The organism is Dulcicalothrix desertica PCC 7102 (genome assembly GCF_003991905.1).
GTDB classification, from domain to species: Bacteria; Cyanobacteriota; Cyanobacteriia; order Cyanobacteriales; family Nostocaceae; genus Dulcicalothrix; species Dulcicalothrix desertica.
The window spans coordinates 283,404-398,746 of sequence record NZ_RSCL01000006.1 but is presented as its reverse complement, the minus strand read 5'-3'; the positions used below and the strand labels follow the sequence as shown (position 1 = coordinate 398,746).

General features: G+C 39.5%; 104 protein-coding genes, 2 tRNA genes, 3 pseudogenes and 1 other annotated feature (2 of these 110 cut by a window edge). Of the genes and pseudogenes, 54 read left to right on the top strand and 55 right to left on the bottom strand.

The features are described 5' to 3' along the window. From DSM106972_RS15365 to DSM106972_RS15335, 7 genes are all read right to left on the bottom strand, one after another. A protein-coding gene (locus DSM106972_RS15365; protein WP_127081514.1) for an AtzE family amidohydrolase crosses the window boundary here: on the bottom strand, positions 1-569 show its 5' end (the start). It extends 817 nt beyond the left edge of the window; only the first 569 of its 1,386 coding nucleotides appear in the window; the start codon lies at positions 567-569; its stop codon lies beyond the left edge, outside the window. Between the two features lie 28 nt (positions 570-597). Then, on the bottom strand, positions 598-789 hold the full coding sequence (locus DSM106972_RS15360; RefSeq protein WP_127081513.1) for a DUF4089 domain-containing protein: 192 nt from the start codon (positions 787-789) through the stop codon (positions 598-600). A gap of 51 nt (positions 790-840) precedes the next feature. Next, positions 841-2,376 (bottom strand): AbgT family transporter, encoded by a 1,536-nt coding sequence (locus DSM106972_RS15355; RefSeq protein ID WP_127081512.1) that lies wholly within the window; start codon positions 2,374-2,376, stop codon positions 841-843. Between the two features lie 171 nt (positions 2,377-2,547). After that, positions 2,548-2,868 carry a DUF952 domain-containing protein gene (locus tag DSM106972_RS15350; RefSeq protein ID WP_127081511.1) on the bottom strand — a complete coding sequence of 107 codons (321 nt, stop codon included), beginning with the start codon at positions 2,866-2,868 and terminating at the stop codon, positions 2,548-2,550. 358 nt (positions 2,869-3,226) lie between these two features. Then, positions 3,227-3,370: a hypothetical protein gene (locus tag DSM106972_RS15345; RefSeq protein WP_186538516.1), complete on the bottom strand. Its 144-nt coding sequence runs from the start codon at positions 3,368-3,370 to the stop codon at positions 3,227-3,229. Positions 3,371-3,568: 198 nt separating this feature from the next. Further along, a complete protein-coding gene (locus DSM106972_RS15340; RefSeq protein ID WP_127081510.1) occupies positions 3,569-5,041 on the bottom strand; it encodes a thioredoxin-like domain-containing protein in 1,473 nt (490 codons plus the stop codon). Positions 5,042-5,126: 85 nt separating this feature from the next. Continuing rightward, a complete protein-coding gene (locus DSM106972_RS15335) occupies positions 5,127-6,737 on the bottom strand; it encodes a hypothetical protein (RefSeq protein ID WP_233787891.1) in 1,611 nt (536 codons plus the stop codon). Positions 6,738-7,206: 469 nt separating this feature from the next. On the opposite strand from DSM106972_RS15335, the gene psaA reads away from it, so the two are divergent. From psaA to DSM106972_RS15310, 5 genes are all read left to right on the top strand, one after another. Then, on the top strand, positions 7,207-9,465 hold the full coding sequence (gene psaA, locus DSM106972_RS15330) for a photosystem I core protein PsaA (protein ID WP_127081509.1): 2,259 nt from the start codon (positions 7,207-7,209) through the stop codon (positions 9,463-9,465). Positions 9,466-9,601: 136 nt separating this feature from the next. Then, positions 9,602-11,827 (top strand): photosystem I core protein PsaB, encoded by a 2,226-nt coding sequence (psaB, locus tag DSM106972_RS15325; protein WP_127081508.1) that lies wholly within the window; start codon positions 9,602-9,604, stop codon positions 11,825-11,827. Between the two features lie 383 nt (positions 11,828-12,210). Continuing rightward, on the top strand, positions 12,211-12,678 hold the full coding sequence (locus DSM106972_RS15320) for an REP-associated tyrosine transposase (RefSeq protein ID WP_127081507.1): 468 nt from the start codon (positions 12,211-12,213) through the stop codon (positions 12,676-12,678). A gap of 159 nt (positions 12,679-12,837) precedes the next feature. Beyond that, positions 12,838-13,026 (top strand): pentapeptide repeat-containing protein, encoded by a 189-nt coding sequence (locus tag DSM106972_RS15315; RefSeq protein WP_127081506.1) that lies wholly within the window; start codon positions 12,838-12,840, stop codon positions 13,024-13,026. Next, positions 13,023-13,295: a DUF433 domain-containing protein gene (locus DSM106972_RS15310; RefSeq protein WP_127081505.1), complete on the top strand. Its 273-nt coding sequence runs from the start codon at positions 13,023-13,025 to the stop codon at positions 13,293-13,295. The genes DSM106972_RS15315 and DSM106972_RS15310 overlap by 4 nt, the downstream gene beginning before the upstream one ends. Positions 13,296-13,382: 87 nt before the next feature. On the opposite strand, the gene DSM106972_RS15305 is transcribed toward DSM106972_RS15310, so the two are convergent. Further along, on the bottom strand, positions 13,383-13,679 hold the full coding sequence (locus DSM106972_RS15305; protein WP_127081504.1) for a hypothetical protein: 297 nt from the start codon (positions 13,677-13,679) through the stop codon (positions 13,383-13,385). A 740-nt stretch (positions 13,680-14,419) separates the two neighbouring features. Between DSM106972_RS15305 and DSM106972_RS15300 the strand changes: the two genes are divergently transcribed. Beyond that, positions 14,420-15,502, top strand: a complete 1,083-nt coding sequence (locus DSM106972_RS15300; protein ID WP_127081503.1) for an alkene reductase — start codon at positions 14,420-14,422, stop codon at positions 15,500-15,502. Positions 15,503-15,596: 94 nt separating this feature from the next. Here the strand turns inward: DSM106972_RS15300 and DSM106972_RS15295 are convergent, their stop codons facing one another. Next, a complete protein-coding gene (locus tag DSM106972_RS15295) occupies positions 15,597-16,712 on the bottom strand; it encodes a glutamate--cysteine ligase family protein (RefSeq protein WP_127081502.1) in 1,116 nt (371 codons plus the stop codon). Positions 16,713-17,178: 466 nt separating this feature from the next. Between DSM106972_RS15295 and DSM106972_RS15290 the strand changes: the two genes are divergently transcribed. The 4 genes from DSM106972_RS15290 (at position 17,179) to DSM106972_RS15270 (ending at position 20,853) form a co-directional block, all read left to right on the top strand. Beyond that, positions 17,179-17,865, top strand: a complete 687-nt coding sequence (locus tag DSM106972_RS15290) for a Mo-dependent nitrogenase C-terminal domain-containing protein (RefSeq protein WP_127081501.1) — start codon at positions 17,179-17,181, stop codon at positions 17,863-17,865. 132 nt (positions 17,866-17,997) lie between these two features. Next, positions 17,998-19,035 (top strand): GTPase ObgE, encoded by a 1,038-nt coding sequence (gene obgE / locus DSM106972_RS15285; RefSeq protein ID WP_127081500.1) that lies wholly within the window; start codon positions 17,998-18,000, stop codon positions 19,033-19,035. 9 nt (positions 19,036-19,044) lie between these two features. Further along, complete coding sequence (locus DSM106972_RS15280; protein WP_127081499.1) at positions 19,045-19,584, top strand: protein-tyrosine phosphatase family protein; 540 nt, start codon at positions 19,045-19,047, stop codon at positions 19,582-19,584. A gap of 396 nt (positions 19,585-19,980) precedes the next feature. Further along, positions 19,981-20,853, top strand: a complete 873-nt coding sequence (locus DSM106972_RS15270) for a shikimate dehydrogenase (RefSeq protein WP_186538518.1) — start codon at positions 19,981-19,983, stop codon at positions 20,851-20,853. 59 nt (positions 20,854-20,912) lie between these two features. On the opposite strand, the gene DSM106972_RS15265 is transcribed toward DSM106972_RS15270, so the two are convergent. Both DSM106972_RS15265 and folK read right to left on the bottom strand, forming a co-directional pair. After that, complete coding sequence (locus DSM106972_RS15265; protein ID WP_127081497.1) at positions 20,913-21,461, bottom strand: NUDIX hydrolase; 549 nt, start codon at positions 21,459-21,461, stop codon at positions 20,913-20,915. 16 nt (positions 21,462-21,477) lie between these two features. Further along, complete coding sequence (gene folK, locus DSM106972_RS15260; protein ID WP_127081496.1) at positions 21,478-21,957, bottom strand: 2-amino-4-hydroxy-6-hydroxymethyldihydropteridine diphosphokinase; 480 nt, start codon at positions 21,955-21,957, stop codon at positions 21,478-21,480. Between the two features lie 213 nt (positions 21,958-22,170). Here folK and DSM106972_RS15255 point away from each other — a divergent pair, with 213 nt between their 5' ends. Together DSM106972_RS15255 and psb35 are read left to right on the top strand one after the other, a co-directional pair. After that, a complete protein-coding gene (locus tag DSM106972_RS15255) occupies positions 22,171-24,771 on the top strand; it encodes a transglycosylase domain-containing protein (RefSeq protein ID WP_127081495.1) in 2,601 nt (866 codons plus the stop codon). 278 nt (positions 24,772-25,049) lie between these two features. Further along, the gene (gene psb35 / locus DSM106972_RS15250; RefSeq protein ID WP_127081494.1) at positions 25,050-25,277 is read left to right on the top strand and encodes a photosystem II assembly protein Psb35; all 228 of its coding nucleotides are present in this window, start codon (positions 25,050-25,052) and stop codon (positions 25,275-25,277) included. Positions 25,278-25,402: 125 nt separating this feature from the next. On the opposite strand, the gene DSM106972_RS15245 is transcribed toward psb35, so the two are convergent. The 3 genes from DSM106972_RS15245 to DSM106972_RS15235 form a co-directional block, all read right to left on the bottom strand. Beyond that, the gene (locus DSM106972_RS15245; RefSeq protein ID WP_127081493.1) at positions 25,403-25,825 is read right to left on the bottom strand and encodes a tellurite resistance TerB family protein; all 423 of its coding nucleotides are present in this window, start codon (positions 25,823-25,825) and stop codon (positions 25,403-25,405) included. Positions 25,826-25,888: 63 nt separating this feature from the next. Continuing rightward, positions 25,889-27,223: a 16S rRNA (cytosine(967)-C(5))-methyltransferase gene (locus tag DSM106972_RS15240; protein WP_127081492.1), complete on the bottom strand. Its 1,335-nt coding sequence runs from the start codon at positions 27,221-27,223 to the stop codon at positions 25,889-25,891. A gap of 152 nt (positions 27,224-27,375) precedes the next feature. Next, positions 27,376-28,836 carry a glycoside hydrolase 100 family protein gene (locus DSM106972_RS15235; RefSeq protein ID WP_127081491.1) on the bottom strand — a complete coding sequence of 487 codons (1,461 nt, stop codon included), beginning with the start codon at positions 28,834-28,836 and terminating at the stop codon, positions 27,376-27,378. A 1,899-nt stretch (positions 28,837-30,735) separates the two neighbouring features. On the opposite strand from DSM106972_RS15235, the gene DSM106972_RS15230 reads away from it, so the two are divergent. After that, complete coding sequence (locus DSM106972_RS15230; protein ID WP_127081490.1) at positions 30,736-31,830, top strand: bilin-binding protein; 1,095 nt, start codon at positions 30,736-30,738, stop codon at positions 31,828-31,830. Positions 31,831-31,838: 8 nt separating this feature from the next. Here DSM106972_RS15230 and DSM106972_RS15225 read toward each other — a convergent pair whose 3' ends face one another. Both DSM106972_RS15225 and DSM106972_RS15220 read right to left on the bottom strand, forming a co-directional pair. Beyond that, complete coding sequence (locus DSM106972_RS15225; protein WP_127081489.1) at positions 31,839-32,648, bottom strand: sugar phosphate nucleotidyltransferase; 810 nt, start codon at positions 32,646-32,648, stop codon at positions 31,839-31,841. A gap of 172 nt (positions 32,649-32,820) precedes the next feature. After that, entirely contained in the window at positions 32,821-33,150 is a 330-nt protein-coding gene (locus DSM106972_RS15220; RefSeq protein WP_127081488.1) for a YkvA family protein, read from the bottom strand. Positions 33,151-33,327: 177 nt separating this feature from the next. Here DSM106972_RS15220 and DSM106972_RS15215 point away from each other — a divergent pair, with 177 nt between their 5' ends. The 3 genes from DSM106972_RS15215 (at position 33,328) to DSM106972_RS15205 (ending at position 35,496) form a co-directional block, all read left to right on the top strand. Beyond that, complete coding sequence (locus DSM106972_RS15215; protein WP_127081487.1) at positions 33,328-34,125, top strand: MotA/TolQ/ExbB proton channel family protein; 798 nt, start codon at positions 33,328-33,330, stop codon at positions 34,123-34,125. Positions 34,126-34,182: 57 nt separating this feature from the next. Continuing rightward, complete coding sequence (locus DSM106972_RS15210) at positions 34,183-34,878, top strand: ExbD/TolR family protein (protein ID WP_127081486.1); 696 nt, start codon at positions 34,183-34,185, stop codon at positions 34,876-34,878. Between the two features lie 255 nt (positions 34,879-35,133). Then, complete coding sequence (locus DSM106972_RS15205; RefSeq protein ID WP_019492929.1) at positions 35,134-35,496, top strand: phage holin family protein; 363 nt, start codon at positions 35,134-35,136, stop codon at positions 35,494-35,496. 77 nt (positions 35,497-35,573) lie between these two features. Here the strand turns inward: DSM106972_RS15205 and psb29 are convergent, their stop codons facing one another. Next, positions 35,574-36,251, bottom strand: coding sequence for a photosystem II biogenesis protein Psp29 (gene psb29 / locus DSM106972_RS15200; protein WP_127081485.1), 678 nt, complete (start codon positions 36,249-36,251; stop codon positions 35,574-35,576). 287 nt (positions 36,252-36,538) lie between these two features. Between psb29 and DSM106972_RS15195 the strand changes: the two genes are divergently transcribed. After that, positions 36,539-37,132 (top strand): chromophore lyase CpcT/CpeT, encoded by a 594-nt coding sequence (locus tag DSM106972_RS15195; RefSeq protein ID WP_127081484.1) that lies wholly within the window; start codon positions 36,539-36,541, stop codon positions 37,130-37,132. Positions 37,133-37,200: 68 nt separating this feature from the next. Here DSM106972_RS15195 and DSM106972_RS15190 read toward each other — a convergent pair whose 3' ends face one another. Both DSM106972_RS15190 and hemF read right to left on the bottom strand, forming a co-directional pair. Further along, positions 37,201-37,575, bottom strand: coding sequence for an STAS domain-containing protein (locus DSM106972_RS15190; protein ID WP_073617666.1), 375 nt, complete (start codon positions 37,573-37,575; stop codon positions 37,201-37,203). 210 nt (positions 37,576-37,785) lie between these two features. Then, positions 37,786-38,825: pseudogene (hemF, locus tag DSM106972_RS15185) on the bottom strand (oxygen-dependent coproporphyrinogen oxidase). 643 nt (positions 38,826-39,468) lie between these two features. Here hemF and DSM106972_RS15180 point away from each other — a divergent pair. The 8 genes from DSM106972_RS15180 (at position 39,469) to DSM106972_RS15145 (ending at position 49,004) form a co-directional block, all read left to right on the top strand. Beyond that, a complete protein-coding gene (locus DSM106972_RS15180) occupies positions 39,469-39,993 on the top strand; it encodes an SRPBCC family protein (RefSeq protein WP_019492934.1) in 525 nt (174 codons plus the stop codon). 84 nt (positions 39,994-40,077) lie between these two features. Beyond that, positions 40,078-41,154 carry an Mrp/NBP35 family ATP-binding protein gene (locus DSM106972_RS15175; protein ID WP_127081596.1) on the top strand — a complete coding sequence of 359 codons (1,077 nt, stop codon included), beginning with the start codon at positions 40,078-40,080 and terminating at the stop codon, positions 41,152-41,154. 252 nt (positions 41,155-41,406) lie between these two features. Next, positions 41,407-42,720: a rod shape-determining protein RodA gene (gene rodA, locus DSM106972_RS15170; protein ID WP_127081483.1), complete on the top strand. Its 1,314-nt coding sequence runs from the start codon at positions 41,407-41,409 to the stop codon at positions 42,718-42,720. A 98-nt stretch (positions 42,721-42,818) separates the two neighbouring features. After that, on the top strand, positions 42,819-43,013 hold the full coding sequence (locus DSM106972_RS15165) for an NAD(P)H dehydrogenase subunit NdhS (protein WP_127081482.1): 195 nt from the start codon (positions 42,819-42,821) through the stop codon (positions 43,011-43,013). A gap of 226 nt (positions 43,014-43,239) precedes the next feature. Next, positions 43,240-43,893: an HAS-barrel domain-containing protein gene (locus DSM106972_RS15160; RefSeq protein WP_127081481.1), complete on the top strand. Its 654-nt coding sequence runs from the start codon at positions 43,240-43,242 to the stop codon at positions 43,891-43,893. A gap of 167 nt (positions 43,894-44,060) precedes the next feature. Then, positions 44,061-46,184 carry a cation:proton antiporter domain-containing protein gene (locus DSM106972_RS15155; protein ID WP_127081480.1) on the top strand — a complete coding sequence of 708 codons (2,124 nt, stop codon included), beginning with the start codon at positions 44,061-44,063 and terminating at the stop codon, positions 46,182-46,184. 429 nt (positions 46,185-46,613) lie between these two features. Beyond that, positions 46,614-47,552, top strand: a complete 939-nt coding sequence (locus DSM106972_RS15150; protein ID WP_127081479.1) for a UDP-glucuronic acid decarboxylase family protein — start codon at positions 46,614-46,616, stop codon at positions 47,550-47,552. Positions 47,553-47,618: 66 nt separating this feature from the next. Further along, a complete protein-coding gene (locus DSM106972_RS15145; RefSeq protein ID WP_127081478.1) occupies positions 47,619-49,004 on the top strand; it encodes a UDP-glucose dehydrogenase family protein in 1,386 nt (461 codons plus the stop codon). A 30-nt stretch (positions 49,005-49,034) separates the two neighbouring features. Here the strand turns inward: DSM106972_RS15145 and DSM106972_RS15140 are convergent, their stop codons facing one another. The 6 genes from DSM106972_RS15140 to DSM106972_RS15115 form a co-directional block, all read right to left on the bottom strand. Next, the gene (locus DSM106972_RS15140; protein ID WP_127081477.1) at positions 49,035-49,829 is read right to left on the bottom strand and encodes an LmeA family phospholipid-binding protein; all 795 of its coding nucleotides are present in this window, start codon (positions 49,827-49,829) and stop codon (positions 49,035-49,037) included. 90 nt (positions 49,830-49,919) lie between these two features. Next, positions 49,920-50,606: a PHP domain-containing protein gene (locus tag DSM106972_RS15135; RefSeq protein ID WP_127081476.1), complete on the bottom strand. Its 687-nt coding sequence runs from the start codon at positions 50,604-50,606 to the stop codon at positions 49,920-49,922. Between the two features lie 247 nt (positions 50,607-50,853). Next, positions 50,854-51,879, bottom strand: a complete 1,026-nt coding sequence (purM, locus tag DSM106972_RS15130) for a phosphoribosylformylglycinamidine cyclo-ligase (RefSeq protein ID WP_127081475.1) — start codon at positions 51,877-51,879, stop codon at positions 50,854-50,856. An 88-nt stretch (positions 51,880-51,967) separates the two neighbouring features. Then, positions 51,968-52,174: a hypothetical protein gene (locus DSM106972_RS15125; protein WP_127081474.1), complete on the bottom strand. Its 207-nt coding sequence runs from the start codon at positions 52,172-52,174 to the stop codon at positions 51,968-51,970. An 83-nt stretch (positions 52,175-52,257) separates the two neighbouring features. Beyond that, positions 52,258-52,860 carry a superoxide dismutase [Fe] gene (sodB, locus tag DSM106972_RS15120; RefSeq protein ID WP_127081473.1) on the bottom strand — a complete coding sequence of 201 codons (603 nt, stop codon included), beginning with the start codon at positions 52,858-52,860 and terminating at the stop codon, positions 52,258-52,260. 297 nt (positions 52,861-53,157) lie between these two features. Next, a complete protein-coding gene (locus tag DSM106972_RS15115; protein ID WP_127081472.1) occupies positions 53,158-54,198 on the bottom strand; it encodes a tellurite resistance TerB family protein in 1,041 nt (346 codons plus the stop codon). Between the two features lie 112 nt (positions 54,199-54,310). Here DSM106972_RS15115 and DSM106972_RS15110 point away from each other — a divergent pair, with 112 nt between their 5' ends. Then, on the top strand, positions 54,311-55,510 hold the full coding sequence (locus DSM106972_RS15110) for an argininosuccinate synthase (RefSeq protein WP_127081471.1): 1,200 nt from the start codon (positions 54,311-54,313) through the stop codon (positions 55,508-55,510). 580 nt (positions 55,511-56,090) lie between these two features. Here DSM106972_RS15110 and DSM106972_RS15105 read toward each other — a convergent pair. Then, positions 56,091-56,722, bottom strand: a pseudogene (locus DSM106972_RS15105) (VTT domain-containing protein). 617 nt (positions 56,723-57,339) lie between these two features. Between DSM106972_RS15105 and DSM106972_RS15100 the strand changes: the two are divergent. Next, positions 57,340-57,699 carry an STAS domain-containing protein gene (locus DSM106972_RS15100; protein ID WP_127081470.1) on the top strand — a complete coding sequence of 120 codons (360 nt, stop codon included), beginning with the start codon at positions 57,340-57,342 and terminating at the stop codon, positions 57,697-57,699. Positions 57,700-57,761: 62 nt separating this feature from the next. Here DSM106972_RS15100 and DSM106972_RS54905 read toward each other — a convergent pair whose 3' ends face one another. The 3 genes from DSM106972_RS54905 to rpsF all read right to left on the bottom strand — a co-directional run bounded on the left by DSM106972_RS54905 (position 57,762) and on the right by rpsF (position 59,112). Next, on the bottom strand, positions 57,762-57,887 hold the full coding sequence (locus DSM106972_RS54905; protein ID WP_267901115.1) for a hypothetical protein: 126 nt from the start codon (positions 57,885-57,887) through the stop codon (positions 57,762-57,764). A gap of 145 nt (positions 57,888-58,032) precedes the next feature. Further along, entirely contained in the window at positions 58,033-58,593 is a 561-nt protein-coding gene (locus DSM106972_RS15095) for an Npun_F5560 family protein (protein WP_019492953.1), read from the bottom strand. A gap of 189 nt (positions 58,594-58,782) precedes the next feature. Further along, the gene (rpsF, locus tag DSM106972_RS15090) at positions 58,783-59,112 is read right to left on the bottom strand and encodes a 30S ribosomal protein S6 (RefSeq protein WP_019492954.1); all 330 of its coding nucleotides are present in this window, start codon (positions 59,110-59,112) and stop codon (positions 58,783-58,785) included. A 269-nt stretch (positions 59,113-59,381) separates the two neighbouring features. Between rpsF and DSM106972_RS15085 the strand changes: the two genes are divergently transcribed. Further along, entirely contained in the window at positions 59,382-60,158 is a 777-nt protein-coding gene (locus DSM106972_RS15085) for a fumarylacetoacetate hydrolase family protein (RefSeq protein WP_127081469.1), read from the top strand. Positions 60,159-60,183: 25 nt separating this feature from the next. Here DSM106972_RS15085 and DSM106972_RS15080 read toward each other — a convergent pair whose 3' ends face one another. After that, the gene (locus DSM106972_RS15080; protein ID WP_127081468.1) at positions 60,184-60,675 is read right to left on the bottom strand and encodes a Tic20 family protein; all 492 of its coding nucleotides are present in this window, start codon (positions 60,673-60,675) and stop codon (positions 60,184-60,186) included. A 419-nt stretch (positions 60,676-61,094) separates the two neighbouring features. On the opposite strand from DSM106972_RS15080, the gene rsfS reads away from it, so the two are divergent. The 12 genes from rsfS (at position 61,095) to rplL (ending at position 67,595) form a co-directional block, all read left to right on the top strand. Next, the gene (gene rsfS, locus DSM106972_RS15075; protein WP_127081467.1) at positions 61,095-61,532 is read left to right on the top strand and encodes a ribosome silencing factor; all 438 of its coding nucleotides are present in this window, start codon (positions 61,095-61,097) and stop codon (positions 61,530-61,532) included. A 23-nt stretch (positions 61,533-61,555) separates the two neighbouring features. Further along, positions 61,556-62,053, top strand: a complete 498-nt coding sequence (locus DSM106972_RS15070) for a CGLD27 family protein (protein ID WP_127081466.1) — start codon at positions 61,556-61,558, stop codon at positions 62,051-62,053. Between the two features lie 24 nt (positions 62,054-62,077). Then, a complete protein-coding gene (locus DSM106972_RS15065; protein WP_127081465.1) occupies positions 62,078-63,025 on the top strand; it encodes an asparaginase in 948 nt (315 codons plus the stop codon). A gap of 41 nt (positions 63,026-63,066) precedes the next feature. Next, a tRNA-Met gene (locus tag DSM106972_RS15060) sits at positions 63,067-63,143 on the top strand. Positions 63,144-63,273: 130 nt separating this feature from the next. Continuing rightward, positions 63,274-63,636, top strand: coding sequence for a 50S ribosomal protein L19 (rplS, locus tag DSM106972_RS15055; RefSeq protein WP_127081464.1), 363 nt, complete (start codon positions 63,274-63,276; stop codon positions 63,634-63,636). Between the two features lie 157 nt (positions 63,637-63,793). Further along, positions 63,794-63,866: transfer RNA gene (locus tag DSM106972_RS15050), tRNA-Trp, on the top strand. A 229-nt stretch (positions 63,867-64,095) separates the two neighbouring features. Beyond that, on the top strand, positions 64,096-64,320 hold the full coding sequence (secE, locus tag DSM106972_RS15045) for a preprotein translocase subunit SecE (protein WP_019492961.1): 225 nt from the start codon (positions 64,096-64,098) through the stop codon (positions 64,318-64,320). Next, entirely contained in the window at positions 64,317-64,958 is a 642-nt protein-coding gene (gene nusG, locus DSM106972_RS15040; RefSeq protein ID WP_073617688.1) for a transcription termination/antitermination protein NusG, read from the top strand. Before secE ends, nusG begins: the two co-directional genes overlap by 4 nt. Positions 64,959-64,964: 6 nt before the next feature. Beyond that, positions 64,965-65,390 carry a 50S ribosomal protein L11 gene (rplK, locus tag DSM106972_RS15035; RefSeq protein WP_127081463.1) on the top strand — a complete coding sequence of 142 codons (426 nt, stop codon included), beginning with the start codon at positions 64,965-64,967 and terminating at the stop codon, positions 65,388-65,390. A gap of 119 nt (positions 65,391-65,509) precedes the next feature. Continuing rightward, positions 65,510-66,223, top strand: a complete 714-nt coding sequence (gene rplA, locus DSM106972_RS15030; RefSeq protein ID WP_073617690.1) for a 50S ribosomal protein L1 — start codon at positions 65,510-65,512, stop codon at positions 66,221-66,223. A 63-nt stretch (positions 66,224-66,286) separates the two neighbouring features. Next, positions 66,287-66,415, top strand: a sequence feature (ribosomal protein L10 leader region). A 184-nt stretch (positions 66,416-66,599) separates the two neighbouring features. After that, entirely contained in the window at positions 66,600-67,166 is a 567-nt protein-coding gene (rplJ, locus tag DSM106972_RS15025; RefSeq protein ID WP_127081462.1) for a 50S ribosomal protein L10, read from the top strand. Between the two features lie 36 nt (positions 67,167-67,202). After that, a complete protein-coding gene (rplL, locus tag DSM106972_RS15020) occupies positions 67,203-67,595 on the top strand; it encodes a 50S ribosomal protein L7/L12 (RefSeq protein ID WP_019492966.1) in 393 nt (130 codons plus the stop codon). Positions 67,596-68,155: 560 nt separating this feature from the next. Here rplL and DSM106972_RS15015 read toward each other — a convergent pair. The 8 genes and pseudogenes from DSM106972_RS15015 to DSM106972_RS14985 all read right to left on the bottom strand — a co-directional run bounded on the left by DSM106972_RS15015 (position 68,156) and on the right by DSM106972_RS14985 (position 77,397). Further along, positions 68,156-68,569, bottom strand: coding sequence for a hypothetical protein (locus DSM106972_RS15015; protein WP_127081461.1), 414 nt, complete (start codon positions 68,567-68,569; stop codon positions 68,156-68,158). Beyond that, positions 68,535-68,963 (bottom strand): hypothetical protein, encoded by a 429-nt coding sequence (locus DSM106972_RS15010; RefSeq protein ID WP_127081460.1) that lies wholly within the window; start codon positions 68,961-68,963, stop codon positions 68,535-68,537. The genes DSM106972_RS15015 and DSM106972_RS15010 overlap by 35 nt, the downstream gene beginning before the upstream one ends. A gap of 377 nt (positions 68,964-69,340) precedes the next feature. Next, positions 69,341-69,562, bottom strand: a pseudogene (locus DSM106972_RS15005) (protein kinase domain-containing protein); the annotation flags it as partial. Positions 69,563-69,775: 213 nt separating this feature from the next. Beyond that, complete coding sequence (locus DSM106972_RS51385) at positions 69,776-69,931, bottom strand: hypothetical protein (RefSeq protein ID WP_158632826.1); 156 nt, start codon at positions 69,929-69,931, stop codon at positions 69,776-69,778. 36 nt (positions 69,932-69,967) lie between these two features. After that, on the bottom strand, positions 69,968-70,699 hold the full coding sequence (locus DSM106972_RS15000) for a serine/threonine-protein kinase (RefSeq protein ID WP_186538520.1): 732 nt from the start codon (positions 70,697-70,699) through the stop codon (positions 69,968-69,970). A 62-nt stretch (positions 70,700-70,761) separates the two neighbouring features. Next, a complete protein-coding gene (locus DSM106972_RS14995; RefSeq protein WP_127081459.1) occupies positions 70,762-72,075 on the bottom strand; it encodes a cytochrome P450 in 1,314 nt (437 codons plus the stop codon). A 22-nt stretch (positions 72,076-72,097) separates the two neighbouring features. Then, positions 72,098-76,318, bottom strand: a complete 4,221-nt coding sequence (locus DSM106972_RS14990) for a CHAT domain-containing protein (RefSeq protein WP_411675312.1) — start codon at positions 76,316-76,318, stop codon at positions 72,098-72,100. A gap of 386 nt (positions 76,319-76,704) precedes the next feature. Next, positions 76,705-77,397 carry a hypothetical protein gene (locus DSM106972_RS14985; protein ID WP_127081457.1) on the bottom strand — a complete coding sequence of 231 codons (693 nt, stop codon included), beginning with the start codon at positions 77,395-77,397 and terminating at the stop codon, positions 76,705-76,707. A gap of 269 nt (positions 77,398-77,666) precedes the next feature. On the opposite strand from DSM106972_RS14985, the gene dnaX reads away from it, so the two are divergent. Next, positions 77,667-80,204 carry a DNA polymerase III subunit gamma/tau gene (gene dnaX, locus DSM106972_RS14980; protein ID WP_127081456.1) on the top strand — a complete coding sequence of 846 codons (2,538 nt, stop codon included), beginning with the start codon at positions 77,667-77,669 and terminating at the stop codon, positions 80,202-80,204. An 84-nt stretch (positions 80,205-80,288) separates the two neighbouring features. Here the strand turns inward: dnaX and DSM106972_RS14975 are convergent, their stop codons facing one another. Continuing rightward, on the bottom strand, positions 80,289-81,698 hold the full coding sequence (locus DSM106972_RS14975; RefSeq protein WP_127081455.1) for a glycosyltransferase family 2 protein: 1,410 nt from the start codon (positions 81,696-81,698) through the stop codon (positions 80,289-80,291). A 341-nt stretch (positions 81,699-82,039) separates the two neighbouring features. On the opposite strand from DSM106972_RS14975, the gene ebsA reads away from it, so the two are divergent. Both ebsA and DSM106972_RS14965 read left to right on the top strand, forming a co-directional pair. Next, positions 82,040-82,420 carry a type IV pilus biogenesis protein EbsA gene (ebsA, locus tag DSM106972_RS14970; RefSeq protein ID WP_127081454.1) on the top strand — a complete coding sequence of 127 codons (381 nt, stop codon included), beginning with the start codon at positions 82,040-82,042 and terminating at the stop codon, positions 82,418-82,420. Positions 82,421-82,869: 449 nt separating this feature from the next. Beyond that, positions 82,870-83,961 (top strand): phosphotransacetylase family protein, encoded by a 1,092-nt coding sequence (locus tag DSM106972_RS14965; protein WP_127081453.1) that lies wholly within the window; start codon positions 82,870-82,872, stop codon positions 83,959-83,961. Positions 83,962-84,357: 396 nt separating this feature from the next. Here DSM106972_RS14965 and DSM106972_RS14960 read toward each other — a convergent pair whose 3' ends face one another. From DSM106972_RS14960 to DSM106972_RS14950, 3 genes are read right to left on the bottom strand one after another with little or no spacing between them, the layout of a single operon-like run. Further along, positions 84,358-86,865: a hybrid sensor histidine kinase/response regulator gene (locus tag DSM106972_RS14960; RefSeq protein ID WP_233787237.1), complete on the bottom strand. Its 2,508-nt coding sequence runs from the start codon at positions 86,863-86,865 to the stop codon at positions 84,358-84,360. Then, on the bottom strand, positions 86,858-89,884 hold the full coding sequence (locus DSM106972_RS14955; RefSeq protein ID WP_127081452.1) for a GAF domain-containing protein: 3,027 nt from the start codon (positions 89,882-89,884) through the stop codon (positions 86,858-86,860). Before DSM106972_RS14955 ends, DSM106972_RS14960 begins: the two co-directional genes overlap by 8 nt. Before the next feature lie 31 nt (positions 89,885-89,915). Continuing rightward, positions 89,916-91,115 carry a response regulator gene (locus DSM106972_RS14950; protein WP_127081451.1) on the bottom strand — a complete coding sequence of 400 codons (1,200 nt, stop codon included), beginning with the start codon at positions 91,113-91,115 and terminating at the stop codon, positions 89,916-89,918. Positions 91,116-91,864: 749 nt separating this feature from the next. On the opposite strand from DSM106972_RS14950, the gene lptC reads away from it, so the two are divergent. Further along, the gene (gene lptC, locus DSM106972_RS14945) at positions 91,865-92,434 is read left to right on the top strand and encodes an LPS export ABC transporter periplasmic protein LptC (RefSeq protein ID WP_127081450.1); all 570 of its coding nucleotides are present in this window, start codon (positions 91,865-91,867) and stop codon (positions 92,432-92,434) included. Between the two features lie 2 nt (positions 92,435-92,436). Here the strand turns inward: lptC and DSM106972_RS14940 are convergent, their stop codons facing one another. The 3 genes from DSM106972_RS14940 to DSM106972_RS14930 all read right to left on the bottom strand — a co-directional run bounded on the left by DSM106972_RS14940 (position 92,437) and on the right by DSM106972_RS14930 (position 94,060). Then, on the bottom strand, positions 92,437-92,928 hold the full coding sequence (locus DSM106972_RS14940; RefSeq protein WP_127081449.1) for a YajQ family cyclic di-GMP-binding protein: 492 nt from the start codon (positions 92,926-92,928) through the stop codon (positions 92,437-92,439). Between the two features lie 89 nt (positions 92,929-93,017). Continuing rightward, positions 93,018-93,416, bottom strand: coding sequence for an MAPEG family protein (locus DSM106972_RS14935; RefSeq protein WP_127081448.1), 399 nt, complete (start codon positions 93,414-93,416; stop codon positions 93,018-93,020). Between the two features lie 137 nt (positions 93,417-93,553). Then, positions 93,554-94,060 (bottom strand): DNA recombination-mediator protein A, encoded by a 507-nt coding sequence (locus DSM106972_RS14930; RefSeq protein WP_073617728.1) that lies wholly within the window; start codon positions 94,058-94,060, stop codon positions 93,554-93,556. Here DSM106972_RS14930 and DSM106972_RS14925 point away from each other — a divergent pair. Both DSM106972_RS14925 and DSM106972_RS14920 read left to right on the top strand, forming a co-directional pair. Beyond that, positions 94,048-94,266, top strand: coding sequence for a hypothetical protein (locus DSM106972_RS14925; RefSeq protein ID WP_127081447.1), 219 nt, complete (start codon positions 94,048-94,050; stop codon positions 94,264-94,266). The genes DSM106972_RS14930 and DSM106972_RS14925 overlap by 13 nt on opposite strands. Before the next feature lie 319 nt (positions 94,267-94,585). Continuing rightward, positions 94,586-95,863 carry an RNA-guided endonuclease InsQ/TnpB family protein gene (locus DSM106972_RS14920; protein ID WP_127081446.1) on the top strand — a complete coding sequence of 426 codons (1,278 nt, stop codon included), beginning with the start codon at positions 94,586-94,588 and terminating at the stop codon, positions 95,861-95,863. Positions 95,864-96,031: 168 nt separating this feature from the next. On the opposite strand, the gene DSM106972_RS14915 is transcribed toward DSM106972_RS14920, so the two are convergent. The 6 genes from DSM106972_RS14915 to DSM106972_RS51380 form a co-directional block, all read right to left on the bottom strand. Continuing rightward, complete coding sequence (locus tag DSM106972_RS14915; RefSeq protein WP_127081445.1) at positions 96,032-96,424, bottom strand: hypothetical protein; 393 nt, start codon at positions 96,422-96,424, stop codon at positions 96,032-96,034. Between the two features lie 59 nt (positions 96,425-96,483). Next, positions 96,484-96,837, bottom strand: a complete 354-nt coding sequence (locus tag DSM106972_RS14910; protein WP_127081444.1) for a hypothetical protein — start codon at positions 96,835-96,837, stop codon at positions 96,484-96,486. Positions 96,838-96,892: 55 nt separating this feature from the next. Continuing rightward, positions 96,893-97,015, bottom strand: a complete 123-nt coding sequence (locus DSM106972_RS54900; RefSeq protein WP_267901113.1) for a hypothetical protein — start codon at positions 97,013-97,015, stop codon at positions 96,893-96,895. 116 nt (positions 97,016-97,131) lie between these two features. After that, complete coding sequence (locus DSM106972_RS14905) at positions 97,132-98,889, bottom strand: S8 family peptidase (protein ID WP_127081443.1); 1,758 nt, start codon at positions 98,887-98,889, stop codon at positions 97,132-97,134. A 184-nt stretch (positions 98,890-99,073) separates the two neighbouring features. After that, entirely contained in the window at positions 99,074-100,174 is a 1,101-nt protein-coding gene (gene cax / locus DSM106972_RS14900; protein WP_127081442.1) for a calcium/proton exchanger, read from the bottom strand. Further along, a complete protein-coding gene (locus DSM106972_RS51380) occupies positions 100,158-100,325 on the bottom strand; it encodes a hypothetical protein (RefSeq protein ID WP_158632825.1) in 168 nt (55 codons plus the stop codon). Before DSM106972_RS51380 ends, cax begins: the two co-directional genes overlap by 17 nt. Before the next feature lie 509 nt (positions 100,326-100,834). Between DSM106972_RS51380 and DSM106972_RS14895 the strand changes: the two genes are divergently transcribed. From DSM106972_RS14895 to DSM106972_RS14875, 5 genes are all read left to right on the top strand, one after another. After that, complete coding sequence (locus DSM106972_RS14895; protein ID WP_127081441.1) at positions 100,835-103,435, top strand: DUF3536 domain-containing protein; 2,601 nt, start codon at positions 100,835-100,837, stop codon at positions 103,433-103,435. A 266-nt stretch (positions 103,436-103,701) separates the two neighbouring features. Continuing rightward, complete coding sequence (locus tag DSM106972_RS14890) at positions 103,702-104,874, top strand: hypothetical protein (protein ID WP_233787238.1); 1,173 nt, start codon at positions 103,702-103,704, stop codon at positions 104,872-104,874. Between the two features lie 35 nt (positions 104,875-104,909). Further along, positions 104,910-105,524 carry a hypothetical protein gene (locus tag DSM106972_RS14885; protein WP_127081440.1) on the top strand — a complete coding sequence of 205 codons (615 nt, stop codon included), beginning with the start codon at positions 104,910-104,912 and terminating at the stop codon, positions 105,522-105,524. 109 nt (positions 105,525-105,633) lie between these two features. Continuing rightward, on the top strand, positions 105,634-105,912 hold the full coding sequence (locus DSM106972_RS14880; protein ID WP_127081439.1) for a hypothetical protein: 279 nt from the start codon (positions 105,634-105,636) through the stop codon (positions 105,910-105,912). 142 nt (positions 105,913-106,054) lie between these two features. Then, the gene (locus tag DSM106972_RS14875) at positions 106,055-106,741 is read left to right on the top strand and encodes a hypothetical protein (RefSeq protein ID WP_127081438.1); all 687 of its coding nucleotides are present in this window, start codon (positions 106,055-106,057) and stop codon (positions 106,739-106,741) included. 135 nt (positions 106,742-106,876) lie between these two features. On the opposite strand, the gene DSM106972_RS14870 is transcribed toward DSM106972_RS14875, so the two are convergent. From DSM106972_RS14870 to DSM106972_RS14855, 4 genes are all read right to left on the bottom strand, one after another. Then, positions 106,877-107,461 carry a TIGR04376 family protein gene (locus DSM106972_RS14870; RefSeq protein WP_127081437.1) on the bottom strand — a complete coding sequence of 195 codons (585 nt, stop codon included), beginning with the start codon at positions 107,459-107,461 and terminating at the stop codon, positions 106,877-106,879. A 206-nt stretch (positions 107,462-107,667) separates the two neighbouring features. After that, on the bottom strand, positions 107,668-108,537 hold the full coding sequence (locus DSM106972_RS14865; RefSeq protein WP_127081436.1) for a D-alanyl-D-alanine carboxypeptidase family protein: 870 nt from the start codon (positions 108,535-108,537) through the stop codon (positions 107,668-107,670). A 13-nt stretch (positions 108,538-108,550) separates the two neighbouring features. Further along, a complete protein-coding gene (locus DSM106972_RS14860) occupies positions 108,551-109,240 on the bottom strand; it encodes a hypothetical protein (RefSeq protein ID WP_127081435.1) in 690 nt (229 codons plus the stop codon). Further along, a complete protein-coding gene (locus DSM106972_RS14855) occupies positions 109,240-110,412 on the bottom strand; it encodes an AAA family ATPase (protein WP_127081434.1) in 1,173 nt (390 codons plus the stop codon). The genes DSM106972_RS14860 and DSM106972_RS14855 overlap by 1 nt, the downstream gene beginning before the upstream one ends. 223 nt (positions 110,413-110,635) lie before the next feature. On the opposite strand from DSM106972_RS14855, the gene mnmG reads away from it, so the two are divergent. From mnmG to DSM106972_RS14840, 3 genes are all read left to right on the top strand, one after another. Further along, on the top strand, positions 110,636-112,558 hold the full coding sequence (gene mnmG / locus DSM106972_RS14850) for a tRNA uridine-5-carboxymethylaminomethyl(34) synthesis enzyme MnmG (RefSeq protein ID WP_127081433.1): 1,923 nt from the start codon (positions 110,636-110,638) through the stop codon (positions 112,556-112,558). A 302-nt stretch (positions 112,559-112,860) separates the two neighbouring features. After that, positions 112,861-114,192: a hypothetical protein gene (locus DSM106972_RS14845; protein WP_127081432.1), complete on the top strand. Its 1,332-nt coding sequence runs from the start codon at positions 112,861-112,863 to the stop codon at positions 114,190-114,192. Between the two features lie 472 nt (positions 114,193-114,664). Next, positions 114,665-115,343 carry the 5' end (the start) of a GAF domain-containing sensor histidine kinase gene (locus DSM106972_RS14840; RefSeq protein WP_127081431.1) on the top strand. It continues 1,562 nt past the right edge of the window, so 679 of the gene's 2,241 nt are visible here — the first part of the coding sequence; the start codon lies at positions 114,665-114,667; its stop codon lies beyond the right edge, outside the window.

Below are 115,343 nucleotides of genomic sequence, written 5' to 3'. Positions count from 1 at the left end.
TATACACCACATAACGCTGCAGGTACTCGTATCGAACCATTGGTATCACTGCCTAAAGTTATTGGCACCAAACTAGCAGCAACAGCAGCAGCAGAACCCCCTGATGAACCACCAGCTACACGAGTAATATGATTTGGGTTACGTGTGGCGCCATAATGAGAGTTTTCAGTTACAAAGCCATAAGCATACTCATCCATATTTAGCGCACCAACAAGTATTGCACCCGCTTGCTTTAACTTTGCTACAGCGGTTGCATCTTGTGTTGCTACTGGGTTTTCTGCATTTATTTTGGCGCCTGCAAGTGTGGTTAAACCTTTAATATCAAACAAATTTTTGACAGCAAACGGTACACCCGCAAGAATACCCCCATCCTCACCCTTCTCAATTTGATTATCTATTTTTTCTGCATCAGCTAAAGCAGTCCCAGCAGTGACAGCAGTAAAGCAGTTTAATTCAACATCGCGAGTTTGAATGCGTTCAAGTGTAGCACGCACAACTTCAACTGCCGTCACTTTACGTGTTTTTACCGCAGTTGCTATCGATATTGCATCGGTTAAATTTAGACTCATTTATTTAATTACCACAGAGACACAGAGTTTACAGAGGTTCAAAAACAGGCGCCGCTTCAACATCTTCCGGCAACTCAAACTCGTTCACAACCCTAGCTACATTACATATCCGTTCAAAATTAGCAACCACCCCATCCTTATACTCATCACGTAACTTCAAATCGACCAACAAAGCCATCTGCTCAACAAACACCCTCATCTCCGGCTCTCTCTCTTCCATCTCCTCTTACCTCTTATCTCTGTGAACTCCGTGTCTCTGTGGTAAAAAATCTTAAATCCTCATCCCAGCCCCAGGACCCAAAGGTAACCCAAACATAAACCATATTACAAACAAAACCGACCAACCAATCAAAAAAGCAATCGAATAAGGCAACATCAGAGAAATCAACGTCCCTATCCCCAAACTCTTATCATACCTCTGCCCAAAAGCCACCACTACAGGAAAATAAGGCATTAAAGGAGTAATAATATTAGTCGTCGAATCGCCAATACGATACGCAGCTTGCACCAACTCCGGCGAATAACCCAACAACATAAACATCGGCACAAAAATAGGCGCCATAATAGCCCACTTAGCCGAAGCCGACCCCACAAAAATATCTATAGCCACACTAACCAAAATAAATAATATCAATAATGGCGGCCCAGTAATCCCCGTCGCCTTTAAAAAATCGGCGCCTTTAACCGCCACAATAATACCCAAATTGCTCCAAGCAAAATAACTAATAAACTGAGCAGCGATAAAAGCCAACGCGATATAATACCCCATCGAACTCATCGCATTACCAAGAAACCTCGCCACATCCTTATTATTCCTGACAGTACCAGCAACTTTCCCATAAACAACACCTGGAATAAAAAAAGCCAGCGCAATAATAAAAACAATGCCATCAATAAACGGCGAAGGAATAATAGTAAACTTCTGGGGGTCACGTAAAATACCCTGTGATGGTATCACCAACACCAAAATAAACGCAATAAAAGCCAAAAAAGCATATCCTGCCCATCGTAAAGCCTTACGTTCAGTAGCCGTCACCTCATCCATTTGGATATCAGCATCACCAGTATAGGCGCCCAAACGAGGCTCAACAATCTTTTCACAAATAAACCACCCTATCAACGTAATCAAAAATGTTGATACAGCCATAAAATAATAGTTCGCAGTAGCATTCACCTGATATTCAGGTCTTATTAACTGTGCTGCTGTCTGAGTAAGTCCCGCTAACAAAGGGTCAAGCGAACTAATAAGCAAATTAGCGCTAAAACCACCAGCTACCCCAGCAAAAGCAGCAGCCAAACCCGCTAAAGGATGGCGCCCAAATGCAAGAAATATAACGGCGCCAAGCGGTACAAGAACAACATAACCCGCATCAGAAGCCACATTCGCCAATACACCAGCAAAAATAACCACTGGAGTAATTAACTTCCTGGGCGTTATCATAACAACTTCACGTAAAAGCGCAGATAGTAAACCAGTAGCTTCAGCAACACCCACACCCAACATTGCCACTAACACAGTTCCTAAAGGTGGAAACTCAACAAAATTCTTTACCGCTTGCGTAAATATTCGCCGCACGCTATTGGGTGTAAGCAATGATACAGCCGCAACTGTTTTACCAGTACCAGGATGAACAACCGATAAATTTACAGAAGCAGCTATAGCACTGACTACAATTATAAAAAGTGAGAGTATGAAGAAAAGCGTTAGTGGGTCAGGTAACTTATTGCCTAGTCCCTCAATAAAAGCCAATGATTTTTCAACCCATTTTGACTTTGCTTGTGCTGATGCATCTCTTGTTTCTGGCACTGGTCTAGCCCTGATATATATGTATGAATTATTACTTAACTACTAATTTATCTATTATGTTGTAATTTGCAATACTTTTTTACTCTTGTGGAGCAGGCATCCCTGCCTGCCTCTGCATAAATGGAACAAGCAAGGATACTTATTCCACAAAATACTTGTCTCACAAGATACTTACCTGACAAAATAGTTATCACGAGCTTCAAAATCGATAGTTTTATACACTGCATCAAGATTTAAGGCGCCATAAATATGTGGAAACAGTTCATTATCAGCAGGTTCATACCTAACTTCGCTTTCAACTTTGTCTATATCTATATAAAGTATTATCAAACCAGTTTGATTTTTAAAGAATCTTTCTGCTGTTCTTAGAACCTGTACAGGAGTAGAACAATGAATAAAACCCTCAGTTAAAAGAGAATCAGCCTGATAGTTGCCTGACCTAAGCGCTTCTTCCCAAACTTGGCGCCGTGTAATGTGATGAATTGTCTTCATGCTTTAATACAAGTAAGGTGGGCACTGCCCACCATATAATATTCAACTATACGAGTAAGGTGGGCATTGCCTACCATACAATCTTCAATTAAATTCTAAACACTGGATAGTTAGGATGTTTTGGATTTGGTATTAAACACTGATTTTCATCATCAACGACTAAATCTAATGTTGCCAAAGTTGTTCTACCAATTAACACCTCATCACCCGTAACTACTACAAATTCTGTAGTTTCACGTCCTTGAATATTAAAAGTAACAGGTTCGCTAAGAGCAATTGTTTCCTCTCTATCAGCTAATTATTTAACTACCTCGTAGCGCCGGACTCTTAGAGGTTGTTTGAAAAGTGTCCTTCCATGTCATACTGAGGTACGAACTATCGCAATTGCATTGCGTAGTTTAGCTATATTTTCTGGATTATTAAATGTTGGTTGACGCTGATAAGTTACCAGTGTGAGAAAAACTGTGCCTCCTGGAGTATATGCACGACGGTATTCTGGCATTTGATTTTTAAATATGAAGTTAATCTTTGTTGGATAGGCGCCTACCATTGCATAATTAGTTTATCTTGTTATTTTCTTTGCTGATTTAGTAAAAATACGTAAAATTATTAATTTTTTTATGACGAGTTGCAGTATGCTGGGCAGTGCCCACCTTACAAAAGTACAAAATGTTACGTAGTATGGTGGGCATTGCCCACCTTACGAAATACTGGGGATGCAAAAGTCTGGCGCGCATAAACCTGATATTTTTAAAGTGGTTGCTTCTAAGGTATTTAAGTTTACATGTTGAATCACATGATTGTTAGTGTCTGCTATATATAAGTTTAAGTTGAAAATGCTTAGTCCTGAAGGTTCAGAAAATTCTCCATTACCTAGCACTGTTTTACATTCACCTGTTTGAAGATTAACTAATTTGATTTTATGGTTATAGGTATCAGCAACCCAGAGATTACCTTGTATATATTCTACACCCATACAATGTTGTAATCTTACTTCTTCTCCAAAACCATCTTTGTCACCAAATAAATATAAGTCACCACCACCGCAAATTGTTTTAACTATACCAGTATTTAATTCAATTGCACGAATTGAACTACTTTCACTATCTGCTGTGTATAGAAAATTACTGTTAATTGTAATACTGCTTGGTTGAGCGAATACTGAGGTATTTAACTCACCATCAAAACAAGCTTCGGCGCCAGTACCCGCGTAAGTTTTAATTATATTTGTTTCCAAGTCCATCATCCAAATTTGGTGTGAACCTGCCATTGCAATATAAAGTTGATTTTTATGCTTTACTAAATCCCAAGGGGAATTTAAAGAGGTATCTAAAGCATTACCTTGAGTTGGTTGTAAATTACGACTTTGTATACCTGTTCCTGCTATTGTTTCTACACATTGGCACCGTAAGTCAACTTTTCGTAAAGCATGGTTCTCTGTATCGGCGATATACAGAATTTGATTGTGATTATCAAATGTCATTCCTTGTGGCGCCGAAAATTCACCTATATTAAAATTATCATCTTTTAATCCTGATTTTCCGCTTCCAATTATATGTAAAACCTCACCTTCTAAAGTTGTCATAACAATACGATTATGTCCTGTATCTGCTATAAACAAACCTGAAGAAGTTGCTAAAACTTTACCAGGAAAAGCTAATGGTGTAATTATTGGTTGTCGCTGCTTCTCTAAAATTACATCTAGCTCTTGAAGATTAATTGTGCCTTTATCTTGATGCTGTTGAATTATTTGCTGTATTAACTCGTCTAAAATTTCACGTTTCCCTTCTCCCATAAAAGAAGCAACTACATAACCATCTGGGTCAATTACCATAAAACTAGGATATGCACGTACAGCATATTCTTGCCAGACTCGAAAATCTTTGTCTACTAAAACAGGATGTTCGATATCGTAGCGTAAAATAGCTTGACGAATATTCTCAATATCTTTCTCATTATCAAATTTTGCAGAGTGTACACCAATAACAGTAAGACTATCTTTATATTTTTGTTCCAGATATTTTAAATCTGGTAGTACATGCAAGCAATTTATACAACAATAAGTCCAAAAATCTAAAATAACTATTCGACCCCTGAGTTGTTTTAATAACAAAGGTTTATCTGTATTCAACCAATTATATTGCGGTAGTTCCGGCGCCCGTACACGAACCATAAATTAAAACCCACGTTAATTATTAATTGTTTTATTTACCACAAACACAGTAGAGACGTGATTAATCACGTCTCTACACAGGGTTTTAATTTGTTAGAGGAGTAGGAATAATTTCAGGTAATGGGGTTGGTAACACTTTATCTGGTATTATTTCCGGCGCCGGAGATAATGTAGTTTCAGGTATTGGTTCTTTTGACTCGCGACGTTTAAAGTATTTACCTAATTGAACCTTTGATGGTTTTACTGTTGTCTCCTTAGTTGCTTCTGGTTGTGGTACTGGAGACTCAATAATAGGTTTTTCTACTTCAGGCGCCTTTTCGGGTATTGTTACTTCTGGGGTTGGGACTATCTCAGGTAATGGTGTTGGTTTTTCAACTTCAGGTGTTTGTAAAGGTATATTTGTAACTTCTGGTTCCGGTGTTGGTGTAATAATTACTTCTGGCGGAGCAGGAGTTTCAATTGGTGTTGGTTCTATATTTGGTGTTGGTAATGGTGCTTTTATTTCTCGACGTTTAAAGTAACCGCCAGATTTTGGTTTCTCTGGTTCCGTTACGGGTGGCGCCATTTCTGGTTCTTTCGCTTCAGGTGTTGGTTCTATAGTTGGTTCTATAGTTGGTTCTATAGTTGGTTCTATAGCTGGCTCAAGGGTTGGTGTGGGTTCAGATAAAGGTTCTTTGGCTACATATGTAGAGTCTACTATGCTGCGTACTTGGTCAGGTGAGAGTTCTCCTCTAACTATGCGAGAAAGTGTGTCTTTGCCTTTGGGTTCATAAGTAAAACTTCTAACTGTGCTGTTAAAGACGTTTTTAAGTACTTCGCCTTTACCATCTAAAAATTCCAGTTTTATCCAGTTTTTACCTGGCTTAAAACCTTTTAAGTATATAGACTCCCAACGGTCAATTATAAAGCTTTCGTCGTTAACTGTGCAGCGAATCCGCCAATCGCCAATTTCGTCTTGTAATATGTCTCTACCGTTTAATTGTAACGGCGCGTTTGTTAAGTAGAAGTCGAGAAGAATGGGTTCGGCGCCATATTCTCCATTTGGACGGTTATAAGTTAACAGGGGTTTCGTAGCATCTGGGTTGTGTTCATCGGTTTTGGTAAATACGTGAAATATTGTCTGCGCGTAAGCTCCTTCGTTTTTATAACTTTCGTACCAAGGACGTTCAGCAAAAACACGCAGGGTGTGGGTACCCGGAGGTAGGTCGTGCAGGCTTAAAGGCTGATTTAAATCATAAACTTCAATACCTGGCTGGTCATCTAAAATTACTTGTAGATGTGAGCCTAGATTAAACTGGGAATCTTTAAATATTGGTAAGTCCTTTACTTGTAGCGTCACTTCTACTGTATCTGTCGATAAAACCTCATCAGATTTAGGAGTAACGATTGTAACCTGGGGTCGGTAAGTATCTAAACTACGTTGAAGTTCTTGAATAACCGATGGTGGGGCAACTTCTGAAATTTGATTAGTTAACTGTGGGTTATCTTTACGTCCTATGAGCGACGGTTCAGTGCTAACAGCTTTATCACCACAGCTAGCTAGACTTAGTACCAGTAATAGAGCGAAGAATGATTTTACTGTACCTGCAATTATCCTGTGTCGCGTTCGTAAAGGTTTGAGGGGCGCCGAAGTCATTAGCCAGTCCATGTAACCGCATCCTGCATCAGAACAACTTAACAAACAATTGTGGCTCATTAACGCACATAAGGGAGCAACAAAGCAAAAGTTAAATCTTCAGTTACAACCTAGCCCTTGGTATTATTCGTGACTCAGAATAATAATAAAACTAATGATGACTATAGATAAGCTGGGGTCGCTGATGTTAGCACAGAAAAGGTTGAAACGGATAAATTTTACGAATTGTTTCGGTTTGTAAAAAAAATGAATAAAGTATTGACATTTTGACCAGTGATATAACCTAGGAGCTTGAATCTACGGGAAGTTGAGGGATTTTGAATTATTGTAAACAAGTATCTAACAATGTGGGGTATTCGACTTTATAATTCAGACTGAAACCACTCTCCACATGAGTCCTGATCGCTGCCTAAATTTTGTTAACCCATATTGGTCAACTTAAGTTAGGATGCGAATAAGCTAAAATTTAGTCACCAAGACTCTACGTGGTGTTTATAATTCCTCAATCCCTTTATAGAGAGGAGGTCGAATGACAATTAGTCCTCCAGAGCGAGAGGAGAAGAAAGCAAGAGTAATCGTCGATAAAGACCCAGTACCAACTTCGTTTGAACGATGGGGACAGCCCGGTCACTTCGATAGAACTCTCGCTAAAGGTCCAAAAACCACTACCTGGATTTGGAACCTTCACGCACTCGCCCATGACTTTGATACACATACAAGCGATTTAGAAGACATTTCCCGTAAAGTTTTCGCAGCACACTTCGGTCACTTGGCTGTTGTGACACTGTGGTTAAGCGGGATGATATTCCACGGTGCCAAGTTCTCGAACTACGAAGCTTGGTTAATGGACCCTCTCAACGTAAAGCCTAGCGCTCAAGTTGTTTGGCCAATCGTTGGACAAGACATATTAAACGGTGATGTAGGCGGCGGTTTTCACGGCATCCAAATCACCAGTGGTTTGTTCCAAGTTTGGCGTGGTTGGGGTATTACAAATACCTTCCAGTTATATGTCACTGCAATTGGTGGTCTAGTATTAGCTGGCTTGTTCTTATTTGCAGGCTGGTTCCACTACCACAAGCGGGCGCCAAAATTGGAATGGTTCCAAAACGTTGAGTCCATGCTCAACCACCACTTAGCAGTATTGTTAGGTTGCGGTTCGTTAGGTTGGACAGGTCACTTAATTCACGTATCAGCTCCAATTAACAAGTTGTTGGATGCAGGGGTAGCATTGAAAGATGTACCTTTACCCCACGAGTTCATCCTCAACAAAGATTTGTTGATTGAGTTGTTCCCCAGCTTTGCAAATGGTTTAACTCCTTTCTGGACGTTAAACTGGGGTCAGTACGCTGATTTCTTGACCTTCAAAGGCGGTTTGAACCCGGTAACTGGCGGTCTTTGGATGACTGACATCGCACACCATCATTTAGCGATTGCAGTTCTCTTCATCGTTGCTGGTCACCAATACCGTACCAACTGGGGTATCGGTCACAGTATCAAAGAGATTCTTGAGAACCACAAAGGACCTTTCACAGGTGATGGTCACAGAGGTCTCTATGAAAACTTGACCACCTCTTGGCACGCTCAGTTAGGTATTAACCTAGCTATGTTGGGTTCGCTGACGATTATCGTCGCGCACCACATGTACGCAATGCCTCCGTACCCTTACTTGGCAACAGATTACGCTACCCAACTGTGTATCTTCACTCACCACATGTGGATTGGCGCCTTCTTAATTGTCGGTGGTGCGGCGCACTCAGCCATCTTCATGGTGCGGGATTATGACCCTGTTGTTAACCAAAACAACGTTCTGGATCGAGTAATTCGTCATCGCGATGCAATTATCTCTCACCTCAATTGGGTATGTATGTTCCTAGGCTTCCATAGCTTTGGTTTATACATCCATAACGACACAATGCGCGCGTTGGGTCGTCCTCAAGATATGTTCTCCGACACTGCAATCCAGTTACAACCAGTGTTTGCTCAGTGGGTTCAAAACCTACACACAGTGGCGCCTGGTGCAACAGCTCCAAATGCATTGCAAGTTGTCAGTCATGCCTTCGGTGGCGGTATCGTCGCAGTCGGCGGCAAAATAGCAATGATGCCAATTGCTTTGGGTACGGCGGATTTCATGATTCACCATATCCACGCATTCCAAATTCACGTAACCGTACTGATTCTGCTTAAGGGTGTATTATTCGCCCGCAGTTCACGCTTAATCCCAGATAAAGCGAACCTAGGCTTCCGCTTCCCTTGCGATGGTCCAGGTCGTGGCGGTACATGTCAAGTGTCTGGTTGGGACCATGTGTTCCTCGGACTCTTCTGGATGTATAACACTATCTCAATTGCGATTTTCCACTTTAGTTGGAAGATGCAGTCTGATGTGTGGGGAACTGTTGACTCAGACGGTATGGTTTCACACATCACAGGTGGAAACTTTGCTCAAAGTGCGATTACTATCAATGGTTGGTTGCGTGACTTCTTGTGGGCACAAGCCGCACAAGTCATCAACTCCTACGGTAGCGCTCTGGCTGGTTACGGTTTGATGTTCTTAGGCGCTCACTTCGTTTGGGCATTCAGCTTGATGTTCCTGTTCAGTGGTCGCGGCTACTGGCAAGAATTGATTGAATCGATTGTTTGGGCACATAATAAATTGAAGGTAGCACCTTCAATTCAGCCACGTGCTTTAAGTATCATTCAAGGTCGTGCAGTAGGTGTGGCACACTATCTACTAGGAGGTATTGCCACAACGTGGGCATTCTTCCACGCGCACATCCTTTCAGTAGGCTAACTATATTTTGGATTTTGGATTGGCGATTTTGGATTAGTTCTTTAAAATTATTAATCCAAAATCTAAAATCTAAAATCTAAAATCAAAGAATCCAAAATCACATGACGGCTAAAGGTTAGAGGATTTATCAAAACCTATGGCAACAAAATTTCCAAAATTTAGCCAAGATCTCGCACAAGACCCGACTACTCGTCGGCTCTGGTATGCGATGGCTACAGGGAATGATTTTGAAAGCCATGACGGGATGACGGAGGAAAATCTTTATCAAAGGATTTTCGCTACTCACTTCGGTCATGTAGCAATCATTTTCTTGTGGGCATCCAGCCTCAATTTCCACGTAGCTTGGCAAGGTAACTTTGAACAGTGGATTAAAGACCCTCTCCACATTCGCCCTATCGCTCACGCAATTTGGGACCCTCACTTCGGCAAACCAGCTATCGAAGCATTCACCCAAGGTGGCGCCTCGAATCCAGTAAACATTGCTTACTCTGGTGTTTACCACTGGTGGTACACCATCGGGATACGTACTAACAACGACCTCTACATGGGCGCCGTGTTTTTACTCCTGTTGGCAGCAGTGTTCTTGTTTGCAGGTTGGTTACATTTGCAACCCAAGTTCCGTCCTAGCCTTTCTTGGTTCAAGAGTGCAGAACCCCGTTTAAATCACCACTTGGCTGGTTTGTTCGGTGTAAGCTCCTTAGCTTGGACTGGTCACTTGGTACACGTTGCTATTCCTGAATCTCGTGGACAACACGTAGGCTGGGATAACTTCCTAAGTACATTGCCTCACCCCGAAGGTTTAACACCCTTCTTTACAGGAAACTGGGCTGTATACGCACAGAATCCAGATACTGCGAATCACTTATTTGGTACCTCAACAGGTGCAGGTACAGCAATTCTGACCTTCTTGGGCGGTTTCCACCCTCAAACAGAATCGCTGTGGTTGACCGACATGGCACACCACCACTTGGCAATTGCAGTTATCTTTATCATCGCTGGTCACCAGTACCGCACCAACTTTGGTATTGGTCACAGCATTAAAGAAATGCTCAACGCCAAAAACTTCTTTGGCACCAAGACCGAAGGTCAATTCAACTTGCCTCACCAAGGGTTGTATGACACTTACAACAATTCCCTACACTTCCAATTGTCTATACACTTGGCTGCGTTAGGAACTGCATTGTCATTAGTTGCACAACACATGTACGCTCTGCCTCCTTACGCTTTCATGGCTAAGGACTACACTACACAGGCAGCATTGTACACACACCACCAGTACATAGCCGTTGCCTTCATGCTTGGCGCCTTTGCCCACGCAGCAATTTTCTGGGTACGTGACTACGACCCCGAACAAAACAAAGGCAACGTACTTGACCGCGTGCTGAAGCACAAAGAAGCGATTATCTCGCACTTAAGCTGGGTATCCCTTTTCTTGGGTTTCCACACCCTCAGCTTGTACGTACACAACGACGTAGTTGTTGCGTTTGGTACTCCTGAGAAACAAATTTTGATTGAGCCAGTATTTGCTCAATTCATCCAAGCATCTCACGGTAAAGTTCTGTACGGAATGCAAACATTGCTCTCTAACCCAGACAGTATTGCTTACACCGCTTACCCGAACTACGCCAACGTTTGGTTGCCTGGTTGGTTAGATGCAATTAACAACGGCACCAACTCTTTATTCTTAACCATTGGTCCTGGCGACTTTTTAGTACACCACGCCTTCGCGTTAGCTATCCACACCACCGTATTGATTCTTGTCAAAGGTGCTTTGGATGCTCGTGGTTCTAAATTAATGCCCGACAAAAAAGACTTTGGTTATGCATTCCCTTGTGACGGTCCTGGTCGTGGCGGTACTTGCGACATATCCGGTTGGGACTCGTTCTACCTCGCTGCATTCTGGGCACTAAACACTGTCGGTTGGGTAACCTTCTACTGGCACTGGAAGCATTTAGGTATTTGGCAAGGTAACGTAGCACAATTCAACGAAAACTCGACTTACTTAATGGGCTGGTTCCGCGATTATCTCTGGGCGAACTCCGCACAGTTAATCAACGGTTACAACCCATACGGTATGAACAACCTGTCTGTTTGGGCATGGATGTTCCTCTTCGGACACCTTGTTTGGGCAACTGGTTTCATGTTCCTCATCTCTTGGCGTGGTTACTGGCAAGAGTTGATAGAAACATTGGTTTGGGCACACGAGCGTACTCCTCTTGCGAACCTAGTTCGTTGGAAAGACAAGCCCGTTGCAATGTCCATCGTTCAAGGTCGCTTAGTTGGTTTAGCACACTTCACAGTCGGCTACATCCTAACTTACGCAGCGTTCCTCATAGCTTCTACGGCCAGTAAGTTCGGATAATTCCAACTTCACAGCTCTTAGCTAACTAATAAAATCCCCTACCCATGTGGTAGGGGATTTTTTATTGTAATCTTGTGGAACTGCCTTGTGGAACTGTCTTGTGGAACTGTCTTGTGGAACTGTCTTGTGGAGCGGGCATCCCTGCCCGCCCTTAAAAATTTAAACGGGCAAGGATGCCCATCCCACAAGAGTTGAACCAAATATGTCAATGATAATCAAAACAATTTACTTTATATAAAATATAAGAAAATTTAAATTGTACAAAGATTCTATTTATTACTAATAAATTAGAAAATATTTTTTGGTAAATGGGAAAGATATAAATGGCGGGCAAGGATGCCCGCTCCACAAGATGAATAATAAAAACCATTTACCAAATTTAAATGCAAGAAACAAACTTTAAAGCTACCGAAAGAAACTTGCCTCACTGGGAATTAGACGGCGCCACTTATTTTATAACTTTCAATACTTGGCAAAAATTAGAACTCACCCCAGAAGCAAGGCAAATAGTTTTAAATAGCTGTTTATTCTTCAATAATAAAAGGTATAAAATTCCAGTTTTAGTTGTGATGGCAGACCATGTGCATATGCTAATAGAACCCTGGCTAAAGTTAGAAAATGAATATTGGTCAATCAGCAATATTATGCACAGCATCAAAAGTTACAGTTCCAATCAAATCTCTAAAGCCAGCAAACACACAGGTATAATTTGGCAAGATGAACGATACGACCGAATAGTTAGAGATGAACAAGAGTTATTAGCAATTTGGGAATACATCAGACAAAATCCAGTTAAAGCAGGATTTTCTGAAACTCCAGAAGAATATCCTTTTTTCTGGCAAGCATCATAATCAACCCTATACTTAATATCGTTTTACCAAAAGCTAATATAACTCTTGCCCCCTTCTTGTGGAGCGGGCATCCTTGCCCGCCTCTAACCGTCTTAACAACAAAATTAAGATTACCTTTAGTACAAGTTGCTCAAGTAAAAAACTATAATATTATAATTAATGTCTATACGATATGCGAATCTAAAAAAATCTAAATTAATTAATGTAAACCTTAGCTTTGCTAACCTAGAAGCGGCAAACTTAGAAACTACTGATTTGACAGTCCTTAACTTTTATGATGATGTTAATATTAAAGGAGTTAGAATAAACGGAGCATACTGTAAATATTCTAAACCTTTAAAAGTATGAAAAATTGGCAAGAACGTATTAGCATCAATCCAAACGTATGTCACGGTAAACCTTGTATTAAAGGAACGCGCGTTATGGTAACTGTCATTCTTGATAACTTAGCAGAAGGACTAACATTTGAAGAAATTGTTCGCGAATATCCACCACTAACATTAGAAGATATAAAAGCAGCTATTGCTTATGCTGTTCCTCCTGAGTACAGGGTTAAAACGCAGGAAATGATTCGAGCTTGGCTTGAATGCGGTAAACAAAGGGGTTATCAATGGTAGAAGACAACAATGGTTGGACTCAATCTGTCAAAACGTGGATTAAAAGTTTTAATTACTTATTATGAACACCAAACTAGTCGAAATTTATTAGCCAATGCCGAAAAGTGCGGAATTACGGCTTGGCAGAATTTCTTGTCCTGCTATCGCGTTCACAATTGTTGACTTACCAGCTTTCATTGGCGCCACAATTGCCATTCTCAACTCAAGATTCTTAACTTTGTTTGCTTCGCTCTGTACTTGGTGTTGAAACTGTATATATTTGTTATCATTATCATTACTTAAAACGTCGCTAGCATAACCCATTAACGAGCTAATTTGCTCCAATAGATCAACAACGTCTTCTTGCAAGCTTTGAACGTTCGGCTTCAGCGCACTAGAAACCATACTTTTACCCCGTATAAAGTTAAGTCCACTTTTTAGATTCTCGCTTAACAAAAATACAAAGGGTTCAGTAAAAACACAGGTAAATGCTTCTTTGTTGCTTGACTCCGCAGCTTTGCTCTTATCCTAGATACTTTATCCACCCATTTTAGTAGTGTAAAGCCATAATATTATGAGTGTAGAAACCAAAATCATCGGTCTTGTAAAATCCTTACCTCTAGATAAACAGCAGCAGCTTCTTGAATTCGCCGAATTTTTAGAGTAAAAAAATATACTTGTCCAAAAACAAAAAGAACAACTGAGACAGCAGATGAAAAAAGGCGCCACTCGTCATGCTGAACGCGACCTTAATCTTGCCCAAGATTGGTTTGCACTTGAAGAAGAAGCATATCAGCATCGCGCACAGCAATAAATTTTCAAATAAAAAATATCCAAAATTCTCTTGTGGGGTGGGCATCCTTGCCCGCCCACGTTTAGAACAAGCAAGCCATCCCACCTTTAGAACAGGCAAGCCATCCTACTTTTAGAACGGGCAAGGATGCCCATTCCACAAGATAATTATTCCACAAGATAATCATTCCACAAGATAATCATTCCACAAGATAGTTTAATCTAAACTAATTGATACAAAACCTTAAGCAGAGTAAAGTTTTTGTAACTTTATTAGCATTTTTGAGCTATTCTGCTACCAAGTACCGCGTGCTTCGTAACCTAAAAGAAAGTTCGCTACATAAAAATCCCCAATGACAACACTCTTCGATTCGATTAAAGTCGGCGCCTTAACACTACCAAACCGTATGGTAATGGCGCCACTAACACGAGGACGAGCAGAAAGTGATGGTACACCCACTGAGATAATGGTGGAATATTACCGTCAGCGTGCAACAGCAGGATTAATAATTAGTGAAGCAACTTCAATATCACCGTTTGGTGTAGGTTGGGTAAATGCTCCCACAATATTTAAACCCGAAGATATTACAAACTGGCAAACTGTAACTGATGCAGTCCATCAAGCAGGTGGTCGTATATTCTTACAACTTTGGCACATGGGCAGAGTATCACACCCTGACTTTCTCAACGGACAACAGCCAGTGGGACCCTCAGCTATTGCTGCTATTGGTGATGCCCATACACCACTAGGTAAAAAACCTTACGTAACACCACGCGAATTAACAGTAGAAGAAATTCACGCAACTGTTGCAGACTACGCTACAGCTACAAAAAACGCACGTGAAGCTGGATTCGATGGTGTAGAAATACACGGCGCCAATGGTTATTTAATTGATGAATTTTTACGAGATAGTGCAAATCAACGTAATGATGAATATGGTGGCACCATACAAAACCGTGTGCGCTTCATGTTAGAAGTTGTCGAAGCCGTAGTTTCTGCTTGGAGTGCCGACCGTGTGGGTATTAGAATATCACCTGTAAATCCTTACAACGATATGAGTGATAGCGACCCTATTGGATTATTTACTTATGCTGCTGAACAATTAAATAAATTTCAACTCGCTTATTTACATGTTCTTGAAGGACTTCCTGGTAGTGCAATGGCAGGCCCAGAACCGCGCGTTACGCCTCATATTCGTCGCACGTATAATGGAATACTAATGGTTAATGGTGGATATAACCAAGAGTTAGGCGCCGAAGCTTTAGAAAATAATGAAGCGGATTTAATAGCTTACGGTACTCTATTTATTGCTAATCCTGATTTAGTCGAACGTTTCCGCAAAGGCACATCGCTTAATACTCCAGATTCTCATACTTTCTATACTCCCGGTGAAAAAGGTTACATCGATTACCCAGCTTTAACAGCTGTTGCTTAAATTCTCTTGTGGGGTGGGCATCCTTGCCCGCCCTGAATATGAAACAACCAAGCCCCCTAAATATCTAACAGGCAAGGATGCCTGTTCCACAAGATTAAGAATCTAATTTAAGATAGGTTTGCATCAATGCTTTTTCTATTGACCCCAAATTTTTATAAGCTCTAACAAGTTGATGTGCAGGAGTTTCGCGCTTTTCTAAAAAACTTTTAAGCGGCGCCAATAACTCAACATCAGGGTCACTATTATTATTAAGAGCAACTTCAGCAGCATGAATTACCTCAGTTGCGGCGCCAAAAATTTCTTCGTGATCAAATGCTTCTTGGGCAGAAAGTTGATGTAACGCAGCATCGGGAACAGTTGCTCGACCTGGTAAAGTTGTGTCTAGCACTAAACCTTTTAATAAAGCTAATATCCCAGCATAAATACTAAAATCATCACAGCTATCACAAGCTTTAAATTCAATTCGACCTACTTCTGCTGGCAAACGCGCAATTTTAGTAAGTGCAGGAATACTTGAAATAAGTTGTTCTTGTTCTGCTACAAATACCCGTGTTGCCGCACGCTTTCCTGTACGAATAAACGTTCTTACTGATAATCCTTCCCATAAAGCACCCTCATAAAAAGGGGAGCTATAGCTAAAAGAAACAATATAGGGACTGTAATAAGTTAACTTCTGACCAATCTCAATTACACGCTCTACTGGTAAATCAGCCATTGAAATATTTAAATCTGGTCCATATGAAACCATATAAATATTAACAGTTTGTTCATCTGGATATGCCTGCAACTCACTAATCTCAAAAGCATTTAACGGTGGTTGAGGTTCATATTTTGATTGGTAAGGGTTGTAACTAATTAGAACTGGAGAAAGTCCAAACTTAGATGCAACATCGCACAGTAAAGAAAAACTCTCATTCAACTCTGTAATAGTATCTTGAATACTAGAGTGAATCGTAGTGCGTATCTCAATTCCTTTTGGTACGCATTCCACAAACTGCTCAGACTCTGAATAACGCTCAAACCCTTCAATATACCATCTTTTTTTTCTAATCCCAGCATCCCCCATATGCAGGTGTAAATAATCATCAGCATACTCTGGTAATGCTTCAATTATTTGATTAAAATCAGCAAACTTTGCACGTGAAAAATCAACAAAATTTCCCACACGGTCAACGAAAGCAACCTCATGTTCTATGCCAAAATTAAACATTATTCACACCTTTAAACATTTGCAACAGATTTGAACGGATGCAACGGATAGCTGATTTTTTTAATTTAAGGCGCCTTAAAAGCTTACTATCACAAATAACTTATCCGTTACATCCGTTATATCCGTTGCTAATTTACTCTTACTACTTGCTAAAGATTAGCAAATAACTTATAAATCATACTGTCTACTTAGATACATTGACTATCATAAACAATAGTATTATTTTATACAATTATTACTTAGTTAGCTTGAAAAAATAATTAGAAATAATTCTTAATATTGGGTATATAAATTATACTGTAATATTCAATATAAAGTCTGTCACAATAATAAAATAAAATATTTAAACAAGAAGCAAATGATAAAAATACCTAATAGTAAACCCCTCATTTTCCAATTTTCACCCTTACTGCCTTAACTTACCGTTCGCTACTATGGACATAAATACAGCTTTAGGCATGACTTTATGATGAGTGCGGTAAAATCTCCTTACAGCAGCGAACAAGTGAGTGCGTGGTTGCGCGGGTTGCTCGCTATTGCTTGGGCAGATGGCGATTTCGATGACCAAGAACAGCAGTTAATTGCTAGCATTACCGAGCAGGAGTTAGCTCCTGGCCTAGTAATCGAATCACTAGAAGATATTTCGCCAGACGAACTAGCAATTGTACTAGGTAAAGGTACACCTCTAGCAGAAAATTTCTTACGAACTGCCGTGATGGTGGCAATTGCCGATGGTACATATACCAAAAGTGAAGACTACATGCTTCATGAGTTGTGCAAAGCTTTAGGTGAACCAGAAAATATTCTTGAAGCTTTACGTCACACCCTTGAACATCCAGAAAAAATTGACCCAGCAACGTCACAAACTATAACTACAACTCCCAGTCGTCAACACCCAGATGCGCTTCATCCAGTGCGTGACTGGCTAGATAAGCTTGAAATTCATGACCCTAGAGTTGCGCGTTTCTTGTGTAAAATGATTCCCTCGCAATGTCCTTTTGAACGTGATGTCACTTTATTTAAGCGCAAAATAGTTCATATCCCTCCCTTATGTAAACTCAATCCCATCTACGAACAACTAGTAGGGTTGCGTTTCCGTGCGCTTTCTTACCTAGCTGATGATTGTGGTGAGGATGTCACCCCGTATATATAAAATAGTGGAGAGTGCTGAGTGCTGAGTGTAAAGACCGAATTAATTAGGTTAATGGTGCTAAGAATATTTATAATAGAAGACTCATGACTCTTAACTTATTACTCAACACTCAGTACTCAGCACTTTTGACTTATGCAATTCATTGACCAAGCAGATATTGAAGTTGAAGCTGGTAAAGGTGGCGATGGAATCGTCGCTTTCCGGCGTGAAAAATATGTACCCGCAGGTGGACCAGCAGGTGGTAACGGTGGTAAAGGTGGTTCGATATATTTTCGCGCTGTTGAAGATTTACAAACTTTGCTTGACTTTCGCTACAACCATAAATTTAAGGCTGGAAATGGTACCCGTGGTGGTCCCAATAATTGTACAGGCGCCAATGGCAAAGACTTAATTATCGATGTACCTTGTGGCACAATTATTTACGATGCCCAAACAGGTAACATAATTGGTGACTTAACTCAACCTGAACAAACTCTACTAGTTGCCGCAGGTGGTAAAGGTGGACTAGGAAATAAATATTTCTTAAGCAACCGCAACCGGGCGCCAGAATATGCACTTCCTGGTTTAGATGGCGAAATTAAACTACTGCGTCTCGAATTAAAACTTTTAGCAGAAGTTGGAATTATTGGACTACCCAACGCTGGAAAATCAACTTTAATTTCTGCTTTATCTGCCGCACGTCCAAAAATCGCCGACTATCCATTTACAACCCTTATACCTAATTTAGGTGTAGTCAGAAAACCTACTGGTGATGGTACCGTATTTGCCGATATTCCTGGTTTAATCGAAGGTGCTTCAACTGGCGCCGGACTAGGACACGATTTTCTACGTCACATCGAACGTACTCGTGTTTTATTACACCTAATAGATGCTACGAGCGAAAACATTGTTGACGACTACAAAACAATTCAACAAGAACTCGAAGCATACGGACGTTCGTTAGCAGAGCGACCACAAATTATTGCCCTTAACAAAATTGATGCAGTTGATAGAGAAAGCGTAGACTTAGATGCTATAGCAACTCAAATAAACCATCTTTCCCATGCCAAAATTTATTTAGTTTCAGCAGCTACACGTGCAGGACTAGAAGAATTAATGCAAGAAGTATGGCGAGTACTTGATGAAATTAACGCAATTGATGAAAATTTGTTACTAGCAAGTGCCCTTTAATGTACAAGAATGTATAAATTTTATGCTGCTGATGAAAAAGAAACCATAGTTTATGGTGCAGCTAAACCCGGTTATTCAAACGAGGAAGTTAATAACTGGGTACAGTTTATGCAGGAACAAGATATCCAGAGAGTTTGTTGCTTGCTTGCAGATGCTCAATTAACCCGTTACCCATTAAACCTACTTGAAACTTATTATCAAACATTTGGAGCGAATAAAGTATGCTCGGCGCCGATTGAAGATTTTCACTTAGCAAGCGAAGAAACATTGACTCAAATTATCTTGCCGTTTCTCAACGAAGCTTTTCAAGAAAGCGAAAAAGTAGTTGTGCATTGCGGAGGAGGAATTGGACGTACAGGACATGTATTAGCTGCTTGGTTAGTATATAGTCGCGGAATATCAAACCACGAGGCAATTACTGCTGTTAAAAAAACAGGTAGAGACCCTTATGAAGCAGCTTTTGCCGCTCCTTTTTACGTCAAAAATCCTTGGAAAGTTGTAACAGAACTAAATGCACTTCTTGATAAATGCCGTAACAAACATCAGTGATAACCACATTGTAAAGGTATCAACATTCTGATTCCTGGCATTAGTACAATTACATCTGGATTCGCATCAATAATTAGTTGCCAAAAAAGACGATTTCCATAAAACTTCTCTGTAATTTTTAACAAAGTATCACCGGGCTCGACAGTATAAAGCATTACCCCAATCCTTTACATTTTGTAAACTTGAAACGAGCAGCAGCGTAATATCTTTAACTATTCAGTTATGTAGGCAAGGAGAGAATATTCTCTATCCTAGCAACAGTGCCCATAATCATGGGCGCCTTAATTACATAAATTTACGAATAGTAAATCATTTGCCTCTAGTTATATAATTAGTAATAAACTTGTCAACTTATGCACAAGCATTTGTAACACCGACCATTTGGGGCTACCAACGTTGATTACAGGAACAACCAAGCTTTTAGGTGTAATAGGATATCCAGTAGAGCATTCGCTATCACCTCGTATGCACAATGCTGCCATTGCTCAGATGGGAATAGATTATGCTTACCTGCCATTTCCAATCGCACCACAAAATTTACAAGCTGCCTTAGAAGGGTTTGCAGCAATTGGAGTAGTAGGTTTTAGCATTACCATTCCCCATAAACAAACAATTATTCCCCTATTATCCGAAATCTCAAGTCTGGCTCAATCTGTCGGTGCTGTTAACACTGTTGTTCGTAAAGATAATCAATGGATTGGTACAAACACCGACGTTGAAGGATTTATTGCTCCCCTACAATCAACATATAACCGTGATTGGTCTAACACTACAGCAGTTATTTTAGGTAACGGAGGAGCAGCACGCGCAGTTGTTGCAGGATGCGCGCAATTAGGTTGTCCCGAAATTCACATAGTCGGACGTAACCTAAATAAATTAGTTGCCTTTCATGAAAGCTGGAACAATTCAACAATAGCTGCACATTTACATGTACATCACTGGGATAAACTACCAAAATATATCCCACAAGCAAATCTCATTGTCAATACAACACCTATTGGCATGTATCCTCATATTGATGAGGCGCCTTTAACTCCCGAAGAAATAAATAACTTACCAGATGGCGCCATCGCCTACGATTTAACTTATAATCCAAACCCAACAAAATTTCTCGAACTCGCCCAACAAGCCGAAGCCATAACTATAAACGGTTTAGAAATGTTAGTACAACAAGGCGCCGCAGCCTTAAAAATTTGGCTACAACGCGAAACAGTACCCGTCGATGTCATGCGTCAAACTTTAATAGAAGTGCTGAGTAGAAAGTGCTGAGTGTTGAGTCTTTACTCTTAACTCAGCACTCAGCACTCAGCACTCAGCACTCAGCACTCTTAACTTAAAAACTTCCGTGCTAGTAAAAAGCTAGAAATTGATTTGGCATCAATGGGTTCACCGTCTAAAATGGCGTTCTCTAACTGTTCGGGACTCCAAATTAGCACTTCGATATCTTCATCATCATCTTGTGCAGGTGGTTTTTCCAGCTTTTCTAAATCAGTTGCCAAAAATGCGTAAATAATTTCATCCGAATAACCAGGTGCCAGAAAAAATTCGCCAAGTTTTTGCCATTGGTTCGCATGATAACCGGTTTCTTCCTCAATTTCCCGCTTTACTGTTTCTGATGGGTCTTCATTTACTTCAACAGTACCAGCAGGAAACTCGATAACTCTCCCACTCACCGCAAAACGATATTGACGCACCAGTACAAGTTTGCCATCTGATGTTACGGGTACTGCTAAGGCGCCTCCTGGGTGACGAATACACTCCCAATCACCCTCAACATTATTGGGTAAACGTAACCGATTCACTTCAAAATCAAACTTTCTTCCCTTATAGAATAAGCGCTGTTTTAGTAGCTGCGGTAATTCTCTACCTAATGGCATAATCAGTTAGCTTTGTTTATATTTTGGTACAGTCTACATCTTTAATAAGCTCTTTAATCGTTAGACCTGAAACTGGGTCTATCCAATCTGGTGCTATTTCCATAAGTGGCACTAACACAAAAGCACGTTCTCGCATCCGAGGGTGAGGAATTTGTAATTTCGGTGTTTCGATAATTCGGTCTGAGTATAATAATATATCTAAATCTAGGGTACGCGGTCCCCAACGCTCACCACGCAGGCGCCCAAACTTATTTTCAATTTTTAACAATACTTCTAGCAGTAATTCTGGTATCATTTCCACTTGCAATAAAACGCAACCGTTAAGATAATCTGGCTGTGGTGGACCTACCGCTTTGGTACGGTACAAACTCGATTGGGAAATTAATCTAATTCCCGGCGTTTGCGCTATCGCGTCAATCGCCCCTAATAAAATCGTGTGACTGTCACCAATATTGCTTCCTAAAGCAATCGCTGTATTAGCTGTATTATTAGACAAGCTGTTTTTCCCGCTTACGCTTTATTTCAACAATTCGTATTATTAATGTATTTTATTTTACGAAATTGAATTGAAAAAAATTATACGTAAGTGTTAAATAACAGTATATATAATTAAACTCTGATGGAATGTTATACTAACACAAACATAGTGCTTCGATTCAAAAGTTTTGATTATTCGTTAATTAGCAACTGCTTCATATGAGGAACTGACGTGGTTAAGTTTACCTCTTGGTTCAAAGACAAAACCAACTTGAGTGATACGCATACAAACAATTTTGAGTTGCCATCGGGCGACGATGTTCAACCAACTGTTGAGGTTGATTCAGAATTGACGACTGATGAAGAGAAGCCAAGCAAGCAAGGCAAAGGTAAGCAGTTGCGGGAACAAGTCGGGAGAGTGTCATCTACAATAGTCTCTAAACTCCCTGGTCACCCAAAACCGCTATACCGTCGGTTCTGGTTTATCGCTTTCTTAGGTCTAGGTGGTGGCGCCATTGCGGTGGCTAACACTATTTCGTCTATCGACCGAAATTTACCTCCTACTTCAGAACTCAACAGTTTGGTGCGTGAGCAAACGCTGACTATTAAAGCTGTTGATGGCACAATTTTACAGCAGTCTGGACCAGCAACGCGCGAACAGTTAGCACTTTCAGAAATTCCCGAAAAACTCAGAAAAGCTTTTATTGCTTCTGAAGACCGACGCTTTAATAAACATAACGGAGTTGATGCTACTGGTATCGCCCGTGCTATAGTCAATAATTTGCGCTCGCAAAATGTTGTTGAAGGTGGTAGTACTATTACCCAGCAGTTAGCGCGTATTCTTTTCCTGAAGCAAGAAAAAACTATGTTGCGTAAGGTTAGAGAAGTGCGTTTAGCTCAGAAGATGGAAAAAGAATTAAGCAAAGACAAGATTTTGGAACGATATTTAAATCTTGTTTACCTTGGTTCTGGCGCCTATGGTGTTGGTGATGCTTCTTGGGTATATTTTAGTAAGCCAGTTAGCGAACTAACTTTGAGTGAAATGGCTACTATCGCTGGTTTGGCGCCTGCACCAAGTGTGTACGCTCCTGATAAAAACCCCGAAGCAGCAAAACAGCGTCGCAATTTAGTTTTAACGCGAATGTTTGAAGACGGTGTAATTACTGCTGCCGAAAGACTTGAAGCAGTTTCAGAAACACTTACTATTAAATCAAGCCTACCCAAACGCTTAGAAGTTCAAGCTCCTTACTTTACTAGCTTTGTTCAAAAAGAACTGCCGAAGTACGTTTCACCCGAAGTTATAGAAGCAGGTGGGTTAACCGTAGAAACAACTCTCAACCCAACGATGCAAGCAGCAGCAGACAAAGCTGTCGCGAAAACATTGCGAAATCAAGGACGTTGGGAAAACTTCAAACAGGCAGCATTAGTTTCAATTGACCCCCGCACTGGACAAATTAAAGCGATGGTGGGTGGTAAAGATTTTGGTAAATACCAATTTAACCGCGTCACCCAAGCACAGCGACAACCTGGCTCAACTTTTAAAGGATTTCTTTATGCAGCAGCTATTGCTACTGGCATGAGTCCTTATGACACTTTTCAAGATAGTCCATTAGTAGTAGACGGTTACGAACCAAAGAATTTTGATGAAGGTTATCGAGGTTCGCTTGATATGCGAACTGCCCTAACTAAATCAATTAATATTGTCGCAGTACGAATTTTGATGAAAGTGGGCTTTAACCCTGTCATCGACCTTGCCAATAAAATGGGTATAAAATCTGAACTTCGACCAATGTATTCTTTAGCACTTGGTTCTTCTGAAGTTAATTTGCTTGAATTAACAAGTGCTTATGGTAGTTTTGCAGCTGAAGGGGTTCATAACGAAGTACACGGTATTACCCGTATTCTGAATCGTCGAGGTGAAGAAATTTGGAAGGCAAATTTTACACCCGTTCGCGCGCTTGATTCGGATAGCGCTAATATTACAACCTGGATGTTAAGAAATGTTGTAACATCTGGAACTGGTCAACCTGCACAACTGGGTAATCGTCCAGTCGCAGGTAAAACAGGAACGACTGATGAAGCTCGTGATTTGTGGTTTATTGGATTTATTCCACAACTTGTAACTGGGGTATGGTTGGGTAACGATAATAATAATGTTACTTACGGCAGTAGTGCGAGTGCGGCTTACACTTGGCACGAGTTTATGGAAGAAGCTGTAAAAGGAATGTCCGTTGAACAATTTGCCGAACGTCCAAAACTCAACCGTCGTAAAGGCACTATTAAAGCTGAACCAGTCAAAGCTAGACGACTTGTCAACCGTTCATTCTCTAGTAACGAGCGCTCTGGTGATGACAGTTGGAGTGATGATTCTTCTAGACAGTCGAGAAGGCGCCGCAGTAGTCAAGTAAGTTCCGACACTAACGATAACAATAACGAACAATCATCGAGAAGGCGCCGACGTTCTTACCAAAGCTTCCAGCAAGATAACTCAGATGATAATACGCCACGTCGTCGCAGACGGCGTAGTCGAAGCGATGATTCCAATTCGTCGTCGAGTAGCACATCAAATAATAGCTCAGATTCTTCCTCAGAGTCTCGTCCAAGGCGCCGACGTAGAAGTTCTTCAAATTCAGATTCGTCTTCTTCGTCATCTCAACCAACGTCTTCGTCGCGTCGTCGTAGAAGTTTAGAATCTTCTTCAGATAGCGGTAGCTCTAGACCCTCACGTTCTCGAAGTTCTGGTTCTGAAGGTTCAAGTAGCCGTTCAGGTAGCAACAATTCCTCACCAAGCACACCATCATGGCGTGAACGTTTGAGACCAGATGGTGGTTAGTCAGGCTAAGTATACTACAATAAAATAATATAAAAGGTTCTCGATTTTCTCAAAATCTGGAATCTCACACCCAATAACTGCATACCCGCACAAACAACTTTCATGCTTTTTGCGCGGGTTTTTTACTATTAAAATTTAATTGTATAAAAGATTACTCATCCTCAAGAAATTTAAATCTCCTTCTACAGTACTTTTGAGCATTCTCCCTACTGGGAGATGAAGTCAGAGCCTAATTTTTATACGGTCATAAGTAGCGCAGTTAACAAGAGAAAATACTTATGTACTTATTCATGCAAGCGGCAGGCGCCGTATCTCAAGAGCCTAGTTTTCCAGTAGCTTCAGTTGCAGTATATGTAATTGGTTTTATTGCTGCTACAACGATAGGTTCCATAGCTTGGTATAACTCAAAACGTCCCGTAGGTTGGGAAGACAAAGAACGTCCAAGTGTTGTACCCAAAGTTGAAAAAGAGGAAACCCCAGGTATTGGAGAACCTAAAACTGAATAAAGTAATGAGTTATGAGTTAGGAGTGAGGAGTGAGGAGTGAGGAGTTAAAATTTTGTATTGCTACTTCCTACTCAACACTTAAAAACTGATAATTCCTAACTCCTAACTTTTAACTCCTAACTATTCTAATTTTGGATTTCAATCCAACGACGGTACAGTTTTTGAATCTGTTTTAGAATAGTGTCCGCTACTGGCTTGTTAGAATCTTTGCTATCAGATAATTTCAACAGCTTACTCAATAGCTTCGCTTCTTCACTCGCAACATCACCGTCACTATATATCAACCCACTAATTGACTCAATCAACTTTTGACAATCTTCGTGAGTCGGATGTTCTCCTAAGTACTCATGTACCCATTTGTAAAACTCGTTTGGTTTTACTGATAAGAATTCGTACAGAAACGGTCTTATTTCTGGGTCGTTTGTCAAATTATTCGCTTGAGCGATTTGGTGTAGATATTTACGCTCTTCAGGTTGGATTATACCGTCAATCCATGCGGCGCCTATCAGTATTTTTACTTGTGTTTTTACGCTCGAATCGGTTCTCATATACTGCAAGACCTTTATGAGTGGATTTCACCTTGATGCAATCCTAACAATACAAGCGAGTATTTACTGAGAATTGTTTGATTTTCTTAACCGGGTCATGAAAAAACCATCCATATTATGTTGATGCGGCACCACTTTTAACCAGCCTTGGGGCATTATATATTTATTTAGGAATGAATTAATGCTTGGTGCCTCAATTTCCCAGTTTGGGTTTGCAACTAAAAACGACTCGATAACCGTTTCATTTTCGAGTGGGTGTAATGTGCATGTAGCATAGACTAATACACCACCGGGTTTTACATATTTTGCCGTGTTCGACAATAACTCACGCTGAAGCACAGCTAATTCTTCTACACTTTCAGGAGTTTGGCGCCATCGTGCATCTGCATGACGGTGTAAAGTACCTAGTCCGGAACAAGGAGCATCAACTAAAACGCGGTCAGCAGAATTAATAAACTCTCTTAAACTCCGACTATCCCCAGTAAAAATTTCTATAGACTTTAACTGTAAACGACGAGCATTCTCTTCAAGTTTACGAAGTCGCGAAGCAGTACGGTCACAAGCCCATATTTTACCTTCATCACCCATCAGTTCCGCAATATGAGTTGTTTTTCCACCCGGAGCCGCACAAGCATCAATTATCACTTCTCCTGGTTGCGGGTCGAGTAAGTGAGCTACTAGCTGCGCGCTGCTATCTTGAACGCTCCACCAACCTTGCTCATAACCTGGTAAATTTTGAATGGCGCCGTTACTACCAATTAAACGTAAAGCTTGGGGTAAATAAGTAAGTTTTTCATATTTAATATTACTATCGTAAAAAGCTGTTTCAACTTCTCTAATCGTCGCACGAAGCAAATTAACCCGTAAATCAATTGTCGGTGTTTGGTTCATCCATTGGCATAATTTCTCAGTTTCTTCTTCACCAAATTGTTTCACCCACACATCAATTATCCAATCAGGAAAGCTATATAAAACTCCTAACCCTTCCCCTTTTTGCTTTTCCCCCTCACGTATAAACGAGCGTAACATCCCATTCACAACCGGAGCTAGCTGTACAAAACCATTATCTTTTGCAAGTTCAACAGTAGTATTTACAGCAGCAGAAGCGGGTATGCGGTCTTGGTACATCAATTGGTACAAACCGATATGTAAAATAGTACGCAAGTCCTTTGGTTGCTGGTGTGCTTTCTTCTTTCCAAGCACGTCAATAAAATAATCAAGCGTTCGTTGGCGCCGAACACATCCATAAACCAATTCAGTAACAAGGCGCCGTTCATTATCAGCCAAACTCGATTTTGAATTATATTTTTGTAAAGCACGGTCAAGAGCAACATCAACAAAGGCGCCTTTATGGACATCACGCAAAGCAATAAAAGCAATTTGACGAGCAGAAAACATTAAAATTACGATTATCAGAATATATATATCGTAGGGGCGGGTTAACCCATATCCTCCAACTAGTAGAAAAATATCGTAAACCCGCCCCCTAATTCCAAAATATCGTAAACCCGCCCCCTAATTCCAAAATACCGAAAACCCGCCCCTAAATTTTAATACCGCGCAGTATCAACAACGCTACCAATTTCAAACTCGCACGCACGCGATACAAGTTCCTGCGGTAATTCTTCAAAGCTAACCAAAGGCAAGTGTTGAGGATTCTCAATAAGTTCTTTAGCAAGTAAAAAGCCAGCAATAGTCCAGGTTTGGTACTTCCGAGCTTGCTTACCAATCAATCTTCCCTTCTTACCGTCGTAGTACTCAACCCACTCATCATTCTTCAAACGTGGAGCAGCAACAGCAATTGCTTTCTTAGCAAGGTCAACACGATTAGTTTTCACAGCAGCAGCAGCCAACATCCACAATAAAACGGGCCAACTTCCAGCATTGTGATAAGACCAAGGAATATTTTTAGGGTCACATCCAGTGACAATTCGATACTCTTCACCTTCTAAAGCAGGGAAACAAATCTTCATCGGCATGTCCCCAACTAAATTATCCCAGCGTTGGTCTACCAAATTCATAATCGCTTGCGATTGTTCTTCAGTAGCTAGCTCAGAAATAATTGCCATCAAGTTACCGAGCGAGAAGAAGCGCGTATCGAGTTGTGACGGTCCCACATTACCCGCAAGATAACCACCATTAATAGGTAGCCATTTGTCTAGTTCATAATAAGGAAGCGAATCACTATATATATTAAATAGATTTACTGCCGCCTTTCCATACTCTTCGCCTTTAAAACGGTAAATTGCATTGAGACGGTTTATATCAATCCAGTAGTGCTGGCGAATATGAGCGCACAATAAGGGTAAACGGTTATCGATAGCAGCAACAATATTTTCGTTGTACTCACATACTAATAGTTCTCGTGCTGCACGTAGTGAAGCATAGAACAAAGCTTGAATTTCTAAGGGATGACCATAAATTCCCATCCTACGGTCAATCATACAGGCGCCATCGGGTACCAACAGTGTTGGGTACATATCAAAGCGATTTGCCAAACATAATTCTACAATCAACTTGATACCAGTTTGAAATTCTGGTTGATAAGCGAAACAGAAATCTTTGGTTGCTACGACATAAGCGCGTAACAAAATAATCCACCATAAGCAAGAGTCTACTGGTGTGACTCGTGCTATAGCATGTTCACCGAAGTCAGCGTCAAGGTATTCTTTACCATCGATTGACACAACTTTAAAACTAGCGGGCATTAATCCGCGTGCTGGTTTGTAAGCATCGAGTTCACGTTCTTTTGGTTGCAACTTGAGAGTTTCTTCTAAGAAGTTACGAACAATATCAGTTCTACCCTTCATTAAAAATATCAGAGCAGATGACACAAAATCGCGTACAAATACTTGGTCATAATTCAGCGCTTCTGTTGAATTATCAAATGCCGCTACAGTTCCAACTGGGCGCCCTTGATAGTACACAATAGATTTTTCTAAAGCTTCCCAAGCTTCTACGTCGATATCGTTATCTTTTACTGTTGTTGCTGCTAAGTCCTTAAGTTGCATCGTCAGAAAACTCCTTTTCAATTTCAATGATTAATGGTAGAAGCGCCTTTTATAAACTTGCTATCTTCATATTAACAATACTGTTTTCTGAAAAAGCAAATCTTATTATCTGCACTTTTAAATGGAAGACTATATTTACTCACTCAAACCGCCATTAAATTAACGATTCTCGCTTGTAAACCAATTGTGGATATTGCTTGTTAAATGTAAATTAATACCTGTCTTAAGCTTTTGCTTGTACTACAAATGCTCAAATTTTACAAACTTGCACTCTTGCTTATTTAACAAGATATAACTAATTATTTCTACTACCTAGATATTTTGTTTCACAAACAAACTCATTAGTTTGACTTATCCGGGAAATTTAGAATTAAGTAGTTTTACCAGCTTTTACCGACAAGATGTTCAAGTTACCAGACATAATTATCTAAATACATATTAATCATAATTTATAACCTTTTTTCACAATATGCAACATTATTTTCATAATCCACGCATTACACGTATGCTTTAGCAACATAGTTAACCTTAAATAAAATTTGAATCATTAACACAAAACCTTGAAACCCTTTATATAATTGCCTTGTACACAAATGCAAAAAATCGCAAACATTTATAAAGTGTTTGCAAAGTGTCATTTTTGACAAATAACAAAAATTAACAAAATTAATAAATCTGATTATCAATTTAGAGGTAGATTAAATATTTTTGACACTATTAACTTTGCTTGAGTCATGTCAAGTATCAAAATACACATTTTGTCTAGCCTTTAGTATTGATAATCAACAAGTTAGTTCTGCGTATTCAAGCATTGAGTTGGCTTGACTATTATATGAAGGCAAACGAGCTAATATTGTGACGATAAAATACTGCATAGCTAAAATAATCTGAAATAATAAGTGTATGTACAAAATTCTCAAATTGACTAGCACTCGAAATTATTCTAATCATGCTTACCAAATTTTCAGTTTTTTGATATCATGATGTGAATTTAGTTTTTTTACATACTAACTTTATTGGTATTAAAAAATTTTAAAGTGTTTGTGTTAAATTGCGATTATTGAATTGCAATATGATTAGACAGAGGTTGATTTAGTACAAGCTTTCGCAAAAAAACGATTTTTAATACTAAGACAAAATATCAGTCAGCTTTAATTACTACGCTTACTATTATTTTTACTTAAAAAAGCGTAACATCTGTAAACGGTTATACAAAACAAATACATAAGAAGGAATTTATAACAAAAACTAAAGTGTCTGGACTGACTAGTGACATTACCAAGATATCACCGATGTATATATGTTAGCTAGCCCCCATATACAATTACTTAGTAAAGAATGATGAAATAATCAGCATTAATTTTAAAGCGACTGTAAATTTAAATTTGAGAAACTGGATTTATGTATATTAGGACTTACGCTGCATAAACCTGGAATCTAGCGCATTCATTGTCGCAGACAAATCGTCATTTTTATTACATGCTATCAACGTATATTCCAGGTTTCTAGGTTTTCATGCGTAAGTCCTGTATATATTTTTATGCCGTCCTAAGATATAAACAACCGTCAACTTGCTTAAATATAAAATAAAAATAGCTACTTGTATACATCACTAAAACTACTTAGGTAATAATTCTTATTGAAATTTCTATGCCTTGCAATATAAAGGTGCATTTATTAAAAGGTTAAGTTTATGTAAACTCAAACGAAAAAATAGTGAGATTTTCTACGTATTATCACGTGCAGAACATGATATAGTGTTACTCTAATCAATATAGACATTTGTAACATTTTTGTAACTATTAATAAGTACTTTAACTTATCGAAAATTGTATAACAAGGATACATTTTACACAAATTGCATTGCAGTAGTAATGTGACTGTCTTAGAGAAAAATCTATGCTAAAAACAACTCAAGTTTTAGAAACTCCGCCAGTTGAACGTTTGCTTAACCTCTGGGCACAGCGTTATACACTTGGCATGAATCGAACCTTAAATCAAAACTCACTAGGTAGTAAGTTGCTTGAGAGTGCATCTTTAAAAGGTCGAACTTTAACCGCGACCAAGCTGAAAGATAATATACTGACCGTTAACTGCCAAATGGGATGGATACAAACAAAGACACTTTATGCTTATATACCGAATGTGATGGATTTGACGGAGGCACGTCGAATTACACAGTTTGCGTTTCGCGTATACAAAAAGTTAATCGACGTTTACCAAAAATCCCCCTGTGCAGACGAAGCGCTAACTGACGAATCGTTTTCAAACTTAGAACTACCTGCAATCCAAGAGTTAGCGTATGCACTTGAACCGACATTACTCGTGTTTCAAGAACAGCATATTGCCTCTAAAGACTGGCGTGCTTTAGGATTTATGACTACGCAGTTAAATTTTACCAATAAATTAATTGCTAAAAAGCTTGAGCCAGAAGAAAAAATCCTGCTTGCTCCTTATTTAAAATTCGTTGAAGAGCAAGTAGCAATACCTTGGCAAAGAGTTTGTGCTGCGAGTGCCAAGTATAGCGTTGATTCTGCTGAGTTTCGCTTAGTCGAAGAAATGCTACCAGCGGCGCCGTCTATTGCCTCTTCAGTTTATAATCGACTGTTAGAATTATTTCCCGAATATCGAAGTCGTCGTGGTCACTTGGGTGACGAGGATATAGCTCACTCATGCATTCGCGACTTAACTATGTTTCAAGCTTACCTATGGCTATGTCTATTTGAAGGTACCATCGCACCAATACAGCAAGAGTTACTACCTTTGTGCGCGATGGTTGTTCAAGGAGTCAACATCAAATGGGAACTAACAGAAAAATGGTGGCAGGTTCTAGAACAAGAAATTTTAAATCGCATAAATCCCCAAGCAAAACAGCTAATACAACCCTACACCAAACAAGTCCAAGAATTACTCTGGTCTGGGCGCCATCGTCTAGGCTACCCTGAAGACCCCCTTCGTAATAATCACTTCAGTGATTTCCAACTCAATCACTAAAGTGATTATTACGTACACCCAGCAAACCGCTGCACAGCGAGCATCAAATCACTCGGTGTGCCAATATCCAAATAACTACCATTATCAAAAACCTCAGCTTCAACACGCATACCTTGTTGAATAGCTGCCTGTATCACATTACCAATAGGCAACTCAGGCAGACTCAGCAAATCATTTGTTAACTTTAAATTCGATACGAAAGAATGCAAAAACTCTGTAAATGCAGGCGCCCATACAGCGATAGCCCACATATATCGTAAATTCGATTGTGGGGGTTTCTCAACAATTAGGCTAACTTTACCCGTACTATCAAAATCAACCATACCAGCTTTTTGGGGTTGTTCTGTAGGAAATAACCCTAAAACAACATCGGCGCCAAGAGCTTGACGTGCGATAATTCGCTGGAACCCATCAAGCGGTTCAAATAAAATATCAGGAAAACCCAAAGCCACAATCGCATCTTGAACGAACGGGTACGCCTGGTCTAGTGTAAAAGGAACACCATGAGGCAATCCCATCATTAAATACCCCAAGTTCATCTCAAGCATTGAGCCATCACCAAAATAAGCAGGAATATCCCATTTTCCAGGTCGCAAAATAAAATACGCTGTCTCAATACCTGCTAGCCGCATCTTTTCGAGCAAATAATGCGAAACTACTTTAGGGTGTAGTTTATCCTCTTTATCATTAAAGTTATTTTGATAACAAATATTTTTAAATTGAAACCCAATAGGGTATAACTCTTTACTCAATGGCAAAGGTGAAATACGTGTTGCTTGCCCACCCGCAGGTAACAGTCCTATAATTCGCCGATTCATACAGCTTTGCAATTAATTAAAATATTAATATTACAAGTATCACAAATCACTTGAATATTTACGGAAATTCTGTATGAATTGGTAGATAAATAAATATCCCCTTCTCAAACAAAACTCATGCTTAAGAAGAGGTTAACTATATATATATCTATAGTTTATGCCTTTGTAACCGTTACTCAACTGAAACAGCATCCACATCAATCGTCTGTGTCTGTGTATTAGCTTGTGAACTTGCTGTGGTAGTAGTATATGTACTATCGCTAACCTCGGTGTTTCCTTTACGCGCTTTAAAGCCCTCAATCACTAACTGAGATACTTCTGATACTAGTAAAGTCAATATAAAAGCGTCATCGATTTGTCCGACAATAGGTAAAAAGTCTGGAGCAATATCAAATGGACTAATAAAATACAAAGCTGTACCTAGAATTACCCACCAGCGATATTTGGGGTTGCGTATCAAATCACGGTACCATCCGTAAACAGCTTGAATCGAGAATTTCATATATTGAACCTCCTTATTAGCTTTAATTTTGCATGATATTGCCTTAAACTTCCTGTGGGAATAACCGCCCTTAATTGTCCAGAAGGTGCGAAAAACTTATTTCTGTAATGGCTGCTGTGTAGCCAGACTAGAGCTTAATAGCTTGCTTGTCGTTTTTAGGAGAGGATAGTTTTAACCGTGGATATAATAGCTGAATTTAGAAGAGGCGGACCCGCGATGTATCCGCTACTCGCGTTGTCAGTTTTGACGATAAGCGTAGTTTTTGAGCGGTTATGGTTTTGGCTCCGCATGTTGAACCAAGAGCGTCAAATAGTCGAGCGCGTTTTAGAAGCTGCGCGTGAAAATTGGGGATTAGCTCGTGATATTGCCCAACGAGCAACTGACCAGCCAATTGGCAGATTTTTATATGCTCCTTTGAGTTTGACAAAAAACGACCCTGAAACTTTTCGACTTGCCTTAGAAGCAACTGCTGAAGATGAGTTAACTGGAATGCGACGTGGTGAGAAGCTTTTAGAAGCAGTAATTGCCCTGGCGCCACTTTTAGGATTGTTTGGTACAGTGTGGGGACTAATTCAGTCATTGCGCGCGATTAAAATCGGTGATTTAGGAACCGAAGCAACAGCAGGAGTGACTACAGGTATTGGGGAGTCATTAATTAGTACAGCAGCAGGACTAGTAGTGGCAATTACAAGTTTGGTATTTTACCGCTTGTTTCAGTCATTCATTTTTAACCAAGTTCAGGTATTTCGCAAAGCAGGTAACGAGTTAGAACTATTGTACCGCCAGTCACCTCCATCTGATATCAATGTTGATACCAATGTCGTAAATACAGAAACTCCAACTTTGCTGGCACCAGAAACCAACAGCAATAGAAATTCGGGAGGAAATTCTCCACGCAAGAGAGGAAAAAATCGGTTTGGCGACCCTTACGAAGCTCCAACAGAACCAAACCCTAGCGATTCAGACAATATATAGTTCAACAACTAATAGAACAATACGAACGTAACTCAGATACAAGATGCGGAGACGTGAATGAAAATAAACCTTAATAATTCCAAAGATGAGGCTCAAGTACAAATCATTCCTTTAATAGACGTAATCTTTTGTATCTTGACGTTTTTTCTCTTGGCAGCACTACAATTTTCTAGACAACAAGCAATACGTGGTATTAACTTTGACTTAGCACCAGCCAAATCAGGAACAACAATTCCTGGAACATCTGCACCTGGCTCACCAGCTAACCAAGCAGAAACAAAAGATGGGCAAAGACTAGTACTATATCTTGACGCGCTAGGTCAAATTATTGACATTAGCACAGAGGCGCAAACTCAAATTCCCAAAGAGCAATTGCGATCATACTTAGAAAATTATGTCAAGCAAAATCCGACAAAACCTTTAGTATTATATGCAGCGCGTTCAGTAAGCTACAATGATGTAATTGGAACCATAGATTTACTGAGACAAGTTGGTGGCGACCGTGTTTCTTTAGCAGTATCAGCCAGTGGCGCCGACCAAACATTACCCGGAGCAACACCAGGCGCCATTCCTAACCAAACAATACCAAATACTGTGGTGCCAAACCCTATTCAACCAATTAACCCACAAATTAACCCACAAGGTAACATTAATCCTAATTTACCTAATCAAGCTCCGCCAATTCCGGCTCCAGGTATAACTGCACCTAGTGGGCAAAATGTTAATCCCGGCACAGTTCCAGCACAACCTTAAAGGCGCCTAGAACAAATAATAATTAAAATAATCTCCCCTAACCCCCCTTATAGAGCGTTCTGCTTGGGGGGATTAATTTATCAAAAATGAAAAAAAATAAAAATATTTAAAATAGTTCTCTGATAGCGGAATTTATTATTCAAATTTACAAATAATAACTTTCATATTTGATGTTATTGCTGCGGAAGAATCTTCTTGCAAACGATGACACCATAATAACAAGCCTACGCCATTAACGTTTCAGGGTATGTGGCAATGAATATTACATCAATTATGATTGCTTGGTTTGTAACAGCAGCCAGCTTTTTTGCTATCAGTAAACTTCCAATTGGAGTTGATATTGATTCTCCTGACAAAACTTTTACTGCTGCTGCCGCTCTTGGCATTATAACAGTAATGGTTAAACCGCTTCTTACCTTTGTATTTGCAATACCAAATGCTTTAACCTTTAACTTCTTTCCCGACTTTTTTACCTTCGTTATCGGAGTTATTTGTTTCTGTTTAGCTGCTTATTTTGTACAGGGTTTTCGTTTACGCTATGGCATCTGGAGCGCAATAATGGGCGCCTTAGCATTGTCAATAGTCAGTAACATTATCTACCGCATCGTACCGATTTAATAGTTGAAAGTGAGTCGTGCTGAGTATAAAGTAAGAGGAAATAACTCAGCACTCAGCACGACTCACTCATTACTTTACTATTGTTTAGCTTTTGCGCGTTCTTCACGCTTTTTACGGTCAGCTTGCAGCATATCAGCCATTACAGCCATAGCTTGTGTCATTTTATCGAGGTTGGAGCGATATAACTCTAAATCTTTATTGAGTTTGTCGTCAGAAATATTCAAACCCCTAGCGATGGAGTTGAGAGCTTCAGTACGACCCTTTTCATCTTTAACAACTTCTGGGTCAGATGCTTCTAATAGTGTAAATATACCAATAGCAAACAATCTATTATATTTAAACTTCGGATTGTGAGCAATGGCGTCGAGTTCAGCTTGTAATTGCGTATCGTTTTCTAAACGATTAGTTTGACTCAGCCACGCAACCAAATCATTTACAGGTAAACTCTTGGCAACATTAAGCAAGCGTGCGGCATCTTGATGATATTGGTCTTCATTTGCCTCAACTGCTTGACTCATAGCATAAAAGATTGATGCTTTATCGCTTTCTGGTTGATAACCTTGCATAAAGCGGTCAAACGCTGTGACAACACCCAAGGTGTAAATTGAGTTGTAGCTGAAATCTACATTAACTGATAGTAGATGCATTTCCACCATCAACTCTTCCACAACTCGACGATAAATTGTGTTTACCGGGCGAGTATGAAGCGAGTAGAATGTTCGCTTTGTATCAGAGACAGTACGGACGTTATTCACAACAATAGTTCTTTATTAGGACGAAGGAATGTTTGTTTTCTTGTACTTGAATACAAGGAAAGTCAAAAGACTATACTCTAGGCGCTAATAGCTTTAACGCTCTTTAGCTCAGATGCTATCAGAATGGAATATACCCGTATTGCATCTTAAGACACAAGGCTTTTGTATCCTGCATCTCTATTATTATAGCTGTAGGAGTTATTACATACTCACGATACTTAATTTAAGCATCTTTATAATGTGTAACTTCTTCTTAACATAATACAGCATAAATTAATATTACCGAAATGCCCTTCTCATCGCAGCTACTAGCTCTCGCTGAATACCTCACTGGTGAATTTGACAACCAAGAACAAACACTCCAAGACCCTGTGTGGTATGTCCACTTGCGCTTATGGCAGGCGCCTGTACCCATTTTTAAAGAAGACAGCATAACTATATTCGCCGAACAGGCAAATATTATTAGCCTTGACAAACCTTATAGACAGAGAATTATGAGGTTACGTGAGACAGGTAACTCAGATACACCCATTAGCGTTCAATACTATATGCCTCAAGACCCAGGTGAATTAGCTGGTGGAGGCAGTAACCCAAGCAAAATACAAAGTTTAACCAGTGACAAGTTAGAATTGCTACCCGGTTGCGTACTAAACGTGTCAGTAAAAGAACTAGCACCCAACTGTTACGAATTTTCAGCGGTGCCACCAAAAGAAGCCAAATGCACTTTTACTTACCTCGGCAACACCGTGCAAGTCTCGTTAGGGTTTGAAGTTACTCAAACAGAACTAAAAACTTACGACAAAGGAATTGACGGAGAAACAGGAAAAGCAACTTGGGGAGCTATCATGGGGCCGTTTTGCTACACCAAAGTTAGGAGTTAGGAGTTAGGAGTTTTAATATATTACTCAGCACTCAGCACTCAGCACTCAGCACTCATTACTCATTACTTTTAATTCTGAGGAGTGAGACTGCGAGGTACACCTTCTAAAGCTTCTTCTTCAGTTTCAAAAATTTCAAATACCGTATCCATCATCGTTACCTCAAAAACAAGCTTGGCTTCTGGATGAACGTTACAAATACGGAAGCTGCCTTTGACTTTATCAGCATCCCGCATTCCAGCTACTAGAGATGTAAGACCTGAGCTATCGATAAAGTTGACTTGACCCAAATTAACAACAACGTGGTGGGTAAGTTTGGATATGCACTCCTGTAACTTCAGGCGAAACTGCCAAGCTGTTGTAATATCCAGGCGCCCAGATGGGGTCAGAACAATTACACAATTACCGTCTTGAATGCTATAGGTTCTCTGGTCGATATGAATCACGCTTATCTCTCCCCTGGCACTACGAAATAAAACTAATCTAGTATTTTTTATAACCTTTTATCTCGCTAGTATCCAGTCTTTTTTTATGAATAAATACCCACACCATGCCGAAATGACTATGGTGTGGGCATTATATGTTTCTTGGAAATAAAAACGAATGTTACATTTTAGTCAAGCGCATCACTCTTTTTACTTCCTTTTCTTGTCTTTTTAGGTATGCGACCAATTTGCCCAATCTTGAGGCTTGAGGAAAGTATCATAAAGTTCTGCTTCTGGAGTGTTCGGTTCTGGCTTAAAACCATATTCCCAACGCACTAACGGAGGTAGCGACATTAATATCGATTCTGTACGTCCGTTTGTTTGCAATCCAAAAATAGTTCCTCTGTCGTAGACCAAATTGAATTCGACGTAGCGACCGCGACGATAAAGTTGGAAATTGCGTTGGTGTTCACCGTACTCAGTATTATGGCGCCGTTGGACGATGGGTACATAAGCAGGTAAAAACGCTCGACCACAGTCTGTAATGAAAGAGAATAATTCTTCCCAAGTGCGTTGTGTAGGTTCGCCAACTTCAGTACTGTAATTAGCTGCTGGGCCGTGGTTGTCGGGGCCGCGATACAAGGAGCCACGACCATCTTGATAGTCAAAGAACAACCCACCAACACCGCGTGTTTCGTTACGATGTTTTAAATAAAAATATTCATCGCACCAACGTTTAAATACTGGGTAATATTCCGAATGGTGTTTATCACAAGCTTGTTTAAAAGTTTTATGAAAATGACTTGCGTCTTCAGCAAAAGGATAGTACGGAGTTAAGTCGGCGCCACCACCAAACCACCATACAGGGCCAGCTTCAAAATAACGGTAGTTTAAATGAACGGTAGGTACATAAGGGTTACGGGGGTGCAACACCATAGATGTGCCAGTAGCGTAGAAACGATGTCCAGCAGCTTCAGGACGCTGGGTCAAAATTGATGGTGGTAAATGGTCTCCCCACACTTCCGAAAAATTGACACCAGCTTGTTCAAATATTGCCCCGTCCGTAAAACGCGCGAACGTCCACCACCACCTTCGGGACGCTCCCAGCTATCTTCTTGAAACTTGGCAACACCATCAACTGCTTCCAAACCGTTAGCAATTTCGTCTTGTAATTGACGCATGAAAGCACTAACTCGCTCTTTCGCGTTGTCTGGGGGTAAAAATTTTGATGGAGAAGTTTGGATAGCAGGAGAATGCGAGTTTGTCAACATAAGTCTCAAAACCTAGATTAAAATTTTCACTCTTTGTTTTTATGGCTTTTAATCCATAGGGTAGTGCAGCGATTATTGCTTGCAAGCGTAGAATAAACGCTACTACCACAAGCCGGACACGTGATATCCCCTTTGTTGACACACAAGCGTCGGCGTAACTTAAGTTATTCTCTCTTAAATTGTGTATCTACTTGTATACGATTTATTATTTTAACGAATGCTTAACATCGCATCAAAATTGCCACAATCTTCTTCTAGTAAGCAATACAGCCCAAATAACCCAATATTACTTAATACATAAAAATACACAAACAATTAAAGTGCTATTTTTACTACTGGCGCCACTTCAGCATAAACATTTATATTTACTCTTGCAGGTTCTATAAAAGTATTCTTATATGCACACTTTTAGTGTAACAACAAGCAATGTTTATAAAAATTCATACTCTCTCATAGCTGTGTATATGCCGTAAGAAGGAAGACTTATTGTAGTGAGAGATATATGTATATAACGATTACCTATTTAAAGTATTAAGTTCTGACTGAGAACAGAGATTTTAATCGCAAAATTATTGATACTAAAACACTTGTCATTGCCATAACGATATAGTAAAGCGCGTATAACAAGGAGGGTCGAATTAAAATGCAAGGTTGGTTATCTAGGTTTATCCACCGTAAACGGCGCCGGATATGCGCTTCCTTAGTACGAACATACCGAGAAATTAGCTCGGCTTCAGTTGACGAACTTTGGCAGAAAGTTGTTGACATAGCTGATGTTTCTTGGCATCCACTGTTAAAAAGTACCAATGTACCTTATGGATTAGTTCCAAAACCAGGGTTGATATATGAAGCAGTAACGCGCTTATCACCAATTCCGATTCGTATTTTTGTAGAAAGAGTTAACCCAAGAGAATTGTTGAGTATTAGGGTGCTGGCACTTCCGGGTATTGAGGAACGGATAACTTATAAAGTCGAGTCTACAGTTTGCGGCACTTGTTTGTCATATTCCGTAACATTACGCGGCTGGTTATCTCCGTTAATTTGGTCATTCTCGCGTCCCTACGCAGACCGTGTAGCGCGCGCACTAGTTGAAGCAGTAGAAGGAACGGCATTAAAAGCAGTGTCAAGGAAGAGAAAACCACGTCAATTTGGTTGCTTCGATTTTTAGTTAGCATAACTCCACCCCCATAGCCAGTTAAAATCCGATTAGATACAAAAAAATTTTATTGGGGCAGTAAGGGTGGAAAACATGATTAATGATGTTCTTGATACACAGTCAGTATTATCCGTATTGCGACCAGTGCAAGACCCCGAACTCCGCAAAAGTTTGGTGGAACTGAACATGATTCGCAACGTCAAAATAGACGGCTCTTTGGTTAGCTTCACATTAGTGTTGACTACACCTGCTTGTCCGTTGCGCGAGTTTATAGTCGAAGATTGTCAAAGGGCTGTTAAAAAGCTACCAGGTGTTACAGATGTGGCAGTGGAAGTTACAGCAGAAACACCAAAGCAAAAAGATTTACCCGACCGTACTGGTATTAAAGGCGTAAAAAATATTGTTGCCATTTCTAGTGGTAAAGGTGGAGTCGGTAAAAGTACTGTAGCAGTTAACGTAGCTGTGGCATTGGCTCAAACAGGCGCCAAAGTTGGCTTACTAGATGCTGACATTTACGGACCGAATGACCCAACAATGTTAGGGTTATCAGACACACCGCTAATTGTGCGCCCATCCGAAAACGGTGAAATATTGGAACCTGCTTTTAATCACGGTGTCAAGTTAGTATCAATGGGTTTTCTAATTGATAAAGACCAACCTGTAATTTGGCGTGGTCCAATGCTTAACGGTATTATCCGTAAGTTTCTATACCAAGTAGAATGGGGTGATATTGATTACTTAATCGTTGACATGCCTCCTGGTACAGGCGATGCTCAGTTAACATTGACACAAGCAGTACCAATGGCAGGTGCCGTAATAGTCACAACACCACAAACCGTTGCCTTGTTAGATTCACGTAAAGGACTACGGATGTTTCAACAGCTAAACGTGCCTGTGTTGGGAATAGTAGAAAATATGAGCTATTTTATACCTCCTGACATGCCAGAAAAACAATACGATATATTTGGCTCAGGTGGTGGGTCAAAAACAGCACAAGAATTGGATGTACCTCTACTTGGCTGCGTCCCACTAGAAATTTCCACCCGCGTTGGTGGAGATAACGGTGTGCCAATTGTTGCTGCAGACCCTGACTCAGCAAGTGCAAAAGCCTTACGTTCAATTGCACTAGCCATTGCAGGCAAAGTATCTGTTGCAGCTCTGAGTTGTCCTTAAGAAACCGGGCTTCTTTGTAACAAACTAGAATTTTTAGCATAAAGTTGCTTTCAAGAAACCGGGCTTCTTTGTAACAAACTAGAATTTTTAGCATAATTTATAACAAGAAGCCCGGTTTCTGTGTGGGATGTTACAGTTTTGGCATAAAAAAATAAAATATTTTCATTCTGGTTCTCAGGTGATACCTGGGAATACAGATTTTTAGTGGCGACTAAATTTAAAATCTATAAAGCTAAAGTCTAAAATCGTACAATGTTATTAAAAAAGAGTTCGCGCTCCCAATCACGCTGGAAGTATTGGATTAAACCTTGGCAGCAAATCGACTGGCTATTGTTCTTCGTTGTAGTAGGTGTCAGTTTTTTCGGTGGCTTAATGATTCGCAGCACCGAGTTAAGCCAAGGTTTGATAGATTGGTGGTGGCACTGGATAGTCTCTATAATCGGCGCCTGTGTTGCATTAATTATTGCTCGTGTACGCTACGAAAATCTACTTGAGTATCACTGGTATATATATACCGCAGTCAATATCAGTCTTGTTGCGGTAATGATTATCGGTAAAAGCGCAAAAGGGGCACAAAGGTGGATTAATATTGCTGGTGTACCTGTACAACCGTCAGAATTTGCCAAATTGGCGATGATTATTACTTTGGCGGCGCTATTACATAAAACTACAGCATCGAATTTATCTAGCGTTTTCCGTGCGATGGCATTTACCGCAATTCCTTGGGCATTAGTTTTCATTCAACCTGACTTGGCGACATCGTTAGTGTTCGGAGCAATTGTCTTAGGGATGTTGTACTGGGCAAATGCGAATCCAGGTTGGTTAGTACTAATGGTTTCACCAATTATTGCCGCGATATTATTTAGTATTCAATGGCCCTTTACAATTGCCTTTTCCAAGGATTTGGTATTTGGTCCCTTGGGGTTAATTTGGGCAGTAGCAATGGGTATTGTTGGGTGGCGTACTTTGCCTTGGAAACGATTTGGTGTAAGTGGAATCGGCGCCTGGGCACTTAATATGCTAGGTGGGGAAATAGGTATTTTCCTTTGGAATCACGTTTTAAAAGAATATCAAAAAGGGCGCTTAACATCATTTTTAAATCCCGACCAAAACCTGTTAACAACTGGGTATCACCAACACCAATCACGGATTGCCATCGGCGCCGGGGAGTGGCTAGGATGGGGATTAAACAAGGGTCCGATGACACAGTTGAATTTCGTGCCTGAACAACATACAGACTTTATATTCTCTGCAGTAGGTGAAGAGTTTGGCTTTATTGGTTGCTTGATATTGCTTTCAGTCTTTGCTTTCCTTTGCTTACGCTTACTACATATTGCTCAAACAGCCAAAGATAATTTTGGTTCACTCCTAGCAATTGGAGTCTTAGCAATGATTGTGTTCCAAGTAATAGTAAACGTAGGTATGAACGTTGGACTGGCGCCAGTAGCGGGAATACCATTACCTTGGATGAGCTACGGACGTTCAGCAATGGTAACAAATTTTGTATCCCTAGGTATTGTCGAATCAGTCGCCAACTTCCGAACCAAAAAGAAATATTGGAGTTAGGAGTTAGGAGTTAGGAGTTAGGAGTTAGGAGTTTTTACGCTTCGCCCAACAAGCATTAAGCTATATAAAGGAAACCAACCATAAAAAGAGTAAAAGCCATGATTCTGCCTGGAGCAACCGTTCGCGTAAAAAACCCTGCAGATACCTACTATCGCTTTGAAGGATTAGTTCAACGAGTCAGCGATGGTAAAGTTGCCGTTTTGTTCGAGGGTGGTAATTGGGATAAATTAATCACATTCCGTTTATCGGAATTAGAAGCCGTAGAAACCGCAGGGCGCAAAAAAGGAAAATGATACTGTAGGGGCGGGTTAACCGAGATTTCCGTTATTAATAACGATATCGCTAAACCCGCCCCGAAACCCACCCCGAAACCCGTCCCAATTTAAACCCGCCCCAATCAAAACCCACCCCGAGACCCGCCCCAATCACAGGCGCCAGATTAATATATAAAAAACCAAAACATCCGTATTAAATTATAAATATGAGATGTTAGGGTTTATATTTATAATTTTCAAGACTATGCGCCTTCCTTTACCACAATTCAATCGCAGTAACCGTGATGAAAATCACATCGCCGAAGTCATAGAGACAACAACAACAGAAATTTTAGCTCAGTGTTTAGAACCAGATGATTTGAGCTTTCCCCCAATGCCCCCATTCGGTAGCTGGGTAAAATCACAAGATGAGGAATCTGGCAATCAAATATACGCTGTTGTTTATCACGCCACCACCATGCCAATAGACTCAGTGCATCGTGCGCGCGCTTTGGGTATGTCACTCGCTGATTTACGTGAGGAACAACCCCAAATTTTTGCTATGCTTAAAACAGAGTTTCGTGCCGCAATTATCGGGTTTGAGCAGCCAAAAACTAATAATTCAAACGGTGCTGTCTATCAGTACTTACCACCTCGTCCCCCACAAATTCATCAGGCTGTTTATCGCTGCGAATCCGATGCAATAATACGATTTTCAGAGGAAATGGACTTTTTACGAACTCTTTTAACTATAAACGGCGCCCCTATCGATTCTTTGACGGCAGCGGCGATTCGCGAAGTGTTTCAACTACGCAAGGCTGACCGTGAATGGTTAGTTAAAGCGGGTCGAACTCTAAGTATATTACTCAAAGACGATTACGACCGTTTAAAATATATATTGAGTCAAATTCATATATAAGCAATAGGTAACTGCGGTTATCATATTAGGGCGCAAATTGTCATTAAAAATACTATTTCCTTATATAAAGAATATAAAAGCAACAATACTCATTAAAAAAGCGTCAGCTTTGTAATTAGGAAAACATTCTCTGCTTTCTTCATTTCACTCCTGCCAAACACCAACCTATGGAACTAATATCCCAAGTACTTGCACCAACATCTCAAGGTCTTGGCAAGGAGCCAATTGTTCCTTTTGCTATTTTACTGCTAGTTATTTTGGTCGTTCCAATTGTATTTGAACGACTGCGGCTACCTGGAGTAGTAGGTTTACTTTTGGCTGGGATGGTACTAGGTCCACATGGTTGGAATTTTTTGCAAGATAAATCGCAAACCATGAACCTGCTATCAGATATTGGGTTAGTGTACCTAATGTTTGTAGCTGGACTTGAGATTGAAATTGATCAGTTTCGCCACACTGCAAATCGGTCATTGGGTTTTGGTAGTTTCACATTTGGTGTACCGATGATTGTCGGTACTGCTGTAGGAAGAAGTTTTGGGTTTGATTGGAATGCTGCAATATTAATTGGTTCATTATTTGCCTCCCATACTTTGCTCGCTTATCCGATTATTAATCGTTTGGGCGTAACTAACAACGAAGCTGTTACAGTCACAATGGGTGCCACTGTTTTTACTGATATTAGTGCCCTATTACTACTCGCTGTATGCATAGCTGTTCACACAAGTCAGCTTAACGTTTTTAGCTTAATTACTCTAATTGGCTGGTTAACTATATATGCAACAGTCGTTTTAGTCGGTTTTGATTGGGCAGGGAAAGAATTTTTTCGACGCTCACGTGAAGACGAAGGACATCAGTTTTTATTTGTATTACTGGTAGTATTTCTTGCTTCGGTCGGCGCCCAGTTAATAGGTATAGAAAAAATTGTTGGAGCTTTCTTAGCAGGTTTGGCAGTTAATGAAGCTTTAGCAGACGGCCCAGTTAAAGAAAAAGTTGTATTTGTTGGTAGTGTATTATTTATACCGATTTTTTTTGTTGACTTAGGGTTACTAGTAGATTTGACATCGTTTACTCGAAACATAACAACTCTACAACTACCTGCTTTTATTATTGCGGGTTTAATCTTGAGTAAATTAGTCGCAGCAATACTAGCAAAATATTTATATCAATATAACTGGCGAGAAGCAATCACAATGTGGTCATTATCTTTACCACAAGTAGGCGCCACTGTCGCAGCAACACTCGTAGGCTATCGAGCAGGCTTACTACCTCCATCTATATTTAATAGTATTATTCTTTTGATGCTCGTAACTTCAACAATTGGCCCATTAATTACGAGCAGAGCAGCAGTAGGTTTAAATACATCTGTTGCAAAAAAACACTTAGCCGCACCCGTTTATCCATCTGTCAATCAAAATAATAATCCGTTTACAATTGTAGTCCCCGTATATAACCCTCACACTCAGCAACACTTAATTGAAATGGCGGCATTATTGGCATCTGTTGCAAATGGTAAAATAATACCCTTAGCAATTGCAACAGCTGCCGCGCAAATGGATGCACCACGTTTAGAAGCATCATTACAGCGCAGTGAAAGATTATTAGCTAAATCTTGCGCTGTTTCAAAAGCTCTTAACGTCGAGTCTGAACCACTACTGCGTATTGACGATGCTTTTGCACAAGGAATAAGTAGAGCCGCACGCGAGCAAACTGCCAGTTTGATAGTAATGGGATGGGGTAAGCGTACTGGTATACGAGCAAAGCTATTTGGAAATGTTATAGATAACGTGCTTTGGGCATCACATTGTCCTGTTGCCGTCACCCGCTTAGTTGAATCACCAAGAAAAATTCAGCGTATATTAGTACCAGTCGAAAATTTAATGGCGCCTGTACTACAACCCGTGCATTTCGCGCACATTTTAGCAGAAGGTTTGCAAGCGCAAGTAACAGTGTTAAACGTATGTGAACGCCGTACAAGTTCGAGCAAAATAGCATCATTACGTTCACAGTTAGCACTAATCGTATCGAAGCTATCACTGTCTAATCCACCAGAAGTCCAAATTATCGCCCATGAAAACGTCGCACAAGCAATTCTTCAAGCCGCACGACTTTACGATTTAGTTGTACTACCTTTCATACGTAATCACACAATACCAGGTGGTTTAGGCATCAGTGATGTGACAACACAGTTAGCACGTCAACTAACATGCTCAATAGTCATGCTCGGAGAACCACAACGCGGTATTGAGGCAACTGCAACTGCTGGTGTGGCAAGTAAAACCGCCGTAGTATAAGTGCTGAGTTCAAAGTGCTGAGTGCTGAGTTAGTGATTAGAGTTAGGAGTTAGGAGTTAGGAGTTAGGAGTTAGAAGTTATTTCCCACTCAGGACTCAGCACTCAGGACCCAGCACTCAGCACTGTATTGTCAACCACTTTTTGGCATTTATTTATCGCTAGTTCAGCATATAGTATAAGTTAAGTTTTTTTGAAGATTGTGTGAATCTTTAATTTTCCTTTATTTATACCGAGCTATATTTGTTATTTTGCAAGTGGCATTTACAACCAGTGGATAGACACGTCTAAATCTCACTTGGCAGCAAATATTGGCTCTTGTAAGCGAAAAAATACTGACAAAATTTTGTTAGTGATGAATTTTTGGGTTGGTGCTGGGTACCCTAAATACAAGCGCATCTTGAAGTGAATATCTCTAAACACAGGAAAAGTATGAGAATTTTGGTGACGGGCGGAGCTGGGTTTCTTGGTTCCCATCTTATCGACAGACTTATGACCGCTGGGCATGAAGTCATTTGTTTGGATAATTTTTACACGGGCAACAAGCGCAATATCCAGCAATGGTTAGATAATCATAACTTTGAACTCATTCGCCACGACATCACAGAACCAATTCGGTTGGAGGTAGACCAAATTTACCACTTGGCTTGCCCTGCCTCTCCTGTACATTACCAGTACAATCCCGTGAAAACCGTGAAAACGAATGTCATGGGTACCTTAAATATGTTGGGACTAGCGAAGCGCGTTAAAGCCAGATTTTTCTTAGCTTCGACTAGCGAAGTCTACGGAGACCCTGATGTACATCCACAAAGCGAAGAGTACAGAGGTAATGTTAACCCTATCGGTTTACGCGCTTGCTATGACGAAGGTAAGCGTATTGCTGAAACATTAGCATTCGATTACTACCGTCAGAATAAAGTTGATATACGAGTGGTTCGTATTTTTAACACATACGGCCCACGTATGTTAGAAAATGATGGTCGTGTTGTTAGTAACTTTATTGTCCAGGCATTACAGGGTAAACCTCTAACTGTATACGGCGATGGTTCTCAAACTCGTAGTTTTTGTTACGCTTCAGATTTGATTGAAGGGTTTATTCGCTTAATGAACAGTGACTATGTTGGTCCTGTAAATATTGGTAATCCCGGAGAATATACGATTTTGCAGTTAGCAGAAGCGGTAAGAGACATGATTAATCCAAATGCAGAGATAATCCACGAACCTTTACCTTCTGATGACCCACGTCGGCGCCGTCCTGACATTACTAAAGCTAAAACATTGCTTGATTGGGAACCTACTGTGCCTCTTGCAGAAGGATTAAAACTAACAGTAGAAGATTTCCGTAAACGCATGGGCAATGCGCCTATTTAAGCTAAAGACAGTTTTAAATATTACCTCACTTTCATTGTACAAAATTAAGATAGGAATTGAACGAAAATGCGTGTTTGTGTAATTGGTACTGGTTATGTTGGCTTGGTTACAGGTGCTTGTTTAGCACATATTGGTCATGATGTTGTGTGCATCGACAATAACGAAGAAAAAGTCAAAATTATGAAAGCCGGTCAGTCTCCGATATTTGAACCGGGGCTTTCTGAAATCATGCAAGGTGCAATTCAATCAGGAAGAATTGAGTTCAGCACCGATATTGCCGCTGGTGTTGCACACGGTGAAATTTTATTCATTGCAGTTGGTACACCTCCACTACCTAATGGTGAAAGTGATACCCGTTATGTAGAAGCAGTTGCCCGCAGCATTGGCGCCAATTTAAATGGTGGTTACAAAGTAATCGTTAACAAATCAACAGTACCCATTGGTTCAGGTGACTGGGTGCGAATGATTGTTCTGGATGGTCTTGCAGAACGTCAAAAACAATTAGTTACAGCAGGTAGTGGCCCCGCAGAAAGGTTGCCCGAAGTTGCAGACTTCGATGTTGTTAGCAACCCAGAATTCTTGCGCGAAGGTTCCGCTGTTTATGACACTTTCAACCCCGACCGAATTGTACTTGGTGGTAATAGTCCAAGAGCAGTCGCATTGATGAAGCAACTTTATGCTCCTATTGTCGAGCGTCAGTTTGCTGAAAATAAAACTGCTGCCCCTGTTCCTGTACTCGCAACAGACCTCAGTTCGGCAGAAATGATTAAATATGCCGCTAACGCCTTCTTAGCTACCAAAATTAGCTTTATTAACGAAGTTGCTAACATTTGCGACCGCGTAGGCGCCGATGTTACTCAAGTTGCGAAAGGTATTGGTTTAGATTCACGTATTGGTAGCAAGTTCCTCAATGCTGGTATTGGTTGGGGTGGTTCGTGTTTCCCCAAAGATGTTAGTGCGCTTATTCACACTGCTGATGACTACGGTTACGAAGCTCAACTTCTCAAAGCTGCTGTTAGCGTTAACGAACGTCAGCGTTTAATTGCATTAGAAAAACTACAACAAGCTCTGAAAATTCTTAAAGGTAAAACTGTAGGATTACTCGGCTTAACATTTAAGCCTGATACAGATGACTTACGTGATGCACCTGCACTAAATTTAATCGAACAACTCAATCGTCTCGGCGCCAAAGTTAAAGCATACGACCCAATCGTTTCTCAAACCGGAATGCGTCACGGTCTTTCGGGCGTATTAGTAGAAACTGACGCTGAACGTCTTGCAGATGGTTGTGATGCATTGGTACTAGTTACCGAATGGCAACAATTCATCACCTTAGACTATAACAAAATGGCTAAGTTGATGAGCCACCCTGTAATTATTGACGGTCGTAACTTCCTCAACCCTCAAGATATGGAAAAAGCTGGTTTCCAATATATCGGTGTCGGACGATAAACTGTAGGGTGGGCTGAAGCCCACCATTACTTAACCAGTTTGCGGAATTCTTTCAATTTCCGCATAACCACTAAAAATTAGATTTTTGCCTTCGGTTTCCAAACGGTTTAACCGCATTTTGACGCCATCCAAGTCAAAGCGGTCTAAATCAACCATATTATCTAAAATCTCTGCCAGTATCAATCCCAAAGTCTTTGAAGAATCCTTTTGTTCTTCTGATACAGTAATTAGGTCTATTTCTGGATTTTGAAACGAAACACGGCGCCGTTTTTGAATACCAATAGTAACGGTCATAATAATAGGTATGAGTTCGCCGTTATTAAAATCAGCTTTAGCAATAATCTTCAAACGGTTCTCTGGTAGAAGCTCCACTTGAACATCTTTAAACGAAACAGGATTACCACCTGATAGCTCAGTTAATTGTGGTAATGATAGATTGTCTAGACGCTTTGTGACAAGTTCGGCGCCAAAAGCCTGATTAATACCAGCTTCAGATAAAACAACTTGGGCAACAGCTTGTGTTGGTTGCTTGAGTTTTAGCTTTCCACTTAGTACCGAACTAAAATCAATTGCGACTGCATCAGTTTCAAATGACATCTCCTCGACTGCGAAGTCGCGACGAATCATTAAACCTCGTCCGCTCATCTTAAAACTGTCAATACTACCTTGCAATAACTTGCTGCTTGGAAAGCAACGCACAGAGACTTCGACAGACTCGCTTTTTGTAAACAAATGGCGAATAGTCTGACTCGCTACTGTGTTGAGCATACGCTCTCCCCAGTCAGTGCCTTTTGGATCTGTTAAACCAGTTAGTCCGCCGAACATTTGCGTTTGGTATTTATACTTCCATGTATTTTTGTAACAAAATATGAACAATACAGCAAGTCGGTATATCCGTTTAAAACGACTGGGCAATTACAAACGCTGCAATAAACTTAAACCGTGTGTATCAGTACCGCAGGTAGCATACAAACCATATTGGTCTGCAAGACGAAGCACTTGTTCAGTTTCAATCGTACTGGGTTTCCAAGGTTTAGGGTTGTTATAAGCATAAAAAGCCTCTACCGCGTCGATTCCCAGCCTAGCTGCTTCTGGAATTAATTCAAACAACGCCCTTCGGTAGCGCGCTGGGTGGGCAAGTACTGCTAGTCCCGAAGCTTCATGAATAGCGGCAATTACATTTTTCGCTTCATAATCATCACCAGTCACACATCGTCGCTGGATATATGGCTTCATGCTTGGGTGTTCAACATCAAACGCATAACCTAGAATATGAACTTCGGCGCCTAATAAATTGGCGTTAATTTCTACACCACTCCACAAATGTGGTGTTTTACATCCTTGGTTCTTCCATTTCCAATCTTTAAGCCATGACATAGCAGCTTCATAACCCCCAATTGCGTGGTGGTCAGTAATTGCTAGTCCCTTCAAACCATAAGCAATTGCTTGTTCGATCAACGCATCTGGTTGTAACTTCCCATCTGAATAAACTGTGTGCAGGTGAAAGTTATAAAATTGAGGGCAAGATGAAGCACTAATATTTTGGAATACTTCCTTTAAAAGCTCTTTAGACGCAACAGTGCGAGCAAAATTTACAGTCATAACCTCTTCTATTTAAGTTAAATAGTATTTATTTTTACTTTTTAGATACACCTTCTATGATTTTTGTCACATTCAGCACTATTTTGTAGTGTCAACCGTGATTTTTGTAATAATGTGTGGCAAAATTTTGCGATATGTTAAGACTACGTTAGCAAATTTAAAAGCTTATAGTCATGAGTATTTTCGATTGGTCATATTAATTAAACCCGGTAACTTCTACGAAACCGGGCTGCTTTTAATACAAATATTAAGTAGGTATACCTATTAATTCACCGGTGCCAGAAACGACTTCTCCAATCTTTGAAGCTGTAATGTTATATGAAGCAAAGTAATTAATTGTTTGCTCTGCTTGCTGTGGTGGAACTATCACAACAAATCCAACACCCATATTAAAAGTGTTGTACATTGCAGCTTGACCAACATCACCTGTTTGTGCGAGCCATTCAAACACAGGTGGAATAGTCCAATTCAATTCGATTTTAATTGCTTGACCTGCACCGAGACAACGCGGTAAATTTTCTGGCAACCCACCACCTGTAATATGTGCCATCCCGTGAATTTCTAGTCCTGAAGCGCGCGCTGCTAATATTGGCTTAACGTAAATTTGTGTTGGAGTCAAAAAAGTATCACCTAAACTTTTACCACCAAGTATATTTGGTTTATCATCCCATGCCAAATTATTATCGCTAATAATTTTTCGTACCAAGCTATAACCATTACTATGAACACCAGTACTTGGTAGTGCGATAGCAATATCTCCAATTTGTACCTGTGAAGTATCAAGTAAAAGACTTTTTTCAACAATTCCTACACAAAAACCAGCCAAGTCATACTCACCAGCTTGATAAAATCCTGGCATTTCAGCCGTTTCACCACCAAGTAAAGCACAACCTGCTTGCTTACATCCCGAAGCAATACCTGCTACGACTTGAGTGAGTTGTTCGGGTTCTAACTTTCCGGTTGCGACATAATCTAAAAAAAACAAAGGTTCGGCGCCGTTGGTCAATATATCATTAACGCACATCGCAACTAAATCAATACCAACTGTATCGTGACGGTTGAGCATATGCGCGATTTTGAGCTTCGTTCCCACACCATCGGTACCCGACACAAGCACAGGTTCCTTATAGCCAGAAGGTAATTGAAAGCAACCGCCGAAACCACCCAATCCACCCAGAACTTCAGGTCTAAACGTACTATGAACCAAATTGCGAATTTGATTTACAAAAGCTCGACCTGCCTCAACATCAACTCCAGCCTCGCGGTAATCCATGTCGTCAAAACACCGTTATCAATCCAACGACTTACTAGGCTATCATCACACGAATACAAATTTTTATTTTTTTTTAACAAAGCTAATATCAAAAAACTTCACTTTCTTTTCCACGCCACCACTCACCGAGTTTCATCATATCTTCGTGAATATCTTCTAATTCTTTTACATATTCTTCGTGAGAAATTTCGGCACGACGCTCTTGCAGCTTTTTGAGTCGCAGTTGAACCAGCAGCCAAGGTTTAGAGGCGCCGTTTGTGATATTGATGTAATGGGCTATATCTTTGCTATCCATCCGTTTGGATTATATCTGTTGGGGCGGGTTTACAAATATCTTAAAACGAAATTTAAAATCCTTGTTAACCCGCCCTTACTAGCTTAGGCAGCTGTCATGTTGTGAGCGACGAAATCCCAGTTAACTAGTTTATCAAGGAAGTTCTTGATAAACGCAGGGCGAGCATTTTTAAAATCGATATAGTATGCGTGTTCCCATACATCGAGAGTTAATAATGCTTTTTTGCCGTGTGCAAGTGGGTTTTCGGCGTTTGGTGTTTTCATGATAGAAAGCTTGCCACCATCATCAACCAACCAGGCCCAACCGCTACCAAACTGGGTTGCAGCAGCATTTGAGAATTCTTCAGCGAACTTATCATAGCCACCAAAGTCTTTCTCAATTCGAGCGCTGAGGTCACCATTAGGGGCGCCGCCACCTGAAGGTTTCAAACAGTTCCAAAAGAATGTATGATTCCAAACTTGGGCTGCATTATTGAAAACGCCAGCTTTGGAAGAATCTTTGAAGGAGATTTGAATTACCTCTTCAAGTGACTTGTTGGCTAAATCGGTACCATCAACCAACTTGTTGAGATTATCTACATAAGCTTTGTGATGCTTACCATAATGATATTCAAAGGTTTCGGCTTTCATGCCGTATGGTTCGAGCGCATCTTTTGCAAAGGGGAGTGGTGGTTGTTCAAATGCCATTGTGTGAAATCCTCTCTTTACCGTTTTTAGTTTAGAGCTTTGAGCGCTTGTTATAAAACTTAATATTCTGATTTTACAAGTAAATGTGCTTTTGGAGCGGCAATTTTGACGTTTACACAAATAACGTCACACATTTAGCAGATTTTTGGAATGTATCTTTGGCATGAAGTTGATATTCTCTTACTCTTTTTTCTCTGTGTATTCTGCGTCTAATAAGGTAAAAGATATATTAACCACACAGGCAAGGATGCCTGTGCTACAACCCATCAAAATTAATGGGAATGGAGTGCTGGGATGTTAGATGTTGGAAAATTCCATTGTGTCGATGAATGCTAGTATATTTGCTTTCATCGTTTCGGCTTCGGTGTCGATAGAGTCAAGAGTTTCACCACTAAAGAAGCAGCGCTGACTAGTAACTATGTATATAAAATCATGTTGTTGAAATGCGATGATGCCACGAAATGCATCTAGTCTTTGAGGATGACCGTTGTTTTCTTGTTTGGATATTGTACAGCCACCAGGCATGTTCACCAAGGCAAAATAGGCGCCTTGCATTTCGTTCGGTAAAAAACCAGTATATTCCACAGAAGCAGAAGATAAATTAGCAACTATTGCTTGAGGAATATATTTATCGAGTAGAACAGATTCAAAATATTGCTCACGAACAGAATCATCAATTTCGGCTCGCTGGGATGGGGGAATAAGGTAATAATCGATTCTTAGTAAAGTTCCGTAGTCATCAGAAAAACTTACCATCCCTTCAGCAGTCTGGATTTTTCCACCTGCATCAGGAGTAACTGGAATGGAGACAGTAAAATTACCTTCAGGAGACGAATAAAGGTCTTCTGCAAAATCAGTTGTTTCATCACCCAGAATATCTTCTTCAACTTCCTCAAACGCTGTTAAAACTTCTTCGATAACTTCGTTTGCTTCTTCGTCTTCAACTTCTAACACAGATTGTAACTGCTTGAGTAAAGGCATTTTCGCTTTCGGAATATCAATATCATCCTCCGATACTAAAACGCTAACTCCTGCCGCAAACCCATCCAGAACTAGTTCGTCAGTAAGGAACTCCGACGCAGCGTTAAATAAAGCACCTAACCCATCAGTCTCCGCAATTGAAATTAATTTACTAATAATTTCAGAAAGTGCATTGTCGTCATACTGCTCAAATACCTCAAAACCCCAGAGGATATCAACAAGCATTTCGATATCTACATTTTCAAGCGTTACATCTGCTGCTGTTGTGACAACGGCAATAGCAGCAACTGCTTCTTCTGGACTTAGCTCCTCTTGAGATACATCGTCCGATTGAAAAATTTTATCGTACTTACCCATGTTTACCCCTTTATGTCAGCTATCCACTATCTATTCTTCCTTATCTATATCCCCCATTGGCTAAATCATCAGATAATATAGACCTCGGTATTGCTGCCAATTGGAGAAACGAATGGGTCGCGCAAAGAAGGTTGTTTTAGCATATTCTGGTGGGGTAGATACTTCGGTATGTATTCCCTACCTCAAACAAGAATGGGGTGTAGAAGAGATAATTACTCTCGCTGCTGACTTAGGACAGGGTGATGAATTAGAGCCTATTCGCGCTAAAGCATTAAAATCGGGTGCTAGTGAATCACTAGTTATGGATGTAAAAGATACTTTTATCAAGGATTATGCTTTTGGCGCCATTCAAGCGAATGCTTTATATGAGAACCGTTATCCTCTAGGAACTGCGCTTGCACGTCCACTAATTGCAAAAATATTAGTAGAGGTGGCAGAAAAATATGGTGCAGATGCAATCGCACATGGTTGTACGGGTAAAGGTAATGACCAAGTACGTTTCGATGTTTCAACTGCTGCTTTAAAGCCAGACTTAAAAATTTTGGCGCCAGCACGCGAGTGGGGAATGAGTCGAGAAGAAACAATTGCTTACGGTGAGCGTTTTGGCATTCCAGCACCCGTCAAAAAATCTTCCCCCTATAGTATTGACAAAAACTTACTTGGTCGGAGTATAGAAGCGGGGGTGTTAGAAGACCCAGCAATGGAACCTCCCGAAGAAATCTATGAAATGACCAAAGCAATAGCTGACACTCCTAACGAACCAGAATATATTGAAATCGGATTTGTAAGGGGTATTCCAACAACCATCAACGGAGAACCAAAAAATCCTGTTGAATTAATCGAAACGCTGAATACAACAGCAGGCAATCACGGTATTGGACGGATTGATATGATTGAAAACCGTCTTGTTGGAATTAAATCGCGGGAAATCTACGAATCTCCAGCAATGATAGTTTTAATCAATGCCCATCGTGATTTAGAAAGTTTGACGTTAACTGCTGATGTCACCCAGTACAAAAGGGGAATCGAGCAAACTTATACCCAAATAGTCTATAACGGCTTATGGTATAGCCCATTAAAAGCTGCACTCGATGCTTTCATTCAAAAAACCCAAGAGCGCGTATCTGGAACAGTACGTTTAAAGTTGTTTAAAGGCAACGCTACAATTGTTGGGCGCCGCTCTGAAAATACTTTATATACACCTGACCTGGCAACATACGGCGCCGAAGACCAGTTCGACCATAAAGCTGCCGAAGGCTTTATTTATGTTTGGGGACTGCCAACCCGCGTTTGGTCACAAACAGGACAATAAATAGTTGGCAACGGATGTAACGGATGTAACGGATGAGTTATTCATTACAAACGAATTTCTGCTTTATCAAATTACAAGCCCAGTTACATCAGTTAATTACCGTTGTTAATTTTCCAATGTATCTAACTTATCCTCTAGGAATTTTGGCGCCATCCGTTATTTTCCTAGAGGATATAAATGTATCTGACTTATCCTCTAGGAATTTTGGCTCCATCCGGTCTTTTCCTAGAGGATATAAATGTATCTGACTTATCCTCTAGGAATTTTGGCTCCATCCGGTCTTTTCCTAGAGGATATAAATATATATAACTTATCCTCTAGGAATTTTGACACCATCCGGTTTTTTCCTAGAGGATATAGCAATCCCATATGAGTTGTGAAAAATGTATCCACGTAGAGACCGTATTAATTCGGTCTCTACAGCGTGCGGATTTTACAAATGATTTAGGACTGCTATATAAGTGTATCTAACTTATCCTCTAGGAATTATGGCTCCATCCGTTATTTTCCTAGAGGATATAAATATATCTGACTTATCCGTTACATCCGTTGCATCCGTTACATCCGTTGCAAGTTAAGCCTACTCTCCAGTGCCAATTTTTTCTTGCCGAGATTCAAGCCATAAAGGAATAAATATAACAGCCGCTAAAATTAACAAGGCTAAAAGTGCAAATTGACTAACCCAAGCAACCAGTTGTTCTAACGAGACAACTTTACCTGCAAAGTAAGCTAGCGTTACCATTACACTGCCCCAAATACTAGCTCCTGCAATGTTGACTAGAAAGAATTTACCGCGAACGGCATACCAACAATACCTGCGAGCGGCGCCAAGAAAATTCGTATGAGAGCAAAAAATCTACCAAAAAATACGGTTTTGACGCTATTTTCACTAAATTTATCTTTAATACTTAAAAGTCGTACTTCCGAAATACGCAGCAGTTTTCCAAAGTTAACTAACAACGGCCAACCACCTGCACGTCCTATCCAGTAACCGAAAATTCCACCTATCGTGGCGCCTGCTACTGCATCAAATAATACAAACCAGTACCTTAGTTCATTACTACCAGCAAGGAAACCTCCAACTAACGTCACAGTTTCCCCTGGAATCGGGATGCCTAAGTTTTCTAATAATATACCCACAAAAATTGCCAAATACCCATAGTGGTGAGCAATCTCTTGGATATTCTCCAGCGAGATAAATTCTAACGACATCTGTTACCGCTATATTTACATTTGTTTACCTTACCTATATCTTGACGGGTTTTGACATTTGGTGTCAAATTTTGGGAGAAGTACTAAGGTACTTATAACGGTACTTACAACGAGCATTAAAATATCTTATTGTTATTATTGGAAATACCTATATTTAATATTCCCAAAAGTAGAGGTAATTATTAATTCAAAGGGAACAGTAATTTTACGGTTCTATTTCAAGTACTAGCAAATGAAATTATTAAAAGCAAATAAAAGTTATTTTCTGTTGGAGTGTAAATAATTTGACTTGTCTAAATAATTTTTACTTAGACGTAGACTATACCAGCAGTTTTACATAAAGATTTCATGATATATTTATTAAAACTTCACAAATGTATAGATAAATTATAAAAACTCTGTAAAAGATACGAAAGCTACCGAATTTATGGTTATCTTATGCGTATATTGAGATAGTTAATACAATTTATACGGCATGAATACTGATGTTCTTCGACTAAAGCAAATTGCAGCGCAACTCAGAATTTCTGAGTAGTGTAGTAGTTTCTGGTTAAGAAGAATTTGTTATTTATGTCATTTTTCTGTTTTTTGCCCGTTACAATTACCTGATTAAATTCATGACTAATTCATCCGAGTCCCAAGTAGTTTTGTTCCAACCTAGTGAACGCATTGATTCACAAACTGGAATTGATTTGAACCAAAAGATAAGTGAAATTACCCCAAGTGCTAACCAATTGTGGGTTATCGACTTAGCTAAGGTAAATTTCATGGACAGTTCTGGTCTAGTTCCACTGGTAAATGGTTTAAAAGCTGCACGTCAACATGGTTGTCGTTTAGTTCTTTGCAATGTTCAAACTCCTGTTCGGTTGGTTTTAGAGCTTACCCAACTTGACTCTGTGTTTGAAATTTATAACTCTTATGAAGATGCAGTTCTAACTGCTGACAATGACGAAACTTTTTTAGCTGCAACACACTAAAAAATACATCTAAACCTTCGATGGTTTAAGCTGATTAAGCCTCTGATTTTATTTTCAAGCAACTATTGAGCAATATCTATGACTATATAGTGCGAGCGCTCAATTGTAACCTGTGAAAAAGGCGCCGTAGTATGGTCTTGCTTCTGTGTTAGTAACTGATTGCAAGAGCGCAAACGACCATTACTCACGGCTTGCTTGGATAAATAATGCAATGTATTTACGTGTGTAAGTAAGTAAATATAGATGCGTGCATCGCTAAATTATTAGTCGAATTTTAGTTTTAATTTTTTAGCGTAATTTTAAGCTTATCACTCAACTATTTATATATTTAGTTCATACATTTGGAACAGTTGACATATTTCCATCTGGAGATGACAAACGCGGAAAATTTGGTAAATCTATACCACTGTGCGTTGCCGTGCGAGTTTTTAAAGCTAGACGGTAACTAACGCTTTGCAGTTCTGCTTGTAATTGTCTGTTTTCGCGTTGTAGTGTCGCCACTTTCTCACGAACTGGCGCCATTCGCTCCTCAAATTTACGACGGTAAATTTGCGGAAGTTCTTGTACAACTTGCTCTAACATTCGACTACGGTCGGTCAGTTCTTGAACTGTTTGCCGCAGTTGATATATTTCTGTATCACGAGATGTGATTTGGTCTTGATAAAACGTGACTTGTTGCTCAACTGCTTGTAGCTGCTCACGCAGTGCTATCAGTTGAGTTTGATGACGCTCTGAAACTTCCGGACCAGGCATAAAGTTTGTATTGCCTTTGACCAGTCGAAACAATTCTTGCGAAAGTTGTTGTACGAGCTGGTCACGCAGTTGCAATTCTTGACGCAACTTTGACGCTTCCGTAGAGAGAGCTTGAATTGTGGAGTTATCAGTTTGGCTCACAGTATGTTTACGCTCCCATTACAAAGACTTTACCACCATTAGGTATAACAGCGTCATCCCGGAGACGGCAAGTAACTGCTAATGTAGCATATGTATAAAGATACTGGGTACAAAGTGCGACACACTCTTATTAAGAGAGTGGACTTTGTACCCAGTGCCCGTGCTTATTAAACTTAATTTAAGTAAAGTTTATGCGACTTCTTCTGTAATTTCTTCAGCAGGCGCCAACTTGACTTCTTGTTTAATGGTCAAATAACGGATTACTTCTTCGCTTAAACGCATCGCGCGCTCAACTGGTGCAATTGCTTTTCCACCATTTTTGTAGTTCATTTGTACATAAACTCCATCGCGGTGCTTGCCAATTTCATATGCGAGGCGCCGCTTGCCACGATTTTGAATTTCGATGTCTTCTGCACCTTGTTCTTTGAGCAAGTTTTCGTATTTGCTAATGTTTTGCTCGACTTGCTCGTCTCCAAGGTCAGGACGAAGAATGTACATTGTTTCGTAAACGGTTTGCATGATTAAATAGTAATCCTTTTGGACAAAATGGCTGTACTGTCGCGTTTCGATTCAAGCTAAAAGGCAGTTGAATGGTTTTATAGACAGTTTTTCAGCAAGGAACTACCATCATATCAGCTTTTATCTCAAATGAATGAGTTTTATGGAACCCGTGGTAATCTTACAATTAGTAAGCTTTGTCGTGAGTTCCCTTGAAATAAACGAAAAGCCAACTGCTGTTTGCCTTTATAACGAGATACTACGACTGGTGAGAAGCAAGGATATTAGTTATGGCACAGCGCTACGTGCGAGTTCAAAATCTTGAAGGGCAGATTTTTTATGGTTTGCTCCAGTTATCGCTTGATGTGGTTGTATTAGATGCACCTCCTTGGATGCAAGGTCAACCCACAGATTTAACGTTGGCACCAGATAGTTATCACATTCTTGCTCCTTGTGCGCCATCTAAAATTGTAGCGGTTGGAAAAAATTATGCGGATCATGCTGAAGAAATGGGTACTCCCGTACCAAAGGAACCGCTAATATTTATGAAGCCACCAACAACGGTAATTGCCTATAAAGAAAGCATCATGTATCCTCCTCAATCGCAGCGTGTAGATTATGAGGGAGAATTGGCGTTAGTAATAGGCGCCCCTACAGTTGGTTGTACACCTTCTGAAGCGACTGATAAAATATGGGGTTACACAATTGCCAATGATGTAACCGCACGAGATTTGCAGTCAAAAGACGGACAATGGACGCGAGCAAAGGGATTTGACACTTTCTGTCCTATCGGTCCTTGGATTGTACGCGAAATCAATCCTGGCGCCCGCTTGCAAACTTTTTTAAATGACGACACCAAACCAGTACAGTCAGCATGTATTGACCAAATGGTGTTTTCGCCAGATTATTTAGTGTCATATATAAGTCAAGTGATGACGCTATTACCTGGTGATGTCGTGTTGACAGGCACACCACTTGGGGTAGGACCACTTAGATTAGGAGACCGCATCCGCATTGAAATTGAAGGAATTGGTCGTTTAGAAAATGTTGTAATAGCGCGCTCTTAACGATCAAAGCTATTTACGGCTATTACTAACGAACCTGCATATAGACGGCATCTGAAATTGCTGGAATTTCTGCGTAACGTCCAAGTGTTGATTGCACAATCGAATACGCAGATGCAACAACAATGCCAAGAAAAATTGTTGTGGCTAAGGTAGAGAGCGCAAACCCATTACCCGTAATACCAATCAACTCTAGTACTATAGTGCATAAAATAATCACAATATTTAAAAGAATTGCCTGCATCGTGTTAAAACGAATAAAGTGGGGGACTCTTTCATTTCGGACTACTAGCATAAATAAGGCAAAAAATATAATCAACCCACCCAGCCCAAAAGGGAAGCTGCGAGCGATTGTATTATAGACAGATGATACTGCGAACAGAGGACTAAATACTACCGCGAGAGGTGGGAACTCTGACAGTAAAGGTCTACCAAAATTTGATACCTCAATCAAAGGAAGTAAATAAGGTAAACAAGCAAAAATACGGTCTTTGACGGTTGTCGAGCCGCGCCAACTCATGCTACGTTCTCCTATGCCTAACAGTAACGTTGTGTATATCTAGGATAACGTAGTAATCGCTGCTTGGCATTGCTCCCGCCATTTCACAGGCGCCAACACATGCAACAGTTCGTATGCCTGTGCTACGGGTATAATAAATAATATGAAGTTTGTACGGTTATTTTAGTGTAAATCTTTATTAACGCTGCAAAATGTGGTATAATTTCCAATTTGGTGAACAGAGGCTAAATAATAGGATAAAGGTGGTGCATAGTTTTAGAAAAGGCGTGAATCCCTAACATGGACACGTGTTTTTTTGTTAGTATTCAAAAAAAACCATGATTGTCATGCCGTTGCCTTTTAGGAGGCAATTGTAAGTAATTGTAAAGAATAGTTGAAACGGGTAATTAAAACAATAGTAAATCTCAAACCAAACTTGAATGTCGGATTATTCTCAAGAAAACTTCCCATTACGGTCTGTAGCAGTGACAAATAGTCCGTTTAAAGCCACTCAATTAAACAGCGATGATGCCAGTGCCCGACTTGCTTTTTCAGCAGCAGAGGCAGCATCTGACCGCAAAGCAGGAGACATTGTGATACTTAGGGTCGCGGATGTTTCATATATTGCAGACTATTTTGTGGTGACAACAGGCTTTTCACGTGTTCAGGTTCGAGCAGTTGCTTCGGCGATTGAAGATAAAATCAAAGAGGATTTGCAACGTCTTCCCCTACGGATAGAAGGGAAAGCAGAAGGAAATTGGGTGCTGTATGACTACGGTGATGTCATAGTTCACGTTATGATGCCTAAAGAGCGCGAATTTTATAATTTGGAAGCTTTTTGGGGTCATGCGGAACGTATCGATTTTACAAATGAGTGAAGCTTGCCTGTTCGGAGTGAGCCATGACTAAGTCTTCTGTTTCATGTCCAGTGCCAACCGAGCAACAACCCGTCAACGAATATGAACAGTTGAAATCGGCTTGGTTGTTTCGTGATTGTACTGCCGAATTACGGGAGTACATAATTAGAATCGCTTGGATTTACGCTTTGTCCTGGTTAATTGCTGGTCCATTGTCTGCTGCTAGTTTTCCTCCTCACAAGTTCATCGCTCAGTTTGCTCTTAGTGCTGCTGCTGGAGCTAGTATTGGCGTTGTACTTGTATTAGTGCGATTGTACTTGGGGTGGTCATACGTGCGCGACCGTCTTTTCAGCCCGGTAATATTTTATGAAGAGTCGGGATGGTATGACGGTCAAACTTGGGCAAAGCCAACAGAGATACTAACGCGTGACCGTTTGATAGTCACGTATCAAATTCAACCAATTTTGCGGCGCCTGCAACTAACGTTTGCCCTTATGTTTGTGTTGTATATTGCTGGTACTATAGTTTGGCAGATTATATAAAAAGTATTGAGCAGAAACGCAGCAATGGCAAAAAGAACTCAAGCCGCAGCATTGGAAGTCAGGTTGCTGCGTGAAGGTATTATTGAATCTCGACACACAGTGCAAGCTGTGGTGTCAGATGAACGAGGCAGAGTTTTATCAGTTGCAGGCAACGCTGAAACTGCTACATTTGTACGTTCGGCACTTAAGCCGTTTCAAGCACTTTGTGTAACGACAACAGGAACTCTCGAACGTTATGACTTGAGTGATAAAGATTTAGCTATTATCACTAGTTCCCACAAAGGCAGTATTGAGCAGGTGCGACAAGTTTTCAATATTCTCTGGCGGGCAGATATTGACCCTACTGCACTGCAATGCCCAGTTCCCGAAGGTAAAAAAAATCGGCTGGAGTACAATTGTTCTGGGAAACATGCTGGAATGCTCGCGGTTTGTCAGCAGCGACATTTCCCTTTACACAGCTATTTAGACCGTAAACATCCAGTTCAGCAAATAATCATTGGTAAGGTAGCGGAATTGCTACGAATGCCAGCAGATGAATTTATTAGCGTTCATGATGACTGTGGAGTTCCAACATATTTATTACAGCTAGCGCAAATGGCACATTTGTACGCCAAACTTGCCGAGCGTAGCAATTTAGATATGGAGAGAATTGTACGCGCGATGACGCATCATCCAGTGATGGTGGCTGGAGATGGAGAGTTTGACACCGAATTAATGCGCCATTGCCCAGGAGAACTCGTTAGTAAAGCCGGAGCAGAAGGTGTGCAGTGTATTAGTAGACTCGGCGAAGGTATGGGACTGGCGATTAAAGTTATAGATGGAGCAAAGCGAGCTAGAAATGCCGCAGCAATTCATTTACTCCAGCAAATGGGGTGGATTTCTCCAACTAGTGCCCAAGCAATGGCAGAAAAATTTATGAACCTCGGTCAGTATAAGCGTTTGGAAGTTATTGGAGAATTATCAATTTTATAGTTGCCAAATTTAGAACTTGAGTATATACTATAAAAAGACGACGCGGGATAGAGCAGCCTGGTAGCTCGTCGGGCTCATAACCCGAAGGTCAGTGGTTCAAATCCACTTCCCGCCACCAATTAAAAAAACTCTGTAAGTATCAACTACAGAGTTTTTTTATGTCTATACGTTTTTAAAGTCTAAGAATAGGTAGACTAAATAGCAATTTTCGACTTATTATTATTGATTGTGAGTTTTTCGATAAAACAATGAACGCTCAAGAAATTATCCGCTCAATAGAAGCGGAGCAGCTAAAATCAGACTTGCCTGACATTTACGTCGGCGATACAGTCAAAGTCGGTGTAAAAATCAGAGAAGGCGAAAAATTTCGCGTTCAGCCTTACGAAGGTGTAGTAATAGCCAAGCGTAATGGTGGCATTAACGAAACTATTACTGTCCGCCGTGTATTCCAAGGCATTGGTGTTGAACGAGTTTTCTTGCTTCATTCTCCCCGTATTGACAGCATTAAGATTATTCGTCGTGGTAAAGTTCGTCGTGCAAAACTTTACTATCTACGCGACCGTGTTGGTAAGGCAACCCGGATTAAACAGCGGTTTGACCGTTCTTTGTAAGCTTGCCTGACCTGAAGGGGAAAATGTTTGTGATAGCGGCATTCAGCCGCTTAGTCTTCTCCCAATAGCGAAATTTTTATTTTTTATAAAAATATTGCCCAAGTTGCGTTATAATGATTAAAGTTCAGCGTTTAGGACTGAATTAAAGACATTACAAGCGCTCTTAGTTCAGTTGGTAGAACGCAGGTCTCCAAAACCTGATGTCGGGGGTTCAAGTCCTCCAGGGCGCGCTCTCAATAGAACGATTGCAACCCGAAAGATTTCAAAAATCTTGTAGTATTAACCACAAGACAAGAAAATTTCGGGTAGAATCTTATTAACTATTATTTACAGTTCTTGCTTCGAGTTGTTTAAATCAGGAGCTAGAGCTGTAAGTTGTTGACTGGATGTATGAATCTCGTTAAGAATTGATTATTCTTAGCGGCAGGCACTTTTGATAGCGAAAAGGGAGGTGAAACCGTGAGCAAGAAAAACGAAGCTGAAATAGCAGAAACTTCGGGTGGGTTCAGCGTCAACAAATTTGTTGAAGGCACTAAAGAAGAGTTCGAGAAAGTTGTCTGGCCCAGTCGAAAGCAAGTAATTAGTGAGTCAGCGGCTGTATTGTTAATGGTGACACTTTCAGCAGCGTTGATTTTTTTAGTTGATAAACTCTTTACGTGGGGCGCCCAACAGGTATTCGGATGACTTCTGTAACAGACTCTGGTTACAACGAACAAGCTTTGCACTCCGACGAAACCGGGCAAGATAATGCTTCCTCAAAGGTTTCTCGCTGGTATGCAGTGCAAGTAGCATCGGGTTGTGAAAAGCGTGTTAAAACAAACTTGGAGCAGCGCATTCAAACATTTGATGTAGCTGATAAAATACTTCAGGTGGAAATACCACACACACCCGCCGTCAAAATCCGTAAAGATGGTAGTCGCCATCAAACCGAAGAAAAAGTCTTCCCCGGTTATGTGCTGGTGAGGATGATCATGAATGATGATGTTTGGCAGGTAGTACGCAACACCACCCATGTAATTAACTTCGTGGGGGCAGAGCAAAAACGCGGAACAGGTAGAAGTCGCGGTCACGTTAAACCCGTACCGTTGAGTAATTCTGAAGTCGAGCGAATCTTTAAACAGACTACCGAACAGCAAGAAGTCGTCAAGATTGATATGACGACGGGTGATAAGATAATTGTGCTTTCTGGTCCATTTAAAGACTTTGAAGGTGAGGTGATTGAAGTTAGCCCAGAGCGGAGTAAACTTAAAGCCTTACTATCAATATTTGGACGAGATACACCGGTCGAACTAGAATTCAATCAGGTAGAGAAACAGAGCTAAAACAAAATGGCGAAGAAAGTTGTAGCGGTTATTAAGTTGGCACTTAACGCAGGTAAAGCCAACCCAGCACCGCCTGTAGGTCCCGCGCTTGGTCAGCACGGTGTTAATATCATGATGTTCTGCAAAGAATATAATGCCAAAACAGCCGACCAAGCTGGGATGATTATTCCTGTAGAAATATCGGTATTTGAAGACCGGAGTTTTACATTCATCCTCAAAACTCCTCCAGCTTCGGTACTAATTAAAAAAGCGGCAAAAATCGAAACAGGGTCGAATGAACCGAATAAAAAGAAAGTCGGTTCAATTACGACAAGCCAGTTACGTGAAATAGCCCAAACAAAAATGCCCGACTTGAATGCCAACGATATTGATGCAGCAATGAACATCATCGCTGGTACAGCAAGAAACATGGGTGTTACGGTTACAGATTAGGGGCGGGTTCACCTAAATTTTTCATTGTTATCCCAAGATATAGATAAACCCGCCAGTACAGTAGAAATTTTATCGGGGGAGAGGCTAATTGCTTCGTGTTGACCCCAGGAGACTAAAAAATGGGAAAAAAAGTATCACGTCGAATGCAGGCTTTGCTTGCGAAAATAGAAGATAGAGATTATGCACCGCTAGATGCATTAGCTTTACTTAAGGAAACCGCAACAGCAAAATTTCCAGAAGCAGCAGAAGCTCATATCCGTTTAGGAATTGACCCAAAATATAGTGACCAGCAACTGCGAACAACTGTTGCATTACCTAAAGGAACAGGTAATGAAGTTCGTGTAGCAGTAATTGCGCGAGGCGAAAAAGTAACAGAAGCTACTAACGCAGGCGCCGACATTGTTGGTTCAGAAGAACTAATCGACGAAATCCAGAAAGGGATGATGGATTTCGACAAATTGATTGCAACACCCGATGTAATGCCACAAGTTGCAAAGCTTGGTAAATTACTTGGTCCAAGAGGGTTGATGCCTTCACCAAAAGGTGGTACTGTTACTTTTGATTTAGTCAGCGCAATTTCTGAATTCAAAGCTGGTAAATTAGAATTCCGAGCAGACAGAACTGGTATTGTTCATGTTATGTTTGGTAAAGTCACATTTGCGCCTGACGATTTATTAATTAACTTAAAGGCGTTGCAAGAAACTATCGACCGTAACCGTCCAAGTGGCGCCAAGGGTCGTTACTGGCGAAGTATGTACGTTGCTTCAACAATGGGACCCAGCATCCGTATTGACATCAACGCACTTCGTGACTTAAAAATGAACGAAACCTAAAAAAGTTAGGAGTTAGAAGGCGCGGAGTTAGGAGTTATAACTTCAAACTCAGCACTCAGCACTCATAACTAAATATAGTAGCCAGAGACAGCAGGTGCTTTATGCTTAATATCCTGCCGAGGTTTACATCTTAAGTATTTATAGTTTAGTTTCACAGCTAGAAAAGTGTGAAATTGATTTTACTGGATGTAATACGATTTTAGAAATCGACCTTGATGTAAAACCCTGGCTCGCGCGGAAGCTGGGGTTTATTGTTTGCGCGCGAACTAATATAAAACCCTGTAAGGGCGGGTTAACCATTATCTTCCTTAATTTGAGGATATTTCTAAACCCGCCCCCAACATAAATCTAAAATCCTCCAAGGGGGTGAAGCGAAATGGGAAGAACAGTTGAGGGTAAAAAAGAGATTGTCAGTGAACTCAAACAGACTTTGGGTGAGTCAAGTTTGGCACTAGTAATTGATTATCAAGGACTAACAGTTGCTGAAATTACTGACTTACGGCGCAAATTACGTCCAAGTGGCACAATTTGCAAAGTAACAAAAAATACTCTAATGGGCATTGCCATTCAAGATGACGAAAAATGGCAACCACTATCAGAATTGCTCAAGGGTTCTAATGCCTTTTTGCTGGTAAAAGAAGATTTTTCTTCGGCAATTAAGGCATACCAAGAGTTTCAAAAAGCCACCAAGGATAAAACCACACTTCGTGGTGGTGTAATGGAAGGCAAGCTGCTGAAAGAGGCAGATGTCAAAGCATTGGGAGATTTACCTTCCAAGGAACAGCTCATAGCACAAATTGCAGGCGCCATCAACGCAGTGGCTACCAAAATTGCCGTTGGTATCAACGAAGTACCAAGTTCGTTGGGACGTGCTTTGCAAGCTTACGCTGACAAGGACAAAGAAGGTGCCACTGAAGGCGCACAAGAAACAGCTGCCGAGTAGGCATTATCAACAATTACAATTAGAGGAGACTAAAAAATGTCCGCTACAACTGATGATATTTTAGAGAAATTGAAAGGTCTAACACTTCTTGAAGCTTCTGAACTCGTTAAGCAAATCGAAGAAGCTTTTGGAGTAAGCGCTGCTGCACCTGTTGGTGGCATGATGATGATGGCGCCTGGTGCTGGAGCTGCTGCTGCTGAACCAGTTGAAGAACAGACCGAATTTGACGCAATTCTTGACTCAGTACCTGCTGATAAGAAGATTGCTGTTCTTAAGATTGTTCGTGAATTAACTGGTTTAGGCTTGAAAGAAGCTAAAGACTTAGTAGAAGCGGCGCCTAAAGCATTATTTGAAGGAGTTGCAAAAGATAAAGCTGAAGATGCTAAGAAGCGCGTCGAAGAAGCTGGTGGTAAAGTTACCGTCAAGTAATTTCACTTTTGCCTCAATGTTTTAGAAATCTGTGGATTTGTTGCTTCACCCTCATAAGTGAAGCTAAACTAAGCCTGTTAAAAACAGGCTTTTTTTATTTATAAATTTTCTTGTGTCTTATGTCTTATGTCTTATGTCTTATGTCTTATGTCTTATGTCTTGTGGAGCGGGCATCCCTGCCCGCCCCTACATCTAGAACTATATTTAGGAAGGGGCAAGAGAAAGCCCATCCCACAAGAGTTTTATTTATAGTAACCCAACAAAAAGCTAGTAAGTTAATTTACAGATAGTGGGACAATTTTAATTCTATATATAGTGAAGCCAGCCAATAATTTTTTATCTCATCACAGTAATAAAAGAGAATTAATATCTTAATTTGGGAACGCCTGATTTAAAATAAAGAATATTTTTATAATTTTAAATCTTCAATTTAAAAATTCAACTTTTGCCCAAACAGTAGTATAAGTAGTACCTGAAGTTGGGTCTGTAAAATAAAAGTTAACTGCGTGATAAAACGTTTTTCATGCTTTGACAAACAAAAATGTAATAATTAAATCTATTCAAGACTTTTGAATGAGTCTTTTTTTAATTGTTTCTAAGTACTCGAAGCAAAATTGAACACCATTTTTAGCATAATGTTCTCTAGCCGTGCAGTTTTGTTTTTCTAATCCTTCTAAATACCTTGCCGTCATACTAACTCTATAAAGTAGCTCATAGGCTTCTTCTAAATCATTCCACTTATTTTGCTTTGCAATTTTTTTTACGTACATTCTTCGACGTTTGTGGGGCGAATCACTATCATCATCGTTTTCAAAGTTTTTGATATCACCCTGTCGAAAAGCATAATCATTAACCCAGTGGAGAGCAGCATAAAAGCACATAATAACAGCCCAATCAGGAAAACCTGCTTGAGCAGCTTTGGCAGTCTGTTCGTTAAATTCAGCTTGCTGCTGATAAATACTTGGATTGGGCATTACTAAAGGAAACTATCTGATTATTTTTTATACTAGAACCAAAATCGCTAAGTACCTGAGTTCCAAAGTCCCAATCTTCTTGATTAGAAATATCACAGATTTTCCATTCAGTCTCAACCACCAAAGCTGTTGCAATTTCTGCAAGCTTCCTTGTATTATCAAAATCCGCATAAGATAAGATTTGAAAAGTTATCTCATGCGAATCGTTTTTGCTTCTTACAGCTCTAACTTCCTCTACATTTTCTAGTTGCGCCAAACGATGCACTAAGTTATTAATTTCTAGCAATACAGATTTTTCATTGGAGAAAAAACCGAAAATTGAATTAATCCCTAAAAAATTTAATGCATTAGAAAATATTTGGTTAATTTTAGATTTTTTTAATGATAAAGTCATCGTATTCTCCTGAGATATCTCAGAACGCCTATTAAAAGTTTTTCCTATCAACCGTCAGTCATGCTTTTTTATGGTGTACACTAAGGTAAATATAATGGTGCATACACCCCTATGGTACGCTATTTATTAAAACTTTAACACAACTTTTGCTTGAACGAAAGGTCATTGTGATAAAACATTAGTATTTATATGTATCTACTGACACTTGAACATAGCTTCTGCTTAGGCAGATGCATCATTATGATAAAAAATTGGTAATTATCTAGAAACACTTACATTTTGTTACATTCCAATTTTTGAAGAAAAGTGGAATTGTGCCATTATCCCCTATAAAGCCCAATAACCATAAAGATTATTGCCAAAGTTTTATTAGTCTTACCATCACCGAGTTCTTCGAGAATAGCAGCTTCGCGCTGAAACCGTTCTTGGAATAATTGATAAATTTCTGGATTATCAGCGACAGGTTTAAGTTGTTTAATTACGCACCTGCGCTTAGTTGGCATTTGCGTATCTTCTTCTAAAAATGTTTCGCCAAAGCCACCAGAACCAAGTACTCTAATCACCTGGTAGCGATAGTTCAACAGGATTGGTGTCATCATAACTCTTGCACCTAGAACTTTTTACCAACTTAGCTATAAATATGACTAACCACATCTGAATAACTACTTAAATAAGGTAATTTGGATTTTTAAAAATAAGCCATAAATCTCGATTAAGTAGCCTAAATAATCATTGATTTACTTAAGTGATAGAATTATTAGAGTATTATTTTTAATAAATCTACGTATTTATTGGTAAAAAATGACTGTAGCTTAAATCTTTTGAACTTTTTCAATTAACCGTCTTTCTGAAACTGCATCCCATACAAAAAAATAGCGTAATGATTGCGAAATTTGTCTTCCTGATGTCATGGTGTATTTGACTCGTGCTTCTACGATTGCTGTATCGTTACTTGTTGCTGGATTCACTATTTCCTGAATGTTTATTCGTGTAACCTGTTGCCATTATTCGGTGAACGAATTAAAACCTGCTGGATGCAAATCAGGATTATTTCGGTGTTGGGGAGAAAGTTGGCTCCAAGCAGATTGGTATTCAGACCTATTGATTGTTTCGTAATAATTTCTTAACGCTTGTCCTGCTGAAGTTCTGGAAACAAGAGGTTGAGATAATCGTCGCTCTTGAGTAGGTAAACTAGTTGTAGACGCCACAGAAGTACTTTGTTGAACCACAGTCGTTTGCGGTTGAGTATTATCTTTTCTATCGATAATTAGTAAACCACCAAGAACACATACACCGATAACTCCACCCATGACTAACGCTTTTTGCCAATCATTCATACCTTGGGCATTTGCTGGTTGCTGGTAAGGTATCGCTTGACTTGGTGCTACTACAACTGTTGGTGTTTGTTGCGGTTGAACATAGGCGCCTGTAGGTGCAGCAGAAATTAGTGTGGGGTTTGGTTGGATTTTAGGAGCGACAAGATTTTGCAGGGAACGGAGCATAAGAGAAGCATTTTTATAACGATTTGGTGCGTAAGGTTGAATGGCTTTATCTAAAATTGCTGCAAAGCTGGGTGTGATATTCAAAGCATATTGGCGCCACAAAATTTCTCCTGTACTAGGATTAGTGGCAAGTTCTTGGGGGTACTTACCTGTGAGTAAATAAATTGCTGTTAGCCCTAAACTATATAAATCGCTTGAAAATACAGGTCTTCCAGTAGTTTGTTCACTTGGCATAAAACCAGGAGTACCAATCACTATAGATTGTGAAAGCAAGCTCCAAGCGCGTTAGTAAGCTATTAGGTGTTGGCGCCAAATCGAACCTTGAACCCGTCTTTTGGTCGTGTGGTAGGAACACGCACAACTTCTAAGCTTTGGTTTGGTAATATTTCCCAGTCGTAGTTACGCAGTAGGTGTGCGGCAATTATTTTCATTTCCATTTTGGCGAATGCTATCCCGATACAAACGCGGGGACCACCACCAAAACCAATTAAGCTGAAGGGTCGTTTATTTTCTTTGCGCTGTGGGTTAAATCTTTCTGGGTCGAAGCGTTCGGGTTCTGGATAAATTTCTTGGATACGATGAGTTTGTAGTATTGAGTAAAGTACTTGCCAACCTGCGGGTATATGGTAGCCTTTAAATTCAAAGTCTTTTACTACACCACGAAAACCTCCTCCAACAGGTGGGTATAAGCGTTCGACTTCGGATAATACCTGTTCTAAATACGGCATTTGTCCGAGTTGTTCGAGATTTAATTCTCCTTGTTTTGCTAGTTGTAGTTGTTCGGAACGCGCGCGCTGCTTGACTTCGGGATGGCGAGCTAGTTCGATGCATAACCAAGTTAACATTGAGGTTGTTGTTTCGTGTCCTGCAAAAAGTAATAGGACTGATTGGGCAACAAGTTCTTGTTCGGTTAGACTATTACCGTCTTCGTCTTTGGCTTGAATTAGTAAAGATAGTGCGTCTTTGGTAGGATTTTCTCGACGTTGGCGAACAACTGTAGTTAAATGTTCGAGTATTTGATTCCTTGCTGCTATGGCTTTTCCGTATTGGGTAAATGGTAATTTTAATGGGTTTATTGTTATTAAACCGTCTGTTAGTGTTGTAAATAGCTGACTTAGACGTATAGAATCTGTACCAGTTTTTGTACCTAATAATAGTTCACTCGCTACATCAAAGGTTAGTTGTTTAAATTCTTCAAACCAAGTAAATTCATGTTTCGTTACCCATTTGTTCAGATAATTTTGGGTTATTTGCTCCATTGTGGCGAAATAATCTGTTAGTGCTGGCCCGTGCATTGCTGGCATTATCAGGCGCCGTTTTTGCCGATGTTCTTCACCGTCCATTAAAAATAGTGATTCTCCTAGTAGTTCTTTGAAGTTATTGGGCCATCCTTGGCGCCAGGAGAAATGCTCCATGTGGCTGGAAAGTACAAATTCGGCGGCTTCTGGCCCAACCATGACTACTGTTGGTTTACCTATTAAGTTGGTTCGGAATATGGCGCCGTATTGCTGGTAGCGTTTGGCGATGTAATTGGCGTCGAATACGAATGATAGGGTTTCTCCGAGTATTGGTAAACCGTTGCTGCCCGGTGGAAGTTGATTGGCGCTCATGATATGAAGTAATTATTAATAATTAGTCTAGGTTGCCATGAATTTTAAAGGCTGCCCAGTAGTAGGGATGGTTGTAGAGTTTTTGGTTGGTTGGGATGGTGCTGAGTTTTTGGAGTTGTTCTGCGACTGGCGCCTGTATTTTAGTTCCTCCAAGGGGCGATTTTCGTAAGTTATCTTCGTACCATTTCTTTAATTCACCTGCGGTTAGTTCTTTTAACCATGCGGTTGCTTCGTTTAGGGCAGTAGGGGCAGCTTTTCCTTGTTTGAGTCTTCGATAAAATTCGATCATTACTAGTGCATTGGCAATATTATCAACCATCCATTGTGTTATTAATACATGGTTAACACCTGCTTTCATGAGTTCGCTGACTATACCTACATATTCTGTGGTTATTGTTTGGTCTGTGGTGATTGTTGTTTGACCTGAAAGGGTTATTAATGAATAGTTATTGAGAATTCGCGCATTAATTTGTTCTAACGAAAGCTTTTCTTCTTCTGCTAGTAATAGTTGTGATTGTTTGGAGTTGTTTGGGTTGTCGTTTGCGTAACCTGCAAAATGAAGGATGCTATGGTTACTCAGTGCGTTGAGTACTTCTTGCTTTGTTGCTTTTGCTGCCTGAATTCGTTTGACTTGATTAAATAGATTTGTAATACCTTCTGTTTGTATTTTTACTGATTCTAGTAATGGATAATTTTTAGTGGTTGGCGCCTCTATACTTAGTAATGATTGTGTATCAATAGGTTGCGATGTTTGATTTTTCAGTGCTAATGCTAGTTCGGCAGTCGGAAAATAGGTGATTGTTTTTATACTGGTTAGTAAGAATAGGGCATGAAGTGGATATTTAAATAAATCGCGATGAGGTATTAATATTAACTTTGTAATGCCTTCGAGTTCTTGTTCGATGGCGCCAATACTTAAAATTTCACGAAGTTTGAGCAGTCGCGCTTCCATGAAAGGCACCCAAGATTCTTCTACATGCTGGTTCCATTCAGTTGCCCAGTCTTCAAATGCTGTTAAATTTGCAATTACTTCGGGTACTGGTATTTCGTTCATTTCACCAATGTTCAACATTGGTGTAAAGACAAGTATTGGTTCTGGATGGTTTGTTTTGACGATAAAGCTTCGTAAGCCAGAAGGACTGATGTGCCAATATATAATAGCTGTTGTGGAATTGACTAAATTTTGTATTGATTTGTAGCTCGGAGAATAGAAGTTGTCAACGAAACCAAATTGTTGCCAATTTAAACAAGCATTTTTACCAAATTCGGCTAGTTCTAAAGCTTGGAGCAGTTCACCTGATTGTACGGAAATATCTACTGCTAGTTGTCCGATACCAGCAAATTTTAATGCTAAATCTTTTTTGCTATTATTGTCGCGCTGTGAGTCGTTTAAGGTATTTGATAATAAGGTTGCTGCATAAGTTTGAAATTGTTGTGCCTGTAAAGTATCACCGAATCCTAGTAGAACTATAATAATGTTTTGTAAAACTTCTAAATGCAATGATAGAAACTCTGTACTATTAACAGCCGATAATGCTTGATTATAAGCGTAAATAGCTTGTGACCAATCGTCGGAAATGTAAGTGTAGCGCTTGCCTCTATCGTAATAAGCATTACCAAGTGCTATATGTAATTTACACCAAACTTCGGGTTGAGTATCTTTATTTATGTAGTTAACAGCTACTGCATAAGTCGCTAATTTTCCTTCCGAACCACGCGCGTTTAATGCCGGATTTTCATTTGCAATTGAACTATGCGAACTTAAGTAATAATCGAAATCCGCAGATTTTTCTACAGTATTCGCACGCGCTATCCATGCTTCGGTGCTGTCGCTTTGTAGTTGAATTGCATAGTCGAATGATAAAATTGCGTCTTCATATTTTTCTGAAGCTGCTAGTAGTAAACCTCGGTTGTACCAAGCTGCAAATATATTTGGCTCTCTATCAACCGTTTGGTCATAGCATATAAGCGCTTGATATGAGTCTCCCAGTTGCTCCCAAGCGATGGCTTTGTTGAACCAAGCCAAATATACATTGGGGTTAATATCAAGTGCTTTATCCCATGATGCTATTGCTTGATGCCATTCTCCTAAACTTGCTTGAAGTACACCTCGGTCTATCCAAATTTCATAAAATTCTGGGTTGAGTGCAAGAGCATTATCATAAGACTCAACTGCATCTTCGTGTCGATTACATTTATCGAGTGCTACTCCACGCAGGTACCAAAGTTCATAAGAGCCTGGTTGCGATTTTAGGGCTTTTTGATATGAAATAACCGCTTCTTCCCATTGCTCTAATTGTGCCATCGCTAACCCACGTTGATACCAGGCGCCTGAGTGTTGCGGTTGTATTTCCACGGCTTCGTCAAATGAGGTAATCGCTTCAGCATATTGTTTGTTTTGCGACAGTGCAATTCCGCGATAATACCAATTTTCGGCATCCATTGGTTCGAGTTGTGTGGCACGGTCATAGCAGCTAATTGCTTCAGGTATTTGCCAAAGTTTTAGTAATGCTAATCCTTTACCTGCCCACGCATCACCATAGTCTGATTTAATTTCAATCGCTTTATCAAATGACGCTATTGCTTCTGAGTATCTTTCTAGTTCACCTAAACTGGCGCCTCGATTAAACCAAGCTTTGTAATAATCGGGTTTAATGGCAATTGCATTTTCATAACTGGCAATGGCTCCTTGCAAATTTTTCAAGTGGAACAGGGCTAAACCTCGATTAAACCAGTATTCATAAGCATCAGGTGCTGCTTCAATTGCTTGGTCATACGAAAAAACAGCAGCTGATAAATTTCCGGCTTTAGTTTGCGCTAAAGCCTGATAGAACCATGCTTGTGCTTCTAGTAGCTTAGATGCTTGGTTGGGGATATCAACAAAAATTTGCGAGGTACTAGTTTCAGAAAGTAACCCAGATGCTAACTGTTCAACTAAATTTGCACTTTGTTGTAACCGCACCCAAAGTTCGTCAAGCGTTACCGCGACGGTTGGGGACATCTCGGTAAGTGCATCGTCAAAGTCTTGCTGTATTGGTAAAACGCTTGGACGCTGAACTGGAATTACTGGAGAATCTAAATCGATTTCTTCTTCAACTGTTTCAGTAGGTGCCTCTGGTGCAATAAACTCTATATAATTTTCGTCTATTATCCGCGCCCACTGTTCGCCTGTGGTAATTTCTTCAACAACTGTTTCAGTTGGCGCCTCAATTTCAACTTCTAGTTTTGTATCTGTACCCCATAAATCGTCTCCTAGCTCAGTAATTAGATATTGTCCTGGAGTATCTAATAATGCCGGAGTAATTTCTTCTTCTATTGTGGTTTGAGTTGGCGCCACATTTTCGTTGGCTAATTCATTTGTTAAATTCGATTCGTATACTACAGGTTCAAGAAGCGCCGCCGGCTCTGAATCCCATAATTCCTCTCCGTACTGGCGTAATAGTTCTTCTTGCTGCTGTGTATCTGTAATTTCGATATTTTCGATATTTTCGACTATTTCTACATTATTAATATTACTTTCTGTTGTAGAAATTAAATCATTATTTGGTTCGTTTATATAATTTGTTACTGATGTTGAATATTGTTCTTGTATTCCCCACAAATCTTCACCGAACTGACGCAGTAAATTTTGTCCGGGTGTATCACAAAAAACACTATCAACATCTTCAGTTACTGATGTTATCGCTGTGTTGCTTATTAAATCTGAATAGTAAATTGAATCGGGTTGAGAAGTGGACTGCTCAAACTCTTGTAAATCTTCACTATATATATCGAGCAAATCTTGCCCAGATATTTCTGGTGGTAATTCAAAATCAGCAGTTGAGGAATTATCGAAATCTAAATCTTGAGAGTCTGTACCAGATAAGGAAATGGCAGATTCGTAGTTTGGATTAGGCACGATTATCTCGATACTTCCTTCAGTAACTTCGTCGTTACGAATATCTTGCCATGAAACACCTGTATTACGAGCTAGCAGTCGCATTCCTATGTCGTGAGCAAAGTCTCCGACAGTGCCAATTTCTAACTCCCCTAATTGAACCAGTCGAAACGCTAGCTCTTCATTTGGTGCAGGAGAAGCAAGCAATCGCTCGCCAAAAATTTGCAACCACTCTAACCAACGTTGTGTACTTATACGATTGGACATTCGTTCTAAGTATTTGATTGCCCAAGTTTGCCCACGTGCTTGACTCACACCTTCTAGCAACTGGGTAAACAAATACTCTAAATCGGCATTAGTTAACATCGGTGGTGATTGCACCACAGTCTGTTGCGTTACCAATGCCCTCGAACGCTCTTTCTTTTTACCAAACAGTTGCTGGAAAAACTTTCTAAGCAATTTTACTAACCGCCTGAGCATCTACCGTTATACTCTGGATGTGCCTCATTGATTGTAGCGATACTCATGAATTTAGGGAATCGCTATGTGTTCGCTTAGTTACAAATATTTCAAGAAATATTTAATCAAAATACATGTTTTAACAGGCGAATACATTTTCTTGAGAAACAAAAGATACAATACCACTCATTCGATTTATACGCTATATTTCTGCTGCCAATAATTAATTAACTTTACCTAATTTTTATTTTCCTACCCCCTTGCCAAATTTGGTTTCATTTAGTACAATTGCACTAAATAGATGAGTCTTGAGGATTAGCTTGAGATTCAGCTTGGAATTGGTCAACTAACGCTTGGATGATCACGTCTGGGTCATCACTTTCTATACCAACTTGTTGAGCAATAGAAGCGCGCAGGTTAGTATCCTGATGCATCAGTTCGTAGAGTTGGTCAAGAGTAATAGTTTGAAATTCACCTTCTCCTTCGGGTGTGTTTTCTGGCTGTTGAAGCGTTGAATGCTGTTCTGAGGTATCGGGTATTAACTGCGTCACGTTGTCGGGTCCACTGTATTCCCAAATTGGTTCGGTTTGATTGCGAGTTAGCAGTTCCATTCCTATATCATAAGCAGTGTCTCCAACCTCGCCAACTTCCAATTCGCCAAGTTGAACGAGTCTTGCAGCTAATTCATTATTTGGTGCCGTTGATGCCAGCAATTTATCACCAAACTTATTTAACCATTCTAACCAACGTTCAGTAGAAACACGGTGTTCAATGTTATGCAGCCATTTCAGTGCCCACGCTTGACCGCGCGCTTGGTTAACTCCTTCCAAAAGCTCAGTAAACAAGAATTCCAAATCTGTGTCGCTGAGGGGAGGAGCGGGTTTTTTCTCAACCGAACTGACAATTTTGGATTTGGGCTTTGTCGTGTTACCACCGAACAAAGCTTGGAAAAATTTTTTCAGCCACTGAATAAGCCTTTTGAACATCTACATGCACCTTTATTTGCTTGGTGTGTACCCTAAGATTGTAGCTATGGCGCCGCACTTTAGTGGTGTATCAATTAAATAAAATCTACAGGAAAAATTTGTATTAGTTTAACTAATCTATATAATATTTAAATTTTATGAATGTAGAAAAATGTTCACAGGGTGAGATTTTGCATTCCCTAGTGCTTAAAATATATACTCTCAGCTAGTCCCACTTAGGGCACTTGTGTAATTTCAACGCCTCATTCGGCATAAAAATCACCAATACCATGTCTTACGAACCCTTACATCACAAGTACCGTCCAAAAAGCTTTAAAGAGCTGGTGGGACAATCTGCTATAGCAACAACTCTTACTAATGCTATCAACACGTCTCGTATTGCGCCTGCGTATTTATTTACTGGCCCGCGTGGTACTGGTAAAACATCGAGTGCGCGTATTCTCGCCAAATCGTTAAATTGCCTTAGTGGCCCACACCCAACAGCTACACCGTGTGAAAAGTGCGACGTTTGCCTAGGAATTACCAAAGGTTATACCGTCGATGTTATTGAAATAGACGCAGCAAGTAACACAGGTGTCGAAAACGTCCGTGACATCATCGAAAAAGCTCAGTTTGCCCCAGTCCAGTGTCGATACAAGGTTTATGTCATCGACGAATGTCTAACAGGAGATTCTCTCGTATTAACAAGCGAAGGATTAGTCAGAATAGATAATCCTGAAATAAAAGGGAAGAAAGTCCTAAGTTATAACGATTCCACAGGAAACTGGGAATACAAACGAGTTGTTCGTTGGTTCGACCAAGGCGAACGCCAAACCTTGGTTATCAAAACAACTAATCGTGAAATTCGATGCACAGGCAATCATTTAATTAGGACTGACCAAGGGTGGATACCAGCAAGAGATATCAAAGAAGGAACCAAGATACTATCCCCTGTGAATGCGGTTGTGGCGCCTTCTACAAGTTTCGAGATAGTTAAGTTTGTAAAATTAGGTAGAATTGAGCGTGTCTATGATATTGAGGTCGAAGACAATCATAATTTTGTTGCGAATGGACTGAGTGTCCATAACTGCCACATGCTCAGTACCCAGGCGTTTAATGCGCTACTAAAAACACTAGAGGAACCACCTAAACATATTGTTTTTATACTCGCTACAACTGACCCGCAAAGAGTACTGCCTACAATTATTTCGCGTTGCCAAAGATTTGATTTTCGTAGAATACCATTGGATGCGATGGTATCTCATTTAACTGATATAGCTATAAAAGAAAATATCAATATTACAACCGAAGCGATTACTTTGGTGGCACAGTTGTCACAGGGTGGGTTGCGTGATGCGGAAAGTTTACTCGACCAGTTGAGTTTATTGCCTGAGCAAGTTAATCCAAATAATGTTTGGGATTTGGTAGGTACTGTTAGCGAACATGATTTGTATTGGTTATTTAAAGCTATCACTGCTAATAATGCCGAAGAGTTAATTGATACTACCCGTCAAATTCTGGATAGAGGACGCGAACCGCTAACTATTTTACAAAACCTGGCTGGTTTTTACCGAGATTTACTGATTGCCAAAACAGCTTCTAACCGTGGTGACTTGGTTGCTTGTACTCAAGAAACTTGGCAAGCTCTCGTTGAATTGGTAAAAAACATTGATATTCATGGAATTTTGGCAGGACAGCAGCATTTACGAAACGCTGAAGTTCAACTTAAAAATACTACTCAACCGCGTTTGTGGTTGGAAGTTACGCTTCTTGGTTTACTTCCATCTGCGCTTTCTACTGCGGCGCCAAGTCCTAATAGTCCTAATATAAGTGTTCAAGCGGCGCCCATACCTACCCAGCAGCCACATAACAATAACTCCCAGACCAATGGTAAGGCGCCCATACAACCAATAAATCCACAAATAAATCCACCAGTAAATCAACCAATAAATCCACCAGTAAATAATAATCAACCGCAAACCCAGTCTCAATCGGCTCCAAAAGAGGCGCCACCTACTAATAATCAACCAATAAATAACAATCCAAATGACGACCTAGCACAAACTTGGCAAAAAGTACTATCTAATCTTGAACCTATATCAAGACGTGAAATGCTGCGTCAAATGTGTAATGTAATTGAAATTCGCTCTGAAGAAGCTCGACTTGGTGTTAAACAAGCTTGGCATAAACGGGTTCAAGAAGACTTACCGATTATTCGACGAGCTTTTAAAGCTACTTTTAATCGCGAAATTACAGTAAATCTAGAAGTTCTTAACTCAGGTTCAAATCGTACTAAAGAAAACGGTGTAGCTTATACGACGACTGAGGAACCTCCCCCGACAACACATGTAGAACCTGACTCTGTTATATCGAGTAATGGTAACAAAACTACTCAAAATGGAAATAATCTACAAAATACTACATCGTACTTAAATAAAGAACAAAATAAAGAACAAGATAATTCTGTACAAAATGGTAATGGCGCCCAAAATTATTTAAATAATACGGCGCCAAAATATATTCCCCAAGATGCTCAGGTACAGCAACCTGTAGAGGAAACACCTGTACAGAAATCTGATGTATCTAATTTATCTGTTGATGCACTTACTGAAGAGGCGCCGACTGACGAAGAAGTTTCATCAACATTATCCATACAACAATCAAACACAGTATCAAGTGTGGATGTTGAGAAGGTTTGGTATGCTGCCGAACGTTTAGCACAGTTTTTTGATGGACAAGTAATTGGCTATAACGAAGATGCAGCAGAATTTGGGGACTCTGCTGCATCGTCTGATTTGATTGATGTGGTTGAAACTGATGATGAATAACACTAGAAACCCGGTTTCTTTGTCGATATCTTGTAATAAAAAAAAGATTTGTCTGCGACAATGAATGAATAGAAACCGGGTTTCTTATGTACTGACTTTGCCTTGGTGTACTGTTTTTACCCACTTCAACCTTTTGGGTCGTACAGACATACGCGCCGTAGCACTGCTAATAACGATTAACCAGTGGAGCATGTATATAGTGCCGCGAAGGGTTTGAAGCAAGATTAACAAATACGCGGAGACTCTAAATTTTTTATCTTTACGTATTCGCGATAATCCAACGAACATTCCTGTCATCGACATGCTAACCGCAATGCCCGTAACTGGAGCTAACATCGGTGAACGATGGCGAATTAATGCCATTAATAAGTCTGGTACTGCTGCTGTTGGCACAATATACTGTGTTAACAGGAATACCAACATATCTAGCGTTTTACGGGCGCCAAGGCGATTCCGAAAAAGCAAATCCCAATAATCTAGATACCTTTGGTATCCACCTTCTGCCCATCGGTTACGTTGATGCCAAAGTGCTAGTGCATTTGTGACACCCTCTTCTTTTACCGACGGGTCGAATACACACTCAATATCCCATTTGTCAAGATGTAATCGTAAAGTTAAATCTAAATCGTCAGTGATAGTCTCTTCATTCCAACCACCACAACGGTTTAAAGCTTGACGACGAACAAATTGACCGTTCCCTCGCAGTTCCCCTATTCCACCAATCGCATTTCGATGCGACTGTAAAAAGGTATCAAGCGCCATTTCAGCAGCTTGTCCCTGAGTCCAGAAGTTCTCTCTGGCATTTGCTATTGCTTTTCTTACTTGTACTGCACCAACTTGTTTCTGTTGAAACATGGGTACTATGTTGACAAGTAAATCGGGGGCTACTTGAGCATCGGCATCGAAAACGGCGATAATTTCACCTTTAGTTAATGGTAAAACTTCGTTAAGGGCGCCGGATTTTCCACCAGTTGCATCAGGGGAGCGTCGCAAAACTTTTAAGTTAGTGTATTCTTTTGCGATTTGAGATAGAACGAGTGAGGTATTATCGCTGCTATTATCGTCAACAATCCAAACTTCGTAATTATCTTGAGGATATTTCAAGCTACAAAGATTTTTGGCGAGGTTGCCAATAACAGCTTCTTCATTTTTTGCTGCTACTAATAACGACACAAAAGGTAGCTCACCCTCAATAACTTCTGTGTACCGTCTTGGTCGGGCAAAAACCACTACAAGAGCATGAAGCCCTACGATGGTAGATAATCCCAACACAAACAATGAACCCCAAGAAATTAAATGTAAGGCAATAGTGCTACTCCAAACTATAGATAGGACTATAGCGGCTTTGCGTCTTCGATTTTGAAATCGGGATGGAAGTGACAGGGTATTAGTTGCCTCTTCCACGGAATCCTCGTCTGCTGATAACTCAGATAACAAGGTCAGCGGGTCAAACTCGCTTGTATAATCATTCTCGGGCCAGGAATTCGCTGGCATAGGTCACTTGATTCAACCACCAGTACTTTTTTACACTTGCTTTATAAGTTTTTGAATCAGCCGCACCAGTTACTAAACTATTCATAATTATCTCTGAGTAGAGAAATTACAAAAAGCTTAACCCACCGTGCAAATAGGTGAATTTATGGCGCCACCGTTCTTTATCTCCCATAAAAGCAAGTGCAGCCCTATTGTACCCGACATTTTCATATTCTTTCTTGAGTTGCTTTAATTACCAATCTCTGTATTGAGCTTCTGTGTGAATAATTAAGTGTTTTTGGGAACACTAAAGTTAACACTATCCACAACTAGTTAACTCAGTATCAAAGGAAAATTCAGTTATGGCAATCGATAAGCTTCAAGCTGCTACACAACAGCAAGCTAGCGTCTACATGCCTTATGTTCAGGGAAGCAAGCGTAATTTTTTGCCTTATGCGATTAGCTTATACCAAAAAGGAAGTCTAGAGGGAGAGCGCAAAATTGAGTCCGGTTCAGGTGTTCCTTTTGTGGCAACCTGGAATGCCGCAAGCTTACCTTCAGATTTAACGCGCTGCCGAATCCAGTTTGATGGCAATGCGGAACTTAACTACGAAGTGATGACCGCTAGTTTTGAGTTTGTTAATTTTTTGATTGAGTTGCTAGAAAGTTACAAGCGTAACCGCACAACAGATTTTTCACAGGCTTTTTACCGCAAATTACTACGCATCGATGAAAATAATTAAGAAACTGCTTATTGTCCGAGAAACCGGGTTTCTTTTGGTTTAAATTGAAGATTATCGTGTTTAGTGCTGGAGAAACCCGGTTTCCGGTTTTTTTGGGTTTCGTCGCTTACGTTTGGTTCGACTTAAAATTAATAAGCACCTACCTGAATGCTGGCATCTTCTATGCTTAAAATGTATTTTTTGTCAAGTGTTTTTATGCATTTGATTAGGTTAGGCGCCCAAAGCTTCGTAAGAAAGGAAGATTTGGTAAATTTTACAACTTATTACTGAGTGAAATGGCTTTGAAAAAAGTTTTGGAGTTATTTGCTCAGTTTTATCTTGCGGCAAAAAAAGATCATACTGTTGAAAAAAGACGCACTTAATTCCAATAGCGCCATTTTATGCTGTAATTGTCCTCTTTTATTAACCGCGCTCAAACGTTAGTTCCGGAATCACATTAGGAGTGCCGAATGCCAAAATCGCCGAAATACCTACTTGTAGGTTCGACTGAAGCTTACAGTGGTAAATCAACGACAGTTTTAGGGTTGTCTCATCAGCTTATTCAAAAAGGGCTTGATATTGCTTACGGTAAACCTTTGGGCACCTGTTTGAGTGAATCCGAAGGCAGTTTGGTAGAGGAAGACGTAGAGTTTATTGGCTCTAGTCTCAATTTATCGGCAAGCTCTAAGGCGCCAACCTTACTTGCTTTGGATGAGTTAGCTATACAAAAACGCTTGCTTGGTGAAGATAAATTAAATTACAAACAGTCCTTTATTGAGCAATATTCTCAGTTGCCAGCAAAAGACTTGGTATTGCTCGAAGGAGCAGGTAGTTTGGATGAAGGCTGTTTGTTTGATATGTCTTTGCTTTCTATCGCTGAAGCTATTGATGCAAAAGTACTATTAGTATGTCGCTATAGTTCGTTGCTGATAGTGGAGTCGCTTAAGAGTGCGAAGGAGCGCATTGGAAATCGCTTGATTGGGGTCGTAATTAATGATATCCCCTTATCTCAACTTGAAGTTGTGGACAAAACAGTTCGTCCATACTTGGAGTCGATTTCAATTCCTGTGTTAGGTATTTTACCTAATAATAATTTATTACGCAGTGTTAGCGTTAGAGAACTAGTTAATCAATTAAACGCACAAGTTCTATGTGGAAATGGACGCTTAGATTTGATGATGGTTGAAAGTTTAGCGATTGGAGCAATGAACGTTAATTCTGCCGTGAAGTATTTTCGTAAGCGTCATAATATGGCTGTTGTTACAGGAGGAGACCGTATAGAAATTCAACAAGCAGCGCTGGAAACTTCGACGCAATGCTTGATTCTCACAGGACAGCTACCACCCCCAGCTTTTATTTTGAATCGTGCTGAAGAACTTGAAATACCTATTTTGTCAGTAGATTTAGATACATTAACAACTGTGGAAATTGTTGATAAAACTTTTGGGCAAGTGCGCGTTCACGAACCTATTAAGGTTAATTGTATTCGTGAACTAATGGCTCAAAATTTTGATGTTGACCGCTTGTTATCGTCGCTTGGTTTAACTCCAGCAGCTGTGTAGGGGTAAGGAGTAAAGGGTAAGGTATTTCCTTTACCCTTTTTTGTTACTGTGTTTCGAGACCGAAATTTTGAGAATAATAGGTTGATTTAAGGCTTGATTCCTCTGTGATTGGACAAAAACGGTCACTTGCCATTACTTGTAGCGATTTCGGAATCATTACACATAATGATAAAGCAAGTACTAAAACTATGCTGATTCTGTAATCAAGGTTCATCACACCACACACCAATGTAGTTGGAGTCGGGCGGGCAAGGATGCCCACCCCACAATATTGTTATAAATAATATCTAATTTTGTCGAATTTTTCTACGGGTTTTAGATATAAATATATGTGACTTTCGTCATGATTTTGAATTGATGATTGATGTGATTTGAAGTCATTAATTATACAGGCGCCTACTCGTTTAACACTTTGAGTAATTCGTACTCATTGTAAGGTTTACATAGGTATGCTTTGGCGCCAAGTTGAAATGCAAGATTACGATATCTGTTGCCTGTATGTGATGTTAAAAGAATAATTGGTATGTGTTTAAAGTTGGGTTGTGCTTTTGCTTTGGCTAAAAATCCAAATCCATCTAAGTTAGGCATATCAATATCACAAATTATGGCTTTTATTGATAAAGCTGTTTGAAGCTTTTCGAGACCTTGTAAACCGTCGCTTGCTTCTTCAACTTGATAACCTGCTTTTTGCAGTGTCCGCGTGAGTAGCTGACGAATGTTGGTAGAGTCATCTATAATTAAAATTGTTTTATCTTCGTTTTTTATGGTCTGGTTTTGAGTTGGTGGTGAGAATAGTAATTTTTCCCAATTAATGATTGGAACTACTTGACCGTTGTTAGTAATTGTACAGTTAGTAAATCCTGTCGGCAAAGCTATATTCGATTCAAATGAGCGAATTATTGCTTCAAGTTCACCCCAACAATGGTCTAGTTTTATTGCTATATTTTGCTGTTGATATTCAACTATTAATACACAAGGCGCCGACTTTGTAGCCGTTTTTGCTGTAACATGGTCGTGGCGCCAACTGGGATGGTTACAATGAAAGTGCAGATAATCGGCTAAGTTAATTAATGGAATATTACTATTTTGGTAATGTAAATATTCTTGACCTGCTACTAATAATATATCTGATGGTGTAAACGATAATACTTCGCGGGTAGTTGAAGTTGGACATGCTAATAACATCGAGTTAGATTCGATAAATAGCACTTTAAATATTAATACATTAAAGGGAATGGTGAGGGTAAATTGTGTACCTTTCCCTGATTGTGTAGAAACTTTTACGTCTCCATCAATTTGTTTAATGTTACTACGCACAACATCCATGCCAACACCTCGGCCGGAAAGTGCAGTAACTTCATCACTTGTACTAAAACCTGCTTCAAATATTAGTAGTAATAATTCATCGTCGGTTGCTTGTGCAAGTAGTGTTCTATCAAACCCTATTTCTTCTGCACGCTTTCTGACTTTTTCAGTCGAGATACCATTTCCATCGTCACGAACTACGATTATAATATTATTTTGAGTAGTTGTAACACTTATTTCAATTAAGCCTTGTTCAGGTTTACCTCGGTTAATTCGAGTCTGTCGGTCTTCGATACCGTGGTCAAAAGCATTGCGTAATATATGTAATAAAGGTTCTTGTATTGTATCTAATATACTGCGTTCAATTAAGGTTTCGGCACCTGTAATTTTAAGTTGAACTGGTTTATTATACTCAATGCTTAAGTCATGCAATGCGCGCTTAAAACGTTCAAGAATATCTGTGAGTGGACGCATTAGTATTTGCGTCAGCGAATTTTGCAAATTCTGGGCTGTCCGATTTAATATAGAATTAGTTTGATTGAAGTCGATAAGTTTAAAGTTAATATCATTAATTATTTCTTGTAGTTTAAAAATCTGTGATTGTAGTGGTTTTAAGTGTACTTTATTTATGGTGTTTGAAGAAAATTCACGATATTCTAAATCAATATTATTACTACAATACTTTAAATTGCCGAATTGTTCATTCAGGTTTTCTAACTTGATTTTTAATGTTTGACACTGAATTGTTAATTCACTCGATAAATCGTTGGTAACTTCTAGTTGTTTTGCTCCAATACGAATGGGTGAGGTAGTGTTCGTTGTGGTGGAGGTGGGAGGAGTAGGGGGAGTGTGATCAGTGGGTATTGAATTTAGTTGATTTTTGAGGATTAATGTTTGAGATTGGCGCCAAGCTTGTAGTGCTGATTTACTAATTTCGATAACTTCGTGGTCTGTTTGTGCGTTCGATATGGAGTTAATAACTGACTCGCATAACTGGGTAAATGATTCTATTTGTAGCATGTACCCCAAACCACCTAATTCACCTGCCATTGTCACGAGTTCTTCTCGTAAAGTCTCTGGTTCTTGGTGTATAAGTGATTCGAGTTGCTGTAAATAATCTTCGACTTGAGTTTGAAAAATTAAAGGAATAATTTCTTGCGAGTTTTCCTCGGTTGCTAAAATAGTTGATGCATCTTCTGGGTTTGCTTCTCCGAGTATTTCGTGTAGTTTATCAAAACAATCGCTAATCTTTTCAATCGATGCGTGATTATTGTTACTAAAATTGGAAGTATAATGAGATAATATTTGACGTAACCCGTCTACGCTCGCGAGTAAAAGAGGTTGTATTTCATCTATATCTAAGTTTTGTTTTTTGGTTTTTAAAACTTTAAACGCATCTTCAAGCTGATGCGCGTACTGACTCAATACTCCAAAGCTCAACATTCCTGCTCCTCCTTTGATTGAGTGAGCAGCACGCATCGCATTATTTATATTATGGATACTTATTTGTGGTTCTGATAGTACAACTTCGATTGTATTGAGGTGATTATTCGCTTCTTCAATAAATTGAAGTTGAATTTCTCGCTCTTTATCATCCATTATTTTCTCCAACTTGATACATTTCAAGGCTTTGCTTCATTCGCTTAATTAGTGCTACCGCTTGTGAATGAGAATTTAAAAGCTGTGAATATTCGTTTGTATCTAGTTTGGATAAGTTTTTTAATGCAGTTGCCACTTGTTTTGATGCTTGAATTTGTGACGCTGTGGCGCCATAAATCGAGTTTACGTTCGTTTCGATTTGACCACACTTGTCTGTTATTTCGCTTAAATTCGCTTTGGCTGCGATTAATGAGTTAGTATTTTCAGTTACTTGCTGACTTTGTGATTCTACCGTAGTTACAACTTCGGTAGTTTCAGATTGAAGACGATGAGCTATATTCATGATTTGATTTGATACAGCAGTACATTTATTCGCCAATGCAGCAACTTCTTCTGCGACCATCCCAAACCCTTGTCTATTATCTGATGTTCGCGCGGCTTCGATGTCAGCATTTATTGCTAATAAGTTGGTTTGTGCCGCGATTTGATTGATTAGTATAGCTAGAGTTGCTATTTCTTGGCAATCATCTCCTAAATTTCTGATTTTACCAACTGTTTCGTCGATTGTATTTTGTAAATTATTGGTATTCTCAATATTTGTATCGATTATTGAACTCATATTTACTACTAACGATGTTGTAGTACTTGCAGCTTGTGCTGCGAGACGTGCGCTTTTGGCAACAGTTTTAATTTCGTTGCGTGTGTTCGTTGTCGTGGCAATTTTGTTGATATGGTGTGTTTGGTTATCTTCTATTTCGGTTAAGTGCTGTATTACTTCTGCTGGAGTGACTACGGCGCCTTCAATTTGTTCTAATAAGGACATTAGCTGTGCAAAATGATGCTGTTTTTGCTGTTGATGCTGCTTGAACAGATGTTCTGCACTAGCTCGTGCTTGTTGTGTGGTTGAGAATAAGTCAGCACGTTCTAATGCTAAACCAATCAAACGCGCGGACTGCTCGCATAAATCAATTTCTGACTGCTGCCAGTTGCGGGGGTGCGAACACTGATGTGTGATAAGTAAACCGAGTAGGTTGTTATTTACTATAATTGGCACTACTAAATTTGCTTTGACATTAAAACTTTCTAATAGTTGCAGATAACAATCATTTAGTCCGGCTTGATATACATTATTGATGACTTGAATTTTTCCTTTGGTCAGTTTATCTACACACTTTCCTAAACAAGGTTCTACAAGCTGCATACCCATTGCACAAGTAAAACCTGCGATGACTGACTCAGCTAGAAAAACGCCATGTCCGTTTTCGCCAAATTTATAAATAACAGTACGGTCGGCTTTTAATGCTTGCCGTACATCTTGTACTGCTACATTATATATATCGTGTGCTTTCGATGAACTAGCTAAATGCACAGCTAAGTTTTTAAGAGACTGGGAATCTTCGAGCAATCGTATTCTCTCTAAGCTTAACCCAAACTGCTGCGCGAACTGAGTCAGAAAACTTACTTCTTGCGGTTGCCAGGTATGCTGTTTACTACAATGATGGACAATTAAATAACCAAAAAACGCGCTGTCTTTGAATATAGGGACAGTTAGTTTAGATTTTACCTGTAGCTGTTCTAATAAATACAAATGTTCGGAATTGAAATTAGCTTCGTAAATATTGCTAATCGTTAGCACTTGATTATTTTTTAAATCATCTATCGGTTCGAGGCTAACGTACTGGGAAGTAATGATATCGTCAGATATATTAAGTAAACCAGGCGCCAGTGATTCTGCCAATACTTGACTTCGCGCAAGCAAACTATAGGAGTATATAGCAACACGGTCTGCATTAAATACTTGTCTAATTTTTGTAACTGTTGTATTTAATAGAGAATCTGTACTAAATGGTTGGCGAATTGAGATTAATGTATTGGTGAATAAACGCAGTTGCTGAGTTTCTTGCTTTTGTTGTTGCTGCAATTCTTCGAGTTTTTGTGCCATATCATTGATGTTGACACCCAAACTCGTTAATTCATCAGTTCCCTGTAGCGACATTCGAGTTTGTAAATTACCGCGTCCCAATTTCTTTAAAGTATAGTTAGCATTAATAATTCTTAAAAGCATTCGATGACCTAAAATGGCAGCAATTCCTCCAGCTAGTAAAGTAGTAGCAATTGTAGCAATTACCAATTTCCACAGTAATTTATTGACTGGAGCAAAAGCTATTGCTTTATCGGTAGTTAGTAAAGTTTTCCATTTTAAGTTACCAAGTTCTGGGTCACTTGGCCACGAAGCATTTGTAAGGAGTAATTTTTCTGTAGGTAGTTCTTGAGCATTATTGCCTAGTGAGTTTTTATTATTAGACAAAAATATTCTTCCAGAAGCGTCGGTAATATAGTATTTATCTTGAGTAGCAGTCAGGAAATTTTGAAAATAGCTGACAGGAACAGTAGAGCGAACGATGTAGAGAATTTGATTCGTATTCCTGCCTTGAACTGGTACAGCTAAATCTAGGTAATACTGGTTATTGCTATTTGAAGAAGGTTGGCTAATAAATGCCTTATTGGTTTTTAATACAGTTTGAAAATAATTTTCTTGTTTTTGGTTTTGTGTTAATTTATTTTGGGCATCAGCAATAACATTGCCGTTAAAATCTACAATAAAAAGTTGATTATTAGTACTATTGATTTTGTTTGCTTCTTGCCAGTTGTTAAGTATTTCCTGCTGGTCTTGGAAACGACGACTATTAATTAAATCTGGGTTGGGTAAATATTCAAGTTCACGTAACTGTTCTTTGAGAGAATTTTTAATGTTTGTCGTGATTTGATTTGCTTGATTACTATGTGCTGTTTTTATTTCTTGCCGACGTGATTGGTCTACAAATGAATATAAAATGGCGCCAATCGTAAGTACTGGGATTGTACTAATTGCGGTTGCAAATAAAACTGATTTTGTACGCAAGCCAATTTTGTCTAAAAATGATTTTGTTGGTTGCTGGTTAAATAAAGCAATTGAATCAACGTTGTTTGGTTTTGCGTTATCGTTTGGTTTGCTATTGGCGCCAACTTTTTCTAACATTTATTTGTCTCAATAAAATAAATTATGAAGGTTAAAACGAAGTTAAACAACTGACTTGTTGAAATACTGTTTTAATTAATTCTGCTTGAGTGAAAGGTTTGGTTAAATATCCTGATGATTTAACTAATTTAGCACGTGCTTTGTCGAGGAATCCTGTTCTACCTGTCACCATGACTATGGGTGTATGGCGAAATTCTGGATGTTTACGTAGTAACGAACAAAGTTCATAACCGTCTAAATTTGGCATTGAGATATCGAGTAAAATAATGTCAGGTTTGGCACGAAGGATTTGCATTAATGCCTTGAGTGAGTCTGTGACACCTACAACTTGAAATAATTCTTTGTCTAAAAAGCCTTGCATTGCTTTTATTATTGTTGGACTGTCATCAATGCACATGACTTTATAAATCTTATGTGTTTCGTCCGACTTAATTTCATTCAAAGGTACATCTCGATGTGTAGCTGTATTATCAGTATTTTGGGCAGGCGCCTTGACTTGTGCGTCGATGTAGTTATTAACTGGTAAGGATGGCGCTTTTGTAGTTTCGGTGTACTGATTAATTTCTTTACGAGAAGATTGTTGAGGTAATTGAGGTTGGTCGAAACTATTGAGTTCTTGCTCACTTAAATCTGAGAACAAATAATTGCTGGTGCGATACACTGGGTGAATGAAATTACCAATTTTTCGCGCACGTTGCTGGCAAAGTCGGGCAATAGTAGAAATATCAATATGAGTAAACTTGGGTAAATCGTCTAAAAAACTATTGGGCAAAAATTCATATATACCATCTCGGAGTTTAAGGAATGAATCCATAACTTCGAGTGCTAACTCTTCGATTAATTGCTTAACTTGGGATGCATCTATATATTGCTGGTCAAGTAACCAACATATTGCTAAATAGCTCGAACAACCACCATCATCATGATGACTATCAAAAATCGCTTTTAGTTGATTACATACCTGATTGTTTAAATTCATATCAGGACTTACCTGCTGTAATTTTTTGTAGAAAAGATTCCACATTTCATTCAACTGACAAGCATAAATTAATTTGCCTTCCTCAAAATATATTGACCACTGTTGTGAAATACTAAAGACCTGTAACTTCCCACTGACATAATCTTGCGAAATTTTTTGTAAGAACGATAAATGTTCAAGAGGTTGAAAAAATTTCTGCCTACCAAGATTAACTGTATTCATTGATTCTTGATCTAAAGTAGATTTACTCATGGCAATGAATGTGAAGAATTTAGAGGGTGGACAAATAAATACCGACAAAATAACGCATTCTCCAAGTTATGAAGACTGCATGATTTACTGAAATTATTTTTTTAGTATCTATTTAGTTGTAAATACGAATAGGGAACGGTGAAAACTTGGTAATATATATTACTTTCGTCAAATAAATTATTTTATAATTGTAAATTGAATGCAAATGGATTTGTTTCTTTAATGTACCATAATCGAGTTTACTATGAAACAACCTTAAATTAAAAAATACGCACAATTTTTATGCCAATTTGGCTTACAAATCTGCTACTAGTGTTAATACTAAAGTCATTTTAGTTATTATTTTTAGATGGTTATAAATTATTTTCAGTGTTTATACGTAATTAAGCGGAAGTATTTTTTTTGCATTCGTGTTATTGTATACATGTATTTTTTTTGACTTTCATGTCTTTGTAATTCGCTAAAATCAAAGAAATGTTGAATTTATGTGTAATTAAAAATACTATCTATTTATATTATATGCGTGTTAAAAAATAATTATTAATACAAACTTGATGTATATTTTGTTTTTAATATCTCATCTTTGGGGAATGTATATTTGATACTTAATCCCCCCAACCCCCCTTAATAAGGGGGGCAAATTTCCCCTAAAGTTATTGGGGGTTAGGGGAATCGAGTGGTCATTTAACTGGATGTCATGCCAAGATGTTGCAGTTATATTTTAAGTTTGTAACTAGAAGCTGGCTAAAATGTTTGAAAAATATGGCTTATTGTCTAACTTTGCCCAAGCAAGGGGTTTGCATTTATCGTTTTTGCTGCCAGGAGTTTTGATTTACGCGGTTTTACTTAATGCGACTATTAACAGTGTTTATGCTCAGGCGCCTGATTTGTCGCCGAATAATGGTACAATTCCGACTCCAGTAACTGGGGCGGCGACTAATGGTACAATTCCAACGCCAGTAACTGGGGCGCCGACGAATGGTACAATTCCGACTCCAGTAACTGGGGCGCCGACGAATGGTACAATTCCGACTCCAGTAACTGGGGCGCCCACAACAAATTTATTAGTACAGCCAGGAGTACCAAGGGTCAATGATGTGATTACTTGGTCTGGGGATGTGGAGTTTAGATACGAGCCTCAAAAAATTACTGCGACTGCTGAGAAAGCAGAATACTATAAATTGGAGCAAAAAGTCGTTTTGACGGGTAAAGTCAAAATTGTGCGAGCAGGACAACAGTATGAGGCAGAAACTGCTACTTTTTTCGTAACCAACGAGTTTAAGATGACGGCTGATAAAGTAGCCATGCCCGAACAGTAAATTTACCTGTAATTAGTAAATTGTAAGGCAACTGGGTATTCTTCTTGCTTGAGTCGAGTTATGACAGTTTGTAAATCATCTTTATTTTTAGCGCTGACGCGAACAGCATCACCTTGAATTGATGCTTGTACCTTTTTGAACTCGTCACGAATTAACTTAGATATTTGCTTTGCAATTTCTTGACTTATACCTTTTTTAAGGGTTACTTCGTGACGAACGCGGTTACCTGAAGCTGATTCAATTTTGCCAAACTCAAAGATTTTCTGTGATAGATTACGCTTTGCAGCTTTTTCGCGCAGGATACCTTGTACTGTATCGAGAGTAAATTCGCTGTCGGTATTGATAGTGATATTTTCGTCACCTAATTCAACAGTGGTGTTAGTGTCTTTGAGGTCGTAGCGACTTTTAACATCTCGCACAACTTGGTCTATAGCATTGACTAACTCTTGTCGGTCAAAATCGCTGACAATATCAAATGAATAGGTTGAAGCCATAACAGTTTTGGTGTGAGAAATAGGTATGCTTGGGTTGAAGTTGTAAAGGTATTTGAGCTAGGGACGTGAATGCCCCTAACTCTAATTTACTAACCTTTAACTTGAATAAGACTCTGAATAAACAAAGTTAACGAACAGAGTCCACCCACAGCAAACATTAAGGAGCGCAAAATGGGTATATTCAGAATATAGAAAATAGAGTACAGCAATCGCGCGATGACAAAGGCAATTGCTGCGACTGCTGAAGTCTGTGAATTAACACCAGTTACATAAGCCATTAAAGCTGCTACGGAAAACACCATAAACGTTTCAAACGAATTTTGGTGTGCCCAAGTTGCTCGTTGTGCGTAAGGAGGTAATTTATCAAACATTGCGCGAGGAGCAGCCATATCGTAGCCTACGCGAAAACGACCATAGCTGACTACTAGAAATGGAGCGTAAATCAGCACAACGCTAGCGAAAATAGAGTATAAAAAAATGGCTGACACGGCTAACTGTAAATGTTAATTGTAATTTGTGATGCATGGACAAGTGAATCTAAAGCCCTCAGTCTAAAGTCTATAATCTAGAATTAATACAACTAACTCTTGACTGTTGACTTAATGACTGCCGACTTTCAGTAAAGTTAATCAAAGTAAAATAAAGTTACCACCTTCCTCTGTTCTTCAGCTTCTCTACATGTTTGTAACAAGGTGCGGCTATCGTGAAACGCAAAACAGATAAGCTGCTGGCAACGGGAGACTATCTCCTTATTGCACAGATAGCTAGCTTCTGCCAGGGCCAAACTATCATTAGTTGGATTTTCCACAAGATGCATTACCTGTTCAAGTTGTTGGCGCGATTCTATCGGCTGACGGTTTAGACTTTGTGGTAAAATTACCGTCAAAAAATTGGGGTCAGCACGCATTGCTCCCTTAATTGCGGCAGAATTGGTGCCGGTTGCACCCGAAGTGATAATGCGGTTGCCTGATAAAACTAAGGCATAAGTCATCATCTCTATCAGACTCTGATGCGTAATGGGGACGTGACGCGAACCCAGCAGTGCAATTCGTTTAGAACCTGTCTGCTGGATAGTCGCCAACTCTTGCGCTAACGTATCGATATTATTAATAAGGTCTGTTGACTGGCTCAAAGACGGATGCTTCGCACTTCTTAAACAACCAAGATATTTTAGCAGAGATAGCGCCTTTACTCGCGCGCGCTTACTCAATACTTAAGATTCCTCAACATTCGCAGCTTCACCCAACTACTACCCTACGTAATGAATGGCGCCCTATATTGCTTTACAATCACCTACAGTACCATTCGTATCAAATTCGTAGGTTGGTTTACCCGTAAGCGCAACCCAACAAAACCCCGAAAATCGAACGGCGCCTCACCATAAGTATATTTAAAACTTTAACCAAAATATTTAAGTTAAAATATATCTAACCATAAATCATTTGTAAAAATCTCTGAGGGAGATTATACAAGTAGCCAATTTCTTACCTAAACTTCCCTATAGCTCTCCAATATAAGCAAGTTTCTGAACTATTACTTTTTTATAGATATGTTACAGTTTCGATACAATGCCAGATACAATTTTCAATATGAACATACTTGACGAACAAACTAACTATATTGAAGAATTATATCTAACATCTACTTTTTAATTTGTATGTACGCACTTAAGTTCGAGCTAAAATTAAATAATAAAGAGCAAACTTATTTGCGTGGTTGTGCAGGTTATAAAAGATTTGTTTGGAATTTTGCTTTAGAACTATTAAAAGCGTCTTGGCAGTTTGAAGGTGTTAGTGCGAGTGATGCAAAGCGTCTCAAAGAAATTAAGAAAGTTTTTAATAATTATTTGAAAACTCTGCCTGAATATAGTTGGATGAATGATTACCCATCTACCATCTATCAGTCGGTGTTTCAAGACTTAGGCAAAGCTTTAACAAATTGTCGAGAAGGTAGAGCCAATATACCAGTAAGAAAAGAAAAGAAGAAAGGAGATAGCTTTACAGTTTATAGGACTTCTGGTACTTACCTAGAGAAAGGTCAGCCACCTTTGCCTTTTAGTAATCGTCAAGTTTTACAACCAGGTAAGAAAATTACTTTACCAGGTCTTGGAACTTATCGATTAAAAGAAAAAATACCTTTTATCTGTTCTTCTCAAACCTTTACTGTCACAAGAGTTGCAGATAAATGGTTTGTTAGTTTTAACATTGATGCGGAAAAAATACCACCAATAATACATTTAGTTGCAACTGCAACAGGTATTGATTTAGGTGTTAAAACTTTTGCAACAGTTGTAAATTCAACAGGTGATTACAAAGATGTAGAAATTACGGCTCCCAAGCCCATGAATCAAGCGAAAACCAAGCTGGGCAAACTGCAATATCACAACCGTAATAAACAATTAGGGAATCGTAATTTGGGAGTAAAGGCTTCAAAGCGTGCCAAACGTTTTTATGCTAAATTAGCCCGTCAACATCGACATATTGCTAATCAACGCTCCTGTTTCCTACATAAAACAACTTTTGATTTAGCTTTTGTATACGCGCATTTAAGAATTGAAGATTTAAATGTTGTTGGCATGATTGCTAATCACAAGCTATCATCCTGTATCAGCGATTTAGGTTTCTATGAATTTCGCCGTCAGCTAACTTATAAATGTGAGTGGTATGGTAGTAAATTAGAAATTGTTGACCGATGGTACCCATCATCTAAACAATGTGCATTATGTGACACGAAAAATAATGAATTAACCTTAAGCGACCGTGAATTTTGGTGTATAAATCCAAATTGTGCTTTTCATCACGAGCGAATAGACCGTGATAAGCACGCCGCATACAATTTATCGGTCGCACCAGACGAATATGTACGACTGGCTAAGTCGGAAGATATGCCCGTGGACAAGAAGGAGCCGACTCCCTTGGAAGAACCTGCGCGTTAATAGGTAGGAAGCGGGAAAAGAACACTAATGCTTGCTTTGTAGTTAGGCGCGCCTAACTTTGGGTAGGTTTAGATAAGTTTCTTGTAGCAGAACCTCCGGTTTACACGCATTGTAGAGACGTGATTAATCACATCTCTACATCTATATGTTTCATAAATCCATCCTGAGCTAAATTTCTTCAATAGAAAGTATAGGCTTTCTTATACCGTATCTCTTTTCCTCACCTAGTTTGATATATAATTTTTTGTCATATTCTTTAAACTTATCTTCGTTCCATAATTCAATTGAGTTACACTTTAATAAAAAATGAGATGATGATTCTTTAATAATTAGAGCTTCTAAATCTTGTAAAATTGTCATTTGATCTATATTGACATTTACATGATTATCAAACTCTAAAAAATCACAATTATAAAAAGCTAAAAATAATTTTTGTTGCTCTATATTTACACTTACTGCTAAAAGTAATAATTTATCCCATCTATCATATCGAAATAAGCTTGCCGTACCATTTGCTAATGATGGGTAATTATCGGTAAACTTGACTTCATGTGTATCCATTTGCTTATTAATCGATGTATATGTATATAAATATTGCAACCAATCTCAATAAGAAATATCTAACTGTTAACTACGTCTTTACCATTTACAATTTCAATTACACTAAATAAAGGGCATATTACTTCAAAGTTGTCTCGAACGTAAAATTTGTATAAAGTCCGACAACTTCCTATTTCTTCTTTAGAATCAAATTCAATTGTCAAACCTTTAAAAATCCATTCTCTATGAGTTTTGACATAAGTAACATGCGCGAATTTTATCAGAAAATATCTACTATTTTTTTCAATAAGTAGGTATAATTCGCGAAAACTAGGGCTGTAAGAAAATAATGTCACTTTTAACCCAATAAAATAATCTGTAATTTTTTGAAAAATTTTTACCCTATCTTTTGTTTCAATATCCGAGTACATCATGTGCCAACTCCTTGAATTAATATAATAGTACTTGCGGAATAATTCGTTGATTCAATCAAGTCAAATTAATATAAGGAAAACTACCCAGCAGGAAAACTTCGTTTACGTTCCTTGGCATGACAATCTTAGATGCTTCGTTCCTTGGCATGACAGTCTTAGATGCTTCGTTCCTTGGCATGATAATCAGATGCTTCGTTCCTCAGCATGACAATGAGATGCTTCGTTCCTCAGCATGACAATAATTAGATGCTTCGTTCCTCAGCATGACATAGGTGTAGTTATGGCATTAAGATTTTAATTTATTTTGTTTTTTAGGACTTCGGATGTGCCTTGTGATAACAGGCGTGTGCGTAGGTTATTTAAGTTATTAGATGGGTCTTGTTGTGTTTTGAAGCTTGCTACACCTGGTTTTGGCGCCTGTATTGTTTGAGTGAGTTGGTTGTAAAGTTGTGGGTCTGCGGCGAAGTGAAATGCTAGTTCTTTGCCTATTTCTTTTAGTCGTTTGGGTAGTTGGTTTGGTGTTGTTTGTAGTAATTGAGCTAAAGATAATTTTAGCATTGTGTTATCGGGTGTTTCTTCTGAATCTTCTTCTGGCTGGTTATTTACTAGCTGTTGCTCGAATAGATGGTTGAATGTATTTATGCCGTTATCTATTGGTGAGTGTTGTTGTAGTGCTATTGCTGGCGCCATGAGTGATTGATTTTGATTGTCTGGTAATGGGGAGTCTAGTACTTTTTCGGCATTTACAAGTCCTTCACCAAATCTATTGGGTTTCCATGTGGGAAATTTTTCACAGCTATCGCGCAATATTTGATTAAATATGAAGGGTATTTTTTCGGCGCCGTATCGCTGAATAAGTTGGTCGCGTCCATGATATGAAAGCCATAATGCTGCTACACCCGCAATAAATGGTGCTGAAAATGAAGTACCATCACCTTGGTTAATATCATATTCCAATCCGGTATCGGTCTTGTTGGTTTTTGCGTACCAAACACCGGCACCTGGCGCCGTTACATCTACTTGTCTACCACGTGATGCACCAGACCATACTTCGCGTCGTACATTACAACCTGTTACGGCGATGACTTCTTCGTAAGCAGCAGGCCAAACTACAAAGGGAACTGCGGTGCCAGATGCGGCAACAATAATTACACCTCGCTTTTGAGCATAAATTATTGCACTTCGCAAGCGCTGACTAGGAAAAGCTGTCCCTAAACTAATTGAAATTACGTGAATACCGTTATCTGCTGCGTATTCAATCGAAGAAGAAATATTGACAATACTGATTAGTACAACTGATAAAGAAACTCGTAAAGGAACTAATTTAGCACCAGGCGCCACGCCCGTAACGCCTTTGGCGGTTGGGTAATTTGCTTGTGAAGCTCTAGTACTAATAATAACGCCAGCGGTTGATGTACCATGACCAGGATTGTTGATTATTTCATTTGGAGATGTTTCAAGCTCGTCTACTGGGTCTTTGTCTTGTCTGAGAAAGTCGAAGGCTTTATTTAGAAGTAGATTTGAGATAATTTCTGGATGTGGTGTATAACCAGTGTCGGGATGCCCAATAAGAATTCCGTCTCCTGGCAATTTATTGGGGTCGGGGAAAAAGCGTTGCCATGTTTCAAAGACGCGAAGTTGTTTTAAAGGCCAATCAACATCGCTACTTTCATCGTTTATATTTTGTTGGTTTGGGTTCTCAAATCCTGTAAGGCGCCGTGAAGGTTGATTTGTATCCTGATTAAAATTTTGGGTTGGCTGTACTGGCATAGCTACGGGAACAGCAAACAGTGGTTCTGCGTACACTACACCAGGTTGAGAGCGCAAATAATAAGCTTTGTCCCAAGCTTCTTTGGTGGATAAAGTGTTTGCATCACTGTTTGTAATTTCAAACTCAGTACCATTATCACCAATTAGCTTAACTTCCCAATCTGAACCAAGTGCTTGGGTAATAATTTCCTGGCATTTCGCTTGCTGCCCAGCCATGACCATTTGCAGGAAAAAGCCTTCAAATATAGGAGTATTATTAGGGTTACTTGGTTGTCCGTACATATTGCTTCTGAATTGACGAGTTAGTACTTTATATATACACGCACAGGGCGAACTGTTTACGCAAAATCTATCAAAAGAGGCATTTTCATGGGAATCAGGCGCCGTGGTTTAGTGGCGCCAAAATATACACTACACAGGCAAGGATGCCTGTGCTACAACGTATCGGAATTAATGACGTGGAGTACTAGATAATTGCTGGTACTGGGTGGAAGAAAAAGGCGAATCCTAGGACTGTGTATGCTGCTAGTAGTAAAGTACCTTCTAACCAGTTTGATCTACCGTCGGAGCTGATTGTGTTGGCAATGAGTACTGATACGGTTACGGCTACTAGTTCAAATGGTTTAAAATCCAAGTCCATTGGTTGACCGAGGAACTTGCCTGCGATAACTAGTACAGGCGCCACGAAAAGAGCAATTTGCATACTCGAACCAACTGCGACCGATAGCGATAAGTCCATTTTATCTTTCATGGCTACCGTAACGGCTGTTGCGTGTTCAGCAGCGTTACCAATGATAGGTACTAATATTACCCCAGTAAATAATGCAGTTAAACCAAGTTGTGATGTGGCAACTTCTAAGGAATCAACTAAAAGTTCTGACTCAATTGCTACGAACAAAGTACAAACTAGTAGTACACCAGTCCAAAGCCACATATTCGGCTTTCCGTGCGTAGCTTCTAATGCATCGGTTTCGGTTTCGGCTTCGGCAATACCCAGTTCATATAAATATGAGTGAGTTTTCATTGAAAATAATAGAGTTAATACATATACAACTATCAATACTATTGCTACGGCAAATGAGAAATTTTGTAGTGTTTGCTCGCTAATTCCTTGCGATGTATAGTTCATAGCTGTTGGCAATAATATCGCGATTACAGCTAGGTTCATTGAGGCTGCATTTACACGCGCAACAATTGGCTGAAATTTTTGCTCTTTATAGCGTAACCCACCTAGTAACATCGCTAAACCCATAACTAGCAACAAGTTACCAATGATTGACCCTGTAATGCTAGCTTTAACTATATCGATTAAACCAGCATTGAGTGCTACTAGGGCGATAATTAGTTCTGTAGCATTACCGAAGGTGGCATTTAATAACCCACCAAGCACAGGACCAACAACAACGGCAATTTCTTCTGTAGCTGCACCCATCCAAGCAGCCAAAGGCAATATGGCCAAGCCGGCTGTAACAAAAACCGCCAACTCTCCCCACTCTAGATAATGTGCAGCTAGAGAAACAGGGATAAATAGTAACAACACTAAGAATATTTTATTTTTGACTGACATTTTTCACCTTATTTAATAGTTCGGAGTGCTGAGTGAGGAGTGAGTCGTGCTGAGTGCTAGGAAAGCAGAGTTTTTGGCAACCAATGGTTGTCATTTCGGTAAGTTGAGGGTGCAGATTTACTTGTAATAACGGTTTTAACTCATAACTCATAACTCATAACTCCTAACTCTTAACTCCTAACTTAGCACTCAGCACGACTCACTCATAACTCATAACTAAGTCTCTAGCATAGTCTTTTGCATGTGCGTACATGGCTCCGAATTTTCACGGTTTTTTCTTTTTGTTTTCTTTTGTAAAGTTTAATTATGTTTTAATTCGGATTCATAATCATTTTTAGCAAAAATTTAAATAAAAAGCAAAAATTATATCTTAACTATGCTGTTTAATAAATTAAGACACTATTAAAATTCTTGCGAAATACAGAAAAATATCCTCAGTTGAAGGCTTTTCAAATTCCTAGGATATATTGGCGCCTTCAGAAATCACTCCCCTTGGTGATGTAGATTACCCACAAAAGTAGAATTACTATAGGACAATAAGGATTTAAGGTTGAATAGTTGTTACATGTACTGATTCTGTGGGAACGCAACTGTAGAGAATTTTATATCGACTGTCTAGTACAAAAGCGCAAGTTTATCAAAATACTGGAATAATATTGCATGACTTCTGCTGCTGAACTGCCAGCTAGCTCTGGCTCAATTTCGATGCCGCATTCGACTGATGTAAACCCACTATCTACTACTATGGGTGTTTATGTTGCGGTACACGGGCATTTCTACCAACCACCACGCGAAAACCCTTATTTGGATGCGATTGAGCGTCAAAGCGGCGCCGCGCCTTTTCATGACTGGAATGAGCGGATTCATCACGAGTGTTATCGTCCGAATGCCTTTGCTAGAGTGCTTAACGACCGGGGCGAAGTCGTGGGGATCATTAATAATTATGAGTATTTAAGTTTTAATATCGGCGCCACTTTGATGTCGTGGTTAGAAAAACACGATGTTGAAGTTTATCAGCGGATTTTAGAAGCTGACAAAAAATCCTCTGTGCGGCTCAATGGTCATGGCAACGCCATAGCACAGGTGTATAATCACATCATCATGCCATTGGCGAACGAGCGTGATAAGTATACGCAGATTCGATGGGGTAAAGCAGACTTCAAAGCCAGATTTGGACGTGATCCCGAAGGAATGTGGCTGGCTGAAGCTGCTGTAGATTATCCAACAATAGAAGCTTTGATTGCAGAGGGGATCAAGTTTATAGTCCTGGCGCCATCACAAGCACAACGCTGTCGTTTAATTCCAACTCACGATAACCCAAACACAGAATGGCAAGAAGTAGGTGGAAGTCAAATTGATCCCACACGTCCATATCGGTGTTATTTAAAGGGGGAAAGGAAACAGGACTTTATAGATATCTTTTTCTATGATGGCCCGATTTCTCGCGATATGGGATTTAGTGATGTTGTTTATAATTCTAGTCATTTTGCTGGACGCATCGGTGCAGCAGTACGCGGGGATCATCGTTCTTCACAATTAATTTCGGTGGCAACTGATGGTGAAACCTTTGGACATCACAAAGGTGGAACTGAGAAGACACTCGCGTTTGCTTTTATTGGGGAATTTCCTCACCGTGGTTGGACGGTGACAAACTTTGCTCATTACCTAAGTTTAAGTCAGCCAACGATGGAAGTTGAGTTAAAACCTATTACCGCTTGGAGTTGCGCTCACGGTGTTGATAGGTGGCAAGAAGATTGTGGTTGTGGTGGCGCCCCTGGATGGCATTTAAAATGGCGGCGCCCATTACGCGATGCTTTAAATTGGTTACGCGATGAGTTAATAAAAGTTTACGAAGATTACGGTCGAAAATTATTTACCGACCCTTGGTTAGCACGTGATGAGTACGTTGCAGTTATTAGCGACCGTAGTCAAGAAAATATTAATCGTTTTTTGTCCCGTCACCAAAACCACAAGTTGACAAAAGAGGAACAAGTTGATGCACTGCGTTTATTGGAAATGCAGCGTCATTCGTTATTGATGTTTACAAGTTGTGGTTGGTTCTTTGAAGAACTTTCGCGTCCTGAAGGTACACAAATTCTTCGCTATGCTGCTCGTGCGTTAGAACTTGCTGGTGATGTCGCTGGAGTACAACTTGAACATAAATTTGTCAAGCGTTTAAATGGGGCGCCTAGCAATATAGAATTATTTGGACATGGCGCCGAAGTTTATCGACAGCTTGTAATTACAGCACAAGTTAACTTTAGACAAGTTGCTGCCCAATACGCTATTAGCTCACTGTTTAACAAGCAGTCACAGTATCAAAACTCCAATTACCAAAAACACATATATTGCTATACAGTCTCCGAACAAGACTTAGAGTTGCAACGTATGGGCGCCATGACTTTGGCGGTTGGACATTTGAATCTAGTATCAGAAATTACCTGGGAAAGCGAGCATTTGGAGTTTGCCGTTTTGCATCTGGGTGGATGGGATTTTCACTGCTGCATTCAACCATTTGAGGGAAGACGCACTCACAGCAACTTGAAAGAAAAGTTGTTTAATGGTCTACAATCTGCCTCAGCCGCAAATACCATTTTGGTAATGACGCAGTTATTCGGCGATGGTGCATATAATTTACAAAATCTTTTTGCTGAAGAACGGCACCGAATTATGCGGTTATTGAGCCAAGAAACATTAAGCCGACTAGACCAACTTTACACACAAACGTATCGGGATAATTACGGAATTTTAATGGCATTCCATCGCGATGGTTTGCCGGCGCCGCAAGAATTGCAAGTAGCGGCAGATATTGCTTTAGGACATCGCTGCATGACAATATTACGCGCATTAGAACAAGATATTTTAGAACGCGCGAATATTACAAACCATCTCGTAGAGCTAGAAGCAGCAGTCACCGAAGCAAAACACCTACGGTGTAGACTAAATATCCCAGAAGGGAAAGTTTTGCTAGAACAAGTTATTCTCAGAAACCTTTGGCAGCTATTACATGATGTCTACGGCAACTTAGAAACAGATATTCAACAGTTCGAGCGTTTAGTTTGCGCTGCACATCAACTTAATATCGGTATATCTCTAGACAAAGCGCAGGAACTTTATTTCCACTATCTGCAAACCCATGTACTACCAAAAGTAAAAGCAAGCATAGCAAACCATCAAGATACAGCTCAATATCGACAAATACTTAAACTAGGCGAAAAGTTGAACGTTTGTGTAAGTCCTTGGCTAAACAAGTTACCTTAAAAACTTAATTCTTGTGGAGTGGGCATCTTAATCTTGTGGAGTGGGCATCCCGAACCGCCCACATTTACAAAAATAGCAGTTTGTACTATTACGTACCAACTGCTATTTTTGTTTAATTTTCCTTTTATGAATGAATATAATCTCGGATTTGTCAAGAAAATTATTATTAGTTTTGTGTTAGTTTTGGATGATTTCTGGGAATTCTATGTACATGTCCATGTAATTAAAGACACATGCCACTTACAGTGGTATGAGGAGTTCCTTAAATGAATCGGAATAAAAAAATAAATACAACCGTGGTTTCGCTTAAACATAGAAGTTCCATACGTAATATCAGTAGACTAATAGCACCTGGATTATTTTCAGCTGTTTTGCTGAGTTCGACTGCTAGCTACGGTTTTATCGTAGAGGAAAAACCAGAAGTAGCAACTCTTGATAAAACTGACGTAACTTCATCGCAAAATCAACTTCTTGAAAAGTTGCGCGCTCATGCACGCAGTAGATATGCTGACGTACAAAGAGAACTAATTGTTAAGCAACCTATATCGTTATCTGAATTTAATCGAGATTTCAATAAAGTTTCTAACAAAGAAGACTCGAAACGTTATTCAAAGTTACTAAATGCTCTGAAGCCATTTTCTCAGCAACAGGTAGCTCAAACAGATTCTTCGGGAACTGTTGGGGATAGTTTTGGAGAACTTAATAAATCGCGTGAAGACCTGCTAATAGAACCTATTGTCATTGAAACTAGAACGAGTCGCAGGGTTGCTCCTGCTTCGAGTGCTGGGACTCCAACAGGTTACGGCGCCAGTTCCAAACAAGCTTATATTGGTGGTGGGGTGAGATTTCCGTTTGATGGAGACCGCGATAGAGTTGATGGTTCGCTATCATTTGGTTTTGGTGAAGGTGATGCCATTAACTCATTAGGTGTTGAGTTTAACTTTAATATCACCAGCGTTGGTGGTGGTAATTTTAATGATTTTGACTTTGGCGACAGTGGCACAATAGGCTTTAAATTACATAAATACTTTGGAAGAGGCACAGCTGCTGCATTTGGATGGTCTAACCCAATTCGCTGGGGAGATACTGTTGCTGCTAATGCGACAGTTTACGGGGTAGTTACCCAAGCGTTTCCACTTATATCGAATCAACTACCTTTGACTGTTTCTGTTGGTGTAGGCAGTGGCGCCTTCCGTTCTAAGGGTGCAATTCTAAATGGGGAAAACACTCCTAACTTATTCGGAAGTGTTGGTTTACAAGTCACACCCGAAATTTCTTTAGTGAGCAGTTGGACTGGCAACCGCTTAAACGTTGGCGCCTCAGTAGTACCAATCAAAAAATTTCCTTTAGTAATTAATGCCATTTTCACAGATGTCACCGATAATTTGAATGAAGGTTCTGGCTTGACAATTGTCGCAGGCTCTGCATTTCAGTTTTAAAGCTTACCTATCCTACAAACAAAACAACAATAAAGATGAAAAGACAACGTGTTTCCACTAGTTTGAGTACTGTATTAATTGTTTGTACTGCACTGCTAATAATGCCTAAAAGTGCATATGCTGGAAGTGCAAATGTAACAGGCAGTAGTGATGAATCATCTAGCTTTTTGAACTATAATCCTGGCATAGAAGTCTTTTTACCAGACGCGCCGAATGTTAGCATCAATTTTAATAGTGGTTCACCATTCGTAACAACCGAAGCTTTGAAGCAAGAATTTGGTAAAATTGCTAACACGGGTGAAGAGGTTTCAACCGAAAATAATGTGATTATTGACCTCATTGCTAGGAAACCAGAAGCGGGTGTAGCAGAAGTTAAATTTAAGACAGCGTTAGTCGAATTAGGCGCCTCAGATAATGCAGTAGATAAACTCAAAACTGCACTATCAGAATTGCTGCCAGATTGTCAGTCTCAGTCAGTATCAACCTGCAATTACATTGATGTTAAAAAACTAAATCGGGCAATCGTAGTTCATAACGATTTTGTAAAAACACTTTCACCTGAAGCATTTGCCAAAATTCAGGAGCATCCATATTTCAAAGACTGGTATGCACAATTAGTACGGTTACGAGCTGCTATATTGCAAAAGTAAAAGTACGTAAGGAACCATTGCATCTACCACTTTTAGTTTAATGGTACTAATACACTATTGCTGAAGTTGAATTATTATATATAATGATTCGCAGCTTTGGGGTATATATATGGCAGTTTGGTTTGCTTGTTTCTTTCTACTGTTCGCTTTAGCCGAATTATTTGACTGGGCAAAAGATTTTACTTTGCCTTTACCTATATATATACTCGGTGGCGCCTTTCTTGCGGTTGCTTCCAATTACAATAAACTAATGGGTTCTTATTTTAACTCGACTCCAAACGTAATCCGCGATATTATACCCACTCAAGCAGTTGAACAAAGTAGTCAAGCGGTTGTTTTTGAGGCGCCGCAACCTGTTGAGCATAGTTTGCCTGCTTCGGATGAATAAGAACGCAACGGATACAACGGATGTAACAGATAATGCATCCGTTGTAAATTTACATGTTTTGGTACTTATTTTACTGTTTATTATATTACAAGTGATGCTATAAAAGCTAAGTAATAAGACTTACAAAGCTTTTAGGGAAAAAATGAAAAAGATATTAATAGCAAGTTTAACTGCACTGGTGTTACTGGGCCAGAGTGTTAATGCTCAAGATAATTTAGATGAAGAGAAGCTGGGATTGAGTTGTAACAAGATTTTAGGAATGAAATATCAATCTTGGACAAAATTCTATGCTGAGAAGAAAGGTGGTTGGAGCGAGGTGTCAGAGGATATAAGTTCGGAAGTGTATGCTGAATGCATGAAGCAGCGAAATGATGTAGCAATTGCTAAACTGCCTGGTAATATTGGTCAGCGCATCAAAGCTTATCGTCAACATAGTAGGCAATATGGTATTGCTTCTGCTTATTTACAACAAGCTTATGCTGGCGGGGGTACTATGTATACCCATATGGCTCGACGCGATGCTGTATCTAATGAGGAGTTGGTAACAAAATTGATTCGTTTACATCAATCTAAACCAGCTAGGAGAGTTAATAATACACAAGTTCAAAATAAAATATCGCAGTTACGTGTCAAATTGCGTCAACTTGACCCAGCTACTCCTAAAAACCGTGCGGCACTTGCTGAGTATTCGGGTACTAGTCAGGGTCAATCTAGTTTTGCCGAAATGCGGCAAAGCTTTGATAAGGTTTTGGCGATGTTGCCAAGTGAACGTGGTGATGTGAGTTTGATGGTTCTTGGTTTTTTGGCAGAAAGAAGCGAAAAAATGTAATGAATTCCTAGAGGATAAATTGAATCGGAATATATCCTCTAGGAAAATTAGCGACACAAATCTGATGAAGGCGCCAATAATGCCTTGTTAACTCAATAACAGACGCGACATGTCGCGTCTCTACACTCTTAACTATTATTTACCCATTTGTCGTTTCATTCTTTGCAGTTCGTCGTCGGTTTCTAAGCGAAGAAATTGTTCTTCTAGGTCGTCGAAGCTACTTGAGCTATTAGTTGATTTCCACCAACCGTCACTTTCCATGCGCTGCTGGGTTTTTGTTTGTTTTTGAGCTTGTGCGCGTGTTGCTTGTGCTTGGGTTGCTTTGGTTTGGACTTCTTGACGCCGAACTTGAATTTTTTGATAAAGTTCTTTAGATTGTTTGATGCGGTCTTTTATACCTTGCATTTTCGCCCACTGCTGGTTTCCTTGACGCAGTAGCGCTGCTTCTCGTTCTTGTGCTGCGGATGCTAGGTCTTCACGGTTGGCAGCTTTGGCTTTTTGAACTCGCTCATGCCATTTTTGAATTTCGGTTGCTGTGGCAAGAATTTCATCTTGAGAGCGTTTTTCTTGCAATTGCAAGTCCGCTATTAGTTTTAATGTATCTCCCTCTTGTTGACGCAACTGGTCTAACAGTGCTTCTAGCTCCAAATGGGGGTTGTTTTTTAAGAACTCTTCTAAACGGCTTTCCAGAAACCGACTCAAATCATCGAATAAGCCCACTGTTAGAACTCCAGGGTTGAGATGTCACATTCATTGTAATAATTATCGCCCCTATACGTTCATTGGGTCATCGCACTTGAGTCATATATTTATTGTTCCCAAGTTTGTACCATACAAATTAGAAACCGGGTTTCTTTAACTATATCTTTAATAAAAACGATGATTTGTCTGCGACAATGAATGGGTAGAAACCCGGTTTCTTAGAGTTATAGTGGTGTTAACCAGTAAGTAATTCCTCTGACGATTTTTTTGTTGAAGCCAAAATCTGGTAATTTTTCTTCTGGTACACCTAAATAAGTCCAGTGAGGTAAATCTGTTTCTACAGTTTGGAACCAGCCATTTTGGTTTAAAGCTTTTCTTTGTGCTGAATAGGAAACTCTTAAATCTATTGCTAAACCCCATAAGTGCTGTGATGTTCCAGGTGGCGCCACTACATTTAATATAGCTGTTTCTCGACCTTGCTTAACTCGTTCTAAAGTATTATTGTTGGCGTATTTTTTCCAAAATCTCAGATTTGTTTCGTATGTCCGTGTACAGTCACCAGCACCATATCCAGATTTTAAGGGAATATTGATTTGTTTGTCAGCGATATTGAATGCATCAGCAGCAGCTTTTTGTAATAAGCAGTTATTTCCACTGTTGACTTTGCTCATTACTAAGCTTGCTTGATAAGTTCTTGTTTCTTCAGGATTAGGGAAAAATACTTTTGGTGGTAGTTTTATAGCTGAATTTAAATTAACAAAAGGCGCCCCATATTGACGCAACATAATATATTCAAACGTATTAGGATTGGGTATTAATGGTAGTTGAGTTGTAATAAAAGCTAAAAAACGCTCTTTTTGTGGTAATGCTAAGTTAGGAGTGGGTATTGGAGTAATTGATGGTATGGGGTTTGTGATACATGGACGGTTGGAAGTTGGCTTTTTTAAGGCACGCTCAATTAAACAATCTTCGTTGGTTTTTAGGTCGTTGGCGCCTGTAACATGATTTACATTACCATTACTAGCGACTAAAGTTAAGCTAGTGAATATCACCAAACAAATATAAATACCTTTTTTGAGAAATCTATTTAACATATTAATCAGTTAGTTAAGTAATTAACTTAGATTTAATGAGATGGCAAAAGTTTACAAAATCTTGAAATGTTAGCAGATGATATTGATTGTCATGGATTCGATATAATAATTGCTCTAAATAATAAAGTTTTATTACATCACCGGGATTCTTTTTGGAATAATTAATATTTTTTGCCCTAAATAGCTCTTTTAAATATTCTTCGTGAAATTGAGCATGAGTATTAAAATTTTTATATTTACCCATTAACTCAGGACAATTTTCTGCAACATTGTAATATTTTGTATAATTTAAAAGAGGTTGTGATTGAGGTTGTCTTGAATATATCCTTTTATTACCTAAAAACCAAGTTTCTATACAACGATTTTGAACAATAATAACAAACTGAATTAATCCAAGATTAATTTTCTCAACTCTAATCAATTCATATATTTCTTGTTTAATTGCATCTACTGCATTTTCTTCTGCGTCTAAACAAACTACAAAATAATCATACTTCCCATTTTCCATAACATCAGCGATGGAATTTGGTAGATGTTCGTATATTATTGACGGATAACCTTCTGCGCTAAATAAATAGTAGTTGTTTCTATCAACTTCGTTATAGTTACTAACTCGTTGTAGTTCTGGTACAAGATGAGCTAACCATGCTGGATAAACTTTTCTTTCAGTTTTTTTCCCCTCTACAAGAAAATAGATATTCATTACACAGCTATTCCTTCTCTATAAGCATCAAGGTTAATAAGTTGCATAAATGCTTGGTGTCTAGACTTAGGGAGATTAAACTCTTTCATATCTTTAACAGTAACAACACCTCCTTTACGAGTAACAATCTTCCAATATTCCATGCTTATTTTATTAATAACGTAGGGATGATGACTTGTAAGTATAAACTGTAATTGTGTGTCAGTTATTAATAAATCGCTTAAAACATCAATGCAGTTTACTCCTAAGCTATTTTCAAATTCATCAATTAAAATTACTGTATTATTCGCAGATAAATAAAGTTCACTAATGTGCATTAGTGTTTTAAACATACCTGCTGATATTTGATTTTGCTTAATCCATTTATCTACATATTTTTCTTTTATTTGGACGAAAGGATATTGTGAAATAGTTGTAGAAATAGAAAGATTATCATCTGTTTCAAACTCTAACTTAACATCTTCTACTTGTTCAAAAATGTTAATAAATTGATTTTTGATTTGTTTGAAAATATCGCGTTCATATCTATAAGCTAATGCTAACTTTATTTGAATTGGTAAGCCACTTTCTTTAATTTTTTCTAGACTATAATAGTGACTAGCGACAACAGCAAAACTGTTAGGGTCAATCGTTTTATTTACTGAGTGAAGCATTATATTCAATGAATGATAATCAGACTTAAACTGGTCACTGTACACAAGCTGATTAAACCCTTCTTTTACAGGGTAAATATCTTCCTCTTCACTTAATATATTAATCGCGCTGGTAAATCGAGATAATTTCGGAAGCTTATTTCCTTTAAATTGAATTTCGGTAGTATTTCTTTCTATTATTACTTCACTATTTACAGACAAATACTCGTTAGAAATTATAAATTTTCTGCTTTCTAACTCTTCTTCATTAGTGATTACTGCTACCAACGTATTACTATGTTCATACTCAAATTCTCCCTTCCATTGATAAATATTATTGTTAATAGAGAAATTTACATCCCAGGTAACACCATTTAATGAATGACCTCTGGCTATTGAGCGCAGGTTCATTATTGATTTGAGTATTTGTGTTTTACCAACTCCAGATATGCCAACTAGAAGATTGAGGTTGGAAAAGTGCATTGGGGATAGGCGCCAGTTTATTTTTTTGTCGTAGTAGGTTAATTGAAGGATTTTCATTTATGTGTTTGGATGGTTTTATTTAATACTTTGATTGTAAAGTTTAGATAAATTTTAGCTTATTCATGAGTAAATCTTGATTTTAAGCGGCGATTGATAAAATAGTTCTATCTAGTTACAGGCATTGTAATTAATTTAACCTACCCTAAAGGCAATCTGAATTACAAAATATGGTTTATTTCGGTTAAAATTAACAGTATCTAATCATGCTTACTGAAAGTTTATGACCATGCACGAAAAAGTAGAATTCCAAGACGCTTTCGATGTGGTCGTCGTTGGTGCAGGTCACTCCGGTTGTGAAGCTGCACTTGCGACAGCACGTCTTGGATGTCGCACTCTGCTGTTGACACTGAATTTAGATAAAATTGGTTGGCAACCTTGTAACCCAGCAGTTGGTGGCCCTGCAAAATCTCAATTGACGCACGAAGTTGATGCACTTGGTGGGGAAATTGGCAAGATGGCTGACCGTACTTATTTACAAAAACGTATTCTTAATTCTTCGCGTGGCCCTGCGGTTTGGGCTTTACGCGCGCAAACTGATAAGCGCGAGTATGCGGCAATTATGAAAACTATTGTCGAGAACCAAGAGAATTTGATGGTTCGCGAAAGTATGGTGACAGATTTGGTGCTGGGTAAAAATGATGAAGTTATTGGTGTTCAAACTTATTTTGGTGTCGCTTTTGAATGTAAAGCGGTAATTCTCACAACTGGCACTTTTTTGGGTGGCAAAATTTGGGTTGGTAATAAGTCAATGCCCGCTGGACGTGCGGGAGAATTTGCTGCGGAAGGTTTAACAGAAACCCTTAATAGACTTGGCTTTGAAACTGGGCGCCTCAAAACTGGTACACCTGCACGTGTTGATAAGCGGTCGGTAGATTACAGCAAAATGATTTTGCAACCAGGTGATACTGATGTGCGCTGGTTTAGTTTTGACCCAGAAGTATGGGTTGAGCGCGAACAACTTCCTTGCCATATGACGCGCACTACCAAGGAAACACATAAATTAATTAATGAAAATTTACATTTGTCACCTGTGTACGGTGGTTGGGTAGAAGCAAAGGGGCCGCGTTATTGTCCTTCTATCGAAGATAAAATTGTGCGATTTGCTGATAAAGACAGTCATCAAATCTTTATTGAACCCGAAGGACGCGATATTCCAGAACTTTATATTCAAGGTTTTTCAACTGGACTACCCGAAAATCTACAGCTACAAATGCTGCGAACTTTGCCGGGACTCGAACAATGTGTAATGCTGCGTCCCGCTTATGCGGTAGAGTATGATTATTTGCCCGCAACCCAGTGTTTTCCGACATTGATGACTAAGAAAGTTGAAGGTTTGTTTTGTGCGGGACAAGTAAATGGTACAACTGGTTACGAAGAAGCTGCTGCCCAAGGAATTGTGGCGGGAGTTAATGCCGCTCGATTTGTACGTGGTCAATCAATGATTGTATTTCCTCGTGAACAAAGTTACTTAGGTACCTTGGTTGATGATTTGTGTACTAAAGATTTACGCGAACCCTACCGAATGTTAACTAGTCGCTCAGAGTATCGACTTGTTCTACGTTCAGATAATGCCGACCAGCGTTTAACACCTTTGGGACGAGAAATTGGTTTAATTGATGACCGTCGCTGGGAAATGTACACCCGTAAGCAAGCGAATATTACTGCTGAAAAAGAACGCCTGTATGCAACTAGAGTCAAAGAGCATGACGAAGTAGGTAAACAAATTGCAAATGCTACCGGGCAAGCTATTAAAGGTTCTATTACTCTTGCTGATTTAATCCGGCGCCCTGGTTTTCATTATCTAGATTTGAATAAGTACCAACTTGGTAATATTGAACTCGACCGCGCGGAAACTGAGGGCGCCGAAATAGATATTAAATACTCAGGGTATTTAGCACGTCAGCAAAGTCAAATTGAACAAATTGCTCGTCAAGCAAATAAACAGCTACCTGCTGAATTAGATTATACATCGATTGAAACTTTATCAAAGGAGGCAAGAGAAAAGTTATCTAAGGTGAAACCCCTTACTATCGGTCAAGCCGCGCGTATCGGTGGAGTCAACCCAGCCGATGTAAATGCTTTACTAATCTTTTTAGAAATTCGTCAAAACCAGTCAGAGAAAGAATTTCAAGCATTAGCTTAAAAAAAGCATTATGAAGCGCGAGTATAGTAGTAGGGTATACATCTAAGGGACTGATGCGATATATGACACATAATTATACTAGTTATTATCACTTAGTCCCGGATGAAAACAAACTCTTTCCTCAGTATTTTTTCTGAGAAAGAAATAGAAGTTGTTGAATTAGTTACAAATTCAATTTTCACCTAGTAAATTCGCTCACGAGCATTGGCCGCCCGACCCACTCCCATTGCTTAAAAGTACCCATTAAATGCGGTGAGGGTCATAATCCTAACCGCCCTAAAATTCTATAACTGAAAGTCGTTATGTCTACCGAAGCCAGTACCCATATTCTTCTAGAAGAACCATCTGAAGATTTAATCGTTAGCGAACCCTGGTCTATCGACAATTATGCTGATGGTTTGATGGATGAACTTTTTGCTGATATTGACCATATTCTTGATGGAAAAAGCGGTATTCCTGTACATACCATCGAACCAGAATATGTTCGTCTGCAAACAATCAAGGTGCCGCCTGTCGTAATTAAGCGAACTGAGCAGGTGACTGTTAGTAATCAGCAGTTAAGTAAAGTTCGCACTCGAAAGACCACTCAAAATGCTGTTCCTAAAACTGCTATTAAACATCGCAAACCTCGACGCTGGTTGACTAAAGTATTTTCCTTAGCTGCAACTGTTGGTGTAGCAGCTGTGGCGATGGTTTGTATTAATAATTCTGGTTTGTTAAATCGTTTAGTGTCGCGTTCGTTCCAACAGTCGTTAATGGCGCCAAATGAAACGGCAATAACAGAAGTCGATCAAGTCGCGGACGTGCAAACTGATTTAGTAAATTACATGCTCGGCGCCTTAGCTGCAATAGATCGGCAAGATATCAAACTTTCAAACAGGGAAGCAAAATCTGCATATATGGCTGTTGCAAATCCTCAACCAATTGCAATGGCTGGGACTCCCGCAGGACAACTGCCTCCTCCAATGGCGGCAAATAATACTGCTCCTACTAATGGTCGTTCTACAACTGTAGTTGAACGTATCTATATTCCTGTATATCAGGCGCCTTTACCAATGCGTTATGCACCACCACAAATTCCCGGTGTTCGCGGTACTTTACCACCAGTACCAACACAACCACAGTCACAAGCACGTGCATTACCTCAAACTCCATCAGTAAAAACCGCACTAAATAATGTTGGTAAAAAACTTAATAACGCCACCAAACCTTTGAATGTGTTTGCTGCGGTACGTCCTGCACTCAAACCGCTAACCATCGCGCGTACACCAATTAATATCAATCCACCAAAAGCACCGAGTGTAAATCTTTCAGCATTCCGTGCAATTCCACCGCAACTCCCAACCGCAAAACCAAAAGCACAAACCAATACAGAAACAGTTAGACCAGCACAACCACAACCATTAGAAGTTGCTGTTGCTCCTACTAATCCTATTTCTCACACACTTGAGGGATTACTCGAACTCGGTGATAAATCTGCTGCTTTATTTAAAGTCAATGGCGTTACTCGCCGTATCGAAATTGGCGAAGCTATTGGCGCCAGTGGATGGACTTTAGTTGAAGTCACTAACGGTGAAGCTGTGATTCGTCGCAATGGTGAAGTTCGCTCGATTTATGCTGGGCAAAACTTTTAATTAGTTTGGTTTATTTGAGAATTGTAATGCAATTTAATATAATTTATCCCCCCAACCCCCCGTGAATTCGGGGGGCTAAGAATCTATGTTATTCTCCCCCCCTTAATAAGGGGGGGTTGGGGGGGATTAAAATTTTCGATTTTACGCCTGTATTCGCAGGCTTTTTTATTTGGTGCTAAATAATATTATTCGATTAAATTAAATATGGGTGTAGGGGTTTGACACCTCACCACTGATAACGAGCGAAATTCTTTATGTATTTATGCTGAAGTCAAAAAATATTAGATTTAGTTAATATTATGTTACTCAATTATTTGTACATTGCATTTTGCATTAGATAAGTGTTGATATTGCTTGACGCATTCTATATTTAATTGACTAATTAATAGTTTAAGCATAAATACTGTTAAACCTCACCCCAACCCCTTTTTTTACGGAAGAGGGGAACAGATTAATATGTCAAAAGCATTGTATGAAGTCATCTGATAAAAAACTAATGTTCAAGCAAGAAATATTGCTTCACCGCATTGCTAACCGTGTACGGCAATCTTTGGAGTTGAAAGAGATTTTAAGCGCAATGACTGCGGAGGTGCGTGCGTATCTAGATACAGACCGCGTAAAAATTTACCAGTTTAATTCAGATGGCAGTGGGGTGGTAATTGCAGAATCCAGAGCCGAAAATCGATTACCTTCTTTAATGGGGTTACATTTTCCTGCGGATGATATACCTTTATATGCGCGTGAATTGTTTGTACGGGCACGGCAGCGCAGTGTTGTTGATTTAACGTCGCATGAAATTGGTATTAGTCCTTTGAGTAACCCAAATGGAGAGATAAACCCAGACCAAGATATTCGTTATCGTCCTATTGACCCTTGCCACGTTGAATATTTAACGGCAATGGGGGTGAAATCATCTGTTGTTGTGCCAATTGTTTTAGAAAGCGAACAAACAGGTAAATATCAACCTCCTTCACTACCTAAAGTTGCTCAGTTGTGGGGTTTATTGGTATCGCATCATTCTGAGCCATTGAAAGTGACAGAAGAAGAACTACAGTTAATTCAAGCAGTAGTTGACCAGGTATGTATTGCGATTTCACATTCTATTTTATTAAATCAAGTTCGCGACCAAGCACGTCAAGAAGCTAATATAA

Bases quoted from the DNA above. Each gene is read 5' to 3' on its own strand.
- DSM106972_RS15360 (WP_127081513.1), bottom strand. From the start codon at position 789: ATGGAAGAGAGAGAGCCGGAGATGAGGGTGTTTGTTGAGCAGATGGCT.
- DSM106972_RS15350 (WP_127081511.1), bottom strand. From the start codon at position 2,868: ATGAAGACAATTCATCACATTACACGGCGCCAAGTTTGGGAAGAAGCG.
- DSM106972_RS15345 (WP_186538516.1), bottom strand. From the start codon at position 3,370: ATGCCAGAATACCGTCGTGCATATACTCCAGGAGGCACAGTTTTTCTC.
- DSM106972_RS15340 (WP_127081510.1), bottom strand. From the start codon at position 5,041: ATGGTTCGTGTACGGGCGCCGGAACTACCGCAATATAATTGGTTGAAT.
- DSM106972_RS15335 (WP_233787891.1), bottom strand. From the start codon at position 6,737: ATGAGCCACAATTGTTTGTTAAGTTGTTCTGATGCAGGATGCGGTTAC.
- psaA (WP_127081509.1), top strand. From the start codon at position 7,207: ATGACAATTAGTCCTCCAGAGCGAGAGGAGAAGAAAGCAAGAGTAATC.
- psaB (WP_127081508.1), top strand. From the start codon at position 9,602: ATGGCAACAAAATTTCCAAAATTTAGCCAAGATCTCGCACAAGACCCG.
- DSM106972_RS15320 (WP_127081507.1), top strand. From the start codon at position 12,211: ATGCAAGAAACAAACTTTAAAGCTACCGAAAGAAACTTGCCTCACTGG.
- DSM106972_RS15315 (WP_127081506.1), top strand. From the start codon at position 12,838: ATGTCTATACGATATGCGAATCTAAAAAAATCTAAATTAATTAATGTA.
- DSM106972_RS15310 (WP_127081505.1), top strand. From the start codon at position 13,023: ATGAAAAATTGGCAAGAACGTATTAGCATCAATCCAAACGTATGTCAC.
- DSM106972_RS15305 (WP_127081504.1), bottom strand. From the start codon at position 13,679: ATGGTTTCTAGTGCGCTGAAGCCGAACGTTCAAAGCTTGCAAGAAGAC.
- DSM106972_RS15300 (WP_127081503.1), top strand. From the start codon at position 14,420: ATGACAACACTCTTCGATTCGATTAAAGTCGGCGCCTTAACACTACCA.
- DSM106972_RS15295 (WP_127081502.1), bottom strand. From the start codon at position 16,712: ATGTTTAATTTTGGCATAGAACATGAGGTTGCTTTCGTTGACCGTGTG.
- DSM106972_RS15290 (WP_127081501.1), top strand. From the start codon at position 17,179: ATGATGAGTGCGGTAAAATCTCCTTACAGCAGCGAACAAGTGAGTGCG.
- obgE (WP_127081500.1), top strand. From the start codon at position 17,998: ATGCAATTCATTGACCAAGCAGATATTGAAGTTGAAGCTGGTAAAGGT.
- DSM106972_RS15280 (WP_127081499.1), top strand. From the start codon at position 19,045: ATGTATAAATTTTATGCTGCTGATGAAAAAGAAACCATAGTTTATGGT.
- DSM106972_RS15265 (WP_127081497.1), bottom strand. From the start codon at position 21,461: ATGCCATTAGGTAGAGAATTACCGCAGCTACTAAAACAGCGCTTATTC.
- psb35 (WP_127081494.1), top strand. From the start codon at position 25,050: ATGTACTTATTCATGCAAGCGGCAGGCGCCGTATCTCAAGAGCCTAGT.
- DSM106972_RS15245 (WP_127081493.1), bottom strand. From the start codon at position 25,825: ATGAGAACCGATTCGAGCGTAAAAACACAAGTAAAAATACTGATAGGC.
- DSM106972_RS15240 (WP_127081492.1), bottom strand. From the start codon at position 27,223: ATGTTTTCTGCTCGTCAAATTGCTTTTATTGCTTTGCGTGATGTCCAT.
- DSM106972_RS15235 (WP_127081491.1), bottom strand. From the start codon at position 28,836: ATGCAACTTAAGGACTTAGCAGCAACAACAGTAAAAGATAACGATATC.
- DSM106972_RS15230 (WP_127081490.1), top strand. From the start codon at position 30,736: ATGCTAAAAACAACTCAAGTTTTAGAAACTCCGCCAGTTGAACGTTTG.
- DSM106972_RS15225 (WP_127081489.1), bottom strand. From the start codon at position 32,648: ATGAATCGGCGAATTATAGGACTGTTACCTGCGGGTGGGCAAGCAACA.
- DSM106972_RS15220 (WP_127081488.1), bottom strand. From the start codon at position 33,150: ATGAAATTCTCGATTCAAGCTGTTTACGGATGGTACCGTGATTTGATA.
- DSM106972_RS15210 (WP_127081486.1), top strand. From the start codon at position 34,183: ATGAAAATAAACCTTAATAATTCCAAAGATGAGGCTCAAGTACAAATC.
- DSM106972_RS15205 (WP_019492929.1), top strand. From the start codon at position 35,134: ATGAATATTACATCAATTATGATTGCTTGGTTTGTAACAGCAGCCAGC.
- DSM106972_RS15195 (WP_127081484.1), top strand. From the start codon at position 36,539: ATGCCCTTCTCATCGCAGCTACTAGCTCTCGCTGAATACCTCACTGGT.
- DSM106972_RS15180 (WP_019492934.1), top strand. From the start codon at position 39,469: ATGCAAGGTTGGTTATCTAGGTTTATCCACCGTAAACGGCGCCGGATA.
- rodA (WP_127081483.1), top strand. From the start codon at position 41,407: ATGTTATTAAAAAAGAGTTCGCGCTCCCAATCACGCTGGAAGTATTGG.
- DSM106972_RS15165 (WP_127081482.1), top strand. From the start codon at position 42,819: ATGATTCTGCCTGGAGCAACCGTTCGCGTAAAAAACCCTGCAGATACC.
- DSM106972_RS15160 (WP_127081481.1), top strand. From the start codon at position 43,240: ATGCGCCTTCCTTTACCACAATTCAATCGCAGTAACCGTGATGAAAAT.
- DSM106972_RS15155 (WP_127081480.1), top strand. From the start codon at position 44,061: ATGGAACTAATATCCCAAGTACTTGCACCAACATCTCAAGGTCTTGGC.
- DSM106972_RS15150 (WP_127081479.1), top strand. From the start codon at position 46,614: ATGAGAATTTTGGTGACGGGCGGAGCTGGGTTTCTTGGTTCCCATCTT.
- DSM106972_RS15145 (WP_127081478.1), top strand. From the start codon at position 47,619: ATGCGTGTTTGTGTAATTGGTACTGGTTATGTTGGCTTGGTTACAGGT.
- DSM106972_RS15140 (WP_127081477.1), bottom strand. From the start codon at position 49,829: ATGTTCGGCGGACTAACTGGTTTAACAGATCCAAAAGGCACTGACTGG.
- DSM106972_RS15135 (WP_127081476.1), bottom strand. From the start codon at position 50,606: ATGACTGTAAATTTTGCTCGCACTGTTGCGTCTAAAGAGCTTTTAAAG.
- purM (WP_127081475.1), bottom strand. From the start codon at position 51,879: ATGGATTACCGCGAGGCTGGAGTTGATGTTGAGGCAGGTCGAGCTTTT.
- DSM106972_RS15125 (WP_127081474.1), bottom strand. From the start codon at position 52,174: ATGGATAGCAAAGATATAGCCCATTACATCAATATCACAAACGGCGCC.
- sodB (WP_127081473.1), bottom strand. From the start codon at position 52,860: ATGGCATTTGAACAACCACCACTCCCCTTTGCAAAAGATGCGCTCGAA.
- DSM106972_RS15115 (WP_127081472.1), bottom strand. From the start codon at position 54,198: ATGGGTAAGTACGATAAAATTTTTCAATCGGACGATGTATCTCAAGAG.
- DSM106972_RS15110 (WP_127081471.1), top strand. From the start codon at position 54,311: ATGGGTCGCGCAAAGAAGGTTGTTTTAGCATATTCTGGTGGGGTAGAT.
- DSM106972_RS15100 (WP_127081470.1), top strand. From the start codon at position 57,340: ATGACTAATTCATCCGAGTCCCAAGTAGTTTTGTTCCAACCTAGTGAA.
- rpsF (WP_019492954.1), bottom strand. From the start codon at position 59,112: ATGCAAACCGTTTACGAAACAATGTACATTCTTCGTCCTGACCTTGGA.
- DSM106972_RS15085 (WP_127081469.1), top strand. From the start codon at position 59,382: ATGGCACAGCGCTACGTGCGAGTTCAAAATCTTGAAGGGCAGATTTTT.
- DSM106972_RS15080 (WP_127081468.1), bottom strand. From the start codon at position 60,675: ATGAGTTGGCGCGGCTCGACAACCGTCAAAGACCGTATTTTTGCTTGT.
- rsfS (WP_127081467.1), top strand. From the start codon at position 61,095: ATGTCGGATTATTCTCAAGAAAACTTCCCATTACGGTCTGTAGCAGTG.
- DSM106972_RS15070 (WP_127081466.1), top strand. From the start codon at position 61,556: ATGACTAAGTCTTCTGTTTCATGTCCAGTGCCAACCGAGCAACAACCC.
- DSM106972_RS15065 (WP_127081465.1), top strand. From the start codon at position 62,078: ATGGCAAAAAGAACTCAAGCCGCAGCATTGGAAGTCAGGTTGCTGCGT.
- rplS (WP_127081464.1), top strand. From the start codon at position 63,274: ATGAACGCTCAAGAAATTATCCGCTCAATAGAAGCGGAGCAGCTAAAA.
- nusG (WP_073617688.1), top strand. From the start codon at position 64,317: ATGACTTCTGTAACAGACTCTGGTTACAACGAACAAGCTTTGCACTCC.
- rplK (WP_127081463.1), top strand. From the start codon at position 64,965: ATGGCGAAGAAAGTTGTAGCGGTTATTAAGTTGGCACTTAACGCAGGT.
- rplA (WP_073617690.1), top strand. From the start codon at position 65,510: ATGGGAAAAAAAGTATCACGTCGAATGCAGGCTTTGCTTGCGAAAATA.
- rplJ (WP_127081462.1), top strand. From the start codon at position 66,600: ATGGGAAGAACAGTTGAGGGTAAAAAAGAGATTGTCAGTGAACTCAAA.
- rplL (WP_019492966.1), top strand. From the start codon at position 67,203: ATGTCCGCTACAACTGATGATATTTTAGAGAAATTGAAAGGTCTAACA.
- DSM106972_RS15015 (WP_127081461.1), bottom strand. From the start codon at position 68,569: ATGCCCAATCCAAGTATTTATCAGCAGCAAGCTGAATTTAACGAACAG.
- DSM106972_RS15010 (WP_127081460.1), bottom strand. From the start codon at position 68,963: ATGACTTTATCATTAAAAAAATCTAAAATTAACCAAATATTTTCTAAT.
- DSM106972_RS15000 (WP_186538520.1), bottom strand. From the start codon at position 70,699: ATGCCAAGTGAACAAACTACTGGAAGACCTGTATTTTCAAGCGATTTA.
- DSM106972_RS14995 (WP_127081459.1), bottom strand. From the start codon at position 72,075: ATGAGCGCCAATCAACTTCCACCGGGCAGCAACGGTTTACCAATACTC.
- DSM106972_RS14990 (WP_411675312.1), bottom strand. From the start codon at position 76,318: ATGTTAACTAATGCCGATTTAGAGTATTTGTTTACCCAGTTGCTAGAA.
- DSM106972_RS14985 (WP_127081457.1), bottom strand. From the start codon at position 77,397: ATGTTCAAAAGGCTTATTCAGTGGCTGAAAAAATTTTTCCAAGCTTTG.
- dnaX (WP_127081456.1), top strand. From the start codon at position 77,667: ATGTCTTACGAACCCTTACATCACAAGTACCGTCCAAAAAGCTTTAAA.
- DSM106972_RS14975 (WP_127081455.1), bottom strand. From the start codon at position 81,698: ATGCCAGCGAATTCCTGGCCCGAGAATGATTATACAAGCGAGTTTGAC.
- ebsA (WP_127081454.1), top strand. From the start codon at position 82,040: ATGGCAATCGATAAGCTTCAAGCTGCTACACAACAGCAAGCTAGCGTC.
- DSM106972_RS14965 (WP_127081453.1), top strand. From the start codon at position 82,870: ATGCCAAAATCGCCGAAATACCTACTTGTAGGTTCGACTGAAGCTTAC.
- DSM106972_RS14960 (WP_233787237.1), bottom strand. From the start codon at position 86,865: ATGGATGATAAAGAGCGAGAAATTCAACTTCAATTTATTGAAGAAGCG.
- DSM106972_RS14955 (WP_127081452.1), bottom strand. From the start codon at position 89,884: ATGTTAGAAAAAGTTGGCGCCAATAGCAAACCAAACGATAACGCAAAA.
- DSM106972_RS14950 (WP_127081451.1), bottom strand. From the start codon at position 91,115: ATGAGTAAATCTACTTTAGATCAAGAATCAATGAATACAGTTAATCTT.
- lptC (WP_127081450.1), top strand. From the start codon at position 91,865: ATGTTTGAAAAATATGGCTTATTGTCTAACTTTGCCCAAGCAAGGGGT.
- DSM106972_RS14940 (WP_127081449.1), bottom strand. From the start codon at position 92,928: ATGGCTTCAACCTATTCATTTGATATTGTCAGCGATTTTGACCGACAA.
- DSM106972_RS14920 (WP_127081446.1), top strand. From the start codon at position 94,586: ATGTACGCACTTAAGTTCGAGCTAAAATTAAATAATAAAGAGCAAACT.
- DSM106972_RS14915 (WP_127081445.1), bottom strand. From the start codon at position 96,424: ATGGATACACATGAAGTCAAGTTTACCGATAATTACCCATCATTAGCA.
- DSM106972_RS14910 (WP_127081444.1), bottom strand. From the start codon at position 96,837: ATGATGTACTCGGATATTGAAACAAAAGATAGGGTAAAAATTTTTCAA.
- DSM106972_RS54900 (WP_267901113.1), bottom strand. From the start codon at position 97,015: ATGCCAAGGAACGAAGCATCTAAGACTGTCATGCCAAGGAACGAAGCA.
- DSM106972_RS14905 (WP_127081443.1), bottom strand. From the start codon at position 98,889: ATGTACGGACAACCAAGTAACCCTAATAATACTCCTATATTTGAAGGC.
- cax (WP_127081442.1), bottom strand. From the start codon at position 100,174: ATGTCAGTCAAAAATAAAATATTCTTAGTGTTGTTACTATTTATCCCT.
- DSM106972_RS51380 (WP_158632825.1), bottom strand. From the start codon at position 100,325: ATGAGTTATGAGTTAAAACCGTTATTACAAGTAAATCTGCACCCTCAA.
- DSM106972_RS14895 (WP_127081441.1), top strand. From the start codon at position 100,835: ATGACTTCTGCTGCTGAACTGCCAGCTAGCTCTGGCTCAATTTCGATG.
- DSM106972_RS14890 (WP_233787238.1), top strand. From the start codon at position 103,702: ATGAATCGGAATAAAAAAATAAATACAACCGTGGTTTCGCTTAAACAT.
- DSM106972_RS14885 (WP_127081440.1), top strand. From the start codon at position 104,910: ATGAAAAGACAACGTGTTTCCACTAGTTTGAGTACTGTATTAATTGTT.
- DSM106972_RS14880 (WP_127081439.1), top strand. From the start codon at position 105,634: ATGGCAGTTTGGTTTGCTTGTTTCTTTCTACTGTTCGCTTTAGCCGAA.
- DSM106972_RS14875 (WP_127081438.1), top strand. From the start codon at position 106,055: ATGAAAAAGATATTAATAGCAAGTTTAACTGCACTGGTGTTACTGGGC.
- DSM106972_RS14865 (WP_127081436.1), bottom strand. From the start codon at position 108,537: ATGTTAAATAGATTTCTCAAAAAAGGTATTTATATTTGTTTGGTGATA.
- DSM106972_RS14860 (WP_127081435.1), bottom strand. From the start codon at position 109,240: ATGAATATCTATTTTCTTGTAGAGGGGAAAAAAACTGAAAGAAAAGTT.
- DSM106972_RS14855 (WP_127081434.1), bottom strand. From the start codon at position 110,412: ATGAAAATCCTTCAATTAACCTACTACGACAAAAAAATAAACTGGCGC.
- mnmG (WP_127081433.1), top strand. From the start codon at position 110,636: ATGACCATGCACGAAAAAGTAGAATTCCAAGACGCTTTCGATGTGGTC.
- DSM106972_RS14845 (WP_127081432.1), top strand. From the start codon at position 112,861: ATGTCTACCGAAGCCAGTACCCATATTCTTCTAGAAGAACCATCTGAA.